Source organism: Dyadobacter sp. HNCC25DJ186, from assembly GCF_056895235.1.
Genome location: NZ_JBXHAS010000004.1, coordinates 288,358 through 403,700, shown reverse-complemented (window position 1 = coordinate 403,700; position 115,343 = coordinate 288,358). Strand labels below are relative to the sequence as shown.

Here is a 115,343-nt window from a genome sequence, read left to right as displayed (position 1 = left end):
AAATATGCAAAAATTCTCAATGTTTCAGTGAGTAATTCGTGTAGTTCGCTCATTTTTGGAAAAAGACTCACTGAATTGGGGTTAAATCATTGATTTGCAGGATGTTCAATAGATAAACATCTTGTTTTACAAGCGCAGCGGCTCGATATTTATTCATCTTAAACGCTTGTGTTATGTTGGAAAAGAGTTTCGGCCTGCTTTTTTATTTAAAGCCCGCCAAAAATCAAAAGGGAAATGTCAGATATGTTTATCTGAGGATTACAGTCCAGGGAAAAGTTGCAGAGCTATCTACAAAAAAGCTATGGAATACCAAACATTGGAATTCGATAGCTGGAAGAGCGACCGGCAACAAGGAAGACACCAGAACGCTTAATGCCTATCTGGACATGCTAGCAGCGAAGGTTCATCAGTCTAAAAAGATGCTTATTGAAGATGACATAAAAGTCACCGCGGAAGCACTCAAAAATGTTCTGTTAGGAAAGAGCACAGAGACAAGAACCATTCTGGAAGTTTTCCAGTATCACAATGAACAAATGGCAGCACTTGTTGGAAAAGAATTTGCTCCACTTACTCTGAGCAGATACAAAACTGCCCTTGAGCATACGCGCTCATTTATTCAGTGGAAGTACAAAATGGATGACCGAAAGATCAGCGATCTTGATTTCGAATTCATTTCGGAATTTTCTTTCTGGCTTCGCAGTGCACGCGGTTGCAACCACAATTCAGCGATCAAGTACATGTCTAACCTAAAAAAGATTGTGCTCATCTGCGTTAATAATAAATGGCTGAAGAAAGATCCTTTCCAGGGATTTAAACTGACTAAAAAGGAAGTTGTAAAAAATCCGTTGTCTAGGGCAGAGCTCAAACGCCTAACAGAAAAGGAATTTGAAATAGACCGTTTAAGCAACGTCCGTGACATCTTTCTTTTCTGCTGTTACACCGGACTTGCCTACGTTGATGTAAAGCAGTTAAAGAGGACTGATATTGTTACCGGAATGGATGGAGATTTATGGATTGATACCACCAGACAGAAAACGGATTCAGCCACCAGGATTCCGCTGCTCCCAACAGCTCTGGAAATAATGAAAAAATACGAAGATGATCCTTTGTGCAGTAACCGGGGTGTTGTGCTCCCAGTTTTAAGCAACCAGAAAATGAATGCTTATCTGAAAGAGATTGCGACTTTATGCGGGATTTTAAAAACGCTCACTTTTCATATCGCTCGTCACACCTTTGCGACGACGGTGACGCTCAGTAATAAGGTTCCTATTGAAACAGTTTCGAAAATGTTAGGACACCGATCTTTGAAGCAGACGATGGTTTATGCCAAGATTCTGGATGTGAAAATCAGTGAGGATATGAAGGCGCTCAAGGAGAAGTTAAGAGACGTTTGAGACTAACTGGTATCGCAGGTAATTCTAATATGCCTGCGGTACCTAAGTGATGTTGAAATTACAAACATGTTATTCATACATGGATACCTTTCATGAACTGTTTTTTATCTGTGGGACGCGGGATAGAGAATCGAAAACTTTATCTGGAATATAATGACATTTTAGAGCAGCGTGTGGACCAATCAGCCCAATCGCAACTGGCTCTAAAAGGATTGTAAATTTATTGTAAACTTGAATTCTAAATCCAGAAAATGCAAAATCAAATAGAAATATATCAAAGCCAGGACGGACAAACCCAGATAGAAGTAAAATTTGGAGAAGAAACGGTATGGCTCAATAGGAATCAATTGGCTGACCTTTTTGGCCGTGACGTTAAAACAATAGGTAAGCATGTAAACAATGTATTTTTTGAAGGAGAATTAGAGAAGTCGGCAGTTGTCGCAAATATTGCGACAACTGCCGCAGACGGTAAGGTTTACCAGGTGGATCATTATAATCTTGACGTAATAATCTCAGTCGGCTACCGGGTTAAATCACAGCAAGGAACTCAATTCCGGCAATGGGCAACACAGCGCTTAAAAGATTATCTGGCCCAGGGTTATGCAATTAATGAGAAACGGCTGAGTGAAAAGCAGCAAGAGGTTCAGACCTTAAAGGATGGAATCCGGATACTAAGCCGGGCAATTGAAACAAAAATGGGCGATGCAGATCTGACATTGCTCGACCAATTCGCCAAAGGTCTTGAACTACTAGATGATTACGATCATGAAAGACTGGATTCGAAGGGTATTACAACACAGCAGGCAGAGTACCCAGATTTATCGGATTACCGAAATATCATCGAGAGCATGAGAAGAGATTTTGACTCAGACATTTTTGGAAAGGAAAAGGATGATAGTTTTCAGAGCTCCGTGGTACAAATCAGTAAAGGGTTTGGAGATATCGACTTCTATCCCTCAATTGAAGAAAAAGCCGCTACACTACTCTATCTGATCATTAAAAACCATTCATTTGTTGACGGGAATAAGCGAATCGCTGCGGCCTGTTTTCTGTTATTCTTAGAAAATAATGATCTTTTAAAATCGGGAACCGGGGTAGCACTTATAAGTAATGAAGCTCTTGCAAGTCTAACACTTTTCGCTGCCGCCAGCAAACCTGAAGAAATGGAAACGGTTAAAAAGTTGATTATTAGTGTGTTGAATAGGAATCAGTAGATTTCTTTAACGTGATAGGCATGATAACACTCTAGTAGCCAAAATAGTAGGTCGATAATCTTATTTATTAGATACAATACTTACAGAGCGATTTACTTTCTGAGGATATATTGTCGGTATGGAATACTATGCTTAAAATGAAATTTGGACGGCAACCACAGATGTTGGTTAAGAGCTGGTAAACACCTATCAAAGTTCAATGTAAACTATGTGGTGGGCCTTTAACTGTACACATACACGTTTCGTAAAAATGGCATGCGGCTACAAAGCCCATTATTAAGGTGCTTTTCCAAACTGTTTTTTAAAAACATAGGAAAAATGGGATAGGTCTTCGAAGCCAACCTCGAGATCAACATCGCTTGGCCGCTAATGATACTGGGTGATCTGAAAATAAGCTTCATCCAAACGTTTCTTTTTTAGCCAACTTCAGGGTGTCATTCCAAAAGTCTTTGAAAATCGCGTTTGAAGGCCGATTCGCTCCTTCCTGTCAGGAATGCAAATCGCTCGATTTCTCAAGACCAGGAAAACCAACGGACAATCCATATGTTGAATCATTTAGTGGAAAGTTCAGGGATGAATGCCTTTCGGTTAATTGGTTCTTATCTTTGGACAATGTCAGAAGAAAATAGAAGACTTTCGGTGGGAATACAACCATTTCAGACCGCAGCGATGAACGATTTAACTCCGAAAGAATTTGTTAATTTACATGACGAAACATCGGAAACTCTACTTTCAACCGTCTGAAAACCATGGAAGGACCTTAGTCTTCTAAACTGATTTGCCAAAACAGTTCGAATAATAGGGGTTTAAAACACGAGAACGAAACCTGTTCGGTAATTAAATTATCTTTTTTCTTCCCATTTGTTGTCTGGTTACTCAAAGGATACGAATTTTTGTTTCGACATTAAACAGACGCTTATATTTCATATTTTTGACAAAACCGTCAAAACAAATCTGACAAAATGATTTCATTTGGAGAATATTTAAGGTACAAGAGAGAGCTTTTAGGGCTTCCGTTGCGGAAGGTAGCAGCGGAACTTGACATTGATACTTCGATATTGAGTAAAATTGAAAGGGATGAACGGGATGCGAAAAAAGAAATGTTGCCAAAACTTTCTAAATCATTACTAATTCCAGAGAAGGAAATTCAAATTGAATTTATTCACTCAATGGTTTTAAATGAACTTGGAGATTTGGAATTCTTAGCTGATGGACTTAAAAAAGTATTAAAGACAATATGAATACACAATTTTTTACTAACAGAGTAGGTAATAATCTTTTAGATAAATTTCAGGGCATACTTGAACATATCCCAAATCTCTATGCGTTTGATGCTTTGGTTGGTTATTTCCGCTCCTCTGGATATTTCCGCTTAAGGCCATTTTTAGAAAATATTAAAGAAATAAGAATATTAGTTGGTATAAATGTCGATGAGATTTCTGCTCAATATACTTCAATCGGGCAACAATATTTGAAAGACCCACTAGTCACCAGAGACGCATTTTTGGAGAAATTGCGAGAAGATATCGAGCAAGCAGAATATAAGAAAGATATCGAACAAGGTATTTTTAAATTTGTTGAAGACATTGTTTCTGGGAAAATTCTTCTTAAAGCTCATCCTGAAAAGAATTTACATGCCAAAATTTATATTTTTAAACCTGAAAACTTCAATCCCAACTCTACAGGAACTGTCATTACAGGATCATCAAATTTTACCGACAATGGGCTAGGAACTTCGGAAAAGTCTAATTACGAGTTCAACGTAGAATTGAGGCGGTATGACGATATTAAATTTGCCTCCGAAGAGTTCGATATTCTTTGGAATGAGTCAATTGAAATACTACCTACGGATATTCAGAAGATCAAAAAAAGTACCTATCTAAATGATGATTTTACGCCATACCAATTATATATAAAACTATTAATTGAGTTTTTTGGTAGAAGAATCGACTACGACCCTGCAAATGTTGATTTACTATTGCCGGATAATTACAAAAGATTAACTTATCAAGCAGAGGCTGCTATTGAAGGATATGATAAACTTATTAAATACAATGGTTTTTTTCTCGCGGATGTAGTTGGTCTTGGCAAAACTGTTATTGCAGCTATAATTGCTAAGAAATTTGTCTTTGAAAATGGTTATCATTCGAAAATATTAATTGTATATCCACCTGCTTTGGAAGCTAACTGGAAAACGACAATTAAAGATTTTCATATATGGAATAATTGCTCGTTTATTTCTACTGGTAGCTTACATAAAGTGATTGATAATAGGAGCTTAGATTATCCTAATGCAGATGAATATGACCTTATTATTATTGATGAGGCACATAAATTCAGGAATGATACCTCTCACATGTATGAGAAATTGCAGACAATAACTAAGACTGATAGGAGGATACCTGGTAGTGATGGGGACGTAAAAAAGAAAGTGATGTTGCTCACTGCAACACCATTGAATAACCACCCTGCTGATATCGAAAATCAAGTTTACCTATTTCAGGATAAGAGAAATTCCAACCTTCCTGCTGTAAAGGATTTACAACTATTTTTTACCCCTTTAAAAGAGGAATACGATAGATTAAGGAAGGATAGGATATTAAACGTTAGGAAAGTCAAAAATATATTTGATAAAATAAGAGATAAGGTCATTGAGCCACTCGTCATACGAAGAACACGGACAGACATTTTAAATAATTCAGAGTACTTAAATGATATTAGAGAACAGGGAATTGAATTTCCAATTATTAATCCTCCTAATCAGGTAAATTATGAATTTGATGACAAATTATCTTCATTATTTGATAAGACTATTACTATTCTGACAAGCTTTGATGAAATCGGGAAAAAAGTTGATGGTTTGGGCTTAGGATATTATCGATATCGAGCAATTGAATACCTTATTAATGAGGAAGATAGGAAGAGATATGGGGATGTTGAATCAATCTCTCTCAGACTTTCATCTATTATGAAAACATTATTGGTAAAACGCTTGGAAAGTAGCTTTCAGGCATTCAAAATGTCTTTAGGTCGTCTTTTAAAAAACACGGATCACATGATAAAAATGTTTGAGGATGATAGGGTTTATGTGGCCCCTGATATTGATGTGAATAAATTTTTGGATGAAGGTGACGAGGAAGGTTTAGAAGCTAAAATCAATGCGAAAGGTGGAAATAATCAAATTTATAAAGCAAATGACTTCAAAGAGACTTTTCTTTTATCGCTCCAAAATGATAGAATTATGGTTGGGGAACTAGTCAAATTATGGAAGGAAATAGACTATGATCCAAAACTTTCAAAATTTTTGAGTGATTTAAAAAGTACTTTTTTGAAAAAATCTATAAACCATTCCGGTAAGCTGGTTATTTTTACTGAGTCTAAAGAGACAATGGATTATATTGAAAAGGCAACTAATCAGGCTGGATATACAAAGACAATTGGAATTAGTGCGGGAAATAGAAAGGAAAAGGAAAAAATTATCAGATTAAATTTTGATGCCAACCAGGATAGAAATGATTGGTTAGACGATTTAGATATTATTTTCACTACTGAAGTTCTTGCTGAGGGTATCAATTTGCATCGCTCCAACGTCATTATAAATTATGATGTTCCTTGGAATTCAACTAGATTAATGCAGCGTATAGGCCGTGTGAACCGGATTGGTACTGAGGCTAAATTTATAAATATATTTAATTTTTACCCTTCTGACAAATCTGAAAACCAAATTCAATTAACAAATACCGCGATAAAGAAACTACAAGCCTTTCATTCTGCATTTGGTGAAGATTCTCAAATATATTCTCAATTGGAAGAGGTAGGAGAAGCGGGCCTTTATGGTTCTAGGCTTAAAGAGGAAATAAATGTGACATTATTGTATTTACAAGAACTTCGTACATTCAAAAAGGAGAACAAACAAGAGTTTGAGTTAATTTCCAAAATCCCCCAAAAAGCACGAATAGCAAGAAGTTCTGAAAATATTAAGGTTTCAAATGTTACAAGTAACTCGATTACATACCTAAAAAGTGATGGGCATCCTGGTGTTTTTTATAAAATAGATGAAAATGGTTTTGTGTATGAATTGACCTTTGTGGAAGCAGCAAAAATTTTCCAGTCTACTAAAAGTGAAGTTTCACTTAAACCATTACCTGATTTTCATCATGAACAAATCAATAGCGCCACTAGTCATTTTAAGCTATTGGTGAAAACTTCTGAGAATCAAAAAGTTACAAGATCACAGCTGTCGGCATTGGAAAAACGAGTCTTAAATGTACTTCCTACATATGCTGCTCAGGTTAAAAATGCTTTTTATAAGCAGCTTCTAAAACGTACGGTAGATGAACTTTACAAAGGTTCTCATAGAAAATTGCCAAACAAGATTGATGCTTTTCTTAAGAAAGCAAAAATTGAACAGGTTAATGACCTTGACGTTCTTATAGATAGACTTTATAATGAAGTTTTGGCTGAATATAAATTTAATGATGCCGAATCGGAACTCTTTCCTACTAACACTAAGCAAGTTTTTGCAAATCCTCAAATTGTAATTTCAGAATCGTTTGTATAGCTTAAATTCTTTTATCAAAATTTTATTTCGTTGAAGTAGATAAAACTACTTATATGTTAGTGAAATATTGATAGCTATCTATGGAAAATGAAATTAGAAATTCCTTATGAAATGAATAAAACAATATTATCACAGCTTTTCAAGGCTCCTTATAATCGTCAGGCTTTTATAGAAAATGGACTTTTACCTACATTTCAAGGTAAGGTGTCGGATTTCAAAATTTATGATCACCAGGGTGTTCAGCACATTGTTTTGTCTGCATCTGAACAGAGCTTTGCTAACTCTATTATAAAATATGGAGAATTTAAGACCTCCGATGAAATTCCCAGAACTGTTGAGCTCTATGAAGTAATTGTAAAAGATGGAAAGCAAATTGAACGAAGCAGAGTAGGATTGGGGAGCTTGGTTAAAAAACATATTATTGGGAATAATGCAGTGCTAGTCAATTTTGCTTATCAGAATGCAGAGAATAGAACCTGGCGATTTTCATTTATCGCACGTGACGGAGTATTTCAGAATGGAGAAATGCAAATATTAGATTCTCACCCCAAACGATATACATATGTTTTTGGGGAACCAGAGGAAACTTATAAAACTGCCCTAGATCAATTTTTAGTTCTTGGTAGTGAACTAGATATCACCATTAATAAAATAAAAGATGCTTTCGGCGTAGAGGCTATGTCAAAAGCATTTTTTGACGAATATCGTGATGTACACTATGTAGGTTTTGTAGATTACTTAATGCGTTCTGAATTTAGGTCATCTGCATTTAATGGTAATGATAAGGATGTTCGTGACTTTGTTAAGAAACTCTTGGGTAGAATTGTTTTTTTGTATTTCTTACAGAAAAAGGGATGGTTAGGTGCAAAAGATAGATCTTACAAAAACGGTGATAAAAGTTTTATGTCGCACTTCTTTCAAAAAGCAGGTGCAGATGATACTTTTTACCCAAACTGGCTTTCTAGATTATTTTTCGATGCTTTGAATAATGAAAGGGATAGTGACGATTTCGTTATGCCAGATGGGGAAATCGTTAAAATTCCATACTTAAACGGTGGTCTTTTTGAAAAGGAATCTTTAAAATTTGATTTGTTAACTTTTCCTTCAGATTTGTTTGCCAATTTATTTGTCTTCTTTGATCAGTACAATTTTACAATTTTTGAAGATAGTGCAGAGGAACATACAGTTGCGGTAGATCCTGAAATGCTTGGACATATTTTTGAAAATCTTCTTGAAGACAACAAAGATAAAGGAGCGTTCTATACTCCTAAGGAGATTGTTCATTACATGACACGACAATCTTTAATAGAGTACTTGCATACCGAAATACCAGACGCCAACTTGGTAGAATTAGAAAATTTTGTAAAGAACAAAGAAAATAATCTAAGTAAGGATCATAAGAAGCAGATTGATGAAAAACTTGATTCGGTAAGGGTGTGCGATCCTGCAATTGGTTCTGGAGCTTTTCCTATGGGTTTGTTGCAGGAAATTTTTGGAATCAAGGAACGTATTGCATTTGAATTGGGATATAAAGTATGGAGTCCTGCAACTGTTAAAGAAAATATAATTCAAAAATCGATTTATGGAGTTGACATTGAGCGGGGAGCCGTAGATATTGCTCGATTACGATTTTGGTTGTCTTTAATTGTGGACGAAGAAATGCCCAAGGCACTGCCAAATTTGGACTACAAAATTGTTGTAGGTAACAGTTTACTTAACAAGTTTGGTGATCTTGTCATTGAAATAGACTGGGAACGTAAGGGAAGTGTGGGCGGAGCTGATAAGCATATTAAAGATATGCAAAAGGCTCTCAAGAGTATTTCATCTAAACAAAAGGAATTTTTTGAAAGTGCAAATAGTAAAGGAAAGTTACAACTGAAAGCAGAGATAAGGAATTTAAAACTTGAAGTTCTTATAAACCAACTGTATTTTAACAAAGCCTCATTTCTAAATAAAAATAATCGTGTCTCTGACATGGGTTTTGGCCTTAAAGCCACTGACCATAAAATGAACTTAAAAATAAATGAACAAGTATCGGAATTTGACAATGCCATTGAAAAACTCAATTGGTTAAAATTAAATCCAAATGAAAACTTTGAACATTTTGACTGGAAACTTGATTTTCCAGAAGTACTAAATCCTTTTGTTAGTGATTTTACCGGGTTTGATATTGTCATAGGTAATCCGCCTTATATAAAGGTTCAGAATATCAATAAATCAGATGCTGTTCATTATAAAGATAAGTATCTATCTGCTACTGGTAAGTATGATATATATCTGCTTTTTATTGAGCAAGCTTTTAGGTTAGTCAATAAAAATGGTAATATAATTTATATTAATCCACACAGGTTTATTATTGCAGATTATGGAAAATCGTTAAGAGAGATTATTACCAAGGACTTTTGGTTGAAATCAATTCTTTATTTTGGAGTTGATCAAATTTTTGAAAATGCCACTACCTATTCGGGAGTTTTCCATTTTAAAAAGAATTCTAATCATGTATTATATTTTGAACCTAAAAATAAGAATTTAGGTGATATTATTTTTTCATTGATTCCATATTCTTTGCTTAATGATAGTTGGCTTATTACTGACGATAACAATGTTGTTCGAGTTTTAGAAAAAATATATTCATATCCGAATCTTTTAGATTACTGCGAAGGAATTTATCAAGGTATTATCTCTACCGGTGATAAAATATTTATGCTTGATGGCTACGTAGATGATGAATTCTTTTTTGGATATTCTGAATCCCTTAAATCCAATGTAAAACTTGAAAGACAGGCTGTAAAGCCTGTTTTAAAAGGGGAGGATATTAAAAGGTATAAGTCATTAGAAAAGAAGAAGTTTGTAATCTTTCTTCATAAAAGTGTTAATGATAAAACCGTACCATTAGATGAGATAGAAATTCAAACTTCTTTACCATTGACATATGATTATTTACAAAATTTCAAGGATCATCTCATCGAAAAGAAAATTAGCTACAAAACTAACCCAATTTATTGGCTCAGTTTACATAGAAGCCGTGACTTAAATATTATAGAAAAGTCTGGGAAAATAATTACTCCGCAGTTGCAGAACAAACCTAGCTTTACGATTGATGTTTCGGGTGAATTTATCCCTGATGCGGGTGGATATATTGTTGCTCCTAAGTTTGATAATTATCATTTATCAAAGTCCCTGCTTGCTGTTTTAAATAGCAAGTTATTTTATTACTTTATTGTTAATACTAGCACGCCATATAATAATAATTACTACTATTTTAAAACTAACTATATCGAGCCATTTTGTATTCCAAGAGCTTTGATAACAAAATCTTCTTTGTTTACCATAATCGTTGATATGATAATTGTTGTAAATAATCGAATAGGATTAGATCCTCATGTACCAAATTCTCATATCTCCGAACAGTTTGAAGAGGTTATTGATGCCTTAGTATTAGAACTTTATTTTCCGGACGAATTTTTAAAACATAATATATATGTTGAAAACTTTGCTAACTCATTGTTTTCCCCTATTGATGGCTTAACAGAAGTTCAACAAATCGAAATCATACGATTGACATATCAAACTTTACGTGAGAAAGATAACCCACTCCGTAATCAAATTAAACTAATGAAAATTGAGATGAAAGATTTGTTATTACCTATTTTAAGTGTTTAATCATGCAAAAAATTAAAACGATAACCTTACGTAATTTTAAATATTTTTACGGCAAGGAAGACGTACAACCTCAAAATATAATCGAGCTTAATAAAAATAATTTACTTCTATATGGTGAGAATGGGAGTGGGAAAAGTTCTATTTATTGGGCTTTGTATACATTTTTGCAAAGTTCTATTAAAGATCCTATATCAGAAATCAATAAGTACTTTGATCCATTAAATCCTCAAAATCTAAGAAATAGATTTGCTTCTCCTAATGACGAATCAGGTATTATAATTGAATTTAGCGCTCCTTCTGGCGGCACACTTAAAGAACTTAAACGTAATTCCGATAGTACATATAGTATTAACACATTTAAAGATCCATTTGTAAATAGAGCGTTGGTCGGAAGTGATTTTATAAATTATAAATTTCTTTCTAAGATTTATGATTTTAGAAACAGTGAAGGAATTGATCTTTTTGAGATGTTTGAGAGAGATATATTAATGTTCGTTGATTTTGAAGAAGCATTTACAGAACATGATGGGAGATTATCTGCAAGAACATATGCCAGCGATTGGTGGAAATTCATTTGTGAATCACCTAGTAATCTACCGTTTAAAGGGAATATTGTTAGTGTAAGTTCTGAAGAGTACCGTAGGCTTAAAAATATTACTATTCCGAGATTTGTTGATTTGCTAAAAAGATTTCTCTTAGAAATCACTCAGGGCGCAAATAAGTATTTACAAGATGAATTTGGCGAAAAATTTACAATTGGATTTGACACCGACAGCATATCATGTGCTTATAATATAAATGTAAGTCAGAGAGCGAAAGATGGTTTGCTACATAAACCAAAAATTCCCTTACATGTTCATTTCAACCACAATGGTTTGGACGTATTGAATCAACAGATTTTAAAACCACATACTTTTTTAAATGAAGCTCGTTTGACTGCTATTGCCTTAGCAATACGTTTCTCAGTTTTAGATCGTAGGCCAACATTTCCCGATTCGGCGAGAATATTGGTATTAGATGATTTGTTGCTTAGTTTGGATATGAGCCATAGGGATAGGGTATTAGATATTTTATTGGGTCAAACATTCTTTGACACGTATCAAATTCTTATACTTACTCATGATAGGGCCTTCTACAGTATGTGTAAAAACCGCATTCAAGATCGTTTTGATAATGGCTGGATTTTTAAAGAAATGTATCAGCATGAAACGATAGATGGGATACCTTGTCCGTTTGTACCACAGCAAAACAATTACCTAGATTTGGCAAAAAAGTATTTAAAGGAGTTTGACTATCCTGCAAGTGCAAATTATTTAAGAAAGGAAACTGAGCGAGTTTGTAAGCATTTATTACCACAGAATTTAAGTATTTTTATTAAGGAAGATAAAGGATCTACCATTTTAAATTTGGAAAACTTAATTGGGAATTTCTTGAAATATTTCAAATCGTTAGGTGGAAATTCTGCTCCATTTGAGAAATTGAAGGAACATAAAGATCTATTACTTAATCCTTTATCACACGATAATGCAGATTCTCCAATTTATCGTCGCGAGCTGGATAGTGTGATCGAAGTACTGGAGAAACTTAATAAGTTACGGGTTCATACTTTTGGTTTACCAGATGATAAAAATGAACACGTTTTTCATCTTCATGAAATAGATGCTGCTGGTGATAATTGGATAATCGAATTCTCTCTAAAAGAGACATTTAGAGGCATCAGAGATATCGATGGTAGCTGGCGCTTGTCAAACCCTAATTGTTTTTTTATAAACAAGAGAAATGATACTCAAAATTCTGCTCCAATTCCACTTGCATCGAATAAAAAGCTTGAACAGGGATATAGCCAAATTAGATTCGCTCTTGGAATAAAAACTGAACTAGTTGACAACATTAAAGACCTAAAGGACATTTTATATAAAGATGGTCATACATTATTGCAAATATTAAATGCTTAAACTGTTGACTACCATGGCGATGACGTACATAAATTCCGATCAGCAAAATAGCTTTGCCAGCTGGCTCCGCCTGGTCCCCAATAATAAAATAAGTGGAGGACGTATCATTACTATCCGAACACCATCCGGAAAACCTTACCTAGCATCAGCACTGCGTCAGGCGGCCAACTCAATCGGGAATCAAAAAGATCATGAATTAACACCGTTCTTCAAAAGATTAGCTTACAATAAAGGAAGGATAACGGCTGTAAACGCTACTGCTAGAAAGCTTGCTATTATGATTTGGAATATGATTATTAAACGAGAGCCTTATAAGAAACAACAAGTAAAAGAGACTAATCAAAAAACAAAAGTAGCTGGATTAAAACAAGTTGAAAGACGTATTGATGTATTAAAGTTAATTCAAACTGAACTCAACACTCTTTTCTCAAGAACTTCATTATTAATTGATTTGTAATGAGGAGTTGTATAGAAAACCTTACAGTAAGAGGAGTCGGGATATTTTTCAGTTAGTAAACAGTTGAAGGAAAAAAGTTAAAAATTTAAAAAGATTTTAGGGATATAGGTTTCTTGGTGCAAATCTGTAAGCCATTATGATTATTATATTTTATAATAACTAATTTAAATCGATAAAGTAATGCCAGAGAAAAATAATATCACCTCCTTGTTTTCGTAGATGTTTGGAAGATAATTTTTCAACCTTTGGGAAAGTTTTTACTTTCAGTAGGTGTTCGTCTTTCCCAGTCCAGTCAATAGATAGGTCTACATTCGTTTTGGCAAGTTCACTAATCCAAATATTTACTTTGGCGATCCAGCCATTAGTCTCTGGTTTTTGGACAAATGCAAACATGCCACAGACGGTTAAATGGGCGGAGTGATGTCCTCTTTTGAAACGTTCAATACCACCACGTTCACCATGGACATATTCTTTATTGTTAGACGTGTCGCAAAATCGTTTACTTTCAAATTCAATAATTGGAATGGCTTTTGATGTGCGTGTATTGACATATACGCCGATATCCGTCTCTTTTCCAGATGTTGCTTGGGGCGGATTTTTGCTGAAGTCATAAGGAAAGTAACCACCTTGTTCTTTATTACATATTTGAAAATGCCTCACAAGCAGGTTGCTAATCCAATTCTCTTTCTCTGACTCATCATTATCTTGGTAATAATTATAGAATTCACTAATATTCTTATCAACAAAACTGATTACGTGATCAATTTCGAAACCTGATTTAATACTCAGATCTCCTGGTTGAGGTGAAGTAAAAGGAGTCAGACTATCTCTAAGCATTTTGGTAGCTGGTTTTTAAATAGTCAGCGAATGTTTCGTCTGCATCCTTCAAAGCGATTGATGGTAACCAATAACGCAATTGCTTGGGCTTGACCATAACGAGTCTGTCTTTACCATATATTTTTAAAATTCGCTGTACGTGTATATGATGCAATGTTTGGTTGACTAATGGCATAATGCTGTTAATATAATCTTCGAGATTCGGCATAATTTCAGTTACGGAATTAGTTTCAACTGCCGTATATTCAAAGTGTATCGCATAATATTTTCCAGCGTCTAATATTTTAAATAATTGAAAGGATTTTTCCTCTGCTTCATAAACACTGTTAAGGCATTTGCAGAATATTGCTGCAAACTTCTGAACCTCTAGTTCTGTTGTGTGTCTAAAAATATTTTCCTCAAAAACATTCAAATAATATGTCAGCGTGTCCTGCAAAAGTATGTGGTCAGCTTCTGAAAGAAGAGGAGCCTTTGGATTTGCAACAAAAGGAATATTTAAAATATCTTCACTAAAAATAGCGGTTGCTCTATTAATTAGTATTTCGGCGCTTGTTGAGATAATATAAAACCGGATGAGATCAGCATTATCTTTAAAATATTTATCAATCGCTAATAAGTCATCTTTATCTGATGTCGGCGCATGTATTCCAATTATTCTGTGACGGAATGAAACAGCCTTATCTGAGAAATGTGAAGGTATGTTTTTTTTGCCTATGCCTTTTTTGATTAGCAATAATGGCGGTTGAAAAAGCTCTTTCGTCCTTCCCCATTGATAATACTTTCCTTCCAACGGTGAGGTTTTACCGATTCCGAATTCTGTAAACGTTTTTGTATCAATGCAATCGCTGCCATTCAAATAAGTAAATTCTTGATAGCCACCTTTCTTCTTTATGAAGTCAGCAGGTACAAGTTCATCATCTGCCTTACCTTTAATGAATCCTTCACCGTATACCCAATGGTTATCCTTCTTCTTTTGTTTTAGGTACTGAGCTAAGGTTGGTTGTTGTGATAAATTTGCAATCAACTGTAAGATTCGTCCACCACCAAGCAGATTCGCCTTCCAAATAAATGGGTCATTTAGCAATGCTTCTTTACTAACATAATGAAAGTCATAATGATCAAATTCTAGGAATAAACGGTTTGTATTGGAAAAGGTACGGTTGGCCACTAAGTGCAAAACGTCTAACAGGTCTGGTTTTGAATTTTGCAAAAAAACTGCAACAGTTGAAACTGTGGTTTTTCCCCATAATTTATCTGCCAGTTTAGTAAGATCTATGACTTGTAATAAGTTGTATTTTGAGAATAACTCATTTTTAAATACTTTATCTTTCTGGTAGAATAGTGGACCCGACGGCTGAATTAGACACAATAATGCATCAGGCTTTAGCAACAACATCGACTTTACTAAGAAATGTAAGGCAGGATTTTGATCGGGAATTTTAAAAGACGACTGGTAGTCAATAGTCTCTTTTAACGATTTGAAGAAAGCGTCTCGGTCGGGTTCCTTTCCATCAACCTGTTGCAAGTTAAAAGGTGGGTTTCCAATAATTAGGTCGAAGGTACCTGCTTTGACCTCCATTATAAATTTAAAGAAATCCTGAGATACAATGTTTTCACTCAAGTCAGGAAATTTTAATTTTCCCCAGGTTGGTGGATCCAGATTGACTTCGTCCAGTATAGCCAAGGCTAAACTAAAAATAGATAAACGAACCGCATCGTCTTCAATGTCAATGCCGTGGATACTTTCTAAAAGTAAATCTTTTAAAATTGGCAAGGGTGGTTTAATCAGTTCACCTGTTTTTTGCCATTGTTCATAACGCCACCATTGGACGATACGCTTATAACTCTTTACTAAAAAAATACCAGATCCACAGCTTACATCTATTAGCCTAAAGCCTTTCCTGGGTTGTTTCAAAGGCATGCATTCATCAACCATTGTGCTGACGATCATCTCTGGGGTATAAACTATATCCTTTCTGTCGGTTAGTAATTCTTCATAAACAGAACTTATCACTTCGACTGGTAAATGAGAAAACGAATATAAACGCCAGATGACATATTGACTATTTTTACTATTACCATCAAGATAATCTGCAAGACTATTAACTTCGCTTCGTTGTATATCTTCACGTTGAGAGCTTTCGCCCACCTTATCCCATTCGAAAATTTTTCCATTAAAATCCTTGGCCAATTGATCTAAAAGGTTCAATAGTTTCCCTTTTCGTATGGTTTCGCAAAAATTTTCACACTGAAAGTTTCTCCTAAAATAAGTGCCAGCAAAATAGCCACTCAAGCTATCTTCATCTCTCTCTTCTAGGTACTTAATCAGTAGACACTGTACGAGTAGCTTCAAGGCTACATGTCGATTTAAGCCTGAGTTGTCCTGAAAACGTTTATAGACTTCTTTTAACCCCCGAATTAGATCTTTTGTAGCGGATTGCTCAAATTTAAACCGATTTTTCTTTTCTTGTTCTTCCCAAAACATACCATCGTAAAAATCTTTGGCCGGGAAGTTTTTAAACGCATCTCCAACTAGTTGAATTACTTCGGTGGCATAAGTATTGAGATCTTCGTGGGGCTTTTCACGAGCGTCAAATAGGGCGACAGAGGAACTCTGCAAGAGAATGTATGCAGGAACTTGACATCCGTTCCACATCTCTTTATGAATACGGTTTCGAATTTCACCAGTTAAAGTTCGGGTAGTATAGTCAAATATATATAATTGTGGTACTGCTGCTCGCCCGTCCTCAAAATAACGGAAATAAACCGCGTCTGCTTTAAACTTGTTTTTTGCGGTTTCCAAGGCGAAAAGCAGGTCTGGTGAGGCTAAATCAGCCTTTATTCCCATATAATTATCTGTCAAAAGCACCCCACTGTTATCTCTTTCTGTTATAAAAGTGAAATTCAGATTTTGGATTTTCTGCTCAAATAATGTATTAATCATAGATATTTTATACCTTCAAAAATAGAACGTTATTTATGCACGGTCGCATTTTATTGTTCTACTTTAAGTGTTAAAGTAATTGGGATCAAAAGTTGATAATCATCAAATGTACTAATTATAATCGCATCGCCCTTGCTAATTTCTACAAATTTGCCCCATACCTTTAATGACCGATTGGTTCAATCTTTCTTGAGAGACTGTCAATTTGGATAGTTTAATAGAAAGGTCGCCGGAATCAAGGAAAGTAGCTTTATATGTAGTTCAGTGCTAGTTATGTAGTTTTTAAACTAGTTAGGCTTGTGAGGGATTAAGATCACCACCAAAAACAACAGATCAGACAGAGCCATCAATAAATGATATAGGTAGGTTGCAGTAATAAATCTTTCGGTTCTTAGCACTTTACAAAGATGATTACTAATTCTATATAGAAAAGATAGAATCATTTTTACAATTGGCACATCAAACTAAATAATACTTTGTTGTATAACTACTTATTATGTTGAAAAGCTACTAAAAAGTAACCCAGCCGCACGTTTACCAGTCAGTGCAAACGAAAGTTACGAAGTGAAAAATGACGGCTTCAAGCCTTCACTTCGTCAGCCGGCTATTTACCGCGGCTGGGCGCCGCTCCTTAAACCGCCGTCGGGGCCTTGAACCCTGGGGGGATAAACCCCGTCATTTTTCATTCGTGTGGGACATGCGATTGCCCTTTGGCACAAAGCCGGGGCCCTTGCTACTTCAAATGTCTTTCACTGATGAAAAATTCAAAAAACACTCCAAAGATTTACGTAGGAACTTACGGAATGTACAATTCCGGATCGCTTTTCGGAAAATGGTTTGATCTTTCAGACTATTCAGATACAAAAGAATTTTATATAGATTGCTATGAATACCATAGGAATGAGTTCGATCCGGAATTAATGTTCCAGGACTGGGAATATATTCCGTCTTTTCTGATCTCGGAATGCAGTTTGCAGGAGGACACATTCAAGTACTTTGAAGCAGTCTCTGAAATGGATGATGACAGAGCAGAAGCTTTTGAGATTTACTGCTCAGATATTATATCCTGGCCAGCCAACGGAAATGATTTGGAAGAAACACTGGAAGGTTTTGAAGAGGCCTATCAGGGATATTATGGAGGAGCTTTTAAAGATCCGAAAACAGAATTTACCTATCAATATGTAGAAGATACCGGAATGCTTTCGGGAGTACCTGAAATTCTTGAAAGATATTTTGATTACGAAGCTTTCGGAAGGGATCTATTCCTGGAAGGATACTCCGAATATAACGGTCATGTTTTTATGGACATTTAAATGTTTTTCAGGAGTCTGACACTTTTTTCAGACTTCTGAATTAAAAAAACGGTCAGATGACAGTTTGGAGGTTACTTGGCAGAAGATTAGAATTAAGCGGCTTTAATACTTTCTGGCCTGGTTCTGAGCCATTTGATTTCACCGGCGAATTGGAATTTTTAGTATCTGTCAGTAACTTAATTAAAAATTCGTCTTGGCATGATAAGATCATACTTTAAAATCAGAGGCAGATTTGACTTTTCACCGCACCCTTTTGAGATCGGAAACCCTTTGATCCAAAGCCGGCATTTCAGTTACAATCATTTATTTAAAAAGGTATATGGCCTAAACGTAGCGGATTATCCGTTGTTTTACCAATATCATCTTGATTACTATCTGCAATCAAATCCACGGCAAGAGCAAGACTTCTTTACACACTTCTACCGGATTACCTCTGAAAGAATTGCCTACTACAAGATGCAAGACCCGTTCTCATCAAAGCAGCAGATATATCAATCCAATATAGCCAGGCTCGAATCCTTTCAATCCTTTCTTCACTCGATCGATCAGTGGCATGTGCATCAGCCGCTTGAATCGGTCATTATGGAAAAAGAACAGTTGATTTCTTCACTAAAAGCCAGGATAGTTTTTCTGGAAGAGGAGAACCGGCAGCTCAAAGAATTTGAAACGAGCAAAAAAATCCAGATCCGCGAAAACTATTTACCCACCTTCCTGGATCTGATTAAACAAATGCAGGAACTGGAACTACCGGATGGAAATAAGCTTCTAACCAGTTCCTCTCAGAGCGGCTGGTATAAAATGATCGCCAAATACTTCCTTCATGGCGGCAATGAAATCCCTGTAAACACCGCCCGTAACTACTTTCCTGCACAAAAAGATAAAACACTTATCAAAGGAACCGAAATTTATTCATCTCAAAAGCTATTCAAAATCAATCACTTAAAACGAAATGGATAAATTTGTTTTGACCAGCCGAATGTTTTGGTCATTATTTTTTATCCTTCCCCTCTTATGTTTGCTTTTGATGATAATGAGCCGTGGTACCCGGCTTATTGTCACGGTTTATGTTTCACCATTAAACAAAAGCAGTCATGCATGTAGAGATGATCACGAGGGAAGACTTGCACCAGTTTAAAACTGAACTTCTTACCGAATTAAAAACCATTCTAACGGCAGCCAAACCTGGCCCGCAAGGTAAATGGCTTAAAAGCGCCCAGGTGCGTGCGCTTTTAAACATATCACCAGGAACACTATTGAACCTGCGGGTCAACGGCCATCTGCGTTACACCAAAGTGGGCGGCATTTTTTATTACCAGTATCAGGATATTGAGCTCATGCTGGCGAAAGACCCTTCTAAAAAACGGTAGATCATGCGGGCATCGAAACAAAACTTTATCAATCCGGCGGGAGCTGGGTTGATAGAAGGAGTATGGGATGATCCCAGACTTCGGGCGGTGCATATCTGTTTGTATGCTGCCATTGCGCATCACTGCGGCAAGGCGGATCAAACACAGATCCGGATAAGCCGGCGAATATTGATGCGATCTGCCAGGATCAGATCAATAGCCACCTATCACAGCTGCATCAAAGAGCTGGCACATTACGGCCACATTGATTACCAGCCTTCGTATCATCCGCTACGTGCAAGCCGTATAGCACTGACCGGCCGGGATAACGGAAGCTCAAACCAGAAGATCAATGGACAAGAAAACACTGATCGATCTTTTTGAGCGGCGAGATAAGAAAAGAAGGCGGATCCTCTATGAGCTCTACTTTGATCTGATCACATCAAAGCTTACAGCGAGCTATATCGCCGAAATGATCTGTAAAGATCTCGGCCGGGGTGAGATGGTTGGTGCGGCCGATATCAAATTTTGCCGGTTTCACTTCAAAAACAAAACGGTTCGGCCAGTGACGGCAAAGCCGTTCATTCAAAGTTCTGTTCCTACGGTCACAGCTAAACTACAAAGGGAAACTCCAGAAGACGGCTTTGCAAGTTTTTGTTCGGACCCGGACACGATGAGTACCCAGGAAAATATTATTGTTCAATCTAAATTCTCTAAAAAATGACGCGTAAATTCAATTATGTCCTGCAAGCCAAGGGCGGTGTAGGCAAAAGCTTTTTTACTTATCTGAGAGCGCTGGCTGAGCGTGACCGGTCTTCTTTGTTTGTCGATGTGGATCATTCCACAAAAACCTCTACCCGTCAGCTGAAATTTCTGGGAGCAGCCAGAATGGAATCTGTCTCGTTGGTCGGTCAACGTGATATGATTGTCCGGGATATTTTTGTTGGCTACATTGAAAGTCTGGCAAGTGCGCCGTTTGATGAAATCTTTATGGATTTTGGGGCTCCGGAAAGTGAGCAGTTTCCTTCACTGATTTCCATTGACCTGAACTTTAAAAGATGGTGTGACAGGCTCGGCAATGAGGTTACTTTCCATATCATCATCGCAGGTGGTGGTGCTTACCGGGCCTGTGTAGAATATCTCGAAAAAATGATACAGGTGACCAGCGGGAGGTTTCGCATTGTTGTCTGGCAGAACATGAGCACTTTCAGCCAGTTTCCAAAACTGGCCACTGAGCTCGCTGATAACTGTGAGCGGTTCGGCCTTGAACTGCGGCAGTTCGGGGACTTTGATGCCAATACCTTTTTAGGTATCCAGATATTGGATGGTATCAGAAGAGGTTACAGCCTTGATGAGTATCCGTTCGGGGCACAGATCTGCCTGGAAACGGAACTTGAAAATAATTTCGGCTATGAACCGGGTCAGTAAAGAAGAGCTCAACCGTATCCGGGGCAGGTATACCGAGAAATATGGAAAGCTGATGGATAACTGGTCGCCTATGCTGTTCCACGAGATGCATGAAAATTTCAGGCAGTTCGAAAGCAGTGTAAATACTTCGGTTCTAGAGATCAGCAAAGCAGCAGCACAAATTAGAGTGAGTCACAAGTCCGTTCATTTCAAAAGTGACCGTGAAGCCCTCTTCTTTGGGCTTGGTATAACTGCCCCGGCAGCCTTTACTGGTATCGTGGTCTCCATCCTGATTTTTTGGTATGCCAGCAGCAGTCAGGATTACAAGCAAAAAAAAGAGGTCCTCGACACCTACGAAAATGTTTCGGATTATGTGGCTCTTATTCAGAAAGGTGAGATCCTTGAAAAAGATGGAGTCAATTACCTCGTTCTGTACCCGCTTCCTAAAAAGGGCGGTATCACGATCGGAAAAGATTACATCTACGATCATCAAAAAAAACGGGTTCTGGTGCCTCTGGGTTTAAAATAGCGTCTGAAAACCTGCAAGTGAACTTTTGTGAACTTTCTTAAACTTTGGCTGCCAAAAGTGGCCATTTGTAAACTTCTATGAGCCTTGGCGTTGGTTTTACCAAAACAAGCTATCGCCGGTACGCCGTGAAAAACGGCAACCGGCGGGAGCTTGCAAGGGGCTATGCCCCCTTGACCCCCTCGCTATTCGCCTTTGGGCTCATAGCTCATTGTGACAGACCATTTTAAATCTTAAAGATGATGGAAAATAAAAAACAAAAAGGCAGACCGCCTAAAAACGAAAAGGTTGTCAGAAGGTCTCATTTTTCCGTATGGGCTACTGCCGATGAAAAGCAGCGCATCAATGTGCTGATCGAAAAAAGTGGGCTTTCAGCCAGCCAGTTCTTTTTGACCTTGGCATTGGACACACCCATTAAAAGGCCTCAGAAAAAATCGCTTCCAGCCAAGACGGCAGAAACGATTTTGATCCTTGAAAAACTCAGCGGCATTCTTTCGCTCGCAGTTCTGAAAGCATCCAGTGCTGATATACTTTCGCGCCAGTGGCAGCAAAGCAGCCAACAGGTCAGACTGCTTTCTAAACTGATCATGCTTTTTGCATTTGAGGACTTTGAGCTTAGAACGGTGCGCAAGACTTTGTCTGATATTCAGGACTGGACATCTCAATTGTATAGTTATCTGGATATGGTTTTGCCACGGACAGAGAACAAAATCAGTGTACTGGAAAGAACTCAGCAGCTGTATCAGGCCAGCGGCGAACTTTTGAAAAAGTACGAAGCGCATTATCTGAAAGACGAAATACCTGATGAACTTCTACCGATTTGGAAAGGATCAGAAAACACCGAGCCAGCAGCAGTTCATGAAATGATCAGACAGGCAGCCGAGGAGCTTATTAAAAACAGAAGATTATGATTGGGCAAGTGAAACTGGGCAATTACGCAAAACGGATCATTGAGTATTGCTACTACGACAAACACCTCACACCACAGCAGCGTAAGATGGTTGGGCCGGACGATGTTCGCGGGGAGCTGGTTTACATCCAGCACCTCGCACTTCAAAAACTGCCTGATGGAAGATTTGATATTGATAATCTGATCAAGCAATTTTTAGACAACCGTGACAAGAATACAAAGCTCAATAAATTTGTATGGCACCAGTCCTTTAGCTTTCCACCCGGTGAGAATCCTAGCGATGATAAGATCCGGCAGATAACTGCCGAATTTGCCAAAGACTTCGGTTTCGAGCAGAACCAAATGCTGGTTTTTCGTCACACAGATACGCAGCATGCGCACTTCCATTTGGTCGCCAATCGTATTAATTATAATGGTAAAAACACGGCGGATCATTTCAATAATTATGCGCGTACCGGGAAATTCTGCCGTAGGATAGAGCTGGAACTGGGCTTGTCTATCACACCCGAAATGCATCTCACAGATGAGAACAGACAGGAAAACAGACAAACTAACAAAGCGATCCTCAGACTAAAAGAAATGATCGATCAGCAGCTGCCTGCTGTCACGAGTATGGAAGAGCTGAAATCACAGCTTGAAAAACAGGGATACAAAACTTATCTGGGCAGAGGCATTGCGTTTATGAACATCAAAAACGGCATGAAACTCAAGGGATCACAGATTGGCAGGGAGTATTCCCTGGCTAATCTGGAAAAACGGTTAGGGCAACCCGTGCAGATTGAGCTGAAACAGACTTTTATACAGGAATTAAAAAGAGAAAGAAGACAAGGAATCAAAATTTCTTAATCCATTCTTATAGGCAATATTAATTGAACGCCCGTTTAGATGTTCCGCATTCTGTTTCGAAGTGCAATGACTTCCATCCTATAGCTGTCTCCAATCGTTACTGAAATGTCTCCGAGATATAGTTTTTGATTATCCAGGCTGGAAATATGCTTTATACCAATTAGATACGATCGATGAACGCGTAGAAAAGTACTTGAAGGTAGTAGGCCAGCCAGATATTTCATGGTCATATGTATGATGTAATTTCCGTTCGTCGTAAAAATAATCACATAATCTTTGATGGATTGTGCGTAAATGAGCGTGTCATGTTCGATTCGGACCAGTCTACCATCTGTTTTGAAATAGGTATAATGTTTTGCGTCCTCCGTTAATGTGTTTTGTTTAAAAAACTTGCTGACGCTTTTTTCAAACCTTTCATAGGTGATTGGTTTTAGCAAGTAATCAACAGCATCAAGTTCATAACTGTCGAAAGCAAACTCAGAAAACGCAGTGGTGAAAATTACCGGCGGTGGGTTTCTGAGCGTTTTGATAAAATCTATACCGTTTAAGGATGGCATTCTAATGTCGAGAAACATCAGGTCTACATCTGCGGTGCTGATGGTTTCAAAAGCTTCCAATGCGTTTGCACATGATCCAACAAGAAGTAAATTCGTGGTCTGATCAATATGCCTTTGCAGGACTTTTTGAGCAAGCGGCTCATCATCGACTATAATGCATTTAACCATGATTCAACAAAGGTAGGATCAGATTTACTTCATATGTTTCATTACATTCAGTTATCACCAGCTGATGCTGTGGATATAACATATTTAACCTGTCTACTGCGTTTTCCAAGCCAATACCTTTAATCACAGTTTGGCTGGAGGGTGTAGAAGGTTTACTATTGCGTACTTCCAGGATCAATTCATTTTCAGTCAGGCAAATAATAATATGCACAAATCCGTTTCTGGTTTCGTCCCTGATCCCGTGTTTGAAGGCATTTTCGATAAATGGTAGCAGCAATAACGGTTCGATGCTTACTGATTCATTTACAGCCTGTGATTCGAAGCTGATATTCATCGTGTTTGGGTAGCGTAATCCCTCCACTTCAACATAGTTTCTCAGAAAAGCGATTTCCTGGCTCATGCTAACCGTTTGTTTTTTTGAATGATACAAAATGTAGCGCATCATATCTGCATGTTTGGCAATTACCGGCGCTGTTTGGTCAGACTGCTGCAAGGCAAGAGAATAAATATTATTAAGGGTATTGAAGAAAAAATGTGGCTGTAACTGAATTTTCAAATAGTTCAGCTCTGTTTCCAGTTGCTTCTGCCGCATAGCCTGCATTTGCATTTCCTGTTCGGACGAGCGGATAAAATAGGCGAGAGCGGTAAACATCAGCATTTCCCGAAAAACAAATATGATGCTAAAAGGAAAGAGTTTTGGGCTATACTGAAACCATTTCTGAGCTGACAGGACTATTTTATCAGGAAGAAAGGTCAATTGGCTAATAAGCCAATGCTCGTATTTCGTGTAGATGGTCAAAAATACCAGGAAAATGCCTACCAGTAATGTGAACACCAGGTACCGCTTTTCGAATAGGTACGGAACAATAATTTTGTAATAAATAAGGTAAGGAAACATTCCGAGCATACCGTATGCTAATCGTTCAACCAAGAAATCAGATGAAGTTGAGCCAGTTTTTTCATAAAAGTTAATTTCAAAATCCGTTACGATTGGAAAGACGAGAAAAATAGTCAGGAAGAAAAAGATCTCTATCCTGCTGATTTTCCATATAGAGTGAGCGACGCTTGGATTCATAGGCTGAATTTAACCCTTAGTTTACTCCCAGGAAAACAGGGTAGCACCGTCAACGATACTTTTCGACCGAGCGCCTATTTTTTTCGACAAAACCGGGCTTTGTCTAATTTATCGATGGGCTTGTCTAATACTTGATTTTCCATTAGAAAAAGCGGATAGGTTTGCAGAAACATAACACGGCTAAACATGCGAAAATCAGTTTTTTTTCTTTTAACGTCCATGCTTTTTGGTACATACGCAGTGGGTCAAACAGCCCCGGAAATTATTTCAGCTGTCCGAAAATCACAGGAATCGGTAAAAACGATTTCTTACAGAATGGTACGTCATGATACACTGGTTACCGGGGATGTCAGGACACTCACCGGCCATGTAAAAATACATGCAGATACAAGTGATCACATCTTTGGTTTTCTGTTTTGGGCAAAAGAGGATAGTGTAAAAAGTCAGCTGGTTTTTAACGGAAATATGTCCTACCAGGCAGATGAAGATCAAAAAGTTTATTCTATTTCCACCGACCGATCTGCTATGAAAGACATATTGTATAGCGCGGGAGGGCGTATGGTGGTACCGGATTTGATAAAACTTGACACGTCCGGAACCAACGGTTTAACAGTTTCACAAGATAAACTCTTTTATTATCTGACTATTAACTACCCAGACCTGATAAAGTACGACGTAGTTAAACGGTATAAAATAGTTACAATAGATAAAACAAACATGCTGCCTGTCACAGTAAGGCAGCATCAGCAAACCCTGGATCAGGTGCAGGATCTGACTTGGGGAATTCAGCAGATGCGTCTAAATGAAAAGGCTTTCTATTATGATTTTGCCGATCCCGATTTTATAAAAACATATACTCTGAAAGTTCCTGTGGTTACGAAAGGGCATTCGTTAATGGGGCTGATGGGAAAGCAGGCCCCACTATTTGAGCTCAAATCCTTTGATGACAAACTAATTTCATTACAGAAAACCACAGGAAAAGTGGTGTTGTTGGATTTCTGGGAGGTGTGGTGTGGGCCCTGCGTTGAATCCATGCCGAAGGTCCAGCATCTCTATGACAAGTTTAAAGATAAAGGCCTGATGGTTTATGGAATTATTAATGATGTCAGACAAATAGAATCATCAAAAAAATTCATCATCAAAAAATCTGAAATTCAATTTCCTATTTTGCTTGGTAATGATAGGTTAAAGAAGGATTACCAGGTAAATGCGGTACCCCAGTACGTGCTTATTGATAGAAATGGCAAAATAAGTTTTCTAAGCTTGGGTTATTCTGATAAAATTGAATCCGAAATAGAGAGGGCATTGAATATGCAATGATTATATCGTTACTCGTAATTTCAAGTGAGGGGCAAATGTGCTTTTCGGCAATTTTTTCAGTATTAATCAAAATTACGTGTAATTCCTTTGGGCTAGGTCCTTGCTCTTAAGGAGAATAAGTACTAGCCATTATTTACTATGTTTGCTGTTTTTTTTCTCGTTCTTCTTTACAGAAATCATATATTCAAATGCATCTATTTCACTGTTAGTTAGATCGTCGTAGCACTTTCCAAACTGCTCAAAACTTTTATTTAGTTTATCTAATATTTGAATTATCGTAATACCAGAAGGATTAGAATCACCATTGAAAATACTTGACAGTGTGGCTGTCCGAAGACCCGTTTCGACAGATAGTTGTGAAATATTATGCACCAAAGAAAGCTCTTTAACGCCTTTCTCTTTGTTTTTTTTCCATTGTAACTTATTCTCATCTAATAGCTTACTGAATGTCAGAGCATATTTTAACTGTACGTATTTCTTACCTTCTGTTTCCATGAAGACAAGGAACCCGTTTTTGAAAAAATAAATGTTACGGTATACCGTAACATTTATTTTTATTTACTAACTTTGCCTATAGTATTTACTACACTTTGATTAAAGTGGGTAGATATTTTTAATTTGCGGTTCTTCAAAAAAAATTGAAGCTATTCGCTTAGAGTCCCGGTGCTGAAACCTCGGAAATTTCATAGACTTGGAGACGATAAGTGGATATAGCTCACGACCTAGGCGTGGGTTATCTCTGTCTTATTCGTAGTCGGGTCTCCGAGGACCTCAGCATCAGTAAGTAGAGTCCCACGCCTTTTAGTTTTCTTCCAAAGGGATTTGACTTACCCAAAGACTCTCATGTAACAATTACCTTATGTTCCACGCTTCGAAACCGAAGCTTAAACTGTTGTTACGCGTATGAGTATTTCTTTCATTTTTCGTTTAATCATTCGCAAGCCGGAATGATCATTCTGTCTTCAGGTTTTCTCCAAGCATTGGTAAAGTAATACCAGCTCTGTGGCGCGGCTAAGTTTGCCTATGGAAACCTATTGCCCTCTTTTGTCAAAAGCTGCATAGTATTTTGATTTTCTTTTCACTCCATAAAATCTTGTTGCAATGAACTCACGTTTTTGCTCCCCAGGCAGAATACTGCCCTATCTATTCTATTTTTCACTCCTTTACTTGCTGCTCTGGTGCTGGAAACCAGCTGCTGCACAGAACATTTCACAATACAAACCATTACAGGTTGGAGACAAAGTCCCTGATGTCACGATCAGAAACATTTATCAATACAAAAGTCAGGTAGCCAAAATCTCTGATTTTAAAGGCAAGCTGTTAATCCTGGACTTCTGGGCAAGCTGGTGCGGTGCTTGCGTGTCGATGCTTCCACGTCTGGATTCGCTACAAAAGCAGTTTAATGATAAAATACAGATTCTTCCAGTTGCCTACCAGGATGCAAAGACTGTCCAAAATTTTCTAAGCAAGTATCAGGTGAAAACTGGTCGACGTATAGCGTTACCGGAAGTGATGGCAGACAGCGTGCTTCACCAGTTGTTTCCACATACGTACCTGCCGCATTATGTCTGGATCAGCAGTGAAGGTGTTGTGCTGACCTTCACAGGCATGGAAGAAATGAATGCTTCTACTATCCAAAACGTGCTGGAAGGGAAAGCTGGTGATATCCGGCAGAAAAAAGATGAAAAAGGCATTGCCTACGATGTGAAAAAGCCGTTTCTGGTAGGTGGGAACGGAGGAGACGGCAAAGAACTAATTTACCACTCGGTATTGGCAAATTACACAGAAGGTCTTCTGAGCGCTGGATACTCTATTCTGAAAGACAGCACTGAACTTCGGATCGTGCTGCGCAATACACCTCTTTCCTCGATGTTCCGTGTGGCCTATGGGGGTAATGGCTATCTGGGTAAAAATCGGATGATTCTCGAAGTAAACGATCCGGGCCGTCTACGCTCGGATCTAACAGGGCAAAAATACACCGACTGGAAAAAACAGGGTAACGCCTTTTGTTACGAGGTAAAAGTGCCGGCCGCAGTGGGTAAAGAAGCTTACACAATCATGCAGCAGGATTTCGCCCGGTTTTTCAACCAGTACAAAGCCAGAATGCAAAGGCGAAGCCGGACGTGCCTGGTGCTGACAAGGACGGATTCGGTTGACCACATCCGCTCCAAAGGCGGCAGGCCGCTGATGTCATCTGAGTACGGTCAGTTCACACTCCAAAACAAAAAACTGCTGTTTCTGATCTCGCAACTCAATGTAATCTCGATGCAGGATTCTCCTTATCCAGTCGTGGACGGAACGGGCTATACAGAACCTGTGGACCTGATACTGGATGCAGATCTTTCGGACGTAGCAGATCTGAACAGGGCCTTAAAACCTTACGGGCTGACGCTGAATGAGAAGGTACGTGAAATTGATATGCTGGTGATTTCGGATAATCTTTAACCTGGACGGCGATGAAAAAAACGATACTACTCTCTATACTGCTTTCGGTCCTGACTGGTTATGTTTTCGGACAAATAAGGATGGAAGGCAGCGTGCTATCTGCATCCGATGAGCAGCCGCTTGCTGGCGCTGTGGTCAGTGTGAAAGATAAACAATCCGGAACGGTCTGTGATGAAAATGGCAAATTCTCATTAACAGTGCCTGATACCTCTGCAACCCTGGTTATTTCCTATATCGGCTATCTGACCCGGCAGGTGAAAGCTTCGAGTAGTGGCCCGCTGACGATCTCTTTGCAGCCCAACCCCTCCGAGCTTAGCGAGGTGGTGGTCTCAACGGGTTACCAGCAGATCCCGGCAGAAAGGGCGACAGGCTCGTTTGCTTTTGCTGACAATAAGCTTTTGAGCCGAAGGGTCAGCCCGGATGTGCTGACGAGGATCTCGGATGTCGTGCCCGGTGTGATTTTCAACAAGGGAAGAAGCAATGCGTTGCGCATCCGTGGACAAAGCACGATTTTTGCGCAGGCGGACCCTTTGATCGTGATCGATAATTTTCCCTATGAAGGAGATATCAATTCGATCAACCCTAATGATATCGAAAGCATAACAGTTTTAAAAGATGCTGCGGCCGCTTCTATCTGGGGGGCAAGGGCTGGTAACGGGGTGATTGTGATCACCACCAAAAAAGGATCCTTTAAAAAGCCGGTGCAGCTTTCCTTTAACAGCAATGTAACACTGGGAGCGTCGCCCGATCTGTACTACCAGCCGCTGATGTCGGGTGCGGAGTACGCAGGCATTGAAACCAGCCTTTTTAAAACAGGGTATTTTAAAGCCGATGAGACCTCGGTAAACAAGGTGGCGCTCTCGCCTGTCGTTGAGCTGCTGATTAAAAACAGGGACGGACAGCTTTCGGACGGCGAGCTTTCCAGTCAGATCGAAGCGCTGTCGGCGCATGATTTCAGAAGGGACCTTAGCCGGTATGTCTACCGCAAAAGTGTGAACCAGCAGTATGCGCTAAGTCTGAGCTCAGGAACCGAGCACCAGAAGCTGCTGCTATCGCTGGGTCATGACCGCAACCTGAATCCGCTGGTCGGAAACGCCTATCAGAGAACGTCTCTTCATGTCCATAACACCCTTCAGCTTCTTGAGAACAGACTTCGTATCGCTACCGGATTTTACTACTCTAATAGCAGCCAGGAAAATAACGGTACGGACCGCTTCACACTCAACAATAATCAGATCTATCCGTATGCCCGGCTGGCGGATGAAACCGGAAAACCCCTGGCACTACCCCGGGATGTTAGAAGCTCGGTGATTTCGCAGGCATCTGCGCAGGGACTTCTTCCCTGGGAATATGTGCCGCTCGATGAGCTGGAGCTGGCAGACAACAGAAGCGCTTTGACCGATTACCGGCTGAATGCCGATGTGAGCTACCGGTTAGGACAGGCGCTGACGTTTCAGGGACTTTACCAGTACGGAGTAGAAAACAATTCGAGCCGCAATATGCAAAGCCGTCAGAGCTATTTTGCCAGGGACCTTGTCAATAGGTTCGCCCAGGTCAATGCTGATGGCAGTCTGACCAGAAATCTTCCCTATGGTGATATTCTGGATCTGAGCGGGTCTGCAGCACTCAGCCACAATGCCCGTTTGCAGGCCAGCTATGCCAAAAGCTGGAAACAGCATCACCGCATTGATGGGATCGCGGGCTCAGAGATCCGAAGCCGCACCCGTAAAGCAAACAGCACCCGGCATTATGGTTACAATGATGATTATGCCTCATTCATTCCGGTGGATTACGTGCGGCAGTTTCCAAATTATATCAACGGGTTTAACAGCGTGATCCCAAATATGGACAGCTTCTCTGAGACCTTTGATCGGTTTGTCTCCTTTTACGGCAATGCCGCATACAGCTTTAAAAACCGCTACACACTTTCTGCCAGCGGAAGGCTTGATAAAAGCAATCTGTTTGGCGTGGCCACCAACCAGAAAGGGGTACCGCTTTTCTCGGTTGGAGCTGGCTGGGAGATCAGCCAGGAGAAATTCTACCCGTGGAAAGCCATGCCGTATCTAAGGCTTCGTGCTACGGCCGGCTATAATGGCAACATCGATAAAACCGTCTCGGCTTACACGACAGCCCGGTCGGGGTATACCGATATCGAAAGCGGGCTTCCGTATGCGCAGATCGTAAACCCGCCGAACCCGCAGCTTCGCTGGGAAAAGATCAGGATGATCAATGTGGGTGTGGATTTTGCCAGTATCAACCGCAGACTATCAGGCAGCGTGGAATACTTCTCAAAGAAAGGCATCGATCTGATCGGTTCGGCGCAGGTTCCGCCTTCGGTCGGGGTAAGCACATTTAGGGGAAACAATGCCGGAACCAAAGGCAGCGGGTTTGATCTGGTCGTAAACAGCCAGAATATTACCGGCGTCTTTCAGTGGGATACCCACCTTCTGGTAAGCCATGCCGAAGATCAGGTTACCCACTATGACATTAAGGCCACTTCACTGACGTATGCCCAAGGGGGCGATAATATGTCCTCGGGCGCGCTTCCGATGGAAAGCCGGCCGCTGATGGCGGTCTATGCCTACCGCTTTGAAGGGTTGGACCCGGAGAAAGGCAATCCGGTCGGTTTTTTAAACGGAGCGCCGAGTCAGGCATACAGCAGTATTTTGAATACCACAAAGCCAGAGGATCTGGTCTACTACGGGCCAGCGCGGCCGACGCTGTTCGGTTCTGTCCGAAACCAGTTCAGCTACAAGGGCTTTTCGCTTTCAGCCATGGTGAATTTTCGCGCAGGATACTATTTCAGAAGAAATTCGATCCGTTATGGTCTGAACTCCGGACTGACCTCCCAGCATGGTGACTATGGCATGCGCTGGCAGAAGCCAGGCGATGAAACCAGGACCCATGTCCCTTCGGTGCCGCAGACGGGCCTTACAGCGCGGGATAATTTTTATCTTTTCTCGCAGGCGCTGGTGCAAAAAGCGGACCATATCCGGCTGAAAGATGTTCAGCTCTCCTATGATTTTACCAAACGGCAGCGGGGCAAACTGCCTCTTCGAAGCTTGCAGCTTTACGCGTACGGGGATAATCTGGGAATTATCTGGAAGGCGGCAAAAACCAGCCTTGATCCCGACTACGCCTATGCGGGTTACCCGCCGCCGCGCACGGTTTCCTTTGGACTAAGAGCAGACTTTTAATTTATAGACAGGATCAAAATGAAAAAACGGTATTTAATTGTGCTGATTGCTTTGGTAAACCTGGGCTGCCAGGACTATCTGGAACAAAAGCCCGACAAGGCCCTGGTGGTACCCACCTCACTGGCCGATATGAATGATCTTTTAAACAACAGCGCTTACATGAACGATGTGCCTGCGCTGGGTGTGCTGGCAGGGGATGAGTACCACATGCCCAAAAGCGGGTTGGATGCGCTGACCAATCAGATTGAGAGAAATACGTATTTCTGGGCAAAGGACCTCTACGAGGGAACCACGTTTGCCCCGGACTGGACCACGCCCTACCGCCAGGTGTTTTATGCGAATTTGGTGCTTGAAGAGCTTAAAAAGATCACGCCTCAACAAGCGCAGCAGGCCGAGTGGAACAGGCTAAAAGGCAGTGCGCTTTTTTTTCGAGCCTGGGCTTTTTATCATCTCGCGCAAGGGTTTGCTGGGACCTACGATCAAGCGACGGCAGAAAAGCTTTTAGGTATTCCTTTGAAACTGCAGGCGGATATCAACACCAAAGCGCCAAGGGGTACGCTGCAGCAAACCTACGAGAGAATATACCAGGATCTGGCACTATCCATACGGCTGCTGCCTGTCAAAACGGCCGTTCCCACCCAGCCGGGTAAACCGGCGGCTTACGGGCTACTAGCCCGGGTGCATCATACAATGGAAGAGTATCCGGTAGCTATGCTGTACGCGGATTCATGCCTGGCGCTGAAAGATCAGCTGCTGGATTACAGCACGGTCGATTCTACTTTGGCCCGCCCGATGCCCCGATCGATTCTGAACGCGAATCCGGAGGTGCTCTTCCAGGCTACGCTGGTCAAATACGGGTTTTTTAGTTCCAGTTTGATTTATCCCGATACGGTTCTTGCCCGCACCTTTAATACCAATGATCTAAGAAAATCCCTGTTTTTTCAGAAAGGTACCGGAAGGTTCATTGGCACTTACACCGGGACGGCCGCGTTGTTTGCAGGGCTTGCCACTGATGAAATGCTTCTGATCCGGAGTGAGTGTGCTGCCCGGTTGGGGCAGGAAAGCAAAGCTTTGGATGATTTGAATAAACTGCTGGTCACCCGCTACAAAAAAGGCACATATAAGCCCATTACGGAGATCAGGCCTTTGCAGCTTTTGGAGCTGATCCTGTTGGAAAGAAGAAAGCAGCTTTTTTCAAGAGGCGTCCGCTGGACCGATCTCAGACGGCTCAACAAAGATCCCAGGTTTGCCAAGACGCTATACCGAAAACCGACTGCTGAGCTTTTAGAGCTGCCGGCCAATGACAGCCGGTATGTTTTGAGCATCCCTGAGAATGAGATTCTGGGAAGTGGTATTGAGCAGAATATCAGATAGAAACAAAAAGTCCCCATGTTCGGGGACTTTTTGTTTTAAGATACCGACAACGTTATGATGCTAGTTTTGAACCAGCTGCCCTTCGGTAATATTACCGGTAGGTTCACCATTTGCATCCAGGCCTTCGGCTGTACATTGATTATCACTTTGATTACAGCTGTATTGACCGGGTTGAGTGCCGATCTGCCTGCTACCCAGCGGCTGCCATTCGCCGGCTGAATCCTTGAAATACTGTGGAGCCATGCTGCGACTTGTAGTAGCTACAGCCATACCACCAGCTAATACCAATGCAAAAGCGGGTAAATAATTCAATTTAAAAACAGATTTCATAAAGCATTTGTGCTTCCTGGAAGCGTTGAAATGTGAATTGATAAATAATTGCCTACATTGTTTTCAGTAGAGTAGGCAATCCCTGGCAGAAAGAAACAGCCCTGGGCCATGCCTTTCCGGCTTCTGTTTATAAATCACTCGCTGCCACGGGTCCTCCTTTCCTTTGCTGGTTGGAAATATATATACCTACAATCGATAGGGTCAGAAAAAACAGATTAAAAAAGAAGTGCGTTTTAAATCCCATGTTTCGGATTAAATTGGAACAGGAACACGGAACTCTTCCAAAGACGTTCATCAGCACCAAACCAACATACCCGGTAAAAATTAGCATCAGTATAGTTGAACCGTACAAACCAATCGTGCGCGTAGAGCTAAAAACCAATAATACACTAACCAACAGCTCCGAGATTGGAATCAACCAAAGTAAGGGAGCGGCCGTCCAGCCCGGTATGGTCTGGTTAGCAAGCTGTCTGTGAAATTGATCCATATCCAGAAGTTTAGCAGCTGATGTGTAGAAAAACAAGATAATCAGCATAGCGGTAATTATCTGTATTAAGCATTTGGCGGAGGAGACAGAGATATTCATAGTATTATGGTTTGTTGAGCAATATCATTCCTTGACGCTTTGTTCGGGATCTTCGCATTCTTCAAGCTAACAGCATCTTAAAAAAGCACATAACTTCAGAGCAGGATATAAGATGGGAAATCTGGTCTGTTATTGACTTTAAATCGGTACATATTAGCGCTAATTGACTGCATTTTCTTCTCATACCGGATACTGTAACCGATTCTTTGGCATGAGTGGTTATTTCGATAGCGTTATTATGTTATTTTAATTACGACGTTGATTCAAAAATGCCAGTCCTTTTAATCTTCCTTATCCTGTTAATCTGTTTTAGCTAAAGATTTTACTATTCTAACGGTAGTGTATATATGTGGATCTTTATCCAGCTAAAAAACACCGGTACCGTTGCATATTTTTTTGTTTACTACTCCTTGCCCTTTATAATAGTCAAAGTAAAATACCGACATACGTCTCGTTGGTTGAACTGCTGCTTTCGCTTAATCTGGCTTATTTTTCTTTACGTTTCCCAATGCGACCATCATTGCGTACTCAGCCTCTAAGCTACCGTAAACCGGCTGACTCATCCTATATATGGTCAGCCTAAGACAAATTTGTGTTGGGGACCCCGTGAGATTATTAACTGTTAACAGGATGACCGAAACAAAGTTCATGACTAAAGATGAGATAGGACATACGGTTTTCCGACTAATTACATACGATTTTCCGGCATTGCATTGGAAAATATCATTTTTTATCGCGCTTACTCAGTTCGTTACTTCGCAATTAACCGACTAGGGGAAAAGCCATAATACAACTTAAATTGGCTGCTGAAACTGAATGGACTCCCGTAGCCAATATGTTCGGACACTTTTTGAACCGACATTTTATCCTGTGATAAAAGCTGAAACGCCAGATGCATCTTTGTCTGGTTTATATATTTCTTTAAACTGACACCAAAAGTATTTTTGAATGATCTGTTCAAGGCGTCAGGATGAATATTGAATTGTTGACTTATTTCAAAAACAGTTGGTAGAGGGCCATTTGTGAGCTGTGCTTCAATGAAATTCTTTACTGATACTACCTTTTCTAAAGCTTCTCCGGCCGGCTTGTTTTTGTATCTGGCTAACTGTTGTCCATAACGATTCAGGAGTTCAAATAAGGACATCTTAAGTGACAATGATCTCTGTTCAGGGTTAATGTTTTGTAGCATCATCATTATTTGAGCGATACTATCAATCGTAAAAAACGGGAATCTGTAGCAATCAGAAGAACCAATTCCGAAATGGCCCACTGCCCGAAAATCGAATGGTGCCATCTGTAACACACTATCCAGATATTTATTGTCAAAGATATATAGAAAGCATGTGCTCCACCCACTACTAATTACCAATTGGTATTTTCCCGGAGGTACATTAATTGCTCCGGCTTGACCTTGCTGTAATGTGAACAAGCCACCGGTTTCTTTATTTTCACAGATCACTGTCCCGCTAAACCCGTAATAAAATACTACACATGGCTTGTTAAATACTACCTCGATCTGTAAATCCTCGTTCAGGCGGCTTTCAAAAAGCTCTATCAGAAAGTCATATGTAACGACACGTTGCCTGATAATCATTCCTGTCGACCATTGCATTTGTTTGCAGTCTGCGTACCTGATCGGGTAAAGGCAGTCAACAGGCATTTTCCTTCCCGAGATTATTTTCGGAATAATTAAGGCAGGAAACTGTACGGTGTATACCTTTTTCATAACGATGGCTGATTGCTGATGATGGTCCCCTTTTACGCCAGGCGCTATCCATCACTGGAAACTTAACGCAATTGTTATTCTGTGCTGAAAAATATATTAGCATTGCTCAAAAATCGGCTACATAGCAATATTTTTTCAACGGATCATCTTGCGCCGCCTCGGTCCAGAAGTATGTAAATGTTATTTCTGAGGGATATTACTCAGTAATGCATGCTCTGACAGGATTTAGAACCATGTTTGAATGGACCTGAATTATTTCTTCAATCCGGGCGATTGCTTATCTCAAAGCTCGGACTATATAACAGCTTGTGCAAAATTTTTATACGAATGCAGCGATATTTTATACGAGTCGTCTTAATAGCTCATACAATCATGTACCCTATTCCCTACAATAAAATACCTTATTTAAGTACTGTTATAACTAAATCATGCCCATCATTAATCCCGCCAGCGCGAAATTTTACGACTTTATTTCTCAGATATAAATCTCAAATAGAAGGTTTTACTTGGAATTAAATGGATGCCTACGAATTTACGGGTGGCTCACACGCTGGGAGGAGTTGTATCTACATCACCATTGGTCTCTATCAATACCCGGTAAGCATCTTCTATAGTCTTTACATCCGGTCTTGCCAATATCTGTTTTATCCGGACTGTATCAATACGTTCTTCTTGAGAATAGCGCCAGTACAATCCCTTGGTTACGCATACGAGCCACCTGGCAGCCCTTCTGATTGATTTTATTGGAACCCCGGAATCAGATGTAGCTTCAAGTATATCAGCATACAGCTTCACCAGTTCGCCTTCTGAATTGTAACTGGATAGCTTTCTGAGCGGATTTATATCTTCATCTTGTTTGGACGATGTCAGAATATATTGATCATCATGAAATGGACTTGGTAACCTGCCCGTATCATACAAGATGTTGGCTGCTTCCCTGCGGTTAAGTTTTACAAGGTTCTCCGGTCTTATATCCAGCCCATCACCCAGAACTTTGATAATAATGTCCGGATCGCTGAGATCAAATTGTTCTTTGAAACAGTAATAAACCATCCGGTGCGGTTGAAAGGAATGATCAACTCCGTCAACCATTGCTTCTTGTTGCAGAGCGAACCGGTAATCACCTGTGTACTTATTATAGTTCCTGGCAATAGCAGGAAACAAGATCATTTCTTTGAGAATCTGTAAACTACCGTTGCTGTTCCGGCTGTCGCGTGGCAATCTCTTTACTCTGCCATGATTTGAGATGCTAAAATAAATTTCCAGGCCAGGGACCAGATGCCATTCTTCCCCCGGACGGTCGCCCAGGCTTTTGTCTCGATGAGCAGGCGGGCGGGGCATATTCTTTTCACTATTCTTGTTCATAGTTTTGGTTTTGTTTACCTGGAATATCAAGTTTGCCGGTATGCAGCCCTAATTTCCAGCGGAAACCGCTTTTACTGATTGTCCCTTGCCGTGCATGACTCATGATACTACTGTGATTCTCACTAGAAACGCGGGCAGCCTCCGAAACGGCCAGGAACTGCGCCAGAGGGTTTCCGTGCTTATCAAATTGAGTGATGCGCATGCCACGACTCTCCTTATAGTCTCTTATCGGTCGCTGTGAAAGTGTTGTGAACGGGCTGTCTCCATTTCGCCAGAACTTACCGTCTACCAGGATGTAAGGCTTCTTTGCAGCAATTGACAGCCTGCTATTTGAAAAACCTGTGGCTCTGGCTGCTTCTGAAATACTGGCATATGTGTCTATTAGTTTACCCGAAGCATCATAGCAGGATATTTTTTTTGAAGTCACCGCTTTGGATGCCGACGTAGAAGCGTGACGATATGAGGGATCATACTCGTAGGTTGCTTTTTGCCTGCCGAGTTCGTATGTGCGTCTGGTCTGCTCATACCAATTCGTTTTCCTAAGGAACTGTGGCCTTATATCCAGTCCGTTATCCTGCTCTGATGTGATTACGATTTTTGCATCACTTAGATCAAAAGGCTCTACGAAGCAGTAGTAAACCATGCGTTGGACCTGAAAGGAATAATAGACCGCGTCGATTTTTGCTTGTATCTGAAATCTGTACCTGAAATCGCCCTTAATCTTATTTTCACTTTTGTTAATAGCTGGGAGTTTAATTTTGGCAGCGGTTGTAAATTTTCTTCCAAGTTGATCAAAAGATACACGTTCCAGCCGTTTCACCCGGCCGTGGTTAGATACCATAAAGTATCCTTCCAGCCCGGGAATATCTTTCCAGATTTCACCAGGCCGATCTTTGAGGTTTTCGTCACGGTACGGTTTGATTTCAATTTTTTCCATTTCGCTCATCACCTAAGATATAATCAGCAAAACATAGTATATTAAAGTTAACTTAAAGATACTTAATATGCAAGGTGTCATATTCAAATCAATTAGAGGACGATCAAAATTCATATTTTCCTTATCGTTTGGAAACTTCAATATGTGAATTATAAAGACCCGACGCCGCGTAATGGAGTATACTTGGCTAAACTTGTAGAAATAGCTTAAACCCTGTCATTTATATCTTCATTATGAAACTTATTTTCAAAGGCATAACGCCGAGCTAAACTTATATGAAGTCTTTCAATCATACATTCAAAATGTTCTCCAAAATTTACGGTGGAACCTACGGTCATTGTGACAATGATCACTGGTTGAAAGATGGTTAGGGCTTTGAATACCAGGTGGATTTGTACTCATTTAGGCTGATCTATCCTAAAAATTACCGTTAAATCAATATCGTGCAAAATTAGGATCTCAGGTGAACGATTTAAGAGTATAGAAACCTATATTAGCTATAATTATTGTATGATTTTATAAAGCTAATATTAGCGAACAATGATATTAAGTATCGCCTGTTGGCTAAGTATCACCTCCTATAATGAAATACAACTTGTTGCCTCTAAAAAACAAATTATTGATTATTGGGATTATAATTGCCCTTTGCGTTGGCATATTTTTGCTGATGAAGAATGGCCAATCTCAGGAGGAAACCATTCTTTGTACGAGACTACCAAGGGTAAAGATCAAGGGGAGGCAGCCAGCGGCAGCACCTAATTATCGACTTCAATGGACAAACCATTTTATTATAAAAGTATATTTCTTTGATGGAAGTAATTCCCGAAAGAAAGCGGTGATCGATGTTGCAAAATCTTGGTCGAATATATGCGGGATAAAAATTGAGCAAACGAATTCGATTGACGATTCTCAGATCCGAATCACTTTTAAAAAAGGCGGTTATGCTTCTGCAATCGGAAGGGAATGCGTTCAAGATAAATATACGGATAAAGCAACAATGTTTCTCCAGGGACTAGATGGTAATATTAGTTCAGAAAAATTTAAACGAGTTGTCCTGCATGAATTTGGGCATGCGTTAGGATTAGAGCACGAATTAGCCCATCCCAGCGCAAAAATTCCTTGGGATAAACAAGCAGTTTATGATCACTATGAAAAAGAAGGATGGTCGAAATCCCTTGTTGATCAGGAAATTTTTCAAGTCTTAGTTCCTGATTCGAAAGAGTACCCAGAATTTGATTCCACATCAATTATGATATACGCTATCCCAGCAAGCCTAACTGGTGGTAAATATGAAATTTCATGGCCGAAAGCTTTATCAAAAAGCGATTCTGTCTTTATAAAACAATGGTACCCTCTTTAACCCAAATTGCATGAAAACCCTAATTTTATCTTTTGTTGTCTTGACAACTACTTGTTTCTGTTCAAATTGCCTAGCTCAAAAGAGTAAAGACCCAAATCCCACTGCAATACAGTTAGATTTTTCAAATCCTGAATCTTTTAAGGACCAAGTAAGGACAATAGGTTACAAAGAAAAAATCCAATATATTATAACAAATGTTAATCGAAAAATTTTTAAAGTAGAAGGTGTAAAAACCGAAACTGACTTTAATACTGCCTTACCATCTGCACTAACAGGAGTTAAGTTACCTGCATTCATAATATCAGAAAGAGCTCTTGGAATGCTTCCGACAAAGGATAAAGACAAAACACCCGAAGACGAGTTAGCTGAATTTTCTTCTAAACTAGACTTGATTCTCGAAGCGGCAAACAAAATAAATATGACAACTGAGTACTATAACAAACTTCAACAACTTTCGAAAAGTTGCGAAGTGTCCAGCACATCAATAAATAGCAAACTTGACAGTATTACGCAAATCTATACTACAGGTAAAGTAGTAAATGGAATAGCGACGCGAGAGCTACGGGCTAATTTTATAGAATCAATAGAGTCAAATTTGCGCTTGATTGAACAGGAAATGCCAAAATTAGAGACAATTCAAAAGTCGTATAAAATTAATTCTATCGCAGAAAACGATCAGATTAATAGCGATCAAAAGCTAAGATTGTTTAAAATAACAAATGAATTAAGTAAACCGAATCTAGGTCCTAAAAGAGTTGAAGAATTGACTATCACCAAAATCACTATTGAACAAAAACTGGAAAAATCCCGAAATAATTTATCGGTAATTTCCGAAAATATCGGTGGTATGGCTGCTGATATAAAAGAAACAAAGCAACTTCTTCAAGCACTGAAATCTTTTGTAACGGAAGGAAAATTGGATGCAATACTTAATCTATTTGACATTTTGAGCAATCCTAACAATTTTGAATTTAGCTCCGAAATTATGACAGCAAAAAAGGATATTACCATATATAAAATTACGGTAACCCCATTGGAATTACTTCCTTGTGCAAGTCCAGAGAAAAAAGAGATTGAGATAACTTTAAAGACAAAGGGGGGATTGAAACTTGATTTTAGCAGTGGAGCTTTTCTAAATTTTGGTAGCCAAGATTTCATGGGTAAAACCTTTTATTACAGAAATTTATCAGCAGACTCGCGTGAAATTGTAACCGCGCAAAGGGCCAATACGACAATGTTGTCTGTCGGAGGGTTGATCCATGCCTATGTTAGAACAGGATTTATAGTAAGTCCTGCTCTAAGTGCGGGAATAAGTACTACAGCTAAACTAGATGATCTGAATTTTCATCTGGGAGCCTCTATCCTCATAGGCAAAAAAAATAGATTAATCGTTACATATGGTATGACACTTAAATCCGTAAAGGTCTTGGATAGAAGTTTGAAGACAAACACTACTTACACAAAGCTTGAATCACCAGATGAAATTCCAACAGTTAGTATTTTTCCAAAAGCCGGTACATTTCTATCAATAACATACAATCTAAGCCAACTGAAAAAAGAATAATATTTATTTAGTTATTCAAGTCGATTTTACACGGATCTTTTGCAGCACATACGTGACGTTTCAAGTCATCCGTTGACCCACCAACTGTTCAGCTCGCCTATCGCTTATTTAAGACTTTCATAATAAGGTATATAGATGCTTATAAATTTCATTTATTTGACGAACATTTAACCATTGATTCTTACCAGATATCGCGTTAGGAATAATTGAGCTATTACGGTTAATGGAAATAATCGTATTATTTATGAGACCATCATTTCAATGTTATAAATTCTGTGAGTAGAATAAACCCACACACCCTTTAATATCAAAATTGATTTAGATTATGGAGGAACTGGATAGCACATATTTGGAAATTTATGAAAATTCGTGGAGGGAATTAAATCCGAGTTTAGATCCAAAATACAATCTGTTCGATTACAGCCGTTCAGAGTATTTTGACCTATACGACAATCTCTATAAATTTATTTACGATAATATTCAGCAGTCTGAAGGATTTAACATAAAACCGTTGTACTTTTTTTTTAACAACAGCGAAGAACTTGATGCAAAAGCAATAAGTAAGAGTCAGGCAATTATGATAAACCGAGGACTGATTGAAAAGTTAATAAGGTATTTTCATAGTTATTCAGATTTTCTGCAAGGCTTGCCGTATGAAGTACAACCAAATCTTATTAAAAGCTTGGACGTACCGGTATACTATTTAATTTTTCAATCGGTTGCCCAGTTTTTATATTATCATGAACTGGCACATATTATTCAATACTCTGAAAATGATGATAATAGAACATTTACAGAAAATCAAGCAACGGGTGAAAGCGATGAATACGATTTTGTAGGTCACATTATGGAAATGGATGCTGATGAGCTCGCAGCACACTACGTAGCCAATCATATTTCGGATTTGTGGATAAGAAAATTACCAAAAGAGGCACAAACAACTGATACACTTGGAATGCTGATATCATTATTTGGTGCAGGTGTTTATACTTTGTTTTACGTCCTTAAAAATGAAGATTTTCCGGATTACTACGAAGACGAACAAAGCCATCCACATCCAATAATACGTTTTAATGCCGTCATGCTAAAAGTTATTGGTACTTTCCAAATGTTTCATGATAAGTTAGGTTTGGAATTTGACAGAGTAGGAATACTAAGGCAGGCAAATGTAATAATGAGGCATATGATTAACGAAGAAGCATATCTCAAGTCAGAATCTATATCAAAAGGAAAGCTTCAAAATATCGCTGATTTCTTAAGAAATCAACAACAAGAGTTTAAAAAACGACCTTGGTTAGCCGGGAATAAACTGATGACCAAACAACGAGGAAAATAAAAGCATAACAGAAGTAAGATCCAGACTTCTCCAAAAATTGCGAAAAATCAGCATTTTTAAGATAGATGTAATTTCTGGATGCTTAAAGGGATATATTTACCGTTCGTCCCCGGTCCAACTTATGCTGTACTTTTTTGAAGTGGAATTGGAGTGAACCTTGGTTAATCCGAAGCAGGACGGTGTTGCAGCCGAGGTAATTTAGCAAGTCATATTGGTAGTCGCCACACGTTGCTGTCCCATAAATTTGCCGTTAATTGACACCGACAGTCAACAATGTTGATGATTTGGTCATCGAGGATTTTTTAATACCGTAGTATTTTGATCAGGCTTTTCCACAGAAGTAACTAGTTTTTCAGAAGCTGCTTGAGCCGGCCCTGATAAGCCTGCAAGTAATTTTTTTTTGTTGTTTCGTCCAGGAAAGATGCAAAGATTAACTGCTCCACTTGTTCGGACCCACTGAGCATACGTGAGATTATTCCTTCAAATACTTTCGAGTTGATTCGTGCTATCTCAGCTAGTAAAGTAAATTGCTGCATCACTGTGCCTTGGGCTAGTTTTTTGGGTAAAAGGCCGTCATCCAATGCAAAATCTTTATCGCGGATATGTATACGGCTGTTGAGCAAATCATAGGCTGGGCTCAAACGATAGTCTCCCTGATCGGTTTCGAGCAATGAGAAGTTTTTGAAATGCGCGTCACCGTTAGAGAATAAATAGTTAAATATTAATGTGCGGAGCAATTTTGGTGATTCGACTGTGTAAGCAGGAACATACTTTTGCATCAGCTCAAAAATATCCAGGTAACTTCCTAAGTATTTATAGTGCTCTCCATGGGTTTGGGGCGTACGTCCCGCCAGTGATGCAAAATCATCCTGAGCACGTTTCCTGCCATCTGCGTGTCTATCGAACCGCTTAGTAATGTAGGCCCGGGCTCCGTCCGCAAAAAAGATCAATGCGTTCTCTGCTGTTTCGATACCGTAAACCTGCCTTGCGATCTGCATAGTCAGATGCTCATTGGCCGGCATTTGATCCGGCCTGCGGCCAGAGGCTGGTATCGGCTTTAAAATATAATTACCTTGCTCGCCTTCTTCGATCAATCGCAATTTATTCTTATCAAGGATTACCGAAAATTTTTCCTGAACACCCGATATTGACATCCGCTTGAGGTTTTCTTCAAAAAGTTCATCGGTGTCTTGATTGGTCGCCGGTGAATCATACCTCAGAATATGGCTTACGCGCTTGCCATCGAAGACCCGCTTCAGGCAATTCTTACTATAAGTGTCGTAGCCAGCCGCCAATGTACCTGGGCAAAATTGAATATCTGGTAAGTTCATTACTTCTCGATTTTAATAATTGTCACAGCTCCAATCGTGTCGCTTTTTGCAATCGTGAGCAGCAGGCCAAAGTAGTCGTTTCGATCTATACGGTTTAGGTGACAGACCACTTGTTTATTGGAGCCTTCCGGCAACATGTTATAGAAAAAAGGAAACAGGTATGGAGACTGATAGGGCTCAATCTTTTTTGGTAAAGTCAAACTGACAGGAGGTTTCGAACTGTCTTCTACCCATTCTTTGTGGTAGTGAAATTCAAATGCACCGTTGTTATCCTGCAATAGGATACCGGCCTCTTCTCCTCTAAAAAGAACCTTTGCACCTCTCATGGGTTAATGTTTTTTTTTACGCTTAAGATGATTTCAAGGCCTAGGGCATCACATAGTTTCTTCAATGTTGATAAAGTAGGATTGCCTTTGCCAGACTCAAATTTTTTCAAAGCGCCCAGTGCTACACCAGATAAGTCTGATAGCGCGTTTTGCGTAACCTTTAATGATTCTCGCCTTGCTTTGATCGCCTCAATGATAGATGCAAAGTCCATTATAATGTTCTTTTTAAGGTAAAGGTACGGATTTTATTACAAATAATACATAAAAAGTATGTTATAATATACTTTTTATAGGACAAGCTGATGAGAGTTGAAGCATTGGATAAAAAAGTACACTAAAATATACTTCCACCAATGATCCAAGTTTAGAATCTAAAATATAATTAGAAAAGTACATGATAGTGTACTTTGTCATTGCAATGGAGCAGGTAATACACGACCGAGAGGTCAATTTCTATATGGTCAATACAGGTACAGGATTTACTGAAAGTAGTTTGACTATCCCTTTTTTACTTACCAGTTTGGCGTAACAGATATGCAAGTGCAGTTTGTCTGGCGGCTGTGTTCTGTTTATTGACGGCCATAGCCAGTGCTTTTCTGGTCCCAACAAAAACGACCAGTTTTTTCGCTCTTGTAATTCCGGTGTAAACTAGATTTCGAAACAGCATGCCAAAATGCTGGGTGACCAGAGGAATGATAACGGTTTCAAACTCACTGCCCTGTGATTTATGGATGGTAATGGCATAGGCCAGATCCAGCTCCAGCAGGTTTTCCCTCGAATAAATAACCTCCTTAACCAGTTGGCCGGCCTTGAACTGTACACCCAGTTCCATGACCTCATTATCAACGTGGGTAATTACACCAATATCGCCATTAAAGACGTTCAGATCGTAGTTGTTGCGCTTCTGGATTACGCGATCCCCATCCCGGAAAATACGTCCTGCGACGGTAAGCTGAGCTTTTCCTGTGCCAGACGGATTAATCTTTTCTTGAATTGCCTTGTTTAAATTTGCCGTCCCAAGGGACCCTTTGGTCATTGGAGACAGAATTTGTATTTCTGTTTCGTTCCCATAGTATTTGGGAATGATTCCCTGATATAGCTTTTCAACCATATCTACAGCAGCATATCCATAACGTAAAGAGGACCACGGATGAACACGGCCCAGTACTTCTTTCAATTCGTCCGTTTGGGTACGCGCCTGCATCAAAGCTTCCAGGTCCACGTGGCTGAATTTTGCAGGAATAACCAAACCATTATCCTGCTGGTAGGGATCTAAGTTAGTATTTTCAGCGCCAGGTTTACTAACTGTTTCAGCAGCCAGACGCTTTACCTTGGATATAAACCGGAGCTGCTCTGTGGTAGCTTCTTCGGAATCTATGAAAAGGCAGTCCATTTTTTCCTTCCAGGCCGCAGGCATATGAAACGGAGAGGTGATCCGGGGCACTTCGCCTCTGTTGATCTGATGGGCATAAGAAATAATTAAGGATTCCTGCGCCTGCCGAAATACCTTCGTGAGCCTCAGGCAGGGAATGGTCTGGGAAGCAATGATATCTTTCAGTACATTGCCTGCCCCAACAGCCGGCAGCTGGTCTGCGTCACCGATAAGGACAACTTGCATATGATCGGCTACGGCCCGAAGTAAGGCGGCTGTCAGATGCACATCAAGCATCGAACATTCGTCGACAATCAATACATCGGTTTCAAGCGGGTTATCTTCTTTTCTTTTGAAACCTCCTTTAACCGGGTCTACTTCCAACAATCTGTGTATGGTCTTTGCTTCCAGGCCAATGACCTCACTCATACGCTGTGCCGCCCGACCGGTAGGTGCGGCCAGCAGTACCTCCTTATTCATCATCTGAAGTACACCGACCAAAGCCCTGGTGGTAGTGGTCTTGCCACAGCCTGGCCCACCAGTAAGGACAGAAACCCGTTCACGGGCTATTTTATTAACACTTTGACTTTGTTCTACGCTTAAAGTAATCTGGTGTTGTTCACAAAAACTAATCAGCTCCTTTTGAATGTTTTTCTCACGATCTGAAAGCGGTCTACTGGCCATTTCTTTAAGCCGGGTGGCAATGTACTGCTCATCGTAGTATAATGAATGCGCATAGTAACAGAGTTGTTCTTTTCCCTGCTGGTCGGGCAACAGTCTGGTTTTAAGCTCTTCGTTTTTTTGAAGTTCATGTAGCATCACTTCAACGGGGGCGGAGTCAGTCAAAGACAACAATTCCGTAACGGCGGGCAGGATCTGCTCCAAGGTCAGATAGCAGTGTCCCTCTTCACGAGCATTTTGCAGAACATGTTCGATGCCGGCCTTGATACGTTCCGGCGAGTCAGCGGCCAGGCCTAAACTAAGCGCGACCTGATCAGCAGATAAAAACCCAATTCCGTATATATCGGCAGCCAGCCGATAGGGATTGTTCTGGACAATCCCGATTGCATCATTACCGTAGACCTTATAAATTTTGACCGCAAACAGCGTTGAGATATTATGTGCCTGCAAAAACATCATCACATTACGGATCTCTTTGTGCTCTGTCCATGCTTTGCTGATCATTTCCAGTTTCAAAAGCGCAATGCCTTCTACCTGTGTGAGGCTTTCGATGTTGTTTTCAAATACATCCAGTGTCTTTTCTCCAAAATGCTTCACAATTCTTTTGGCCGTCACCGGACCTACTCCTTTGATTAGTCCTGAGCCCAGATACTTCTCAAGGGCACTCGCGGTCGCGGGCTTTCTCTCAGTAACTCTACTGGCTTTGAACTGGAGTCCGTAACTTGGATGTGTAACCCATTCACCGTAGAAATCCATTGTGGCCCCGGCAAAAACTTTTGACTGATGCACAACAACCGTGAGTTCCTCGTTTGGTCTTTGCGCACTGGCTACTTTCAGTATTGAATAGCCGGTTTCCAAACTATGGAACGTGATGCGTATTACAATACCTGAGAGTTTTTCGAGTTGAGTTGTCGTTGAGTAGTCTATCGCAGCCATATTCCTAGATTCTTATATCCAAAGATATGTACAATAACGGTATATGAGCCAGTTTTCAGGATTCTCTATTCCCGGGTTTGCACTTATAGCAGCCTGACTTTTCTAATCTTTCAATTTTCGCATCACTAGATAAATCTATCCTGATATTTCTCGGTAATGAGCATTGTTAAATATATAAGCACCTTTAATTACAATTCTATATTACGCCAAAACTTAATATTTTGATTGGAACAAGAATTCAGTCATAAATTAAAAGGAGAATTGACCTTATAAATTGATTCGTTGGAGAACTACATTGGAATAAACGCTTTAAAAGCTGATCAAAATTTCTTATTTTTACTAAGCAAAAGAGTCGCTTTCGCAGATATAAAACAGGCATTTTTGAAATTAAAAAACCACCAAATTGCATAAATAAACGAATATTAAATGTAATTTAACTAATAAAAATCACCAAAATCTATCAAAGTTAATTTTGTAACAAATTGATAGTCTGGATGATACATTTAAAAGTTCGGCGTCATTCGTGTAGTAGGTATAAATAGGAGGTTTCAAACAGCTCATAGTGAGCGGGTTGCAAGCAAAGTTCGAGACCCGTCTCCCTCCCAGGTTTTAAAAGGTCCCTTTTGGGACTTTTTTTGTGGGTTGAAGCGGAGGTTGTGGTCAATATGCACAGCTGGTAACTGGGTGATCATCGTTTTGTCCTAGTGCCATTTCGGAATAGCTGCCATGGTCACACCCGTCAAATATAAAATTGCAGCTCAGTGAAAATAATTTTAAGCTTGACTTTTATGGTTGCGGAAGATAACAGTCGGGCATGACGTTATCAGAATACCTTACCGCCAAGAACATAAGCGCAGCTTCATTCGCGAAAAACACGCTTCCAACGTCTACTGAATTATGCGAGGTGTACAACTTGATTACAGATGGGCAGTTCGCGTATTTAGCGAGCCACAAAGGGTAAGGTCAAAGTAAAAGACCTAATTAACGCTTGATGTTAATCGTCATACCTTTCCCGCCCAGCGGAAACAAACTATTCCCAACGAGCAGAAGCGGACACAGATTTCCAAGCGCAGGATATAAGAAGTGGTTAGCGAAGTATCCACAATTAAACACGGCAGGAATATCATACAAAGTCCACATCCATTATACATTCGCGTGGCCTTGCAGCCGGAAGCGTGACGGACAATCATACTTCAAAGCCGTTACGGATTATCTCGTAAGCCAAGGTGTGATTGCAGACGATAATTACGATATCGTTGACAGTAAGAGTTGGAGCCATTTAGGAATCGACCGACAGAACCCCCGTGTAGAGATCAGGATTGCAAAGAAATGACCACGAAAGAAGTGAATTACGGTCATGCTATACGTGCAGAACATAAGCGTAGCAGTAACGGGATGCGCCGCAGACAACAATTTCAAAAATATATTCCAACAAACGAGTAGATTGCCAATTATATGAAACTGAGGGCATTCAGATTGATGCGTCATGGTGCATCTGGAAATCAGCGAGTTGCGATAATTTTAAAGAATTTGGAACTAAATGAAAAGTTTTATTTTTTGTAAACTTTTTAACAACCTTTTTAGGTTAACTCGCTTATTATGAGATTATTAAAAATTATTGTTGTAAACATTTCTAAAACTAAACACCGAATGATTTTGATTTAAATTATCTTTGTAGTGCTCCAAGCCAGAGCTGGTAGGAAAAGAAAAGAAGTTAGCCGCCGACGCCACATCATTGACTAACTCCCTCCACGTGATTAACATTAACATATAAAAGATTATGAAGAAGTTCATTCTTCTTTTGCTGCAACATTGGCAGCTGTCTTCTACAGTTGATAAGAACAAGATGATCATCAACACTCAGTTGATTGCACTTCAAGCTCTTATTATTTGGAAATCATTAATGTGATGTTGTAGCATCTTTTAATGATCTGGTTTGTTCTTCTATGTTTCAAGTGCTATGTCAGCTTCTGGTGTAGCACTTGTCTTTTATCATCAGTTTGTATAGCTGTATACAAAGTTAGTAGTTATGATTGTAATGTTTGTAATTACAAGTAATTATTTGTAGTTTTTAGTACTCTTTTGTTTGTTTTAATCTTCATTTGTTGGTTCTAGTACTTCTCTGTAAGTTTCTATTGACTATTTCCTGCTGTATCTGCAGCAACAGTTTGTAATACTTTACAATGCTATGATTAATCTGCTGGTACTAGCCCACTTCCTGTAACTTCTGCAATCAATTACCTGCTGTAGCTTTAATGTTTATTGTAGTAGCGTTAATGTATTGCAGTTGCTTTGTTACTTCTCTTATATTATTTACCATTATAACGCATCGGCTTGAAACAACAAGTACCCAAAGTGGTCATATCCACCTTGGGTACTTAATCTGCCTTATTTATTTTTATCTTCTACATGCTTCCAAAAAGTGTATTCCAAATATCGTAAGCGAATATTTCCCGGAATTTTCAATAATCTTTTCCTTTGTACTTTCAGCATCTCTGGTATAATCCCTGGCCCTAACTGTCTGTGGTACTTCTTTCACCAGACTTAATCTCTCAAGATTTCGCATCACTGCGTCACCATCTGATGTATGCTGCATAAATAGTTCAAACGAGACAACTTCACCGTTTTCTTCGCTCAGCTGTTGAAGAATATTGACTTCCTGTGATGAAAGCTGTTTTAATATTCCGGGGTAAACGGTAATACGTAGTGTTTGTTCACTGTCGATTTAATTAACAATCAGGTTTGCCCACATATCCTGTAAAGTTTCATCGTCTTCGAGTGAAATACCTTCCAAAAGCGGAAACAGAACTTTTGAGGAAATCTCTTTCGGTGTGACGTTTTCTTCTATCATTATAGTTTTGACTTTATGTACAACGACCTGCCTGTTGTACTGCAAAACTTTTCGTTTGTCCTCTAACCAATCTCCCAGCATGCCACCCGTTTGTTCGACTGCCGGGCCAAAAGCCTTTTCCAGCCATCCATTGGTAATTTTCATTCCTTCTTTAATCAGTTCGACCTCGTCTGGTGTCATGGTGGTAAAATTTGTTGCAAGTACAAATTTAGAAAAATAGATTCCAGTTAACATTTTTATTGACAGGCGGTTGCGTACTGCTATTCTCTGGTCATAACGGAGTATATAAGATATCCTTTACCAGTTTCCTAACCGTTATTCGTAGTTTTTAAACTAGGAATCTGGATACTTTACCGTTTTTAACGGTTTGAAGCCCGTATAATGACAACACGGCCTGTCGTCTTTTTAAATTAGCATTAAAAATCGTTCTTTGTTTCTTATTAATCTTACGGTAAAAACTAAGGTATTTTTTATAATTTGCCATGAAAAACGAATCAGTGAACACTCTCAGCAGTTGGAAAGTTGGAGTACATTAGACTGATCATATATGCAGCTCAAAAACCGACCCTTTAACAGATAAAAAAGTGCAAACAGACGAATACACCCGAACTCTTGTCACAAAACTTTTGGAAAAACTTTACGATAAACAGGCACCACTTAGTTTAATAATAAATGATTGCAAACGTATTGCAAGCCTGAGAGGTGATTATCTTAACTTAATTTGGCTGGATTTGGAATCAACAAAACTTGATAAAACAAGTCTAAACGTACCATTCTCAAAATATTCAACTAAATTTAGTAAAGACGTGCTTGGGGATTTAGAAAAGAAGTTTTTTTCCGAGTGGATGCGCGAACGCGAGATAATTCTAATTGATTCAGATGGAACAATAAACAGCAAAGAGCCTAAAATACTGATTTATTCCGTAAATGAAATCGAAGCCGAATTAAATAGCAGCAGAGAGAAGCGTGCTGACGCGACAAATACTTCTGGTATGCACCAATTAGATAAATATTATATTGAAACAGAGAAATCAAAAACAAATAACTTTTTGATTGATTACGAAAACGGAATATTGAAAATACTCTCTAGAATCAAAAATAGAGTACATGAATATCTAACATCTGTTGAGCTGGATTTGATTAGAGGAAAAAACCTATCATCTTATTTCGACAGTACAAAAAGCTTAGTAGATCAATATCTAGTTAACCTTTCACCACAATTCAACGATAAAATTAAAAGTCTGGATGAAAGACTAAACGATGGAACAGAAATTTCATATTCACAGGCGCTTCTCACAATCAGAGTAATGATAAAAGATTTCGCGGATTTCATTTATCCCGCAACGAATAAGCCAGTCCAATGTAGTGACGGTAAATTAAGAATTTTAACCGACGAAAAGTACGTATCTAGAATTTGGCAGTATATTTTTGAACAATTTAAAGTAACAAGCTCGACATCATTTGAAATTGTCAAGGAGCAAATTGGTGATTTAGGAAAACGCATAGATTTGGTGTATCAAAAATCTTGTAAAGGAGTTCATAGAAGCGTAAACTCACTTGAAACCTATCAGTGTATAATTTTATTCTATGTGAGCCTTGGAGATATCATTAGACTTTCTAGCTCCTAGAATCCTGAAAATCGGCTCTGCCGTCAATATTATTGAAAGAGACGGCTTGATTTGTACTCTGGTCTTGGTTCGCAAATACCTGTTTTAATTCCATAGCTCGTGTCTTCACAAGACTGTAACCAATGCTGCCACGTCTTGCCAAATCATCCAAACCTATGGTACACCGCCCAACCTTATTTTTTCGGAGCTGTTGAATAGTCAGAGACCTTATTTCAGTATATTAGGCGTAAGTTGTTCAATTGTGCCAATCCGACACTGAACAACCTACGCCTAATGCATTACCTCATTCGCTTCTCAGTGACGTTACCGGATTCATCAACGCTGATTTTATGGATTGGTAGCTGATGGTAAGCGCAACAATAAAAAAGGCAATGAACCCAGCCAGAACAAAAATCCAGAAACTGATCTCCACCCGGTAAGCGAAACCTTCTAGCCATCGGTTCATCACGTACCACGCCACGGGAGTCGCAATCAGAATGGCTATGATAACCAATTTAATAAAGTCGCTGGAAAGCAACAGGACGATGGTGCGGAAATCTGCTCCCAAAACTTTCCGGATACCGATTTCTTTTGTGCGCTGCTCTGCCATGTACGTTGCCAGTCCGAGCAGTCCCAGACATGCAATGGCTATGGCCAGGCAGGAAAATGTGGTAAACAACTTTCTGAAAATAAAATCATCTTTATACTGGCGGTTAAAATCTTCATCCAGAAAACTATAAAGGAAAGGTCTGTGCGGTTCTAATTCACTCCACACGGCATTAACCTGCTGAATCGTTTTTGTCAGATCTTCTGTCTTCACTTTGATGGACAGATACCGGCTTGCATAAGCCTGGAAAGGCAGGGTGAGCGGTTCGATTTTCTGATGCAGCGAAGTGAAATTAAAATCTTTCACGACCCCGATCACAACACCTGATCTTCCCCACTGACTGAATTTTTTACCCACGATTTCCTCGGGATTTTTATATCCGTATTGTTTTGCTGCTGCTTCATTAATAACCAATGAACTGCTGGAGTCCGCAGGAAAATCTCTGGAGTATGATCTTCCCGCAACGAGCTCTAAGCCAAAATGAGGTATAAAGTCTATCCCCACCTCAAAAATGGGTTGTCCCATCATTTTCATTTCGCCATCCTTTGTTTCTATCTCGGTGCCGGCATGCGGGAAAAAGCTTCCGGGAACACTTCGTGAAAAAGCGGCTGAAACAATAGATGGGTTTTCTTCCAGCTTTGTCTTTAAAAGCTGCGACTTAGCATTCACGGCCTCATCGTAGTTGTAGTCAATCACCAGCATACTTTCTTTATCGAATCCTAAATCTTTATCCAGCAAATGATTCATTTGTGTATAGACGATAATGGTTACCGCGATGAGCAGTATGGAAAGACTGAATTGAAAAACCACCAATCCTCTTCTCAGATTTACACCTCCTGCTGACTTGGTCATACCTTTCAACACATGCACCGGACTAAATCCCGAAAGAACCAGTGCCGGATAAGAACCCGCCACAAAAGCGATTAATAGCATGGCTCCCAAAATGATGGGAATACTTTTCCAATGGATTAAAATACCTGGTTCAAATTCTTTTCCGGTTAAGCCTGTCATAAAAGGTAACGAGATCACCACCATAATTACAGCCGTGATCATCGATAGCGAAACGATAACAAAAGATTCGCCCAAAAACTGAGAGATTAAACTGCTTCTGGCAGCACCAATGGATTTCCGGATGCCGACCTCTTTGCTGCGTTCCATGGAACGGGCGGTGGATAAGTTCATAAAGTTGATCATGGCAATGACCAGGATGAACACCCCAATGATAGAGAAGATATACATATTTGATAAACTTCCGGTTTCTCCCGGCTGACGATCCGCATCAGATTTTAAGTAGACGTCGTTCAGCGATTCCAACTCTAAAAGATATCTTGTTTTCGGATCCTTGAGTTGCCGCTTTACAAATTCAGGCAGTTTTTGTTTAAAAGCAGCTTCATCGAATTTTTCGTTTACCAGGAAGTAGGTGTAGAAATCAGCATAGTCCCACATTTCGAAGACTTCCGGAATCGATTTTTTAAACGTACTCAAAGATAGGATGGCATTGAATTTAAAGTGAGAATTACTAGGAAGGTCGGCCATGATACCGGTCACGATGTATTGCCCGGCATTCGCTCTTCCCGGCGAATCGCTGCCTTTCAGCGTTTTACCCAGTGCATTTTCATTGCCAAAATATTTCCGGGCCGTGCTCTCTGTCAGTACAATGCTATAGGGATTTACCAATGCGGTTTTAGGATCACCCTGCAACAAATCCCAGCTGAATACATCAAACACGGTGGAATCCATGAAGAATATGCCATTCTCCTGATACTTTTTATCGTCGTTAGTCAGCAGGATATCGGCCCTGCCGGAAAACTGAACTACTTTTTCTATTTCAGGGAAGTCATTTTTAAGTGCCGGCCCGACAGGGGCATTTCCCCAAACCCAGGAAGGGCCTTCTTTTGACAGATTTCGGGGATCTTCGGAGACTCTGTTTCCATGCGTGACGCGGTAGATCCGATCACGCTTGCTATGATACGTATCGTAGGAAAGCTCACTTTGTACAAACGTAAAAATCAGGAAGCAGCAGGCAATGCCTACCCCCAAGCCAAGAATATTAATGGCCGAATAGGCTTTCTTTTTAATCAGATTTCTCCAGGCAATCAGAAAATAATTTTTATACATGGCATAAGGTGTAAAGGTGTAAGATGATTTAAAATTTCTTAATAAGGCCGGGCGAAGCAGCTTGAACATTTCCCATGTATAAATTCGTTTTGCTTTCCTTACAGAATACTGATGAAGATTATCCTGAAAAATCTCCTCCATATCTCCTTCGATTTCTTCCAGATATTCCGTCCGTAAAAAAAAACGCATCAAACGCAATGGCCATTTCGGCGGTTGAATAAACTCAGGCGCACTCATATCATTTTCAAGTCAGAGGCTGTCAAAGGAATTGATCTCCACAGATCTGCACGTATTGCCCTCATTTCTTCCAACACTTTAAGCGCGTGAGAAGTGGTATAGTAAATGCGTTTGCGTTTACCTCCTCTTTTCAAAGTCGCTTCGCCAAAGGCTGAGGTGAGAAAGCCCTTTTCTTCCATTCTTTTCAATGCCGATTGAATGGATCCTACACTTAATTTTTCTTTCAAACGTGTTTCCAGCTCCCGTTTTATCTCCACTCCGTACGCGTCGTGCTGCAAGGCGGCTACTGTTAGCAATACAAGTTCTTCAAACTCTCCCAGTTTAGTCTTCTTCATAATCTGCTATTATTCGTAATTGCAGTTAATATAACTACTTTATTTTATTCTTGATTGCAGTAGATATAAATTAAAACTAGATTTCGATTCCAGTGTACTGAATATCAATATTTTAAATTTTTAAAAATATTGAGTTTACAAATGGAATGATGGTGATGTTAGGGGTTTTTATTTAGCGTAGTTTGCAGGAAAGTTGGCGTCCATGTCCGAACTAAAAATCACATGCTGGGACCAAGCTACATATCTTTTGACAGTGCATTGTCTTACTATGGACTGATCCCCGAATGTATTTGAAATAGCATCCGCAACGACAAAAGCGTCCCGGCAATTCGATACCGTGATAGGGACATTCAGCTTTACACGGCTACCGCTGCCTTATTTTAGCTTCGGTATCCGCCAGCTACTAATCGCAGACAAGCAAAACATTCTTAGTGCATTACCAGAGAAAGCATTGTTTGACAAAGTAATAGCCACAGCCGGTGTGAAACTGCGAAGTAAAAGTGCGGCCGGTGAATATCTGTTGGATAATTTGAGAATGGATGCAGAATCATTGAAGCAGTTGGATGTTCAAACAATGGAAAGGTGGATTGAAGGTTCGCCTAAACAGGAAAGTTTGAAATGGTGATTAAACTGATCAGCGCATTATGATTAGGGATTGACTTAAAGAGTATCACCCTTCCAGTGACTTAAACTTAGTTTTATCGTGATCTCCCGTTAAAGTTTTTAATTCTGCAAGGATCGCAACAAGAGGATTACTTTCGAAATCATTTTCCCAAGCATTAAAATTCAAGGTTTCAAAATCATTTTTTGCCAGATGTTTCTGCCACATTTTAACAAAGGTGGTTTTCCCCGTTCCCCATTCGTTATTGATTGCGAGTACAAATCCATCTGCATAATTGTTGACAATACTGGTCAAAACGTGAGCGTATTTTTCTCTGTCCAATTTGCAATTAGCAAACGGAGCCTCTTGATTAATTATTAAATCGTTGTGTTTGATTTGCATTGGTTCTGTTTAAAGATATGAAGATTCGGTAAAGTTGAGTTTTAGTTTAGATTTATAGGCAAAATCTAAACTAAAAAAATCCTTAGTTTAGATTTAGGGGTAAAATCTAAACTAAGAAATCGCTTAGTTTAGATTTGGGGTCAAAAACTAAACTAAGGAAAAGTTAAGTTTAGTTTTTTGATGGATTTTTCCTTTAAACCCAAACGCAGAACTTAGGCAATAAAAAACTAGTTGAAACCCGCGCTTTCAAAAGTTTACTTTTCAAGAATGGAAAGTAAAAACTTTATGACGGCCTAAGCGAAAGATTCGGGTTGGCAGAGGGATTGCTGATCAAGGATGGTAAAATAATTGTCGGGTTAGATAACAGGGGTAAGCGCCTCAATATTAAATTTTTGAATGAGAACAAGGTACATATTCTCTCAGAATTATCTGCAAATGAAAGTGACCTGGAGGCTTCTAATTTCAAAGATACTAATGACCCGATCCTATTTGTTTTTGAGGATTCAGGAACCTTTATTGACTGATAAAAGCGCCTTACAGGATCAGCGCAATTTTCAGGATAACACTTGTGGATAGCTGAAAGTAACTCATCATGACCATGTAAGGATGGTTTGATAAAACGCAGCCAGTAACCTTCAACGTTCCTTTCAGCTCATAAAATTTGCCCGGAAACCCGATGGTGACTGGCCCGTTTTGGCCATAAATAACCTGCTGAAATAGGCAGGGTCATTGTAACCAAGGTCATAGGCAATTTCTTTTGCTGTCAGGGAAGTATGCACCAATAACCGTTTTGCTTCCAGTAAAATCCGGTTTTTGATTACTTCATTCGGTTGCGGTAGCCGTAGGCGGTTAAATTTATGTGTAATTGTTTTCGGTGCCATGCATAGAAAATCTGCGTAATCGGCGACCGTGTGTTTGGATTTGTAATGTTCTTCTACCAACCGGGTAAATTTGCGGAAAAATTCCAGATCAGTTTGTTCGTCAGTGACTTTGTTATCCAAATGCTGCTTTTTCCAGGAACGTGTAGCCCGGATCAACAGTTGTTTGAGGTAGGTCCGGACCATTTCTTCCAGAGAGCTGTCGTTGAGTTTAAATTCTTGTATCATTTCTTTAAACAGACATGCTAAAAAAGCATTTTCTTCTTCGGATACCTCCACTTTAGGCATGTTCCGGATATTATTGAACAACAGGCCGTCGCAGGCCACTTCCTGGTCATGTATTTGAATGCAATAGAAATCGCGGTTGTAGTAAATGAAGTAACCATTTTCGTGACCGGTCTTTTCTATTTCAAGGTACTGGTTTGGGCTAATAAAAAAAAGTGTTGGCTGATGCGTGTCATAACAGTCAAAATCCACTCTCAGCCTGTACCCGGCTGGCAGATAAAGAATCTTGATATATTGTTTATAATCTGGTCCGTTAATAGCATCCTTCAGATCCTGGCTTAGATGCAGTAAACCCAAAGTTTTTGAATTATTGTTGAATATGGTTGTACGCATGGCTATAAACGCAGAAAGTTAACTGATGTTTTTCTATTTCAATAATGGAAATTCCCCTGCGAAGCGGTTAGAAGCTTCACAGGGGGGAATCCCGGCGTCGTTATTTTCTTGCAAACTTTTCGAGTTCGGAGTTAAATTTATCCATTTCTTCCAGAAATAAACCGTGTCCGCCTTTCTCAAATCTCACCAGGTAAGAACCCTTGATACTTTTGTGTAAATCTTCCGCACCGGCAAAATCACATAACTTGTCATTCACACCATGGAATATCGCTACGGGCATTTTAATTTTCGCCAGCTCCGGACGCAGATCCAGGTTGAGTAATGCTGTAATAGCCTGAGTAGTTGCGTAGGGTGAAGCATTTAAATTGATACTTTGCAGCCATTTCATCGATTCTGGTGAAAGTCCGCCTTCCTGTCCCTCAAAGGCTTTTCCGAAACCAGCTATCAGTTGCTCCCGATTGGTCTTGGTCTGCTTGATCAGATCCGCTGCAGCTTGGTCGGAGACGCCGTATGGATAACCATCGCGTTGTTTCCATGACGGACCAGTTGCGCCGAACAATGCCAGCTTGCTGATATGCGCCCCGTTATATTTAGTCACAAAGTGGAGCGTTACCGCGCTTCCCATTGAAAAGCCCCCGAGGGTTGCATTCTCAATTTTCAGTTTTTCCAGCACTACTTTGATATCGTCAGAGAAAGTATCAAAATCGTATTTTCCATAAGGTCTGTCTGATTTTCCGAAACCGCGGAGGGAAATACCGATCACCCGGAATCCTTTTTCAACCAGATATTGGTATTGATATTCGTACATTTCATTGTTGAGTGGCCATCCGTGAATGAGCACCACGGGCTGACCTTCGCCGAGATCAATTACATGTAGTTTTACGTTTTTTTCTACTTCGATGTACTCTTCCCTTCCTGCGGATGCCGGCTTACGCGTTTGTGCAAACAGAAATTGGCTGTGAATGAAAGTTAAGAAAAATCCGATGGTCAGTGCAATAGTTTTCATCTGAGTAATAAGATTGAGTTTAAAGTTAATCCGCTAATCGTTAGCTGGTTGTCGTTGTTTTTTGACATTGCAAAGTTTGCTCCGAAAACCATGCTGAAGAATGGATAAAAGGCAAAGCAACTTGTACATTTTTCCCTAAGTGCTTTGGATATCTGAAATTTTTCCTCATTTCGAATAGAATTGCGCTATATGTATCAGTCGCTGTTTGACCAATTCGTTCTTTATGGGCTCAAACCTGGTCAGCTCGACATTATCTCTGGTGACGATGACATAAAACGGCTGCTTCAATATGGCAGTAAGGTGATAGATTGTTGTAAGCTCAGCGATATCTTCGGACCAGGCAGCCATGCCATATAGGGAAGGAAACGGCGTTTTCGAGAGCTTTTGATACACTTCTTGAGCCAGACTTATCGCTACCGGCTGTCCACTCCGAAAGCGGGTCCTTTCCAGTAGTGTATCAATGTATGCTTCTTCGGGTACGTTCGCCTTCCGCCATATACCTTGAGTGAAAGGCGTCGGTTTGACAATTGAATCATTTTCAGTAAAATTGGGTGTAATTTTAGTCACCGCGTCGACAATGTGCGTAGCTTCATGCAATAGCACATAAACGATGGCATCCATTTCACCGCCTTCGACACGTACTTTAAAATCACCATGATCCGCCGGCTTGAAGCATGTATTTTCTTTCCACGTCGCCCATTGTGAAATGTTCTCGCCAAGTAAGCTAGCTCGAAAAGTAATGTTGAACATCTTGATTCTGCTCCCTGAATCAACAGGCGAGGTTAATGCCGTGTTTGGCATATTATCCATAAAGCTGATGCTTTGCAAATGCTGTTTCAAAATTCGTTGGTGCAAGGGAGGCAACAATGCAAAAGCACGACTTACCTTCTTCTTATCAGCCGATGTCAGGTTATGGTTTACGGGCTTCATTCCTGCTTCGCGAAACATATTGAAAACACTTTCCGGTGCAATGTGAATTCGTTTCGAGGGATCATTTTTGCTGGTTGAATCCAGCTTTTGTGCCAAAGACAATGTTGAGAAACACAGCATTAACACAGCATAAACTGCCTGCTTAAATCCTGACTTTGCGATCATATTTAGTTGGTCAATATTTGGGTTTATCATGTTTTAGCAGGTTCGCCTGATCGTCAGGTGTAAATGCAAATCAAGCAATTCCTGCTAATGTTCGAATTCAACTTCATCCTGTAATCTTCAACGAGCTGATTAATCCCTCATTAAGTTCAAGATGATATTGCATAATTGCCGGACTCCCGGGAAATGTACCGGTTACCTCCACCGTAAGTTTTCCTTTTGAACCATCTTGATTGAAGTCAATTGGTTGGAGCTGCATATTGTACTTTTCAGTTGCCTCCTGTATCCAGTCTTTAATTTCATCCCTACCTGAATAGGACGATCCTTCGTCGGAAACGGTTGCGTCTGCTGTGAAATAAGCAGCAAATGTTGTGCTGTCAAGATTATTTTGTGCCTTGATTAAGCCTTCAATGTTGTTAGGAAGTTTCATGAGCATGTAAGTTTATGTTGAATGAAATGGTATTTGATCAAATATAAATTTGGAAAACGCCAGACTAAATGGTGGGTATTGTTCCTCCGTCAATGACATATTCGGTGCCGGTTAAGTAAGCCGCCCTGGGTGAAACCAGAAAACCAACAAGCTCAGCAACTTCCTGTGGCCAGGCCGGTCTTCCAAAAGGTATGCCGCCAAGCGCACTCATTACGCTTTGTGTGGCTTGTTCCTTTGTTCCGCCGGAGCTCTCGGCGATCCTCTCCATCATTCTGCTGGATGCCGTTGTCATAATCCAGCCTGGTGAAACTGCGAGAACACGTACGCCTTTTGGTGCAACTTCATTGGATAGACTTTTACTGTAATTGACCAGGGCTGCTTTCGCTGCTGCATAGGGAAGTGTGGAATCATACAACGGCAATTTTGCCTGAATGGAAGCAATGTGGATAATAACGCCTTCATTGCGTTCTATCATGCCGTGTAAAAATCCGCGGTCCAGTCGCACGGGTGCCAGCAGATTGGTTTGAAAAGATGATTCCCAATCATCGTCAGAAAGCACAGCAAAACCACCGCCAGGCGTTTCGGAGCCGCCCATATTATTCACCAGGATATCCAGGCGACCAAACTTTTCAAGTACTTCTCCAACCACTTTGCCGGTACCGTCCGGTTTGCTTAAATCGGCAGCTATAAAATAGGTGCCTTCGGATTTTTCTTCAGGATTATTTCTGGCTGTGATGATCACCTTTGCGCCGGCTTTCAGAAGTCGGTCGGCTATTGCTTTTCCAGTTCCTTTGGTCCCTCCGGTTACGAGTGCGATTTTGCCTGCCAGCTCGTTGTCAAATTTAAAGTCCATGATTTTGCTGATTTGTTTAGGACAAATTTCGGCACAATGACCACTACTGACAAGTAGGGATTTACGATTCAGATAGGGATAAATTTATCCCTATTGAACTGTTAAAGGCATATGGTTATATTTGCATTATGTACGAAAGAAAGATATTACCCGACCTGAATTGCGGGCTCGACCTCATTGGCGAGGTACTCTATGGTAAATGGAAAATGCGTCTTTTGTGGTTTATCAACGAAGGATTTAAGCGTCCCAGCGAGCTGCAAAGGAAAATTCCAGGCGCATCCCGGCGCGTGCTGAACGTGCAGCTGAAGGAACTGGAAAATCATGAGCTGGTTGGGAAAGTGATTTATCCGGTAGTTCCTCCCAAAGTTGAATATTATCTTACCGATTTCGGAAAATCGCTTATACCTGTGATCGGTGAAATTGGTCAGTGGGGCGACCTGCATGATGAGCGTTTGCGGACGCTTATTCAAAAAAACATTCAGCCTTAGCATGCCAGTAAGAGGTCTAGTTCAGTAGACTATATTTTATCCAAAACCACCGCGGGTTTTGCCCACGGCAGTCTTGGAGGTTATTTTTATTCAAGAGCACAAGACTTGGCAATTTCCAGGTCAATACCTCTGGAAATATTAACGTCCGTATATCCCTGACAAGCTTCCAATAGAATTTTTTCCATTTCTCCAAGAAGGCCAGGAATAGGATTGTCACTGGTGTTTGTCAAACAGAGCGAACCGTTGGTGGTTAAAGCGCCGATCGTCTGTTCCATCCCTTTACCTGACCGCACCATCGGACCATACAGCGATTCAAGTTTTAGTGATCCAAAATCGGTTTTGTATCTCACCTTGACGAGGTTAGTGACCATGATGTGATGGTTGAATGCCAATTTCAATGCGTCAAGCATTTTTAGTATATCATTATGACCGAAGACAAGGTCCCGGAAAAAAGACAAATAACCCGTAACATATTCAATAGAATTTGTACCGTCAAGTCCGGTTTTCGCGGCTCTTGCCAAATCCCAGAATGATAACTGCCCGTCTTTTTCAAAGAATACGGATTGTGTGGTGATATTCAGTCCAAAGTTATCGTCCAGGTTGAGTGCTGTTCTGGTGCAGATTGGTGAGACTAATTCCATTCTGGCCTCGTCCCATTCTGCACGCATTTTCCTGGAAGCAATGAGCGCAGCCGCACAGATAGCCCCATGAACTGTTGTATTTTCTTGTCTTGCCCTTTCCAGAATATTTTGTGTAGTAATTTCAGAAATACGGTGAGAGGACACCAAAGGTTCGACGATATCCGTGTTCATTTTCAGTTCGGGCACCTGATCAATTGTTTGAGAAGGGAGATCTTCCGGGAGACCCAGAGTTTGGTCGTTCGATACCTGAGGTTGCATTAATTCAAGTTCTTTTCCGCTGACGGCATTCAATATATCCCGAACAAGAAAGTTTAATGATGATCCATCAGCAACTGTGTGATTTGCAACCAGAATCAGGACTGTACTTATTGGCTTTTGAACTAAAACAATTCTCAAAAGTGGACCTTCTTTAGTATTAAACCTTGTCGAGAGCTCTTTTTCGACTTCTTGCTCCCATCCATAATCTTGCCCAACTTGCATCACTCGGAGCGGAATGGTCATGTCCTCAACATGCTGTAAGACAGGTCTTGACAATTCATCCAAAACAATTCTTACCGAAAGGTTCGGATGGCGTTGTTGTACTTTCTTAATGGCAGTTTGCCATTTGCTAACCGGTTCAATTCCAGTTATGTCTGCGGCAAGGGCAAAATCCTTGGAATCGATCTGGTCAAGCAGCCAAAACGTTTTTTCGAATGCACCTAAGGTGCGGCTCTGATGTTTTTTCATTACGTTATTTATGATTGACAATGCCGGGAGCGGACAGCAGAACATCTTAATTGGGCCAGCATCTGATTTTGGTATGCTAATGTCCTGTTAAATGGTTGACTGCACCGCTTCCCTTAAACTGATTGCAAAATTGGGGAGTGAAGAGGCGAAAGAGAATGGATAAAAGTTGATCAATCATGCACATTTCGCTATCCATAGTTTCGGTTGGCATTCGTACACTCAGTTTTTTTGTTCATTCATGGAGAATACTGAGCGGTATTTAAGATCAATAAGCAACAGGGGATAATTATTTAAATTTATTCGAAGAGACGGGCAGATTTTTCTTTCAGCATTATAGCAATAGTGCAACAGCAGTGAGCCGCCGTTGGCATTTCAAGGACGCGATTGCTATTTAAAAATCTGACTTCAATGACATCATTGTCAAATTTATTGGCATTAATTTGGGATGAGCCATTTTTTTCTTGCCAGACTTTTGGAAGTGTTTATTCTTTTTTTAATTCCCTGATGTCAGCAATTAAATTTTGAATGGAAGGCAGACTCAGACCATTGTAAATTCCACGTATATGGCGGTTTTTATCAGTAAGAACGAAATTTTCCGTATGCAGAAAAACACTAGAATCCCGCTTTTCGCCTGCATCTTCCTCAACGAAGTAATACCGGCGTCCGAGATCATAAATTTCACTTCTGCTTCCGGTAAGTAGCACCCACCTTTTGGAATCCACCTTACGTGATTTTGCAAAAACGCACAGTGCGGCCACATCGTCCTTATACGGCATGACAGTATGTGAGATTATTTGTATATTCTGGTCGTTAGGAAAGCTATCCTGTAATATTTTCAAATTGGCAGTCATCCGTGGACAAATTCCCGGGCAGCTTGTAAAAAAGAAATTGGCCACGCATATTTTACCATTCATGTTTTTTTCTGTGAATGGCTGGCCTGTATGTGCTGTCAGTGAAAAAGGACGGATTTGGTGAAAGCTGTCTGGGACTGTTTTTTCAAAATACGGGGTAAAGTCAGCCGTATTGTAATAGGGCAGTTTTCGCACTGTTGAATTATTTTCCGGGTGTGAACGGCAGGAAATTAAAAACAATGGTATCCAGACAGCATACAGATATTTTACCATATCAGAACGATATTTTGGTTCTTATGAAGCTATGTAAGTTACTGACCTTTTATTTTTTGATTCAGCAGCGTGTAACACAAGGCAGACTGCTGCAATCCGTAAGTGTGTCCGTCTTTGGCTACGTAGTTGAGAAAGAGTTTTCCATTTTCCCGCCATCCCTGTTGCAGTCCGTCTTCATGGTCATCTTTAAAATGGGCGAAAAGATAAGGCCTCCCATTTTTATACCACTTTTTCTGCATGCCTTGCCGCTTTTCCTGATTGTAGTTATAGTCAAATTTTAGTGTCTTTCCATCAGGCCAATAACCATAGTGCCTGCCCGTAGCCATGTTGCGGATATATTGCCGAACTTCAAAACGATCACCGCTTTCATAAAAGCTTGCATATTGACCATGCATCATACCCTTCATAACTGACCTGAAATATTTAGGCCGGGAGTTTGGATACAATGCGCTGACTACGCCGGTAAATTTTTTGTTTTCCCAAAAATAAATGCCGTTGCGGACTTCAAGTTTCGGATCGGTTACTGAAATTGTATCTGATAGATTGTGAGCTGGCAGCCAATTGAACTTTTCGGCTCCGGTCATGGCTGTCGGAGCCTTGTCCTTGTGCAAAATGCTTGTTGCCGCTATGAAAAAACATCCAATGACCAGCGAGACAGCATTATTCTGTAAAAGTGCCTTTCGTGCCATAATAGCTACCCGATTTCAGAATATAATAACCTGTATTCAAATAGTTTTCATTTCTGGTATGATAGTGATAGATGCCGTCAGGGAATTCAGTTGTAGCGGCGGTATGTCCGTTATAAGCATCCAGGTTGGTTGGATAACTTCCGTCTTTATCCTTTCTGCCATACAGGGGAAATCCGTCACGGATAAAGCCCACCAAATTCGCGTCGTCGACGGTTGTATAGGTGCCGGTCACGTGATAATGATAATTTGCAGATTGCGCAGGATGTGCGCCTGCACCATCAAAAGACGTAATGGTACCTGCATCAAGCGGGATACCTCCTGCTTCGGTATTATTAAAAATAGGGACACCATTCAATGCCATACCGATGGCGAAAAGTCCGGTGGCTTCATGTGTGGTTGCGGCAGCAGGTTTCGCAGGAATCGTCATGGTATAATTCTGAACACCAATTGTTCCATTAGGATTAGTCTGATGGCCTGTTGGAAATGGTTCATACAGGGCACTGCTTGTACCCCAATAGGGTGACTTATGGTTTGGTCTTCCATCGCTTGTAATTACCAGGTTATCTCCACTGGTCGTAACGGTGGCACTGCCGGCAAATTTTGCCTTGGCCACAGTAGTTATGTCGACACCAGATGTTACGATCGGCTCAGTAGTATCTTCGTCGCTATTTTTGCATGCCATTAATCCAAGCAACAGCAGTGGCAAGATCATTTTTTTCATACTTTAAGCTGTTTATGTGTGCATAAATCGTATTTGCCAATAATCTCTCTGCCATGGATTTAACGTAAAGAGCTTGCTGGTTTTACTATGACTCAATGATTAGGAGAACGTCACATGCTGAGAAAGTTTATCCGATTGGAAAGCAGTAGTTTCAGGCTAAATACAACATCGTTTTTCTTATTATCAAGATCCGTATATGTTTAATTACAATAGCCAAATGAAGAAAAAAATTATCATCAACGGTAAATCAATCAAGGACATAGCCACATTTTACGAAGAAATTAACCGTGTATTGATGTCTGAAGAAGATTGGAATATTGGGAATAGTCTGGATGCGTTTAATGATTTGTTATATGGAGGGTTTGGAGGAATAGATGGTGATGAGCCAATAACACTTGTCTGGCTTGATTCGAACGAAAGCAGGGAAGCACTTGGTTATCAGGTAACCAGATTTTATTATGAAGAAAAACTGAAACCAGATTCTCCGTTTAATAAAAAAATGTTTCAGGAAAAACTGTCGGCTCTGGAAAACGGAACGGGTGAAACTTATTTTGAAATAATAGTATCAATTATTTACGCGCATGAAAATATCGAATTGGATTTGAGATGACCGCTCTAAAGCTGGCAGGTTGGAATAAGTAATTCAGACAGACTAAGAATATATTTCTTAGTCTGTCTGAATTACTGAGTTTGTTACTAAAGCTGCTGAGGATAATTGATCATCCAGCTTATGCCGAATTTATCCTGAAAACTTCCAAAATAATCGCCCCAGAAAGTATCTTCCAAAGCCATTTCAATGGTGCCTCCTTCCGACAATCCTGCAAACAGACGATCAGCTTCTTCTCTGTTTTCTGTAAAGACGGAAATGTAAGAATAGTTGCCCATACCCAGTGTGTGGCCCATGGAAGGGACAATATCCGATGCCATCAGCACATCATCTTTGCCAATTGGGAGTGAAATATGCATAAGTCTGTTCTTTTCATTTTCCGACAGCTGTTCCCCGCCAGGCATATCGGACATCCGGCTGATCATTGAAAACTCACCGCCAAAAACAGATTTGTAAAAATTGAAAGCCTCCTCCGAATTTCCATCGAAGTTCAGGTAAGTGTTAATTTTGGGCATGACTAGAATAGTTAATTTGGTTTTACTGGTTTGAAATTGTAATCCAAAATTAAAATTTCTGTTTGCTTTGCATAACCCTCAAAACGGACAATGGCAGGGGGGAGTCGGGACAAATAATATGAACTTCCGCTGCAATAGATCCCATATAATGGTAATCAGCACCCCACGGTTGTATTCAGTCTATTGTAAACTGAAAGTCAACAGTTGAATGCTGAAAAAACGTTGATGAAGCGGATGCGGGAAAAATGCAAGATTTACCTGCTTTCTCCTTTAATATTTTAAAAGTTATACAAGACTACCGATCTTCGAATCCGTCTGAATTACCTTTAAGAGTAGTTCTTGAGTAGTTAAACTTATCAGGTCGATCATGGATATACAATAGATATTTGAAAGCTTGGCAAGGCAACTTAAAGATAGGTCAGTTCTTCCTGATTCTTTTTTGCTGTAAGCAGCCTGACTAATTCCAATTTGAAAAGCGACAAACTCCTGGGAGTATCCATATATCTCGCGTAACTTACGAACTTTAAGCCCCATCAAGTTCCTTGTAAAAGAGCTTGATGTATTTGCCGAATTAATAGAATTTCCAGTATTCATGACCAATAGTTTAAAAATGTAGTTTCTGAGTTATCTATAGTTCAAAGTAAATTACATTCAGATCCTTTTTATAACTATTTCGACTGATTTATAACGGTTTTCGATCAATAGCCATAGAAATATAGATGAATACACTAAATCAAGCGATGAATAAAACAATACATTGCTTTATCATTGATGATGAACCGGATGCAAGAGAGCTTCTAAAAAAATTTATTTCACGTGTGCCTTACCTAGAGTTAGCCGGTGAATTTGGTAATGCTGTGGATGCGTTGTTTCAGGTGCAGATTAGCAAACCTGACCTTGTTTTTCTTGACGTTGAAATGCCGGAAATGAATGGTTTCGAATTCTTAAGGGCAATACAGGGGCATAATCCAAAGATCATTATGGTCACAGCTTATCCTCAATACGCAGTAGAAGGTTTTGAATACCACGTAACAGACTATCTTCTGAAACCTGCTTCATTCGAACGTTTCATACGGGCAGTCCATAAGGTGACAGAACTTTTACCCGCATTTTCCAGCGAAAGCTCACCTTCCAAATCTTATAACGCCGATACTTTAGAAGCTGAAAGAGTTTTGAACCAACAAAAAAAAGAAACAAATTCTGGAAGAGATTTCCTGCTTATCAAAGAAGACAAAAAACTTGTAAGAATTATTGCTGACGAGATTGTGCTGATTGAGGCCATGAAAGACTATATTAAAATTCATTTGCCACAGCGTACTATTATCACACACAGTACAATGTTGAAAATGGAAAGTATGCTCCCGGAAGGCAGGTTTTTAAGAATCAACCGGTCTCTTATTGTCCGGATTAATGCAATCAGGGAAATTGACGGTAACCAGATCGTAACGACGGACGGGAAAAAGCTTGACATCGGGATTACCTACAGGGAAATTGTAATGGAAACTTTGAAAAAATAAAACAATCCTGATTCCCAATGCCGAAGATCGCCCCGTTGAGGAGTTTTGCATTTACGAGGAAAAATCTAAGTCGTATCTTACCGCATGGTTTGTTAGTAATCCTTACCTGGATTATTGGCAAGTATCTGGCAGTGGGACCGCTGACAAAAGACAATGCCTTTGTAACTAACTTTCTCTGTGTTCTATTTTTTGCCCAAACCATTGGCATTTACTATTTTCTTAGCGTTTTTGTATTTCCCAGATTCCTTTATAAGAAAAAAATCATACCCTTTTTGATTTGGCTTCTTGTGAGCTTTCTTATCATTTACTGGACAAATTATGCTTCAATAATCCAGCTTTATCCATATAGCGACAAGTTTGATCTGGCTAATAAAACGCAGGAAACCTGGGTGAAAAATGTTTATGGGTACATTAAAAACAATGGCTGGTTCGGGTGTTTTACGGATCAAAAAATAGCTTTTTGGAATTACAGTTTCAGCTTTGGAATTGTGACGTTCTATTTATGTGTCAAAGCATTTGCTGATATTTTATTTATCCAAACAAAAAACCTTATACTCGAAAGGGATAATCTGGCACTGGAGCTCGATTTTCTGAAGTCGCAGATTAATCCTCATTTTCTTTTCAATACGCTTAACAGTATCTATACCAGGACAGTAGATGTCGATGAGCAGGCCTCTGATCTTGTTTTGAAGCTGTCAGACCTTATGCGATATAGCTTGTATGGCGTAAATGAAGAAAAAGTGCCTTTGAAGGAAGAGTTGGAATATATTGAAAACTATCTTGAGTTGGAAAAATATCGCCATCCTCAAAATCTTGTTGAAATTTCCTTCGCTAGGGATGGCGAAATCGCGGGATTGAAAATTGCTCCTCTTTTACTTATCTCATTTGTTGAAAATGCTTTCAAGCACGGTGTCAATATAAGTAGAAAGTCATCATACGTCTATGTATCTGCCGTTATTGAAGGTGACGTATTATATTTTACAGTACAGAACAGTTTACCTGATCGTGTAAAAAGTTTTATGGTCGGGGCTTCTGTTAAAAAATCCGGCGGGATTGGTCTTGTCAATACCCGTAAGCGCTTAAATCTCCTTTATTCAAATCGTCATGACCTTAACATTCGTCACACCGCTGATGAGTATGAAGTAATGATCGGAATCAGACTCGACAGGGCATGAACTCGGCTATCGACGAATCAACTAACCCAATTTCTTAGCAGTTGGTCGAAAAACGTATATCGATAGGTCTAAATAAATTGAAATCCGGAACTGCGTCAAATAAATTTGATTCACCAACCAGCAGAAATGGTTCCGCTGGTTATGTTCATTTTTATTATACAACCCGTTCAACCCAAAGAAACGATGCAAACCAAATCAGCAACTCCCGTTATTACTTCATCCCGTCTTGTTTTGAAAAAAGAAAGACTGGTAAATCTTAGTTCTTCAAACAATGGTAAGAAACAGCCGGATATCACAACAATGAGTTCATTCTTATACTAAAAAGAAGCATAGCTTTCTCACTATTATATGTATCGCTGTATTCTGATTAATCGATGGTGGCTAGCTGACAGCCTTTTAGAAAAATACATTCGTCGTACGTATTGCCTTGATCTCGTTTGGTCAGGAGCTTACTCGGAAGAGGCGTTGCAAATGCTGAAATCGGATGACTATGACCTGGTTTTCGCCAGTCTGCCATCGCCGGATCGTATTATTACAGAAGATATGTTATATGAATTCCGAAGACAACAATCGTTGGTTATCACAGCCTCATACCCGGAATATGTCTTCACAGGTTATGATTTAAATCCTATATGCTTTTTAAAAGAACCTTTTCCGATGGCCAATTTTCAGTCGGCCATCGGAAAATTTCAAAATCTGGTATCTTGTAGTTAGGTCAGCACTTATGTTTTTTGTGAGTTTACAAATTACAAGATATATCTGTTACTTAGTGGCGATAAATATCACATGTTATGATTCGCCACTTTGGTTTTTTCTTGCTGCGACGCCCTACGCTGTCCGTTGATCAACTCTATGAATTTCATCAGGAGCTCGCGGATCATTCTCCAGAAGTATTATTAAAAAATCACTATCAGAACTCACTTGCCCAGGAAGCTATTTTTATTGCTTCGCCGGCGTTATTTGAGCGTTTTCAGATTTGGCTGAACGGCGGAGAAATTTCTGAAAGCGACAAGCTGCAAAACACTTTATACAAATATTTTGTCAGGTCAAGCACGCGCAGCACTCCTTACGGATTGTTCTCAGGTTGCGTTTTAGGTGCAGTCGGATCAGATACCCAGTTTGAAATTTCGAAAGCAAACCATATTTCAAGAAACTCCCGTATTGATTTTGAGTGTCTCATCGCGATCAAAGAATGGATTCTCCAACAACCTCTGATTAAGTCCCAACTCAAACTTTTCCCTAATTCATCACTCTACACAATAGGTCAAAATTTCCGCTACATTGAAGAGCTTCGTCAGGAGTCGCAGCGGACGTATTTTATTAGTTCAATCGAAGGAAATGAATATTTAGAAAAGATTTTTAGTTCCGCAAACGATGGAGCTACAATCGACGGACTGACGAATTTATTGGTTGCCGAAGAAATCGAACCGGCGGAGGCTGTTGCGTTTATACAGGAACTTATTGATAATAAAATTCTGGTTTTTGATCTCGAGACTGTCCTTACCGGTCCGGCATTTCTGGACGTGCTTCTATCAAAACTTGCTTCACTGGAAAACACCGGCTGGCTTGTTGCTGAGCTCAATAATATTAAAACCGCCCTGACCCGGCAGAACGACCGGATCTCCATGTATTGGCAGATACAAAAGAATATCACCAACATGATTTCCGAACCAATTAAACAGGATTTTATTCAGGTCGATACATTTTTCTCTTATTCTAAAAGCCAGATAAAGATTAATGTAATTGAAAAAATTCAGAGGTCACTGGCCAAATTAATGGTCCTGAATCAGCCATTTATCAATCATGATTTGGCGGATTTTAAGCAAAAATTCAGCACTCGGTATGAGGATGAAGAAGTTTCGCTTGTAAAAGTTATGGACCAGGAAACAGGGCTTGGCTACGGCTCGTTATCAGCTTTAGGTGCTGGATATACCCCCATGATTGACGACCTGATCTTCCCTTCCACAGAAAATTCTCAAATCAAAAATACTTTTGGATGGTGGCAAAAATTTGTGCTTGAAAAGTATACCAAAGCAATTAAACAAAACTCGGCTATTGTAGAACTGACGGATGAAGATCTTTCAGTTATTGCCGAACACAAAGAAGACAAAATACCGGAAGCCCATAACTTTTATGCATTTGGCAATCTGTTATCCAGCTCTTCCGAGGCTATGGATGAAGGTAATTTCGCCTTTAATTTAAGTGTCTGCAACGGACCGTCAGCAGTCAATATTATCAGTAGATTTTACGAAGGGAGTGCGGATCTGCTCGCTCATTTAGAGCATTGTGCAAAACAGGAGCAATCTCAGAATCCTGATGTGATCTTTGCCGAGATTATTTATTGCCCTGATTCCCGCGCGGGTAATATTATGGCGCGGCCATCTTTGTATCAATATGAAATTCCGTACATGGGTAAGGCATCAGTTGATAAAGATTTTCAGATACCGGTTCAGGATTTAATGGTTTCAGTTCGGCGGGGTGCAGTCGTGTTAAGGTCTAAGCGTCTCAATAAAAGGGTTATCCCAAGATTATCAAATGCACATAACTACAAAACCGGCTTGCCAATCTATAGGTTTCTATGCGATTTGCAGCATCAGGATGCGCATTTAAACCTAAAATTTGACTGGAGTTTTTTATCTGAGCAGGAATTTCTTCCGCAGGTCAGATACCAGAATATCATCCTCAACCGGGCTGCCTGGCTTTTAAGTGCAAGTGAATTTAGGGGAGTAAGCCTGGACGAGGTCGTGCAAAAACTGAATCAGAGGCGAGTACCGGAAAGGTTTCTCATTGTTTCAGGAGATAATGAATTATTTGTCGACAGAAACATTCCTTTCTCTTTGCAACTACTTTTTCAGGCTTTTCAAAAGGAAACAGTAGTCACGGTCAAAGAGTTTTTAGGTATTCCGGAAAATTGTTTTCTTGAACATAGCGGACGAAAATATGTCAGTGAAATTGTTATCCCGTTCTGGAACGATCAGGCTGCACCAATTCCGGGTCTATCAATTAAAAACGATACGTATGTGCAGCGGCGATTTTCTATAGGAAGCGAATGGTTATACCTGAAAGTTTATTCCGGCGAAAAAACAGGCGATACAATTCTGATCAATGATCTATATCCGGTTATTAAACAATTGTTGGATGACAATATCATCGAAAAATTTTTCTTTATCCGTTTTGCAGATCCTGATTCGCATTTGAGAATACGCTTCTACAATAGTCAGCGCGTGGACTTCTACCAACTGGTAATTAATGCTGTTGAGAATGTATTACAAAAAAAACTAGCTGGGGAAATTGTCTACAAAATTCAGGTAGATACCTATGCGAGAGAGTTAGAGCGGTATGGTGATGCATCAATAGCCTTATGCGAAACGATATTCCATCAAGACAGCATTTCGATTTTAGAATTCTTAAATCGTTCTGACAGCGGTTTTGACGAGAACGAGCGGTTCCTTTTCGCCATTAAACAGATCAATCAATTATTGTCAGATGCTGAATTTAATTTCGCTGCAAGACATCAACTGTTGGAAAAATTGAAGGAGAGCTTTTTTAACGAATTTAACGGCAATAGCGATCTCAGGAAGCAATTAGGCGAAAAGTATAGGTACTATAGGCCCCTGATTGAGCAGATTTTAATAGCTGATCAGATGGTTACAAATAGTGAAAACCGTTACCTGAGACAGTTGGTTGAAACCGTTCCTGACAGGGTTCGGTTGTTCACAATTTTAGGAAGCCTTATCCACATGACGGTTAACCGATTGTTTCCTTCCAAACCTCGGGCATACGAGTTAATTATTTACCATTGTCTGGCCAAACAATATGCTTCCGAAAAATCGAGAAGGCGTTTTATTTAACAAAAACAGTATCCGGAACAGCCAATTTATTATCATCGGTCAAATTCAAAAACAAAACTCTAAGACAAATTAAGAGAGGTTCACAGCGTCATAAATTGTTGTTGAAAAGTTTAGTAAGAGACATTGGTAATATTTTTGAATCATCCGGAAATTGCTCTTTTGCACTTCTGATCTTCTCCAGGCACAATTATTGCCATAGCTTCGATGAAATAGTTACGATATGTAAGCCTTTCAAAACTGCAAAATTCTGACTTAAATGAGTTTAAGATATTCTCAAAATCCAGACGCAACGATGAAACTGTTGCCGAAATCGCCAACAGGAATTGTTGGCCTGGATAAAATTACAGAAGGAGGTCTACCTAAGGATCGTCCGACTTTGGTTTGTGGTGGAGCGGGATGTGGAAAAACTTTGTTCTCTATGGAGTTCATCGTTCGAGGAGCCATGGAATACGGTGAGCCAGGGGTTTTTATGGCTTTTGAAGAAAAAGCAGATGAGCTGGCAGTAAACGTGGCGTCTTTAGGGTTCGATCTTGAAAAGTTGCAGGAAGATAAACTGGTCAAACTTGATCACGTTTACATTGAAAGAAGTGAAATTGAAGAAACCGGAGAATATGATCTGGATGGGATTTTTATTCGTCTTGGTCATGCTATCGATAGCATTGGCGCGAAAAGGGTAGTGTTGGATACTATTGAAAATCTTTTTGCCAGCTTGAGTAATCAAGCGATAATAAGAGCGGAGTTGCGACGTCTTTTTCAGTGGCTGAAAAGTAAGAATGTTACGACAATCATAACCGGGGAAAAGGGCGATGGGACCTATACACGTCATGGTTTGGAGGAGTATGTTTCTGACTGTGTAATTCTGTTGGACCATCGGGTGACCAATCAAATCTCAACGCGATTATTGCGTATTGTAAAATATAGAGGTTCAGTACACGGAACCAATGAATACCCATTCCTGATCGATCAAAATGGGATTTCAGTATTACCCGTTACCTCCCTGACTTTGAATCATGAAGTTTCTGCTGAAAGGATTTCAACTGGGATCCCTTCTCTCGATAACATGCTTGGAGGATTGGGTTTTTTTAAAGGGAGCAGCATACTGGTTTCAGGAACTGCTGGTACGGGAAAAACGAGTATCGCAGGCTATTTCGCTAACCAGACATGCAACCGTGGAGAGCGGTGTATTTTCTTTGCTTTTGAAGAATCACCGAAGCAAATCATCCGGAACATGAAGTCAATTGGTATACGGCTTCAGGATCATATAGACAATGGATTGCTTAAATTTCATGCTGCCCGTCCAACTTTGAACGGATTGGAAATGCACTTGGTTGCGATCCATAATCTGGTTGAAGAATTCAAACCTCAGACTGTCATATTAGATCCGATAACCAATCTCATCACGGTTGGATCAGTTAGTGAAGTGAAAACAATGCTGATCCGGTTGATCGATTTTCTACAATCGGAGCAAATTACTGTGATGTTCACGGCACTTACACTCAATAATATCATCAATGAACAGACTGACGAGGGGGTATCCTCATTGGTTGATGCCTGGCTTTTAGTCAGAGACCTTGAATTTAATGGTGAGCGGAACCGTGGAATGTATGTGATGAAATCAAGAGGGATGAAACATTCAAATCAGGTGCGGGAATTTGTTATTTCTGATGAAGGATTGAGTCTTGTTGATGTATATCTGGGCCCGGATGGTGTTTTGACTGGATCAGCAAGGGAAGCACATCGTCTGCAGGAAGTGACGGGGGATGTTTTACGTAAGCATGCCCTGAGTATGAAAGATATAGAAATTAACAGGAAAAGAAAGGTACTGGAAGCGAAAATCGCCAGCTTAATGGAAGAGTTTGACTCGGTGCAGGATCAGCTAAATAAAAGTTACATCGAAGACAAGCTAAAACGGGAAACAATAGAAAAAAACAGAGATCAAATAATCCGTAAACCGGGCGACGAAGCGTAAATTTCGAAGCCAGAAAAATCTATGGAATCAACAGAAGAAATTTGGGAATTGCGACTTTATGTAGCTGGTAAGACTACAAAGTCGGTTAATGCTTTGAGTAATTTGAAAAAATACTGTGAAGAGCATTTAAAAGATAAATACATCATTGAAGTTATAGATTTGCTGCTTCATCCTCAGCTTGCGGAAGGTGATCAGATTCTGGCGATCCCTACTTTGGTAAAAAAAGTACCGGAACCCATCAGAAAAATTATTGGTGACCTGTCCAACGAGGAAAAGGTGTTGGTCGGCTTGAATATCCGTCCGGCGAAAACCGCCCTGCGAGGAGAATTGAATGATTGAACCTCTAGGCCCACATCAAATGGACGATATTATCGGCGAAGACGACAAATATGTTTTACGGTTATTTGTAACCGGAGCCTCGACAAACTCTGTCAGGGCGATCAGTAATATTAAACAGATATGTGAGGAGTACATTGCGGATCGATATACATTAGAAATAATTGATGTTTATCAGCAAAAAGAGGTTGCAGAGAGAGAACAGCTTATTGCATTGCCGTTATTGATAAAAAGTTTTCCTTTACCCGAAAGGAGGCTTATCGGCGATATGTCTGACACCAAAAGGGTGCTAAACGGGTTAGGACTTTTTTAGTAATATTGATGAATCCAGTAAAAACGTACGATCAGCTTTTAGAAGAAAATTCAAGCTTGCAATGGCAACTTGAGGAAGCTACGGATATTATTCATGCCATACGCACCGGCCAGATCGATGCACTGGTTGTTAAAAAGGAGGATGGACATGAACTATACACATTAAAGACGGCAGATCAGACTTACCGGGTATTTATTGAAAAAATGAACGAGGGGGCCGTTACGTTGAATCATGACGGAATTATTATGTATTGTAATTCCATGTTCGCTACGATGGTCAACGTTCCGCTTTCAAAGGTAATCGGACTCTCATTTGATACTTTCATCGCTTCGGAATGCCTGAATGTGTACAAGGAAATATTTAAAAAAGGCTGGTCACAGGATGGGAAATTCGAGATTTCTATAAGCAGCAACGACAGCCTGATTCCTTGTCAGCTTTCAGTTACTACGCTTGAATTGGACGAAGGGGTTTCCCTGAGTATCATTATTACAGACCTTTCTTATCAAAAAGAAATTCAGCGTTTACTAAAACTCAATAATGAAAGACTGGAAAGCACGAATGCTGCTTTGGAGATCAGTAACCATGATTTACAGCAATTTGCTTCCGTAGCTTCACATGATTTACAAGAGCCTTTAAGGAAAATCCTTATTTTTTCCGGGTTATTGAAAAGTCGGCATATGCACGAATTGCCGGAAGAAAGTCTCCTTTATCTTGAGAAAATTATCGCTTCATCAGGCCGGATGAAAACCATGATCATTGATATTCTGACTTACTCTGGTTTATCTGTAAATTACAATCACTTTGAACCGGTTGAATTAAATGTTGTTATCAATGAAGTTTTAGAAGATTTTGAAATTCTGATCGCGGAAAAAGGAGCAACTTTTGAAATTGGAAAACTACCTTCCATTGAGGCAAATAAAGGTCAGATCAGGCAGGTTTTTCAGAACCTGATCGGGAACGCATTGAAATTCTCAAAACCCGATAAATTACCCGTTATTACAATCAAATCTGTCGAAGAAAATAATCAGTCAGCCTTTCACGATATTTGCAGAATATCCGTTTCCGATAATGGAATCGGTTTTGATGAGAAGTATGGAGATAAAATATTTTCGCTATTTCAACGATTAAATACCAAAGACAAATACGAAGGATCAGGTATTGGTCTTGCCATTACGAAAAAGATTTTGGACAAACATAACGGAACTATCACTGCCAACAGTACAGAAAATGTAGGTTCTGAATTTATCGTCAGTCTGCCATATAAACAAAAAGCGGATGGAGAAAATGATACGAATAGCTGACCTGCTCCGTATCATTTCTGCTTTTATTCCACAACATTAGTAGTTTCTCCACTTATAAAACCAGCCAGATTATCAGCGACCATTCGCAACAACCTTTTTCTTGCTTCAAATGATGCCCAGGCGATATGTGGCGTGATCATGCAATTCTGTGCTGTCAATAATGGATTGTCGGCTTTTGGTGGTTCTGAGGAAAGCACATCGAGTCCTGCGCCTGCAATCGTCTTGTTGTTTAGTGCATGTGCAAGATCTTCTTCATTGATCAGTGGTCCGCGCCCGGTATTCAGTAAATACGAAGTCGGTTTCATCCACGATAACCTTTCCGCATTGATCAGATTTTTAGTTTCCTCAGTCAGCGGACAGTGCAGACTGATCACATCACTTTGTTTAAAGAGCGTTTCAAGAGAAACCATTTCTATATCCAAATCTTGCGTCTGATCAGGGTTTTTGCGGTATGCAATCACTTTCATTCCGAACGCCAGGGCAATCTTCGCAACTTGTGAACCAATATCTCCCAATCCAACCAGACCGATTGTTTTTTCGGCTAATTCCACCAAAGGCGTTTTCCAGTAGCAGAAGTCGGCAGAGGCCGCCCAGTCGCCGTCTCTGACACTTTGACTATGTAGTTCGATATGGTTTACCAGCGCTAAAAGTAACGCAAAAGTATGCTGTGCGACTGATTTGGGCCCATACGCTTTGACATTCGTTACAGTAATCCCGAGTTTGCGGGTTGAGTCAATGTCGATGTTATTATATCCGGTTGCGCAAACACCAATATATTTCAGCTTGGGTAACTGACCTAAAATAGCGTCGTTTAAAATTACCTTATTAACCAAAATGGCATCGGCATTTATTGCTCTTTCAACAATCTGTTCAGGGGCAGAACGATCGTAAACTGTTACATTTCCCAAAGTTTGAATAGGTGCCCAGTCCTGATCACCTGGATTTAGTGTATAACCGTCGAGGATAACAATGTTCATAGGGTAGCTGATTGGCATGCTGTGTTAGTTAAAAAGACTATAATTTTATTCTGAATTTTGAAATTACATAGGATCTACTTTGAAAATACATAGATTTTATTTTGAAATTACATAAGTATGACTTTGAAATTACATAAAAAATCCCTTCCGGTATGATCAGCACCGAAAGGGATTCTTATATTAATTGAAATAAGTTCTCCTAATTTTTAGGCTCTCCGCCAACCTTGCCTGCGCCCGCTCCCTGCTGCTGCATAGGGTTTTGCGGACGGCGTATTTGTGATTGTTTGAAGATCTGGAAGCGCGTTGGTTTTGCCACACGAGGGAATGAATTGTTTTCAGTGTCGATATCGGCGATCTGATAGTAAGGGTCCAGTGTCCACTGCACTACTTTTTTAGATGTCGAAACGACTTTGTTGATCTGCTGATCGTTAAAGCGCCAGATTTCGGCAGGGAAAGTTACCAGTGAATCTGTTCCGTCTTCAAAGCCCATTTTAACAATTACGGGCATTGGTAAACCACCTTTATTTTTAATTGATAGCGTATAAAAATTGGTATGTTTCTGAACCAGATCTTTTTCCGCAGGAGATAATGAAGCAAGATATTGTTCGTATTTCTGCTTGTCTGCGTCCGTTACTTTGTAGGGATCGTATGAATTGTAAAAATCATTCATGGTTGAGTCCTGCGCAACTACGGTTTTGGACTTATCAGCCGCATCACGGATTTTACTGATCGTTTGTCCTTTCGCCATGGCTTCTTTACGCGCGATTTCCTTTTCAATTTCAGGGTTTTGCGTATCCACACTGAACCAGTTTACACTTACCAAATCCTGGTCAACCGGTTCTACGCCATAGAACCAGCCTTTCCAGAACCAGTCAAGATCCACACCGGAAGCATCTTCCATGGTACGGAAAAAATCTGATGGCGTTGGGCTTTTGAATCTCCAGCGTGTTGCATATTCCTTGAAAGCATGGTCAAATAATTCGCGGCCCATGACGGTTTCACGCAAAATATTCAAAGCCGTTGCAGGTTTCGCATACGCATTTGGCCCAAGACCAATTACGTTTTCGGCTGATGACATGATAGGAGATAATACCGATTTGTCGGAAGACATATAATCCGTGATAAACATCGGCTCGCCACGGCGTGTCGGATAATTAAAATCCCATTCTTTTTCAGCAAGATATTGGCAGAAAGTATTCAAACCTTCGTCCATCCAGGCCCACTGACGTTCGTCAGAGTTCACGATCATCGGGAAAAAGTTGTGGCCAACTTCGTGAATGATTACCCCGATCATACCATATTTTACCTGCTCGCTGTAAGTTCCGTCTGGTTCCGGGCGGCCACCGTTAAAACTGATCATCGGATATTCCATACCGCCGCCAGATGTTGCGTGGCAGGAAATAGCAACCGGATAGGGATATTCAAAAGTACGGTTACCGTAAGATTTCAAAGTATGAGCAACTGCGCGTGTTGAATATTGTTCCCAAAGCGGATTTCCTTCTTTTGGATAAAAGGACATACACCAGATTTTCTTACCGTTTTTGTAAACATCACTTTGCATCGCATCCCAGATAAATTTACGGCTGCTTGAAAATGCGAAATCACGAACGTTGTCTGCTTTGTATAACCAGGTTTTTTTTCCAACGGATTTGTTTTCGCGTTTCTCTGCTTTTTCAGCCTCAGCCTGCGTAACAATAATTACAGGCGTTTTCGAAGTTTCAGCCTGCTTCAAACGTTGTTTCTGTGTAGCGGTCAATACCTGCGCATAGTTTTGGCATTCACCGGAAGCTGCCACGATATGATCAGCGGGTGCGGTGATAGCCACTTTATAATTTCCGAATATTAATGCAAATTCACCTTGTCCCAAAAACTGTTTGTGGTTCCATCCGTTTACATCGTCATAAGGCGCAAGACGAGGGAACCAGTGTGCGATGAAATAATTTGCATTTCCGTCTTTCGGGAAAAACTCATATCCGCTGCGACCATAGTATTCGGTGATATTGTAAGCCCAGTCCACGCCAAAAACAACACTCATGCCTGGTTTTAGGGGCGTTGGCAAATCTATACGCATCATCGTGTTGTTGATGGTATATTTTAGCGGATTTCCTGCCTTGTCTTTTACTTTCGAGATTTCGTAACCGTATTCCGTTTTAGGATCAAGATTAGAACCACGACCGTTATTTAATCCCTGAAGCTGGGTAGTGCTCATCCCTTTTTCATTGATCGTTCCCGTGCGGCTTGTCGCGCCGATACCATCTTTTTTGAAAAGGTTTTGCTCCAGTTGCAGCCAGATGTATTTCAGCTCATCCGGAGAATTATTGTAAAAAGTAATGTTTTCAGAACCGATGATGCGGCGTTTGTCGTCATCCAGTTCTACTTTGATGTCATAGTCCGCACGCATTTGCCAGTACTCTTTTCCTGGTGATCCTGATGCTGTGCGGTAGGTATTTGGTGTCGGAAGTACGGTCCCCAACTGCTCGAAGCGGTCGTTGGCCTTGTAGTTTGGTGAAGTGGGAAACTGCTGGGCATTGATTGCCAGAGATAGCAGCAGTAATAAGGGTAGAAACAGGTTTTTCATAAATAATTGGAGTGTTATTGATTGCGCGATTAATTTACGGATAATCCTAAGATTTCTCTAAAAAGCTGATTATTAATGATCAGCGATATTGCCATACCAACAATAATTCCCGAGATAATATCATTCCATCTGAGTTTGGATAACCGGAGTAATTCTATGGCTACAAAAGCGATAGCTAAAATTACAAATACGATAATGAGCTGTCCTAATTCAAGCCCGACATTGAAACCTAAAAGCGGCTCAAAGATATCGGCTTCCTTACCAAGCAGCGTGCGGAGATAATTAGAAAATCCCAGACCATGAATAAGTCCGAAAATCAACGCGATGGGATAACGTGAACTGTACGTTTTTTCTCTTACATAAGAGCTTTTCGGGTTTTTGTGAAAGAAGTTTAGGATAGCCGTAAAAAGTATCGTCACCGGAATCAACAATTCGATTACATCGGGGTTGATCGAAATCATACCCATAGTCGATAAGGCCAGCGTGATGGAATGCCCGATCGTAAAAGCTGTAACAAGAATGATCACTTTCTTCCAGTCAATCAGCGTGTAAATGGCACAAAGCGCAACGATGAACAGGATATGGTCGTAACCATTGGAATCTGTAATATGATCGAAACCCAATTGCAGGTAAGCTTGAAATTCGGACATGAAAAGGAATTTATTTGATGGGTTAGGTGAGAAGGAATGTAGCCATTCGCTTACTTGTTAAAACAAAGTTCCGAAGTTATTTCATTCGGCAGAGGAAAACAAGTTTGAAAGAAATTGGGAGTTGCCGGTTTCATCAAACAACAAAAAAAACCGGAAGCAAACGCCTCCGGTTTTTTCAAATTCTGACACCAATTATATAAGATTATTAATATCTACCATAGATCGATATTTCCAGTAACAGTCCCACTATTGTGATACATTTCAAAATAAGAGTCCATTACTAGTTTGCCATAGACGTTGGTTGGCATTGAGGGAACATTTAAAAAATGATATCTAATAATTCCATGACCTTTGGAGTATAAATCATTATTTGGGTGTTGTGGTGCTTCCCATCGTGATGTAGGACTATTCAAACTTGTACCATATAGAATATTACCATCCAGTTCAATGTTAAAAAACCTAAAGAATCCGCTATAATCATCTATATATTCCCATTGTCCAATTGTAGAATTGTACTTTTGAAATTCCATGGAATAGTATATCTGATATCCGTATTCTCCAAACGGATAATACCAATCTGAACAATTTATATAAATTTCCTTTTTAAATGTTTGGTTATTATAAACGCTGTTCGTAGAAAATGCTAAATATCTATCTCCGGGACGGAAAGTTATTCCACCATTAGTTCTTAATGAACTCTTTCTATCAAGAAGGTCAATCCCATTGGTCATGTGATAAGTAGTCAAGGATTTTGATTTTGCCTCGACCAAGGGATTATTAGATTTGGAAAGGATATCCTTTATTTCTGTTAATTTGTTCTCTGGAATGATGTACAAATCTCCGCGATAGAACCATGCAATATTTTTGTCTAATTGAAATTCCATTTCATTGTTTAACAAGGCAGAAAAAGCTCTTGGAAGAAGAATTTTCTTGCCGTTTTCAATTAAAATCGAATCATTACTCGCCTTATAGAAAGCTTTACTTTTAAGTTGCGACGAAAAATTTATTGTTTGCTCTAAATTCAAATTATTTACAGAATCTAACAAATTTTTAAATCCCTGTAAAGAGTTAACTTTAAACCTGTCATTTTCAATTAGTGATCCACTGTTTACTTCCTGACGAATGTCATTTTCTTTACAACCAAGAAGAAATAAAAATACAATCGCGAAAAAACTAGAATATAAATTTCTCATAATCAAGATCAAAGTTATTATGTTTTTAAATATTGATGGTTAATTTACGTTGCTGAGAGGGTCACTTTCAGCAACGTAAATGAATCAGTATTTTTTTATTTCCTTTTAATACTCTGCGTTCTGTGGATCAAAGTTTGTCCATGAAGTTGTCCAGTCCGTAGTTCCAAATGCGCCTACGTATGTATTTGCTTCAAATCCTGTTGGAAGAGTAGCTCCTGCGGTTAATAGTGGTGAAGATGCCAAAGGTAAAACCTTTAATCCTGCACCAAGCGTATTATACGCTGGATCAAGTAATAAGGTAGAAACAACAGCACCAAATACATTTTTACGACTTGCAGACTTAAGTAAGGTAGTATCCCCGGCAGCAATTGCATTTGTCATACCAGAAAGATATAATCCTTGATAATCCGATTTTCCGGTAGTGAAGTTTGCCTGAGAGGCAGTCTGTTCAAGTTCAAGTCCACCTTTGTAGCCACCTACAACTACTGAATTGTAGATGCTAACTGCCGAATTACGACGAATTCTAAATGCTGAACGGTATTTTCCATTAACTGTACCTGGTGCAATGAAAATACTCATGTTGCTAAATTTAGCATTCGTTTGAGGAGTTGCATCCGAACCGTTAGAGTCATTGTCAGATTCAAACCCGTTTGAATCTGAGCAAGAGCACTGATCTGCAACAGATGGGTCACGAAGTGCTAAACCAAACTGCACTCTTCCGCTATATCCCCAGTCAGTATCAAAATCATCATCCAAAGTTCTGTAAGAGATAAGGTGTTTTGCATTAACTGTTCCACCGAACCACTCGTAAGCATCATCTCCACTGTATGAAACCTGAACATAGTCAATTGTAGTACCTGAACCCACACCACCGAAAGTAAGACCGTTGATTTCTTTGTCTGTTTCAAATGCGATTCCGGCAAATTCAATTCGTACATATTTCAAGGTACCAGAATTATCAGCGGCATCTGTTCCTCCAAAAGTTGAAACGTTTTCCCCTTCGATTGTTGCAGGAGTTTTGTTTACAGGAGCTTTACCAAGAAGAACAACACCACCCCAGTCACCGTAGTTACGAGCACCTTTTGCCGCACTTGAAGTGAATATAATAGGTTTCGCAGCAGTTCCCTCTGCCATTATTTTTGCGCCTGGTTTGATGATAAGAGAACCTTTTGTCAACTTGTCGCCTTTAATGATAGTACCTGGTTCAATAGTCAATGTTGCATTGTTATCAACATAGACGAAACCTTCAAGAATGTACTTATTGGCAGCTTTCCAAGTTGTTGCAGTCGTAATTGTTCCTTTAACCGTAATTGTTTCCCCAACAGGTGGTGTTACGATCGTCGGATCTTCTCCATCATCGTCTGTCTTACAAGATTGAATAAAGACCGTAGAAGATGTTACCAGCATTGCAAGTAACCAAGTTGCTAATTTTCTCATGTAAAGAATTGATTTGTTTTAATTGATTATTATTGGTGAATTAGAAGGTATACCGAAGACCAACCATCGAATAGGATCCTCTGCGGTATTTTTGGTAAGATCCGTCCTCAGAAGTAATTTTATTATCACGGTTGGTATCTTGAACTAGGCGGAACGGTTGGTTTAACAAATCCTGTACACTGGCTTTCAGTTCCAAGTGTTTACCAATTGCCTTAATTATATTTAGATCGATAACATTGCGGGGCATTTCAAAAATATTCGCGCTAACTTGATTGTCTCCAATGATATAAATTCTTTTTCCAATGATGTTGTAAAGTGCATTTATCTGGAAACCATGAGCATCATCATTATAGAAAAGACCTGTATTAATCAAATAAGGAGACTGGCCTTGTAAATATCTGTCTGAGCTCCCAGTAGTAACGTTCGTTTTAACATCACTTGTAATTAAAGAAGCATTCAGTGTTACCAACATTTTACTCAGGAAATTTGCATTCTCCGGGCTTGATAATGCTTTTCTCACTTCAAGTTCTACACCACGGGCATAGGCTGTTTTTGCGTTTTGAACGGTGAAAGCAACCGTACTACCATTATAAAAAATAGCAGCTTCAATAGGATCTTTGAAAGTTTTATTGAAGAAGGAAAGCGTTATCAGCTCACTTTTACTAGGATAGAATTCGAAACGGACATCATAGTTTTGAATGGTGGCGTTAACAAGATCTGGATTTCCTTTTCTTGACACATCAAAGTTAAAATCGTAATAAGTACTTGGCGATAATTCTCTGAATTCAGGTCTGTTGACAGTAGTACTGTAAGCAGCTCTGATTGCATACATTTCGTTGAACTTATAGGTAAGATTTAATGAAGGCAGCGGAGTAAACACAGGGCGATCGACATTAACCTCGATCCCTCCACCTCTTTCAAAGCCTTGTAATTGCTGACGGTTATACTCGCCTCTGAAACCGATGGTTGCATTTAAGTGCTCTGTCAATGGCCAGTAAACTGATGCATATCCGGCAGCTAACAAGTTTTGTGCAGTATATTTATCGTCAAAGTTAGTTCCTTCCGAATAATACACCTTATCTGTCGCAAGATTTGAATTTTGGAAAAACTGCTCAGGTGCTAAGGTTAATATTTCGCTCCCAACACGGTTTGGGTTAACAATACCGAACCATCTTGCAGAATATTTGCGGTCTTTGTACTCAACATATGTACCAGCGTTTAGCTTTGGTTGCATTTCTGAATTTTCCTTTTTTGCACCAAGCAGGTGTTCAACAGTAACTGTTCCAGTTCCTACTATTTCACCTAATCGTGAGTAAAAGCGCGCTGCCTGCTGCAGAGTCGGGCTTTCAAACTGCTGTAAGTTCATTGTGAATGGATTGTTCGTTCCTGTTTCACGCGTTGAAGTGAATCTACGGAAATCAGGTTCATTTCTATAAGTATAACCAGCACCTCCAATCCATTTCAATTTAGTCTTCTCGCTAAGTTCGTGTGTACCACTTAGCTGTCCTGAATAGATACTTCTGGCCTCATACCTAAATGCGCCATTGTTGAAATCAATATTATTTTCAAGGTCGCCACCGCCACGAAGTACAGTTTCTTTATTCCCCATTTGATTAAACAAATTGCGGAATTCAATTTTATTTTTAGGGTTAAGAATAAATGCCCAGTTTGACATTATTCCTAAACGTGCATTTTCCTGGAAAAGCTGATCATTTAAAATTGCGGTTTTCTCGCCACGGAAGTTGAAACGGTTTTGAGAAACCTCAGTATTAACTCTTGTGAGCGAATAATTTATGTAAGAAGTATTGGTAACCTCCGTGTTTTTTACAAAAAACCTTCTGCTAAAATTAACTCCACCTCTCCAATCCGGAGTAACAGATGACATGTTTTTCGGAGCATAATAATCAGGTAATTGCTTGAATCTATCAATTATGGCGTCATTGCTTGCATTTAAAATTACACCACGCCTATTTGGGAAATTGCCCGGAAGGGTTCTAGTTCCATTCTCAATTCCAAGAAATTCCAAGGGACCTCCCTGATGGCTCGTTGCAGAGCTAAACGTTGTTCCTGCACGGTAACCTACTGAAAAATTTACTCCAAAACTATTTCCATCAGGAACCGTTTTTGTGTAAATTTTTATTGCCCCGCCACTAACGTCGCCAGGTAAATCTGCGGATGCAGATTTAAACACCAACATCCGGTCAATTGCCGAAGCCGGAATCAAATCGAAAGAAAAGGATTTTGTATCAACCTCCGTGGACGGTGTGATAATATCATTTAGCAATACAGTATTGTAACGTTCATTTAGTCCACGAACTACAATAAAACGGTCATCAAAGATTGAAATGCCCGGAACTCTGCGAATCACTGCCGAAGCATCCCTGTCCTGAGTCCTTTGAATCTGCTGTGCAGAAATACCAACAGCAATTTGCTGAACTTGTTTCAATTCTGTAATCACTGAAACTTCCGTATTCGTATTACGCTGACCTTTAACAACAACTTCTTGTAACGTTTTGTTGTCCTCATCTAACGAAGTACTTATTAAAGTTGACTTATCAGCTTCAACTCGTACGTTATCAATTTCTTTTGTAGCGTATGATACGTAACTGATCTGTATTTTATAAGATCCGGAAGGAACTTTTAAAATATCGAAATTTCCTTCAACGTCTGTAACAGAACCAATTGAAGATTGTGTGCCTAAAATCTGAACGGTTGCTCCAATGATAGCCTCCCCGGATTTTGCATCCTTTACTTGGCCTTTGATAGTTCCTGTCTGACAGAATGCCAGAGTTGTGATAAAAAGAAGAGAGAGAGTAAAAAAGTACTTTGTTTTCATCTTGTGTCAGTTGTTTTCGACAGCAAAAGTACCCTCCCAATATTACCTCAATGTTAACTCAATATTATGGCTTGGTTATTTAAGGTTTGCAATTATCACTGTAAATCAATTCTTTACAGAATTTGTGGCATTTGTTCGACAAGAATATGTCTTTACAAAGAGATAGAGGCATTTTTGCCTTTTCGGTAGGTTATTCTATAAAGCCGTTACCACTGCTGGTTTTGAACTTTTCCAAGTCGTAAACATATCCGTTGACTACTGCGTACTTCACAATATTACCGTTTTTTAAGAGGAAAGTGCCTGAGCTTCCAAGTTCCGGCGAGGATACGGATGGCAATTTTCCTCTTTTTAGGAAGTGAAATGGTGACTCATATAAAGACGAAAGCGGTAGTTTTCCGGAGTCAGTTGAGGCTAGTTTTATATAAAGATATCCTTGTCTGAACAATTCTTTCGGGTTCAATTTTTGTAGTTCCTGAATGCTGTTTATTGCAGATGGGTAAACTTTTCCCGCAGCGAGTGTTAGTCCTGATGCATTAATTTCCTGAGTACCAAAAACCGTCGAAAGATCTCCGTAATCTTCAACTCTGGCAGCATAATAAAATCTGCTGGCATTCGCGTAATTCACTTCATTACGATTTATTCCAAGATCCGAAAGGTATGTATAATCGCCTTTCGTTATTGTTGCGCCGCGCACGATCAGATCGAAAAGCGACCTTCCGTTCTCAGGGATGTTCTCGTAATTTCCTTTGTCTTCCTTGTCGTAACTACGATCTGCAATGGCCTCGAATGCAGTGAGTAGTGACATGAAATTTAGTTTTCTGATATACTGTTTTTCAGGATCTCCGGCATACCCACCCGATTCAATGAGGATTAATGTCGTACCCCATTTTTGAAAATTATCCCCAAAACCTCGCGGTTCGTGATCATCTGCGTATCTGCCGACCTGCCCGGGAATAAATTGCTGCAGATCGCGGTTCATTTTAACAATCAACTGCATTGACTTTTCCCTGACAGTATTTATTGATCTTGGATAATCGTAAGCCGTGGCAAGAAAGGAGATGGTCGCTTTTTTCTCAGACCGTCCAGCCGAATATCTTGGACCCTGGTCATGCAGGTTGAAGCCAAATTCCGGTTTGATTTTGCTTTGCAGATCTTTTAAAATTTTGGATTCAGGTGCCTGAAGAAACATGGCATCTCTGTTCAAATCAAATCCCTGCGCATTTCTCCGCTGGTATTTTTCCGCGCCATCGGGATTCAGCATCGGTACAAAATAGATGGTCGTGCTGTCCAGTATTGTTTTTCTTAATTTATCAAAACCGTCACCTTTTCCTTCCAGAAAGTTGAAAATATCGAAAGTAGCCATGGTCGCTGTCGGTTCGTCGCCGTGCATCTGCGACCAGGCCATAATCGTGTGTGGTCCTTTCCCAACCTTAATCATGGAAATACTTCGTCCTTCAAAAGATTCGCCTACTTTGGAAATTTCGTAAATATTGTTCGTACGTCTTTTCGAGATTAGTGGCTGAATGTCTTTATGCTTGAAACGCCGGTTTTTTATTGTTGTTTCTTTATATTTTTCGTGAGATTTCATCAACCTTTCAGCCAGATCACGGGACTGGGAAAAGGATAATTGTATTTGACAAAAGAGAACAAGGAGGGTGAGTAAATATTTCATAGTCTTGTTTGTTTCACGGAAAGTAAAAAAGCGGACTCCGCGCAGGTAAAACGCGAAGACCGCTAAGTTTTTTAACGAATAAAACTTCTTAATCTTTGCTTTTGTCCTATTTTTCTTTCTGTGAAATCTTGACAAAAAGAAAGTCATTCAACAATGCCATTGAAAAAAGCGGCATTTTCAGCCACTAAATCATATATAAATCCATTTACGACCGCATATTTCACTTCACCGTTTTTAGTCAGCGTAAAAGTTGCAATGTCTTCAAAAGTCGGGGCTGCTGCCGGCTCGGCTTTGTTTCTTAATATATGTAAAGGGAGTTGGGTGCCCGAAACTCCTGATAAGGTGAAGTCAGGTTTCATCTTGATAAAAGTATAACCTTCTTTCAGTAATGACCACGGGTCAATCTTATCCAGGTCATGGATATTATCATACTCAACTGAAAGTACTTTTCCTTTTTCCAAAGTATATCCGGTGGCATCAAATTCTTCGCTTCCAAAAAAGATCGAAAGATCTCCATAATCTTCAATCTTGCTTTGATAGAAAAATTTTGTAGCGTTCTCGTAATTTATCTCGGTTCGATCAATACCAAAGTCGGCCTGAAAATTTTTTCCGTCCTGTAATATTGTTGCATTTTTTATCAGAAGGTCGAATATATAACGACTATTTTCAGGTAAAGCATGATAGTCTTCCCGCCCTTCATTTACGTAGGAATTTTCCGCAATCGAATAAAGTCCTGACAAGGTCGCCATGAAATTCAGTTTCCTTATATACTGTTTTTCAGGATCACCAACATATCCACCCGATTCGATCAGGATGAGTGATGTTCCCCATTTCTGAATATTGTCACCAAAGGCGCGCGGTTCGTGATCTTCATTCCATTTTCCGACCTGGTTTGGGATATGGTTCTGCAACATCCGGTTCATTCCGGTAATAACCTGTATTGATTTTTCGCGGACAGGATTTACATTTTTCTCATGGTCATAAGCTGTGGCCAAAAAGGAAATTGTTGCGAGCTTTGAGGTATTTCCAACCGAATAACGCGGATTTTTATCATGCAGATTAAATCCGAATTCAGGTTGAAGCGTTTGTTGTAATTCCTTTAAAATCCTCGATTCGGGAGCTTGCAGGTGCAAAGCATCGCGGTTGATATCAATATTCTGAGCATTTCTTCTTTGATAACGTTCCGCTCCATCCGGATTTAACATCGGGACAAAATAAAGTGACGTCTCCGACAAAATTAAATGACGCGCCTCGTCAAATCCATCATTTTTTCCATCTAAAAAGTTTAAAATATCAAATATCGCCATGGTCGCGGTCGGCTCATCACCGTGCATCTGGCTCCACAGCAATATTTTTCTCGGACCGGTTCCTGTTTTGACGCAGTGAATCGGACGTGCCTCAAAAGACTCTCCAGCCTGTTTTATTTCATAAGCCGGATTGCCTTTCCTTTTTTCAATTAAATGAATGACTGACTCCTGTTTGAAGCGCCTGTTCTGCAATGATGTCTCGCGAAAAAGCGGATAAGAAGTGTATAGATTATTTTCGAAAGCAGTTTTCAAATTCATGAATTTGTATAAGCCAAATCTGTAAAATAAATGTAATCAGGCAGTTGTTGAGATATTAAACATAATGTTGGTAAAATTAAACACAATCTTTAAAACAGCTTATACAATTTCTTTACGTTTAATGCAGAATTTTTGCAAAAATTGTTCCATTCTGTGACAAACTTTACATATCTTTGCAGCATGTTAAGAGCTGAAACATATCATCATTTTCATCAAAACCATTTGGTTTCCGGGCGTCTTGGGTGATGTGTTTTTGCAAGTAGTGTTGTAATAAGGTTGAATACATAGTATCCCAGAAGCCCGATTCCTCAAACGAATCGGGCTTCATTTTTTTCTGAGATTTTGAATTTCAGTTTGTTACTGAAGTTTTATATATAATTGTCCCTGCAAAACCTTAATCCGAAACGAATGAAAACCGTAATTATCAAATACAATGCCGGAAATGTGCAGTCAGTGATGTATGCCCTTGACCGGATTGGTGTTGATTATTTGTACACAGATGATGAGGCAGCGATACGTTCTGCGGATAAAGTGATTTTTCCGGGGGTAGGGGAGGCAAGCACAGCGATGAGTTATCTGAGGGAAAAAGGTCTTGATAAAATTATTCCAACCTTAACGCAGCCTGTTCTCGGAACCTGTGTAGGTATGCAGCTGATGTGCCGTTTTTCAGAGGAAAATAATACAACCTGCATGGGGATTTTTGATGTGGATGTAAAAAGATTTCCGCCAACGCCTGGTATGAAAGTTCCGCACATGGGCTGGAACAACATCACCAATTATAAATCAGCGCTCACAGAAAATCTGATCGACGACGCATTCGTATATTTTGTACATAGCTATGCTGCACCGGTTTGTGATTATACCGTAGCGACCTGCGATTATATAAATCCGTTTAGCGCGATGTTGCATAAAGATAACTTCTACGCCGCCCAATTTCACTGCGAAATCAGCGGCGACGTCGGACAAAAAATATTAGAAAATTTCCTGAAACTTTAACCAACCAGGCCTGAAAGGCCGACATATCTCAGCACAGGCCACCGGCCTGTGAACCGGGATATCGGCACGATTCGCGATATCATTACGACGATAAAATATGATCCAGATAATACCAGCCATAGACATGATCGACGGAAAGTGTGTCCGTCTGACGCAAGGAGATTACGGCAAAAAAACGATATACAACGAAAATCCGCTTGAAGTTGCATTGGAATTTCAGGATTCAGGTTTGACAAGATTACACCTCGTGGACCTGGACGGAGCAAAAGCTAAAAAAGTCATCAACTGGAAAGTTCTTGAAAAGATCGCCACGCAAACATCTTTGCATATCGATTTCGGTGGTGGTGTTCAGTCCGAGGAAGATATCCGGGTTGTTTTTGAAAGCGGCGCTAAACAGGTAACAGGCGGAAGTGTAGCCGTGAAACAGCCGGATTTATTCAAAAGCTGGCTGGATAGTTATGGCGGAGAAAAAATCATCCTCGGCGCGGATGCCAAAAACGAGAAAGTGGCAGTAAGCGGCTGGGAAGAAGGGACAGAACTTTGGGTTTATGATTTTGTCGAGGAATATGTTGAAAAAGGTGTAAAATATACCATCAGCACCGACGTCGCGAAAGACGGGCTTTTAGAAGGCCCTTCTTTCGATTTATATAAAAACTTACAGGATAAATGTCCTGACCTGAAAATTATCGCGAGTGGCGGTATCAGTGGTTTGGAAGATGTTGAAAGGTTAGCTGAAATGAATATATATGGTGTGATCATAGGGAAAGCAATCTATGAAAACCGTATAAGTCTAATCGATTTACAACGATTTTTAGCTTAGAGATATGTTGACAAAAAGAATAATTCCCTGTCTGGATGTAAAAGACGGACGTACGGTCAAAGGTGTAAATTTCGTCAATCTGCGTGATGCCGGAGACGCGGTGGAGCTTGGGGCACTTTATGCCGCACAGGGCGCCGACGAACTGGTTTATCTGGATATCGCCGCGACTGTTGAAGGTCGTTCTACTTTTATCGATCTGGTTCGGCGGGTGGCGCATACCATTAATATTCCTTTTACGGTTGGTGGTGGAATTTCTTCTATTGCGGATGTATCGGCTTTGCTGCATGCAGGCGCCGATAAGGTTTCTATTAATTCTTCTGCCGTTCGTAATCCGGACCTGATCAATGAGCTTGCTTTGGAATTCGGAAGCCAGTGTATCGTGGTCGCCATTGATACCCGTTACGTTGAAACCATTGAAGGTGTTTTTGAGCATATTGTGCATACCCACGGAGGCAGAAAACCTACCGAACTCCGCACAATTTCCTGGGCAAAAGAAGTGGAAGACCGTGGAGCAGGCGAACTTTTACTGACTTCTATGGACACGGACGGTACTAAAAATGGCTTTGCGCTGGAACTTACCTCGTTAATTTCATCTAACGCAAACATCCCCGTAATTGCCTCGGGAGGTGCCGGAAACATGGAACATTTTTACGATGTTTTTACAGAAGGTAAAGCAGATGCCGGCCTTGCTGCAAGTATTTTTCACTTCCGGGAAATAGATATTCCTGATTTGAAGCAATATTTACAAAATAAAGCGCTTCCAATGCGTTTGACCAGATAAATTCATTGCTGTTGATAACAGCCAAAATTTCATAAAAAAGTATAAATGACGCACGAACTTTCAATCATAGATTTTACCAAATCAGCCGACGGACTTGTGCCGGCTGTTGTTCAGGATATCAATACGTCTGTTGTCTTAATGCTTGGGTATATGAACCGTGAAGCGTTTGAAAAAACACAGGCAGAAGGCAAGGTTACCTTTTTCAGCAGAAGCAAACAGCGTCTCTGGACGAAGGGAGAAACTTCTGATAATTTTCTGTTTGTTAAGGAAATATTAGCTGACTGTGACGGAGATACGATTCTGATTAAGGCTGAACCGGCGGGGCCAACTTGCCACACTGGGGACGATACCTGTTTTGGGGAAAAAAATAACCGCAATACACGGATCGGGGAAGCGGCGTTTTTAAATTATCTGCAAAAGGATATTATCCGTGACAGAAAATTAAATCCGGCAGATGAGTCTTACACCAGCAGCCTTTTTAAGAGAGGTATCAATAAAATCGCTCAAAAGGTAGGGGAAGAAGCCGTTGAAGTTGTTATTGAGGCAAAAGACAACGACGACGACCTGTTCAAAGGTGAGGTGAGTGACTTGCTTTTTCATCTTCTGGTGCTTTTGGAGCAGAAAAACATTGACTTAGATGAGGTAATTAGCGTACTTCGTAGCCGTCACTCATAAAAACCAAAGCCATATGAATTTATTAATACGCCTTCTAGTCAGTACTTTGGCCATTGTGGTCGCTTCCAAGCTTGTTCCGGGCGTCTTCGTAGAAAGCTGGACAACGGCCGCAATTGTTGCTATTGTTTTAGGAATTCTTAACACCTTTTTAAAACCAGTGCTTCAGATACTGGCCCTGCCGATTACGATTCTGACACTGGGGATCTTCTATTTTGTTATCAATGTATTTATAATTTATCTGGCGACGTATCTGGTTGATGGCTTTGCTATAAGCGGATTTATCTCTGCGCTGATCTTTGGTTTCGTTGTTTCGGTAGTTTCTGCAATCCTTGGTATGTTTTTGGATTAGACTTTTGTTTGAAAAACTAATTCTAAATCAATTATATGAATTGCAAACTACACGCCTATGTTTAACCAACTAGAAGAAATAAAAGATACGCTGTTTAAGTATTTTGAGACACGTATCGATCTGTTTAAGATAGAGACAAGAGACAAAATAGAACGCACGGTCGTAAGTGCAATCTATGGTGTTGTTCTGTTGAGTGTTGCTTTGATCATTCTGATTCTGCTCATTATATTGTTAGGCACATTCCTGAATAAATGGCTGAACAGCGATTATCTTGGATATCTGATACTGTTAGGTGTTTTTGTGTTGAAGTTAATTTTGGCGATTTCTTTCAAAGAGCAGCTGATCGGGTTTATTCGTAATATAATCACTCGTTTTGTTCAGGTGAAAGAAGATGAACTGACAGAGAAAGTACTTGGGAAATAGGCTTTTCTGACGAATTTGCTATTTTTGGTTCACAATGGTTACTTCTGAATAATACTTTAATATAGGGTCATGATATGAGTAGTTCACCGATAGATTCATCCGTAAAATTAACGAAACCGTTCTCGTCGAATACTGACGCAGAAAAAGAGGATTTGCTCCGGGAAGCAGATCTTTACAGAGACAAACTCGAAGTGCAGTGGGACGATCTGAAGAAAGATGCAACAGATTACGGTAAGCAGGCGTTGATCATAGGCGGAGTGGTCGTAAGCACTTATTTAGTGCTTGAGGCGGTGCTTCCAAAAGCACAAAAGAAAGAAAAAATATATCTTGAGCCTGAAAATACGGTAATTCGACGTTCGGTTCCTGAAAAGAAGAGTAAATTTGCGATAGGTGCAGTCGTACAAAGCTTAGTATGGACATTGGCAGCAGGATGGGCGCGCCAAAAGCTAAAGAATTTTATTGCAGATGACCTTGAATCGGATGAAGAAAATATCAAATCATAAAATAGCAGAACTCCTTACAGCCAGAAAAGAAGAAAAAAGGAAATCTTTTGCAGTTCTCCTGGATCCTGATAAAGTGGATTTTGACACTTTTCAAAGTTTCCTTGAGCAGGCTGTCGAAAACGAAGTTGACTTTTTTTTCGTAGGTGGCAGTCTTATTACAAATTATGCCATTGATAAGCTGATCTCAGCTATTCAACAATATACCAATATCCCGACAATTTTATTTCCTGGTAATAGCCTTCATGTTGAGCATACTGCTGATGCGGTGTTATTATTATCTCTGATTTCAGGAAGAAATCCGGATTTTCTTATAGGACAACACGTCATCGCTGCTCCTATGTTAAGAAAAAGTGGGATTGAAATTTTACCAACAGGTTATATGCTGATTGAAAGTGGTAAACTGACCACGGTATCCTATATCAGTAACACGACGCCGATTCCACATGATAAAGCTTCCATTGCTGCTTGTACAGCCATGGCCGGAGAAATGTTAGGGTTGCGGAACATTTTTCTGGACGCCGGCAGTGGCGCACAAGTCCCGGTTTCTCCTGAAATGATTGCAGCCGTTCGTGCTGCCGTAGATACGCCCATAATTGTAGGCGGTGGAATTGATTCAAGTGAAAAAGCATTGCTTGCGATGCAGGCCGGTGCAGATGTCATCGTGGTAGGTAATGGAATAGAACAAAATCAGAATCTGCTTCCTGAGGTTGCGGCGTCTGTAAAAATGTTCAACCTGCAATTAGAGAAGGTTTACTAGACTTAGAAGATAATATATTGTACTAAAGAAAGGGGTTTCATTATTTTCTAAGGAAATTTTAAGTTCTTGGAAAAATACAATCCAAAACGTTGGGATAATTGAAACTAATCATGCTATCTTTGTATCGAACCTTAATTACACCCAAGAAATGAAAAAATTCGTAGCATTTGCATTTGTTGCCGGAATGGTAGCATTCGCGTCTTGTACTAGCAAGCCAAAAGAAGAAGCAGCTGACTCTACTGCTGTAACTGTTGAAACTCCTATGGTTGATACTGTAGCTGTTGATTCTGTTGCAACAGATTCTATGTCAACTGATTCAGTGAAATAATTCATTGAGCTTTTGCTGAAATTACTGAAAAGCCTTATTTATAAGGCTTTTCTTTTTTTATTTAGGGTATGGAAAAAAATATATCCCTGGCTGACTACGTTCCTCAGCTTGCATACGCATATTGCGACCATCTTCACAAAACGTATAAATTCGATTTTTTCTTGTCACGCCCTCGAAATACACGTCTGGGCGATTTTACTATAAAACCAGGTTTTGTGCCGAGAATTACGGTTAACAGAAATTTGAATCCTTATAATTTCCTGATCACTTACTTGCATGAAGTTGCACACCACATCGTTTATACCGAAACAAAAAACCGGTTAAGGAAGCGTGTCGCGCCTCATGGCATTGAATGGAAAACAGCCTTTGCAAAATTATTAATTCCGGTAATGAATGAGCAGATTTTCCCTGCTGACATTCTTGAACCCCTTTTGAATTATGCGCAAAACCCGAAAGCTTCCACAAGCGCAGATCATGTTCTTTACAATTCCATTAAAAAATACGACGACAATGCGGTGACTGCTAATAAAGTTGCGCTGGTCCATCTTATGGAGGGTAGCAATTTCGTTTTTCATAACAGGCAGTTTGTCAGAGGTTCGTTGCGACGCACCCGCGTACTTTGTACTGATAAAGTGTCCCAACGGCGTTATACAATTCCAGCTCATGCCCTCGTCGAAGCGTGCTAAATATCTAAGATTTTTTTCTTATCCGGCATTTTCTTGCTGGATTTTCCTGCTGTTATCAAGTCATGCTTTCGGCCAGGTCTCCTCTGTTTTGTCAACAGGTAACTGGTATAAAATTGCGGTTACAGAAAGTGGTATTTATAAGTTAGACGCTGCTTTTCTGAAAAAAATAGGGCTTGATATCACCACGATTGCACCTGATCAGATCAAAATATATGGAAATGGAGGTAAAATGTTGCCTCAAAATAATGGTTCAAAACGACCAGTCGATTTGGTGCAGAACGCTATCCTGGTTAAAGGAGAAGAAGATGGAAAATTTGATGCTTCCGATGTAATTTATTTTTACGGAGAGAGCCCACATCAGATTTATTACGATTCTTTAAAATCGCGATATGTTCATCAGGTCAATATTTATTCTGACAGTAGTTATTATTTTCTCACAGTCAGTGCGGGGAAAGGTTTACGGGTATCAGATAAACAAAGCGTCGTATCTCTTTCTGAAACCAGTCTTAACCAGTATGATGATTATTGGTTTCATGAAAAGGAAACAGTCAATTTGTTGAGGTCCGGCCGGGAGTGGTGGGGAGAATATATCGGTAATGCTTCCACCTTTACGATCCAGGCAATTATTCCGGATGTTGTTCCTTCTTCCAATATCAACCTTTCGACTTCCGCAATCGGATCGGCGCAGGTTCCTACAAAGTTTATCTGGCAATTGAATGGTGAGTCGGCTGGTGAAAGTTATGTCGGGGTGGTTGGAGCCGGACAATATGATCTTAAAGCCCAGAAATCGGATAAGGTTTTTATTGTGAAAGCGGCAGATAGTCCGGGAGCGAACTTTACAGTCGGGGTAAATTATGACAAGAGCGGACAAAGCTCAGCGCAGGCTTACCTGAATTATTTTGGCCTGCAAACCCAGAGAATTTTGAAAGCTTATGAAAACCAGCAAATTTACCGGTTTCGGCCTGGATCAAAGGATATCGTAACCTATCAGCTTAATCGTGTTTCTTCGGACTGGCTCTGGTGGAATATTTCAGATGCCAGCCAGATTACTTCTGCAATTTTACAAAATACAGCGAGCTCGGTCACCTTCACTGAAATGGATGGCAAGACTGAACGAAAATACATTGGATTTACTTTTCAGAACGCACGAATACCACTTTTTGTTCAGAAGATCCAGAACCAAAACCTGCGCAGAAATGCCGTTCCCGATTTTTTGATTATAACCGCAAGAATGTTTGAGCCAGAGGCAAAGAGACTTGCGGCTTTTCGGGAAGATAATGACAATCTCCAGACGTTGGTTGTAACAACAGATCAGATTTATAATGAATTTTCAGGCGGGAAAACGGATGTTTCGGCAGTTCGTGATTATGTTCGTTTTTTATTCAAAAACGAACCGGGAAGGTTAAAATATTTGCTTTTGTTTGGCGATGCCACGTATGACTTTAAAAACCTGCTCGAAAATCAAAGTTTAAGTCAAAGGAATAACTGGCTTCCGGTATATGAAAGTCGTGAATCTCTGAATCCGGTCTATACCTATTCATCGGACGATTACTTTGGCTTTTTAAAAGAGGAAGAAGGTGAATGGGTTGAAAATGATATCGGGGATTATGCAGTGGAAATTGGGATTGGAAGGCTTCCTGTCAAATCAGTTTCAGACGCGACCATTATCGTTGATAAATTAATTCACTATGCATCGTCACCCAAATCCCGTGGCCGCTGGCAGAATACGATCAGTTTTGTTGCAGATGATGGCGATGATCTGATTCACCAGCAGGATGCGGATGAGCTTGCGCAAATTACCCAATCAGATTTTTTATCAAGCCGGATTTTTCTTGATGCCTATCCGCAGACCACAACAAGTTTAGGGCAAAAGGTACCTGCCGTAAATGCTGCAATAAAAAAAAATATCAATGATGGAACGCTTATCCTTAACTACACGGGGCACGGAGGAATCAGCGGTTGGGCTGAGGAACAAGTATTAACGCTTGCGGAAATGCAAACGGCAAGAGGTTATAATAATATGCCCTTGTTGATTACGGCAACCTGTGATTTCGGCCGTTACGATGATCCCGGGATTATTTCAGGTGCAGAATTAATGGTACTGAGCCCGCGAGGTGCAGCCATTGGTGCGGTGAGTACCACACGTCCGGTTTATTCAAGCACAAATTTCACAATCAATAAAGCTTTTCATGAAGCATTGATAGGACTGGGGCCAGACGCAAAACTGGGCGATATTTTTCGCCTGACTAAAAATAATGGTTTAGCCGGAAGCCTGAACCGGAATTTTACTTTGCTCGCAGATCCTTCCATGCGTCTCGCAAGAGCTGAAAAGAAAATTCGGTGGGTTACTAAACCCGATATTTTACGTGCCATGGAAAAGGTGGCGTTACAAGGTGAAGTAGTTTTTAACAACGTAGCAGATAAGTCATTCAACGGAATGGCCAGTGTGACGGTTTATGACAAGCCTGTTTCTTTCCGGACTTTGGGTAATGAGGGCGAGGCAAAAAGTTATAACGAATACAGAAATAAGCTGTTCGACGGAACGGTGAAAATTACTGATGGACAGTTTGTCTGTCAATTTGTTATGCCCAAAGATATAGATTATCGCACAGGCATCGGACGAGTCAGTTTTTATGCTTTGAGTGGAGATAGTTTGTCCGATGCGTCCGCACAGCTTGATGTTCTGATCGGTGGTAGCGTAACACCACTCGCTGATGTGACGCCGCCAAAAGTTTCAGCCTATATGAACACAAAAGACTTTCAGGATGGTGACGTCGTTGATGCTTCTTCAATTTTATTTCTCGAATTAAGTGACGAGAATGGAATTAATGTGTCAAAATCAGGAATTGGGCATAATATAACCGTTACGCTTAATGATACCGTTACCTTTGTTTTAAACGATTATTACACAGCTGATCTGGATTACAAAAAAGGAATAGTTCGATTCCCGTTTGATCATTTACCGGCCGGACAATATAAAGCCGTCATTAAAGTATGGGATACGTATACTAACTCCTCTGAAATATCGTTCGGATTTCAAGTAGGTTTAGCAACCGGTATAAAACTTAGTAGTTTGAATGTTTTTCCAAACCCTTTCGATCAGGATCTTTCTTTTGAAGTAATTCACAACAAAGCTGATGATGATGTAGAAATTGTTTTTAGTATATTGCTGAGCTCCGGTCAAAAATTGGGGTCTTTTCATTGGCAATACTATAATAGTGAGGGGATTATCAGAGAAACAATTTCAGGAATAAAGCTGGATAGTTTTACCTCCGGTATGAATTCACTCCTGTATACGATGCAAATTCGGTCATTAAATGACAATTCTGTTGACAAGCGCTCGGGAAAACTCCTGCGTTTACGTTAGCGAATAATAAATCTTGTAATTTTATTATAGTATTAAATATCTTTCATTGTATTTTTGACCCTTTAAAAGAAGTCGACTAACACCACTTCCTATCGCAAATCCAATAAATATGAGACTATTTTTTGTAAGTTTATCTTCATTATTCTTATTGTCAACGAGTAGTTTGCTTGCTCAGTCCCTCGCAGCAGACACCATTCGCAGAATACCAAGTTCCCCTCTGGCTTTTTTAACTTTTGCACCTGACGCACGCAGTGCGGGTATGGGTGAGGCAGGTGTTGCCCTTAGCCCCGATGCAAACTCAACTTATTGGAATGCAGCAAAATTACCTTACAATGAAAAAGATTTCGGAGTTTCGGCTTCTTACACGCCGTGGTTAAGAAATTTAGTTGACGATATGTGGTTGGGTTACCTGACTGCTTACAAGAAAATCGGGAAAGGACAGGCGATAGCAGGGTCCATCAACTTCTTTAACAATGGCGAATTGGATTTGAGAGATGCTGTTGGTAACCATACCGGCTTTTTTAATTCCCGAGAACTAGCAATCAGCGGAACATATTCACAACAGCTTGGAAAAAATTTCTCGATGGGTTTAACATTGAAATATATTTCATCTAACCTGGCAGGAAATGCTGTTGTTAACAATGTGTCGTTAAAGCCAGCCCGTACGGTAGCCGGTGATATCAGCGCATTTTATAGAAAACAAATTAAAAATGAGGACACAGGCAGCGACTTAACCTGGTCTCTTGGTGCGGTGTTGTCTAACCTGGGTGGAAAGATCAATTACGGTTCAAACACAGATACAGAAAGTTTTATTCCTACAAACCTGAAATTGGGTGGTGGACTTTCATTCACGGCTGACGGAAGAAACCGTTTTAATTTTATTGTTGATGCCAGTAAATTGATGGTTCCGACGCCTGGCGCGACAACAGCTCAGAACGTTCAGATCAATGGTTATGGATCGTTGAAAGGAGCATTTGGTTCTTTCTCTGATGCACCTGACGGACTCAAAGAAGAGGTTCAGGAAATCGCCGTGGCAGTTGGTGCTGAGTATTGGTACAACGATATTTTTGCATTGCGTGCAGGTTATTTTGGTGAGAACAAAAACAAAGGTGACCGCAGATTTTTCACTGCCGGTGTAGGTGCGAAATTCCTTGACCGTTACAATGTTGATTTCGCTTATATGTTCCCAACAACACAGGGTAGTCCATTGGCGCAGACTTTGCGTATCACGCTGGGTTTGAGTTTGAACAAATCTGAAAAACTTGATGTTGGAGATACTGAGAACTAAAAATTTTTACAATATATAATTCAAAAAAAGCGAATGATGTTTGAAAGAACGTCATTCGCTTTTTTATCAATATAACGATATGATACTTGACCGTACGGAAGCTCCCGCTTATAAGATCATCAATACAATAAGTTTACCGGAACCACAATCGCACACATTGGATAATGGAATTCCGCTTCACATCATCAATATAGGCGATCAGCCGGTTGTCAGGTTTGAATGCATTTTTGAGTCAGGAAACTGGCATGAAAAAGAAACCGGAGCATCCTATTTTGCGATCAAAATGCTCCCGGAGGGAACCGGATCCATGACTTCTTCCGAGGTTAGTGAGGCCTTCGACAAGATCGGAGCATTTATTGATCTTAATCATTCTTCTGATCGTTCCGGTATTGTTGTGTACTGTTTGTCAAGATTTCTTCCCGAGGTTATAACAATTGTGAAACAGATGATCGGCGATCCTGCTTTTCCTGAAAAGGAGCTGGATGAACTTCGTAACATCACATTACAGAATCTGAAAGTTAATAAGGAAAAAACTGCTTATCTGGCAACAACTGAGTTTCGCAGGCAGTTATTTGGTCGTGAACATCCGTACGGACAAAGTCAGGAAGATAAAAATATCCAAGAGCTGCCGTTAGCAGAAATTCGCGCCCATTTTGAGCAATTTATCAAAAACGGGAAGCGGACGATAATTTTAGCAGGACAGGCTAGCGATGCTGATGCGAAACTTGTCAATGAATATTTTGGACAGTCAGAGTATAAAAATGATGCTGCTGATATTTCCCATGTCGCAACTACGGACTATATGGGCAAAGAAGTTTTGGTTGAAAAATCGGATAGTGTACAATCTACAATCCGAATCGGGCGCAGATTATTTACAAGACAACATCCTGATTATTTCAAGATGCTGGTAACAAATGAAATTCTTGGCGGATATTTTGGATCGCGATTGATGAAAAATATTCGCGAAGAAAAAGGCTTGACGTACGGGATTTCTTCTCACATAGTCACGCTGGGTCGCGAGGGTTATTTCATGATCGGAACTGATGTAAAAAAGGAATTTACACAGCAAACGATTGATGAGATTAAAAAGGAAATATATCGTCTGCAAACGGAATTAATTGACGATACCGAATTGCAAACAGTTAAGAATTTTATGGCAGGAGAATTTGCAGGCTCTCTTAATACCGCTTTCGAAGTAGCAGACCGTCAGAAGATATTATTGCTTGACAAATTGCCATCTGATTTTTTTACCCGTTACATCGAGCAAATTCACGCAACAACTGCCGAAGATATCCAGTTAATGGCTTCAACCTATTTGCGGCCTGATGAAATGGTGGAGGTGGTAGTAGGAGGGAAATAATTGTTAAGGGTTAATGATTAATTGTTAATGGTTCCGGATTAGTGACTCAGCTGCATGTGCAAGTTGTTAATAATCAACCATTTTGCGCATTCCGGACATTAACCCTTAACAATTAATCATTATTTAAAGCTTCTTTATACGCCTGCAGACAGCGTTCGCGTGCGAATTTATGATCTACGATGGGTGCCGGATAATTCAGACTATTGAGTTCCGGTACCCATTTTTTTATATATTCTCCTTTTTTATCAAACTTTTCAGCCTGAGCCGCAGGGTTAAAAATTCTGAAATAAGGAGCCGCATCGGTGCCTGATCCTGCTGCCCATTGCCAGCCGCCGTTATTTGCCGCCAAATCAAAATCTAATAATTTGGCGGCAAAATAGGCTTCCCCCCAACGCCAGTCGATCAGTAAATGTTTGGTCAGAAAACTTGCTGTCACCATTCTGACACGGTTATGCATAAAACCTGTTTCATTCAGTTCGTGCATTCCGGCATCTACAAGCGGATATCCGGTTTTCCCTTCACACCATAATTTGAACTCAGTTTCATTATTTCTCCATCTTATCTTATCATAATTTGCACGAAAAGCTTTGCCTTGCCCTACCTGTGGGAAATTCCAAAGTATTTGATGATAGAAATCCCGCCAGATTAATTCATTCAGCCAGGTTCCACTTTTTTCCAAGGCTTTTCTGGCTAAATCACGGATACTCACCGTTCCAAACCGCAGATGAATACCCATTCTGGATGTTCCGGGTAGTGCAGGATAATTTCTTGTTTCTTCATAATTCTCAATCAACGACGATCTTACTTCGTCAGAGGGGAAATCATGATCTGTTTCCAAAAATCCCATTTGTTTCAACGAAGGTATTTCTTCCGTTTTTGTCTTATTCAGTTTTGAAAAATACTTTTCTGTCGGATAAGAAGAAAGATAGAAATCATTCAGTTTTGCTCTCCAAGCTTTGCTATATGGGGTGAAAACAGTGTAGACTGTATTTTGTCCGGTTAAAACCTCCTGTCTTTCAAAAATAACCTGGTCTTTGAATGTTTTAAATTCCGCGCCGTTTTCTTTCAATAGTGCGCCAATTTCTCCGTCACGATCTTTCGCATAAGGCTCGTAGTCATGATTGGTATACACTTCTGCGATATCATATTTTTTTATAAGTTCCTTCCAGATATCTGTCGGAAAGCCATACTTTACTTCAATATCGGAATCGAGTTCACCGAGTTTTTTTTTCAGATCAGCAATTACCTGATAAATGAAAGTAACCCGCTTGTCTTCTTTATGGTCAAGCTGATCAAGAATTGCTTTATCAAAAATAAAAAGAGGCAATACTGGTAATCCGGATTTTAAGGCGTGATAAAGGCCTGCATTGTCGTGCAGACGCAAATCTCTGCGGAACCAAAAAACTGCTATTTTCTCTTTTTGCATAAATGAATTCGGTTTACTTGAAATTAACTATAAAGGTTTTGTAGCTGATATCACATACATCATCGCACCGCCGGCAGAATGATATTTATTGGCATCAATATTACGCAGCATTCTTTCACCAAGATGAGCGTATTTTCTTTTATATTTTTCAAAAAAATCAAGATTTTCCTGACCCATCGCTCTGAAATAATCGTAATCAGAAAACTCTTCGTTGCTCCATGTATTTCCATTTTGCCATTGTCTCATCGTCGCGACCTGCTCGTCCGTCGTATAAGGCGGATACATCGCGATTGCCTTATCCGAAAGACGAACTTCAACCTGATTAAAACCCGCCTGCACCAGGAATCCCGGCACAAGGTCACCTAACGAATTATCGCCCAAACCAAGCTTTTTCTTGCCTTTTTCAAACAATAAAGCATATTTCACATGATCCAGAACTTCGTCGATTGGGTCGTTCATTGAGACTGAACTTTGGGTCAGGCTTTGTACCAGATTATTGGGTTCAACACAAAGAATTATGCCACCAGGTTTCAAAACCCGCTTCATTTCTTCTATCACAGTCTTTGGATGTTGAACATGGATCAGAAGCGTTTGACAGGTAACGATGTCAAATGACTCGTCCTCATACGGGAGTTCATGGGCATCTCCCTTTTTTAACTCAAAATCAACACCCTTTGACTTAAAATACTGGTTTAATTCATCTTCCCCTTTTGACCATTTTCGATCATTGTCCACGCCTGAAACTTTCGCCGGGGCACCCAGGTAATCGACAAGGATTTTGCTCCAATGGCACTGGCCACAGCCAACGTCCAACAGATTAAAATGATTATGCAGCTGTAATCTTTTTGCTAGTAATTTTAAAAAACCTTCGTTCCACCAAAAGTCGCGGTATTCACCAAAAAAATCCTCAGAATGTCCTTTACGCTTTATATTTTTAGTTCTCATAGTATATTTACAAGCCAGAGTTCACGAAGTAGCAATCTGCAACCTGCTTTAAAACAACAGGATATTTGAAAGGATAATTCGTGATGATATAGTATATCTTGCTTGTGCCTGATCTTTAATTACTTACAATCTTTTCTTTAATTATTTAATTATGAAATTACGTCTGAGCATTTTATTTGCCTTTTTGTCCCTGACCGCCTTTGCTCAAAAGGATGCCGCTAAACAGGAGTGGAAACAGCTTTTTAATGGAAAAAACCTGGATGGCTGGGATATTAAAATTCGTGGAAATGACCTGAACGACAATTTTGGAAACACCTTTCGCGTGGAAGATGGAAAAATGGTAGTCCGTTACGATCAGTACGACGATTTCAAACAAAAATACGGACACATTTTTTATAAAGAAGATTTTTCCTACTATCGAATTGCAGTTGAGTACCGTTTTGTTGGCGAACAAGCACCCAAAGGTGAAGGCTGGGCGTGGAGAAACAGCGGTATTATGGTGCAGGGACAGCCTGCGGCAACAATGGGAAAGGATCAGGATTTCCCGATTTCCATTGAAGTACAATTGTTAGGCGGAGATGAGAAAAAACGCACAACCTGTAACCTTTGTACGCCCGGAACCAACGTGGTTATGGATGGAAAACTCGTTACCCAGCATTGCGTAAACTCTACCTCAAAAACCTACAATGGCGATCAGTGGGTTCGTGCCGAAGTCCTGGTTTTGGGTGATTCATTAATCCAGCATTTTGCCAATGGCGAGATGGTGTTGGCCTATAATAAACCACAAATGGGTGGAGGAAATGTAAGCGGGAATGATGAAAAAGTGATTAGTGGAAAGTTATTAGACCACGGCTCAATTTCCTTACAAAGTGAAAGTCATCCCGTTGAGTTCAGGAAGGTTGAACTTTTAAATCTGAAAGGGTGCATGGATCCGAAAGCGACAAATTATAAATCGTACTACGTCAAGGCTGATAATTCGGCTTGTACTTATAAAAAGAGCAAATAATAATACCTCATAAAACAAAACAAGGCGCCCGATTCGAGCGCCTTGTTTTGTTTTATCAAATTAGATTTACAATCTGACGATTTCTGCACCGATTGCATTCAGTCGTGTATCGATGTTTTGATATCCACGGTCAATTTGTTCAATATTATCAATAATACTTACGCCTTTTGCAGACATAGCGGCAATAAGCAAAGCTACACCCGCACGAATATCAGGGGAAGTCATACGAATCCCTCTTAGCTGTGTTTCACGGTTATGCCCGATCACGGTAGCGCGGTGTGGATCGCAAAGAATAATCTGAGCGCCCATTTCAATTAATTTATCTACAAAAAACAGACGGCTTTCGAACATTTTCTGATGAATCAAAACTGTTCCCTGTGCCTGTGTTGCAGTAACCAAAACAATACTTAACAAGTCAGGTGTAAAACCTGGCCATGGCGCATCAGCAACGGAAAGCGTGGAGCCATCCAGGTAATTTTCCATGCGGTATTTCTCCTGAGCGGGAATAAAAATATCATCGCCGCGGAATTCCATCTGAATACCCAGTTTTTGAAAAACTTCCGGGATGATTCCTAATTCAGGAATCTGGCAATTTTTGATCGTAATCTCAGACTGCGTCATAGCAGCCAGACCGATAAAACTACCAATTTCGATCATATCCGGAAGCATCGTGTGCTCCGTACCAGTCAATTCACTAACGCCTTCGATAATCAAAAGGTTAGATGAAATGCCGGAAATTTTAGCTCCCATGCGGTTCAGCATTTTACAAAGTTGCTGCAAATAAGGCTCGCAGGCAGCGTTGTAAAGTGTCGTTGTTCCTTCTGCCATGACAGCCGCCATCAGAATATTCGCCGTTCCGGTTACAGAAGCTTCATCCAAAAGCATATAAGCGCCTTTCAGGTTCGCGGCATCAACACGGTAAAATCCTCCGTCTTCTTCGTCGTAACTGAACGTTGCTCCAAGTTTTTCAAAGCCAATAAAATGCGTATCCAGGCGTCTTCTACCAATTTTATCACCACCCGGACGAGGAATTCTTCCTTTACGGAAACGCGCAAGCATTGGGCCAAGCAACATTACAGAACCTCGCAAAGCCGCAGCTTTCTGACGGAACGAATCCGATTCCAGATAATCAAGATTGATATCATTCGCCTCGAAACGGATCGATGAATCGCTCAAACGTGTTTTACGAACGCCAAGATCTCCAAGAAGATCAATAAGCTGGTTGACGTCGCGAATGTTTGGAATATTATGTATGGTAACCGGTTCTTTTGTCAGAAGTACGGCACAAATAATTTGTAGTGCTTCGTTTTTGGCACCCTGAGGTACAATTTCACCTTTCAGGCGTCTGTCTCCTGTTATTTTAAATGAAGCCATAGATAGTTGCAGGCGGTAGTTTGGAAGTTAAACCGGTTGAGAAAAAGCCGGAGATCAGATTCCAGGCTTTTTGCGATTATTGTTGTTATTACGATTGTTGTTGCTGTTGTTATTATTATTCCTGCCTGCGAATTTATTGTTCGGCCTGTTCCGGTTGTTATTATTTTGATTATTTGGCCCCTGACGATCCTGACTTGGCTGAGCTTTGAAACCGCCGCCGGAATGATTTCCACGATTTCTGTCCTGATTGCTGTTGCGGTCTTTTGGCGCAGCGTCAACGGGTCCGTTTTTGCGGATATAATCAATTTCCTCTTTCAGTTGCCCTTTGGTCAAAAGTTCAAGCTGCCCGATCAATACGTGATCTTCCGGATTATCCTTGTTCCAGGTATTGAAAAATGAACGCATCAGCCTGAAAACATAAGAAACAAAAGCCAGACGATCTTCTTCATTTTCAGTCTGAATCGCTTTTTGAATTAAAAGGTCGATGTTTCTACCGTAGTGACGGTACATCAGATTGTGCTGATTATAGCCAACCGTCAATGGTTTTTTACCTAAAGATTCAGGAGAAGGTGGCGGAAATGGGCTGTCCACATCCAGCTTAAATCCGGAAATGATGTATAGATCATCCCAGAGTTTATTTGTATAGTCCTGATTATCCCTCATGTTCGGATGGATCTGACGCATGAGTTCAATCAATATGTGCGCGTAGAGATTGCGTTTTACCTTGTCCTCCATCTTTACGATGTGGTCGGCAAGTTTTTGTACGTTGCTACCGTATTCTTTCAAGAGCTTCGAAGATTTTTAGAATTGACAAAAATAAGAAGTTTTTATGGAAAGTAAAGGTGGATGCAGATAGAAGTCGGTTTTGTCCAGCTATAAACCATCAAAAATCACAATTCTCCACCTGTTAAATTACAAAAAATGAGGTGTAAAGTATTTGTTCTTAATTGATTATACGATCATGAGGCAACCTTTTTCAGTAATTCGTTGTCGTAAAGATTAGTACCGGAAAACTGTATCGGATGAATTTTAAAATTATATTACTGGGTTCCGCTTTTCTGGGGCAGATTTATCTTTACGGTTGCGAAAACTGCGATACGACTGATCCAATGGTTACCTCTAATATTACGCTAAAAGTTGTAAACAGCACTTCGAAAAATTTGGTTAACTTTTCCAATGGTCCGTATTATCCGGATTCTGTCAGAGCTTCTGTGAAAGATAAGTCAGCCATTGGATTTGAGATACTGGAACGACCAGGGCTAACCGAAACTCTGTTTATCTGTATACCTTCATTTAACGAGACGGGTCAAACGGAATTGTATATTCACCTGAATCATCAGGATACTGATACGTTATCGATTAATTATAAGGCTGTCGAACAGGATTGCGGAGGAGTTTATTTTGTCTACACAGGATTCAGTTTCAATGGAAAAAGTATCTCTAATGAAGGAGTTTTAGCGTTAGTGAAGTAATTCGGTTAAAGGGCTGTCAGAACTTTCAGCAACTTTATTCCAAAATCATGACCTGGTATCAGATCAAGCCATGAAAACAGTATTAATGTTAATAAAGCAAATTTCAATTGTGTTGAAAATTGTTTTAAATCAAAAACCAGACAAAATCCGCAGAGCGCCAGAAAGCTGAAAGGCGCTAACAATCGATAACCCGGTTCGTCAAATGGACTAAATATGCGAACTGTAAAAAGAAAAATTATATATGCTATGACAACGACGAAAAAATGAATGGTCAAACTGGAAGGTTTGCTGATACGCTGATTTTTTTTAGTAAAAACTAAAAAAATAACAGCGGTTTGAATTCCCATTCCAATCATTGAAGAGATTTCGAAAACCTGAAAATTCATGTCTCTGACTAATAATTCATTCAGAATTCCTTTCGAAAATGCTGTGAAGTTTTGAAGTATAGAAATGTTTCCATGAAACCGTTGCCCACCAAACATTTCTCCGCTTTGATATTTATTGAATGACAAATAAAAAATAAACAGGGTAGCCCAACCTGTCAGCAGCCATGCGTATGAGCTTGCCCTTTTATAATTCTTTTTTCGAATTTGATTTAGACAGAAGGCGAGCGTTAAAGGAACAATAAAAATGCCGGCATATCTAATGAACATCAGAAGTAAACCGAGCAGAAACAAATATGAAAAGGTCTTTCTTGAAATCTGTGGGTTATTATTCAGTTTGAAAAAATGATAGGTCCAGCAAAACAGAACGATCAAAAACATTGGCTCGGACCAGGTATGCGCCCATATTTTTAAGAAAGATCCCAGGAACAATATGCAGCTTAGCGCTGTAGCTTTTTCTGTTCCGAACCATCGGTTTAAATAAATCAGCCATAATCCGGAGGCTAAGATGTTAACAAGTTTTGAAGCTAATAAAACATTCGTGGAGGTAAGCAAAGAAGTGATTGCAATCGCAAGCGAATACCCGGGAGGGAACGTACTGTTCCAATTGTAAAAATTATTTTCAAAAATGGAATAACCATTTCCGGATAAAAGATTATCAGCTGATTCAAGGTAATAATGAGAATCAATGGTTGTGTAATGGTTTGGATTAACATACGCCAACAAAAGGATTATTGAACTGTGCAGCAGCCAAACCAGGAACAGATATTCATCTGAGATTTTTGAGGCAGTGTGCATCAGTACATCCAGATTAATTTTCCACTCATCGATTTTTCAACTTCGGCTGAGGATGTGACATATTTTTTATCGGGCACCATTTGGTACAGATACATCCCGACCGGAAGATTGCCTGGGTGCCAGATATGTTCGTTTTTACCTAAAAACGGTTGTAAATCTTTTTGGTAAACAGTTCGTCCCAAAATGTCAAAAACCTTCATCGTCCATTTTTCAGGTAAAACGAGTCCATCAAATGTTATGAAAAAGCGGAAATATTCCTTCGACGGATTCGGCGATATGCCAGCCTCCGAAATTATTGCCGGTTTTTCTTCATTACTTTCAGGTAGCAGAAATGTTGTTTCAAAATAATTGTTCGCTTTGTTCTCTTCCTGTAAAAGATTGGCTGGATCAATGGTGAATCTCCACTTTTCCGGCCCGGATTTGAGATTTTTATTCGGTAAAGTGATGGATACCGTGTCAAGATAGGCAGGTGCGTTTCGTTGTATTTGATAGGTGGTGGTGGCGTTGTCATTGTTTCTTTGAATGACAATTTCATATTTTTCGTCTTTAAATCTGCCATTATTTCTGATACCGATTTTTACATTGACTGAGTCACTTTGATTGGTCAGCACACGTCCGGTTGGATCAGAAAAGCGAGGTTGATCTCCGGTCCAGGTATAATCGGGTAGTTTGGCCGGAAAAATTTTTATCGCCGGATCGCCCAGTAAATTCATTTGCTGTGCCGTGATCCCGTCCGAGAGAGTCGGATATTTTTTCATGTTTCTTCGAATCGCTTCCTGCTGAATTATTCCGAAAGATTCACTCACAAATAGGCTGTCGGCGAGCACTTCATAAAATGCATCCGTATAATGTTTTAATGAAGAGGTAACGCCGTTATGCGTGTGAGATACAAATAAAACTGAGCCTTTTTCCCGGGACAGTATCCAGTCATTGCTAATGGCAGGGGTTGAATAATATACATTTCCCATCGCACACCCATTTACCAAAACCGCAGGATAAAACGGAGCATTTTTGTAAGTGCGTTTGTTATCAGCCGGACTACCGATATCAATGTCATTTGAATTCAATCCGGAATGCCCATAAAGTGTCATCAGCGCAACGCCTTTGTTGACGATGGTATCGATCGGAAATAATTCAACCGGTGCATCTGTTTTTTTTGAAAACGTCGACACATTTGCTCCGAGCGATGAAAAGGAAATTCTCTTTTCAAAAGATTTCACATATTGTCTGAAAATTTCCCGCTCGTTGACCGTGCGCCCTCCGCTTAAATGCAGGATATTTTTTCGCCAGCTTGCCGCCTTGTTCTGCGACTCAAATGTTTTTACTTTTTGCAGATAATCAAAAACATTTTGGGGTGTTGCCGCATTAACCCGGCCAATTGGAACCAACGGAACATAGGTACTTGAATCATTAAGCCCCATCGTGAGCGCGATATCTGAACCTGGCCATCCGGCATTGGGAATCATATCATTTTGTCGCGCCTTCAACTGATGACGAGCAGTTTGCGGATCAATCGATTTTCCGAGAATGAATACAAATTTTAGAGAAGCTTTCTCTTGCAAAAATGATAGTACATTCCTGATTCCCAAAGGGCCTGGCTCTCCATAATTAAACTGGTCAAAGATTTCTTCACTATTTAAAATCAAGGTTTTGAAATGATCGCCTTCTTTTGAAGCCCGATAGTCAGCATACTCCTGAACGGGATCTTTGCTGGCCGGAATTGAATTTCTTACCAGCGGATGGCTGATGATCAGAAAATCAGTTTTCGGATTTATAGACTTAAACTTCACCAACCGCATAAGCGGAACTTTCAGGTATTCTTTAAAGGCAATTACTTTTTCAGCTCCGTTTAAATGGAGAAGGGAATCTTCAGGTATCAGCTTCTTCGTTTCATAGGGATCGGTGCAGTCATAAAAATGCCAGTTTTTGGCATTCTTAAAAATCGCAGCTTTTTCAAAGATATCAGCATCGAAGTGATAGGTTTTTTGCAGCAAAGCTAACGGAAGTGAAGTGCTTTGAGGGTATCGGAATTTCAGGTAAGAAAGAGATACAGAACCGGAGTTATTAACCGGAGTGATCGTAAATGCCAGATTTCCATTAGCAGTAATATCTTCTGAATTTAATAAAAATTTGAAGACGGCTGAATTGTAATTGAGCAGACGGAGCGTATCCAAAGTTCTGATCACGGCATTCTTTTCGCCTGTTTGGAAAAGAACCTGGTGATTTCCGGCTGACCGGCCAACGATCAGTACGTCCATTTCTGTTTGATTTAGTTTAGGAAGAAATGGATTTTCCAGGGTGATTCGAAATGTTTCCGATTGATTGTTTCGCAGCTCTTTGCCAGTCCACCCTTCGCCGGTATCGTAGGTTGTGAGCGCAGTGCCATTTTCATAGGTGCTTCCCATTGGATACAAATTGCCGGCAGGATATTCATCAGTCCGGATTTGTAAAATGTCTTCAAAATGATAGGGAATAATGTTCTGCGTGGGTTTTCCGGCTGAAACTGAAATGCGTTTTCCTATTTTTCCATCACTGCGGAAGGTCAGAAAATAAGAAGCAGTATCCGAATATAAACTGTAATAAGGATGCGGCATATCCCTAGGCGTCACATATAGGGCAGAATCCGGAGCGCCATCATTTCTTTCTCCATAAAAACTCAGAGAACCCAGTGAGTCAGAATCTTTATTTATTTCAATCGCAACTTCCTGGCCACGGCGAAATAATTGCAGCGATTCCAGGGCAGCTATATTCACAGGAAAACCAGTCTTTTTCAGCTCAGCAAATGTAACCTGATAAAATCCTGTTTTTACAACCGGAATGCGCAGGTAAGTCTGCGTTGTATCAATCCATTCATTTCCAAACTTTTTTTGGCACCAACTGTTCGACGAAGCAAATAATATGATCAGAAATAATTTACCAAAACAAAACGCGTAGTATCGATCCATTTTTCACAGGGAATTGGGATGATCACCACGAGCTTATTTTTCCATGGGCTCCTTTCTATTGTAAAGATTCATGGAAAACGCATACTGGTGGCGGGCATCAGTTTCATGATATTCGGAAGAAACCAGCTCCCAGTGATCCCAGTTTATCTTTGGGAAAAAAGCATCTCCTTCCACGTTTGCGTGGACGATTGTGAGATAAAGTTTTTCAGCCAAAGGCAGTGCCTGTCCAAAAACCGAAGCGCCTCCTAAGACAAATACTTCGTTTTCTTCTTTAAGTAACGCAATGCCTGATGCTAAATCTTCGGCGTATTCCGGATCCGCTTGTTTTTCCGGATTCGGGTGTCGGGTCAATACCACATTTTTGTACGAAGAGTGAAGCGCATCGGGTGCTTCGAAACTTTTTCTGCCGGTCAGAAACGCCTTTCCGTCAGTAACTTTTCGGAAGTGTTCCCATTCATCGGGGAGGTGCCAGGGTAAGCGATTGCCCTGTCCAATCACGTGATTTTCGCTCATGGCAGCGATGATATAAAGATGCGGTTTGGTAGTCAAAGTTGTGCCGGTTAGGTTAGAATGTCTCTCAAAATACAACTGAAAAAATAAACATAAAATTATATCCTCGTTTTTTTGCCGGTCAACCCTAATTCCTGCCACTCATCAAAGGAGTTGAAAGATTTTTACATAGTACCTTGCATAGCAAAGTACCTGTGCATACCTTTGTAATCATAGAAGGTGCAAATCCTGTCTGTTAGCCATGAAATACATTTCATTAAGTAAAACATGAAACCGATATGAATATCGAAAATGCCCAAGTGCAGATGCGGAAAGGAATTTTGGAATTCTGTATCCTGCACATCATATCAAGGGGAGAAGTATACGCCTCGGATATGCTGGATGAGCTGACCTCAGCCAAAATGATGGTGGTGGAGGGGACGCTTTATCCGCTTTTGACTAGACTGAAAAATTCAGGTTGGCTGGATTATAAGTGGGTTGAGTCATCTTCGGGGCCTCCGAGGAAATACTATGTTTTGACAGAAGAAGGGAAGATATTTCTTGATGCGATGCAGACAACCTGGTTTGAACTTGCCGACTCGGTGAAGGCTGTCATCTATCGCAGCGAGGAACTGAGCAAGAGCGATACGTCAAAATCTTCCTAATCTAACTGATCATTTAAAGACCTTCGATTATTTCAATCATGAAAAAGACAATCAGTATTAATATAGGCGGTGTCATCTTCCACATTGAGGAGGACGGATACGAAAAGCTGAAAAGCTATCTTAATTCCATCCAGAAATACTTTTCTTCTTTCGCCGACAGCAAAGAAATTCTATCGGACATTGAAGGCAGAATTGCCGAGCGGTTCTGGAATAAACAAAAAGCAGAAAGCAAACAGGTTATTTCACTTTCTGATGTGGACGAGCTGATCGCTGCCATGGGTACCGTTGCAGATTTTGAGGCCATCGAGCAGTCGGAAGATATTCTTTCAGATCCGCTTAGTTCAGCTCAGCCGCAAAGTGAGACCCCAAAACAGGAAGCTCATTCTGCTCCGGCTCCAGCTGCTCCGAAAGCAGAAAGCAAAACGCACACGGGTCCCAGAAAACTGGTAAGAGATCTTCGTCGTAAATTGGTCGGTGGTGTTGCGGCAGGTTTGGCAAATTATTTTACAATTGATCCGCTGTGGGTAAGGCTGGCTTTTCTTTTAGCTGTGCTAGGATTACCCGTAGGCGGTGGCATGATGGGCTTGGATGGTGAATTTTTTGGAAGTATTTCCGGATTCACAGTTTTGCTTTACATCGCCATGTGGATCGCCTTTCCGGGATCATCATCATTGGAAGAGGATACAAAAATCAAGAAGTTTTACCGTAATCCGGATCGTAAGGTTGTGGGCGGTGTTGCCTCGGGCGTTGCGTCCTACTTTGGCGTGGATCTTGGCGTTGTTCGTTTCCTTTGGGTGCTTTCTATTTTCCTTTTTGGTACCGGTGTTGTTTTGTATATTATTCTTTGGGTTATCGCCCCCGCAGCTAATACGCTAACCGAAAAAATGGAAATGCAGGGGGAGCCGATTACGCTTTCGAACATCGAATCCAATATCAAACAAAGTCTCAATCTGTCGGATAAAGAAGGGGAAGAAAACCCGATCACTAAAATTTTGCTATTCCCTTTTCGCGCCATCGCATTAATTATCGGTGCTTTGGGGAAGCTTTTAAAAGGCTTTGGGCCAGTGCTTAGGATCATGATCGGCGTATTCTTGGTTGGGATGTCAGTTCTTGCACTATTCGGTTTGGTGGTTGGAGGCTCAGCCGTAATGGGTATCACGAGTATCGATGCCTTTGAAGGTATGCCTCTGCCGTTCCGTATTTTACAGGAAATTCCGCAAAGTCTGATTTTGTCCGGCGTACTTGTATCCGCCATTCCTTTTATTACTTTTCTTTTATTGGGTTTAACACTTTTGTCAAATAAGAAGATTGTAGGCAGTACGGTCTGGTTGACCCTGCTTGGACTTTGGATTGTCGGTATTGTTGTTGCAACGATTCAGGGAGTTTCCTATCAGCGTAACTTCGCCAAACGCGGCGAATATACCCAGACGGTTTCCTATGTAATTCCAGCCGGAACACTTACCCTCGATGAAAGCGATTCGGATGAGGATGAAACGATCGACGTTGATATCCGCCTGGCTGGTTACAATGCGACAGATAGTTTAAAGTTGGATAAAAAGATGGTTTCCCGCGGTCGTTCGAAAGAAATTGCCAGAAAGCTTGCTTCTGAATTACAATATGAACCGACAATCA

At 40.2% G+C, this 115,343-nt stretch carries 97 protein-coding genes and 2 pseudogenes (1 of these 99 running past the window's edge); 55 read left to right on the top strand and 44 right to left on the bottom strand.

What is annotated here, in order from left to right; translation table 11 throughout:
- The first annotated feature begins 173 nt into the window (after positions 1 to 173).
- From AC1XUO_RS15465 to AC1XUO_RS15430, 8 genes and pseudogenes are all read left to right on the top strand, one after another.
- Entirely contained in the window at positions 174 to 1,394 is a 1,221-nt protein-coding gene (locus AC1XUO_RS15465) for a site-specific integrase (protein ID WP_483330690.1), read from the top strand.
- A 251-nt stretch (positions 1,395 to 1,645) separates the two neighbouring features.
- Positions 1,646 to 2,608, top strand: coding sequence for a virulence RhuM family protein/type II toxin-antitoxin system death-on-curing family toxin (locus tag AC1XUO_RS15460; RefSeq protein ID WP_483330689.1), 963 nt, complete (start codon positions 1,646 to 1,648; stop codon positions 2,606 to 2,608).
- Positions 2,609 to 3,108: 500 nt separating this feature from the next.
- Positions 3,109 to 3,272: pseudogene (locus AC1XUO_RS15455) on the top strand (integrase core domain-containing protein); the annotation flags it as partial.
- Positions 3,273 to 3,570: 298 nt separating this feature from the next.
- Positions 3,571 to 3,849, top strand: coding sequence for a helix-turn-helix domain-containing protein (locus AC1XUO_RS15450; RefSeq protein WP_483330688.1), 279 nt, complete (start codon positions 3,571 to 3,573; stop codon positions 3,847 to 3,849).
- A complete protein-coding gene (locus AC1XUO_RS15445; protein ID WP_483330687.1) occupies positions 3,846 to 7,169 on the top strand; it encodes a helicase-related protein in 3,324 nt (1,107 codons plus the stop codon). Before AC1XUO_RS15450 ends, AC1XUO_RS15445 begins: the two co-directional genes overlap by 4 nt.
- A gap of 87 nt (positions 7,170 to 7,256) precedes the next feature.
- Complete coding sequence (locus tag AC1XUO_RS15440; RefSeq protein WP_483330686.1) at positions 7,257 to 10,832, top strand: Eco57I restriction-modification methylase domain-containing protein; 3,576 nt, start codon at positions 7,257 to 7,259, stop codon at positions 10,830 to 10,832.
- 2 nt (positions 10,833 to 10,834) lie between these two features.
- Complete coding sequence (locus AC1XUO_RS15435) at positions 10,835 to 12,787, top strand: ATP-binding protein (RefSeq protein WP_483330685.1); 1,953 nt, start codon at positions 10,835 to 10,837, stop codon at positions 12,785 to 12,787.
- Between the two features lie 13 nt (positions 12,788 to 12,800).
- Positions 12,801 to 13,244, top strand: a complete 444-nt coding sequence (locus AC1XUO_RS15430) for a hypothetical protein (RefSeq protein WP_483330684.1) — start codon at positions 12,801 to 12,803, stop codon at positions 13,242 to 13,244.
- A gap of 159 nt (positions 13,245 to 13,403) precedes the next feature.
- Here the strand turns inward: AC1XUO_RS15430 and AC1XUO_RS15425 are convergent, their stop codons facing one another.
- Both AC1XUO_RS15425 and AC1XUO_RS15420 read right to left on the bottom strand, forming a co-directional pair.
- The gene (locus tag AC1XUO_RS15425) at positions 13,404 to 14,081 is read right to left on the bottom strand and encodes a hypothetical protein (RefSeq protein ID WP_483330683.1); all 678 of its coding nucleotides are present in this window, start codon (positions 14,079 to 14,081) and stop codon (positions 13,404 to 13,406) included.
- On the bottom strand, positions 14,074 to 17,025 hold the full coding sequence (locus AC1XUO_RS15420; RefSeq protein WP_483330682.1) for an HsdM family class I SAM-dependent methyltransferase: 2,952 nt from the start codon (positions 17,023 to 17,025) through the stop codon (positions 14,074 to 14,076). Before AC1XUO_RS15420 ends, AC1XUO_RS15425 begins: the two co-directional genes overlap by 8 nt.
- Positions 17,026 to 17,780: 755 nt before the next feature.
- Between AC1XUO_RS15420 and AC1XUO_RS15415 the strand changes: the two genes are divergently transcribed.
- The 9 genes from AC1XUO_RS15415 to AC1XUO_RS15375 all read left to right on the top strand — a co-directional run bounded on the left by AC1XUO_RS15415 (position 17,781) and on the right by AC1XUO_RS15375 (position 23,373).
- Positions 17,781 to 18,338 carry an antirestriction protein ArdA gene (locus AC1XUO_RS15415; RefSeq protein ID WP_483330681.1) on the top strand — a complete coding sequence of 186 codons (558 nt, stop codon included), beginning with the start codon at positions 17,781 to 17,783 and terminating at the stop codon, positions 18,336 to 18,338.
- Positions 18,339 to 18,536: 198 nt separating this feature from the next.
- Complete coding sequence (locus tag AC1XUO_RS15410) at positions 18,537 to 19,295, top strand: hypothetical protein (protein WP_483330680.1); 759 nt, start codon at positions 18,537 to 18,539, stop codon at positions 19,293 to 19,295.
- 134 nt (positions 19,296 to 19,429) lie between these two features.
- Positions 19,430 to 19,705 (top strand): helix-turn-helix domain-containing protein, encoded by a 276-nt coding sequence (locus AC1XUO_RS15405; RefSeq protein ID WP_215241534.1) that lies wholly within the window; start codon positions 19,430 to 19,432, stop codon positions 19,703 to 19,705.
- 3 nt (positions 19,706 to 19,708) lie between these two features.
- Entirely contained in the window at positions 19,709 to 20,068 is a 360-nt protein-coding gene (locus tag AC1XUO_RS15400; RefSeq protein ID WP_483330679.1) for a hypothetical protein, read from the top strand.
- Positions 20,037 to 20,408, top strand: a complete 372-nt coding sequence (locus tag AC1XUO_RS15395; protein WP_483330678.1) for a hypothetical protein — start codon at positions 20,037 to 20,039, stop codon at positions 20,406 to 20,408. The genes AC1XUO_RS15400 and AC1XUO_RS15395 overlap by 32 nt, the downstream gene beginning before the upstream one ends.
- Entirely contained in the window at positions 20,405 to 21,112 is a 708-nt protein-coding gene (locus tag AC1XUO_RS15390) for a P-loop NTPase family protein (RefSeq protein WP_483330677.1), read from the top strand. The genes AC1XUO_RS15395 and AC1XUO_RS15390 overlap by 4 nt, the downstream gene beginning before the upstream one ends.
- Positions 21,096 to 21,620 carry a hypothetical protein gene (locus AC1XUO_RS15385; RefSeq protein WP_483330676.1) on the top strand — a complete coding sequence of 175 codons (525 nt, stop codon included), beginning with the start codon at positions 21,096 to 21,098 and terminating at the stop codon, positions 21,618 to 21,620. The genes AC1XUO_RS15390 and AC1XUO_RS15385 overlap by 17 nt, the downstream gene beginning before the upstream one ends.
- A gap of 236 nt (positions 21,621 to 21,856) precedes the next feature.
- Positions 21,857 to 22,528: a plasmid mobilization protein gene (locus tag AC1XUO_RS15380; protein ID WP_483330675.1), complete on the top strand. Its 672-nt coding sequence runs from the start codon at positions 21,857 to 21,859 to the stop codon at positions 22,526 to 22,528.
- The gene (locus tag AC1XUO_RS15375; RefSeq protein WP_483330674.1) at positions 22,525 to 23,373 is read left to right on the top strand and encodes a relaxase/mobilization nuclease domain-containing protein; all 849 of its coding nucleotides are present in this window, start codon (positions 22,525 to 22,527) and stop codon (positions 23,371 to 23,373) included. The genes AC1XUO_RS15380 and AC1XUO_RS15375 overlap by 4 nt, the downstream gene beginning before the upstream one ends.
- A 35-nt stretch (positions 23,374 to 23,408) precedes the next feature.
- On the opposite strand, the gene AC1XUO_RS15370 is transcribed toward AC1XUO_RS15375, so the two are convergent.
- Positions 23,409 to 24,098, bottom strand: coding sequence for a LytR/AlgR family response regulator transcription factor (locus AC1XUO_RS15370; RefSeq protein ID WP_483330673.1), 690 nt, complete (start codon positions 24,096 to 24,098; stop codon positions 23,409 to 23,411).
- Positions 24,091 to 24,690, bottom strand: a complete 600-nt coding sequence (locus tag AC1XUO_RS15365) for a sensor histidine kinase (protein WP_483330774.1) — start codon at positions 24,688 to 24,690, stop codon at positions 24,091 to 24,093. Before AC1XUO_RS15365 ends, AC1XUO_RS15370 begins: the two co-directional genes overlap by 8 nt.
- A 669-nt stretch (positions 24,691 to 25,359) precedes the next feature.
- Here AC1XUO_RS15365 and AC1XUO_RS15360 point away from each other — a divergent pair.
- Positions 25,360 to 26,493, top strand: a complete 1,134-nt coding sequence (locus AC1XUO_RS15360; protein ID WP_483330672.1) for a redoxin domain-containing protein — start codon at positions 25,360 to 25,362, stop codon at positions 26,491 to 26,493.
- Between the two features lie 129 nt (positions 26,494 to 26,622).
- Here the strand turns inward: AC1XUO_RS15360 and AC1XUO_RS15355 are convergent, their stop codons facing one another.
- Entirely contained in the window at positions 26,623 to 26,988 is a 366-nt protein-coding gene (locus AC1XUO_RS15355) for a helix-turn-helix domain-containing protein (protein ID WP_483330671.1), read from the bottom strand.
- A 606-nt stretch (positions 26,989 to 27,594) separates the two neighbouring features.
- On the opposite strand from AC1XUO_RS15355, the gene AC1XUO_RS15350 reads away from it, so the two are divergent.
- The 3 genes from AC1XUO_RS15350 to AC1XUO_RS15340 are packed head-to-tail and all read left to right on the top strand — an operon-like array spanning position 27,595 to position 33,509.
- On the top strand, positions 27,595 to 28,938 hold the full coding sequence (locus tag AC1XUO_RS15350; RefSeq protein ID WP_483330670.1) for a TlpA family protein disulfide reductase: 1,344 nt from the start codon (positions 27,595 to 27,597) through the stop codon (positions 28,936 to 28,938).
- Positions 28,939 to 28,949: 11 nt separating this feature from the next.
- Complete coding sequence (locus tag AC1XUO_RS15345; RefSeq protein ID WP_483330669.1) at positions 28,950 to 32,135, top strand: SusC/RagA family TonB-linked outer membrane protein; 3,186 nt, start codon at positions 28,950 to 28,952, stop codon at positions 32,133 to 32,135.
- Between the two features lie 18 nt (positions 32,136 to 32,153).
- On the top strand, positions 32,154 to 33,509 hold the full coding sequence (locus tag AC1XUO_RS15340) for a RagB/SusD family nutrient uptake outer membrane protein (RefSeq protein WP_483330668.1): 1,356 nt from the start codon (positions 32,154 to 32,156) through the stop codon (positions 33,507 to 33,509).
- Positions 33,510 to 33,569: 60 nt separating this feature from the next.
- On the opposite strand, the gene AC1XUO_RS15335 is transcribed toward AC1XUO_RS15340, so the two are convergent.
- The 5 genes from AC1XUO_RS15335 to AC1XUO_RS15315 form a co-directional block, all read right to left on the bottom strand.
- Positions 33,570 to 33,839: a DUF6520 family protein gene (locus tag AC1XUO_RS15335; RefSeq protein WP_483330667.1), complete on the bottom strand. Its 270-nt coding sequence runs from the start codon at positions 33,837 to 33,839 to the stop codon at positions 33,570 to 33,572.
- A gap of 127 nt (positions 33,840 to 33,966) precedes the next feature.
- On the bottom strand, positions 33,967 to 34,425 hold the full coding sequence (locus AC1XUO_RS15330; protein ID WP_483330666.1) for a MauE/DoxX family redox-associated membrane protein: 459 nt from the start codon (positions 34,423 to 34,425) through the stop codon (positions 33,967 to 33,969).
- A gap of 751 nt (positions 34,426 to 35,176) precedes the next feature.
- Positions 35,177 to 36,151 carry a helix-turn-helix domain-containing protein gene (locus tag AC1XUO_RS15325; RefSeq protein WP_483330665.1) on the bottom strand — a complete coding sequence of 325 codons (975 nt, stop codon included), beginning with the start codon at positions 36,149 to 36,151 and terminating at the stop codon, positions 35,177 to 35,179.
- 543 nt (positions 36,152 to 36,694) lie between these two features.
- On the bottom strand, positions 36,695 to 37,516 hold the full coding sequence (locus AC1XUO_RS15320; protein ID WP_483330664.1) for an NUMOD4 domain-containing protein: 822 nt from the start codon (positions 37,514 to 37,516) through the stop codon (positions 36,695 to 36,697).
- The gene (locus AC1XUO_RS15315; protein ID WP_483330663.1) at positions 37,503 to 38,453 is read right to left on the bottom strand and encodes an NUMOD4 domain-containing protein; all 951 of its coding nucleotides are present in this window, start codon (positions 38,451 to 38,453) and stop codon (positions 37,503 to 37,505) included. Before AC1XUO_RS15315 ends, AC1XUO_RS15320 begins: the two co-directional genes overlap by 14 nt.
- Before the next feature lie 583 nt (positions 38,454 to 39,036).
- Between AC1XUO_RS15315 and AC1XUO_RS15310 the strand changes: the two genes are divergently transcribed.
- The 3 genes from AC1XUO_RS15310 (at position 39,037) to AC1XUO_RS15300 (ending at position 42,713) form a co-directional block, all read left to right on the top strand.
- Complete coding sequence (locus tag AC1XUO_RS15310) at positions 39,037 to 39,813, top strand: zinc metalloprotease (protein WP_483330662.1); 777 nt, start codon at positions 39,037 to 39,039, stop codon at positions 39,811 to 39,813.
- Positions 39,814 to 39,823: 10 nt separating this feature from the next.
- Positions 39,824 to 41,377, top strand: coding sequence for a hypothetical protein (locus AC1XUO_RS15305; RefSeq protein ID WP_483330661.1), 1,554 nt, complete (start codon positions 39,824 to 39,826; stop codon positions 41,375 to 41,377).
- A 325-nt stretch (positions 41,378 to 41,702) separates the two neighbouring features.
- Positions 41,703 to 42,713 (top strand): hypothetical protein, encoded by a 1,011-nt coding sequence (locus AC1XUO_RS15300; RefSeq protein ID WP_483330660.1) that lies wholly within the window; start codon positions 41,703 to 41,705, stop codon positions 42,711 to 42,713.
- 344 nt (positions 42,714 to 43,057) lie between these two features.
- Here the strand turns inward: AC1XUO_RS15300 and AC1XUO_RS15295 are convergent, their stop codons facing one another.
- The 4 genes from AC1XUO_RS15295 to recD2 form a co-directional block, all read right to left on the bottom strand.
- The gene (locus AC1XUO_RS15295) at positions 43,058 to 44,044 is read right to left on the bottom strand and encodes a HipA domain-containing protein (protein WP_483330659.1); all 987 of its coding nucleotides are present in this window, start codon (positions 44,042 to 44,044) and stop codon (positions 43,058 to 43,060) included.
- Positions 44,044 to 44,370 (bottom strand): HipA N-terminal domain-containing protein, encoded by a 327-nt coding sequence (locus AC1XUO_RS15290; protein WP_483330658.1) that lies wholly within the window; start codon positions 44,368 to 44,370, stop codon positions 44,044 to 44,046. The genes AC1XUO_RS15295 and AC1XUO_RS15290 overlap by 1 nt, the downstream gene beginning before the upstream one ends.
- Positions 44,367 to 44,582: a helix-turn-helix domain-containing protein gene (locus tag AC1XUO_RS15285; RefSeq protein ID WP_483330657.1), complete on the bottom strand. Its 216-nt coding sequence runs from the start codon at positions 44,580 to 44,582 to the stop codon at positions 44,367 to 44,369. Before AC1XUO_RS15285 ends, AC1XUO_RS15290 begins: the two co-directional genes overlap by 4 nt.
- 296 nt (positions 44,583 to 44,878) lie before the next feature.
- The gene (gene recD2 / locus AC1XUO_RS15280; RefSeq protein ID WP_483330656.1) at positions 44,879 to 47,359 is read right to left on the bottom strand and encodes an SF1B family DNA helicase RecD2; all 2,481 of its coding nucleotides are present in this window, start codon (positions 47,357 to 47,359) and stop codon (positions 44,879 to 44,881) included.
- A gap of 991 nt (positions 47,360 to 48,350) precedes the next feature.
- On the opposite strand from recD2, the gene AC1XUO_RS15275 reads away from it, so the two are divergent.
- Positions 48,351 to 48,692 carry a RusA family crossover junction endodeoxyribonuclease gene (locus AC1XUO_RS15275; RefSeq protein ID WP_483330655.1) on the top strand — a complete coding sequence of 114 codons (342 nt, stop codon included), beginning with the start codon at positions 48,351 to 48,353 and terminating at the stop codon, positions 48,690 to 48,692.
- 1,065 nt (positions 48,693 to 49,757) lie between these two features.
- Here AC1XUO_RS15275 and AC1XUO_RS15270 read toward each other — a convergent pair.
- A pseudogene (locus tag AC1XUO_RS15270) lies at positions 49,758 to 50,291 on the bottom strand (Abi-alpha family protein).
- A 503-nt stretch (positions 50,292 to 50,794) separates the two neighbouring features.
- On the opposite strand from AC1XUO_RS15270, the gene AC1XUO_RS15265 reads away from it, so the two are divergent.
- Entirely contained in the window at positions 50,795 to 51,838 is a 1,044-nt protein-coding gene (locus tag AC1XUO_RS15265) for a hypothetical protein (protein ID WP_483330654.1), read from the top strand.
- Between the two features lie 283 nt (positions 51,839 to 52,121).
- Here AC1XUO_RS15265 and AC1XUO_RS15260 read toward each other — a convergent pair whose 3' ends face one another.
- Both AC1XUO_RS15260 and AC1XUO_RS15255 read right to left on the bottom strand, forming a co-directional pair.
- The gene (locus tag AC1XUO_RS15260; protein WP_483330653.1) at positions 52,122 to 54,779 is read right to left on the bottom strand and encodes an ABC transporter permease; all 2,658 of its coding nucleotides are present in this window, start codon (positions 54,777 to 54,779) and stop codon (positions 52,122 to 52,124) included.
- Complete coding sequence (locus tag AC1XUO_RS15255) at positions 54,776 to 55,114, bottom strand: PadR family transcriptional regulator (RefSeq protein WP_483330652.1); 339 nt, start codon at positions 55,112 to 55,114, stop codon at positions 54,776 to 54,778. The genes AC1XUO_RS15260 and AC1XUO_RS15255 overlap by 4 nt, the downstream gene beginning before the upstream one ends.
- A gap of 337 nt (positions 55,115 to 55,451) precedes the next feature.
- On the opposite strand from AC1XUO_RS15255, the gene AC1XUO_RS15250 reads away from it, so the two are divergent.
- Positions 55,452 to 55,739: a hypothetical protein gene (locus tag AC1XUO_RS15250; protein WP_483330651.1), complete on the top strand. Its 288-nt coding sequence runs from the start codon at positions 55,452 to 55,454 to the stop codon at positions 55,737 to 55,739.
- A 45-nt stretch (positions 55,740 to 55,784) separates the two neighbouring features.
- Here AC1XUO_RS15250 and AC1XUO_RS15245 read toward each other — a convergent pair whose 3' ends face one another.
- From AC1XUO_RS15245 to AC1XUO_RS15220, 6 genes are all read right to left on the bottom strand, one after another.
- The gene (locus AC1XUO_RS15245) at positions 55,785 to 56,117 is read right to left on the bottom strand and encodes a P-loop NTPase fold protein (protein ID WP_483330650.1); all 333 of its coding nucleotides are present in this window, start codon (positions 56,115 to 56,117) and stop codon (positions 55,785 to 55,787) included.
- A 647-nt stretch (positions 56,118 to 56,764) separates the two neighbouring features.
- Entirely contained in the window at positions 56,765 to 57,613 is an 849-nt protein-coding gene (locus AC1XUO_RS15240; RefSeq protein WP_483330649.1) for a helix-turn-helix domain-containing protein, read from the bottom strand.
- A gap of 100 nt (positions 57,614 to 57,713) precedes the next feature.
- Positions 57,714 to 58,619: an alpha/beta fold hydrolase gene (locus tag AC1XUO_RS15235; RefSeq protein WP_483330648.1), complete on the bottom strand. Its 906-nt coding sequence runs from the start codon at positions 58,617 to 58,619 to the stop codon at positions 57,714 to 57,716.
- Between the two features lie 165 nt (positions 58,620 to 58,784).
- A complete protein-coding gene (locus AC1XUO_RS15230; RefSeq protein ID WP_483330647.1) occupies positions 58,785 to 59,744 on the bottom strand; it encodes a hypothetical protein in 960 nt (319 codons plus the stop codon).
- Positions 59,745 to 59,817: 73 nt separating this feature from the next.
- Positions 59,818 to 60,147 (bottom strand): nuclear transport factor 2 family protein, encoded by a 330-nt coding sequence (locus AC1XUO_RS15225; protein WP_483330646.1) that lies wholly within the window; start codon positions 60,145 to 60,147, stop codon positions 59,818 to 59,820.
- A 58-nt stretch (positions 60,148 to 60,205) separates the two neighbouring features.
- The gene (locus tag AC1XUO_RS15220; RefSeq protein ID WP_483330645.1) at positions 60,206 to 60,994 is read right to left on the bottom strand and encodes an SDR family oxidoreductase; all 789 of its coding nucleotides are present in this window, start codon (positions 60,992 to 60,994) and stop codon (positions 60,206 to 60,208) included.
- A 128-nt stretch (positions 60,995 to 61,122) separates the two neighbouring features.
- On the opposite strand from AC1XUO_RS15220, the gene AC1XUO_RS15215 reads away from it, so the two are divergent.
- Entirely contained in the window at positions 61,123 to 61,482 is a 360-nt protein-coding gene (locus tag AC1XUO_RS15215) for a winged helix-turn-helix transcriptional regulator (protein WP_483330644.1), read from the top strand.
- An 86-nt stretch (positions 61,483 to 61,568) separates the two neighbouring features.
- Here the strand turns inward: AC1XUO_RS15215 and AC1XUO_RS15210 are convergent, their stop codons facing one another.
- The 4 genes from AC1XUO_RS15210 to AC1XUO_RS15195 all read right to left on the bottom strand — a co-directional run bounded on the left by AC1XUO_RS15210 (position 61,569) and on the right by AC1XUO_RS15195 (position 65,383).
- Positions 61,569 to 62,849, bottom strand: a complete 1,281-nt coding sequence (locus AC1XUO_RS15210) for a condensation domain-containing protein (protein WP_483330643.1) — start codon at positions 62,847 to 62,849, stop codon at positions 61,569 to 61,571.
- A gap of 482 nt (positions 62,850 to 63,331) precedes the next feature.
- A complete protein-coding gene (locus AC1XUO_RS15205) occupies positions 63,332 to 63,973 on the bottom strand; it encodes an SCO family protein (RefSeq protein ID WP_483330642.1) in 642 nt (213 codons plus the stop codon).
- 38 nt (positions 63,974 to 64,011) lie between these two features.
- Positions 64,012 to 64,662: a toxin-antitoxin system YwqK family antitoxin gene (locus tag AC1XUO_RS15200; RefSeq protein WP_483330641.1), complete on the bottom strand. Its 651-nt coding sequence runs from the start codon at positions 64,660 to 64,662 to the stop codon at positions 64,012 to 64,014.
- Positions 64,634 to 65,383 carry a YHYH protein gene (locus AC1XUO_RS15195; RefSeq protein WP_483330640.1) on the bottom strand — a complete coding sequence of 250 codons (750 nt, stop codon included), beginning with the start codon at positions 65,381 to 65,383 and terminating at the stop codon, positions 64,634 to 64,636. Before AC1XUO_RS15195 ends, AC1XUO_RS15200 begins: the two co-directional genes overlap by 29 nt.
- Before the next feature lie 217 nt (positions 65,384 to 65,600).
- Here AC1XUO_RS15195 and AC1XUO_RS15190 point away from each other — a divergent pair, with 217 nt between their 5' ends.
- On the top strand, positions 65,601 to 65,993 hold the full coding sequence (locus AC1XUO_RS15190) for a barstar family protein (protein WP_483330639.1): 393 nt from the start codon (positions 65,601 to 65,603) through the stop codon (positions 65,991 to 65,993).
- Between the two features lie 86 nt (positions 65,994 to 66,079).
- On the opposite strand, the gene AC1XUO_RS15185 is transcribed toward AC1XUO_RS15190, so the two are convergent.
- Positions 66,080 to 66,505 carry a VOC family protein gene (locus tag AC1XUO_RS15185; protein ID WP_483330638.1) on the bottom strand — a complete coding sequence of 142 codons (426 nt, stop codon included), beginning with the start codon at positions 66,503 to 66,505 and terminating at the stop codon, positions 66,080 to 66,082.
- 285 nt (positions 66,506 to 66,790) lie between these two features.
- The gene (locus AC1XUO_RS15180) at positions 66,791 to 67,039 is read right to left on the bottom strand and encodes a helix-turn-helix domain-containing protein (RefSeq protein ID WP_483330773.1); all 249 of its coding nucleotides are present in this window, start codon (positions 67,037 to 67,039) and stop codon (positions 66,791 to 66,793) included.
- A 206-nt stretch (positions 67,040 to 67,245) separates the two neighbouring features.
- Between AC1XUO_RS15180 and AC1XUO_RS15175 the strand changes: the two genes are divergently transcribed.
- From AC1XUO_RS15175 to AC1XUO_RS15135, 9 genes are all read left to right on the top strand, one after another.
- Positions 67,246 to 68,022 carry a LytR/AlgR family response regulator transcription factor gene (locus AC1XUO_RS15175; protein ID WP_483330637.1) on the top strand — a complete coding sequence of 259 codons (777 nt, stop codon included), beginning with the start codon at positions 67,246 to 67,248 and terminating at the stop codon, positions 68,020 to 68,022.
- Positions 68,023 to 68,039: 17 nt separating this feature from the next.
- Positions 68,040 to 69,197 (top strand): sensor histidine kinase, encoded by a 1,158-nt coding sequence (locus AC1XUO_RS15170; protein ID WP_483330636.1) that lies wholly within the window; start codon positions 68,040 to 68,042, stop codon positions 69,195 to 69,197.
- 183 nt (positions 69,198 to 69,380) lie between these two features.
- Entirely contained in the window at positions 69,381 to 69,518 is a 138-nt protein-coding gene (locus AC1XUO_RS15165; protein ID WP_483330635.1) for a hypothetical protein, read from the top strand.
- Positions 69,519 to 69,545: 27 nt separating this feature from the next.
- Positions 69,546 to 69,911, top strand: coding sequence for a hypothetical protein (locus tag AC1XUO_RS15160; protein WP_483330634.1), 366 nt, complete (start codon positions 69,546 to 69,548; stop codon positions 69,909 to 69,911).
- Positions 69,912 to 69,988: 77 nt separating this feature from the next.
- Positions 69,989 to 73,048, top strand: a complete 3,060-nt coding sequence (locus AC1XUO_RS15155; protein WP_483330633.1) for a lantibiotic dehydratase — start codon at positions 69,989 to 69,991, stop codon at positions 73,046 to 73,048.
- Positions 73,049 to 73,304: 256 nt separating this feature from the next.
- Complete coding sequence (kaiC, locus tag AC1XUO_RS15150) at positions 73,305 to 75,017, top strand: circadian clock protein KaiC (RefSeq protein ID WP_483330632.1); 1,713 nt, start codon at positions 73,305 to 73,307, stop codon at positions 75,015 to 75,017.
- Between the two features lie 21 nt (positions 75,018 to 75,038).
- Positions 75,039 to 75,356 (top strand): circadian clock KaiB family protein, encoded by a 318-nt coding sequence (locus tag AC1XUO_RS15145; protein WP_483330631.1) that lies wholly within the window; start codon positions 75,039 to 75,041, stop codon positions 75,354 to 75,356.
- 19 nt (positions 75,357 to 75,375) lie between these two features.
- The gene (locus AC1XUO_RS15140) at positions 75,376 to 75,666 is read left to right on the top strand and encodes a circadian clock KaiB family protein (protein ID WP_483330630.1); all 291 of its coding nucleotides are present in this window, start codon (positions 75,376 to 75,378) and stop codon (positions 75,664 to 75,666) included.
- 8 nt (positions 75,667 to 75,674) lie between these two features.
- Entirely contained in the window at positions 75,675 to 76,967 is a 1,293-nt protein-coding gene (locus tag AC1XUO_RS15135) for a PAS domain-containing sensor histidine kinase (protein ID WP_483330629.1), read from the top strand.
- A gap of 23 nt (positions 76,968 to 76,990) precedes the next feature.
- Here the strand turns inward: AC1XUO_RS15135 and AC1XUO_RS15130 are convergent, their stop codons facing one another.
- The 8 genes from AC1XUO_RS15130 to AC1XUO_RS15095 all read right to left on the bottom strand — a co-directional run bounded on the left by AC1XUO_RS15130 (position 76,991) and on the right by AC1XUO_RS15095 (position 89,875).
- The gene (locus AC1XUO_RS15130; protein WP_483330628.1) at positions 76,991 to 77,944 is read right to left on the bottom strand and encodes a D-2-hydroxyacid dehydrogenase; all 954 of its coding nucleotides are present in this window, start codon (positions 77,942 to 77,944) and stop codon (positions 76,991 to 76,993) included.
- 199 nt (positions 77,945 to 78,143) lie between these two features.
- On the bottom strand, positions 78,144 to 80,522 hold the full coding sequence (locus AC1XUO_RS15125) for a M1 family metallopeptidase (protein WP_483330627.1): 2,379 nt from the start codon (positions 80,520 to 80,522) through the stop codon (positions 78,144 to 78,146).
- A gap of 29 nt (positions 80,523 to 80,551) precedes the next feature.
- The gene (locus tag AC1XUO_RS15120; protein WP_483330626.1) at positions 80,552 to 81,172 is read right to left on the bottom strand and encodes a HupE/UreJ family protein; all 621 of its coding nucleotides are present in this window, start codon (positions 81,170 to 81,172) and stop codon (positions 80,552 to 80,554) included.
- Positions 81,173 to 81,384: 212 nt separating this feature from the next.
- A complete protein-coding gene (locus AC1XUO_RS15115; protein WP_483330625.1) occupies positions 81,385 to 82,365 on the bottom strand; it encodes a hypothetical protein in 981 nt (326 codons plus the stop codon).
- A gap of 105 nt (positions 82,366 to 82,470) precedes the next feature.
- The gene (locus AC1XUO_RS15110) at positions 82,471 to 83,802 is read right to left on the bottom strand and encodes a T9SS C-terminal target domain-containing protein (protein WP_483330624.1); all 1,332 of its coding nucleotides are present in this window, start codon (positions 83,800 to 83,802) and stop codon (positions 82,471 to 82,473) included.
- A gap of 40 nt (positions 83,803 to 83,842) precedes the next feature.
- Positions 83,843 to 86,638: a TonB-dependent receptor gene (locus tag AC1XUO_RS15105; RefSeq protein WP_483330623.1), complete on the bottom strand. Its 2,796-nt coding sequence runs from the start codon at positions 86,636 to 86,638 to the stop codon at positions 83,843 to 83,845.
- 190 nt (positions 86,639 to 86,828) lie between these two features.
- Complete coding sequence (locus AC1XUO_RS15100; RefSeq protein WP_483330622.1) at positions 86,829 to 88,310, bottom strand: M14 family zinc carboxypeptidase; 1,482 nt, start codon at positions 88,308 to 88,310, stop codon at positions 86,829 to 86,831.
- A 143-nt stretch (positions 88,311 to 88,453) separates the two neighbouring features.
- On the bottom strand, positions 88,454 to 89,875 hold the full coding sequence (locus tag AC1XUO_RS15095; RefSeq protein WP_483330621.1) for a M14 family zinc carboxypeptidase: 1,422 nt from the start codon (positions 89,873 to 89,875) through the stop codon (positions 88,454 to 88,456).
- Between the two features lie 408 nt (positions 89,876 to 90,283).
- On the opposite strand from AC1XUO_RS15095, the gene hisH reads away from it, so the two are divergent.
- From hisH to AC1XUO_RS15030, 13 genes are all read left to right on the top strand, one after another.
- On the top strand, positions 90,284 to 90,871 hold the full coding sequence (gene hisH, locus AC1XUO_RS15090; RefSeq protein WP_483330620.1) for an imidazole glycerol phosphate synthase subunit HisH: 588 nt from the start codon (positions 90,284 to 90,286) through the stop codon (positions 90,869 to 90,871).
- 97 nt (positions 90,872 to 90,968) lie between these two features.
- Positions 90,969 to 91,691: a 1-(5-phosphoribosyl)-5-[(5-phosphoribosylamino)methylideneamino]imidazole-4-carboxamide isomerase gene (hisA, locus tag AC1XUO_RS15085; RefSeq protein WP_483330619.1), complete on the top strand. Its 723-nt coding sequence runs from the start codon at positions 90,969 to 90,971 to the stop codon at positions 91,689 to 91,691.
- Between the two features lie 4 nt (positions 91,692 to 91,695).
- Positions 91,696 to 92,472: an imidazole glycerol phosphate synthase subunit HisF gene (hisF, locus tag AC1XUO_RS15080; protein WP_483330618.1), complete on the top strand. Its 777-nt coding sequence runs from the start codon at positions 91,696 to 91,698 to the stop codon at positions 92,470 to 92,472.
- Positions 92,473 to 92,517: 45 nt separating this feature from the next.
- Positions 92,518 to 93,147 (top strand): bifunctional phosphoribosyl-AMP cyclohydrolase/phosphoribosyl-ATP diphosphatase HisIE, encoded by a 630-nt coding sequence (gene hisIE / locus AC1XUO_RS15075; RefSeq protein ID WP_483330617.1) that lies wholly within the window; start codon positions 92,518 to 92,520, stop codon positions 93,145 to 93,147.
- Positions 93,148 to 93,160: 13 nt separating this feature from the next.
- Positions 93,161 to 93,496, top strand: coding sequence for a phage holin family protein (locus AC1XUO_RS15070; RefSeq protein ID WP_235151765.1), 336 nt, complete (start codon positions 93,161 to 93,163; stop codon positions 93,494 to 93,496).
- A 57-nt stretch (positions 93,497 to 93,553) separates the two neighbouring features.
- Positions 93,554 to 93,919, top strand: coding sequence for a phage holin family protein (locus tag AC1XUO_RS15065; RefSeq protein WP_483330616.1), 366 nt, complete (start codon positions 93,554 to 93,556; stop codon positions 93,917 to 93,919).
- Between the two features lie 74 nt (positions 93,920 to 93,993).
- The gene (locus tag AC1XUO_RS15060; RefSeq protein WP_483330615.1) at positions 93,994 to 94,422 is read left to right on the top strand and encodes a hypothetical protein; all 429 of its coding nucleotides are present in this window, start codon (positions 93,994 to 93,996) and stop codon (positions 94,420 to 94,422) included.
- Positions 94,400 to 95,179, top strand: coding sequence for a phosphoglycerol geranylgeranyltransferase (locus tag AC1XUO_RS15055; protein WP_483330614.1), 780 nt, complete (start codon positions 94,400 to 94,402; stop codon positions 95,177 to 95,179). Before AC1XUO_RS15060 ends, AC1XUO_RS15055 begins: the two co-directional genes overlap by 23 nt.
- A 148-nt stretch (positions 95,180 to 95,327) precedes the next feature.
- Positions 95,328 to 95,507 (top strand): PG1828 family lipoprotein, encoded by a 180-nt coding sequence (locus tag AC1XUO_RS15050; protein ID WP_235151769.1) that lies wholly within the window; start codon positions 95,328 to 95,330, stop codon positions 95,505 to 95,507.
- Between the two features lie 68 nt (positions 95,508 to 95,575).
- The gene (locus tag AC1XUO_RS15045) at positions 95,576 to 96,193 is read left to right on the top strand and encodes a hypothetical protein (protein WP_483330613.1); all 618 of its coding nucleotides are present in this window, start codon (positions 95,576 to 95,578) and stop codon (positions 96,191 to 96,193) included.
- Positions 96,171 to 99,560 (top strand): type IX secretion system sortase PorU, encoded by a 3,390-nt coding sequence (porU, locus tag AC1XUO_RS15040; protein WP_483330612.1) that lies wholly within the window; start codon positions 96,171 to 96,173, stop codon positions 99,558 to 99,560. Before AC1XUO_RS15045 ends, porU begins: the two co-directional genes overlap by 23 nt.
- 109 nt (positions 99,561 to 99,669) lie before the next feature.
- The gene (gene porV, locus AC1XUO_RS15035) at positions 99,670 to 100,848 is read left to right on the top strand and encodes a type IX secretion system outer membrane channel protein PorV (protein ID WP_483330611.1); all 1,179 of its coding nucleotides are present in this window, start codon (positions 99,670 to 99,672) and stop codon (positions 100,846 to 100,848) included.
- Positions 100,849 to 100,927: 79 nt separating this feature from the next.
- Positions 100,928 to 102,208, top strand: coding sequence for a M16 family metallopeptidase (locus AC1XUO_RS15030; protein ID WP_483330610.1), 1,281 nt, complete (start codon positions 100,928 to 100,930; stop codon positions 102,206 to 102,208).
- A 112-nt stretch (positions 102,209 to 102,320) separates the two neighbouring features.
- Here AC1XUO_RS15030 and AC1XUO_RS15025 read toward each other — a convergent pair whose 3' ends face one another.
- Together AC1XUO_RS15025 and AC1XUO_RS15020 are read right to left on the bottom strand one after the other, a co-directional pair.
- Complete coding sequence (locus tag AC1XUO_RS15025; RefSeq protein ID WP_483330609.1) at positions 102,321 to 103,634, bottom strand: cryptochrome/photolyase family protein; 1,314 nt, start codon at positions 103,632 to 103,634, stop codon at positions 102,321 to 102,323.
- A gap of 27 nt (positions 103,635 to 103,661) precedes the next feature.
- Positions 103,662 to 104,579, bottom strand: coding sequence for a class I SAM-dependent methyltransferase (locus tag AC1XUO_RS15020; protein ID WP_483330608.1), 918 nt, complete (start codon positions 104,577 to 104,579; stop codon positions 103,662 to 103,664).
- 151 nt (positions 104,580 to 104,730) lie between these two features.
- On the opposite strand from AC1XUO_RS15020, the gene AC1XUO_RS15015 reads away from it, so the two are divergent.
- Positions 104,731 to 105,585: a 3-keto-disaccharide hydrolase gene (locus AC1XUO_RS15015; protein WP_483330607.1), complete on the top strand. Its 855-nt coding sequence runs from the start codon at positions 104,731 to 104,733 to the stop codon at positions 105,583 to 105,585.
- Positions 105,586 to 105,651: 66 nt separating this feature from the next.
- On the opposite strand, the gene murA is transcribed toward AC1XUO_RS15015, so the two are convergent.
- Together murA and AC1XUO_RS15005 are read right to left on the bottom strand one after the other, a co-directional pair.
- Entirely contained in the window at positions 105,652 to 106,959 is a 1,308-nt protein-coding gene (gene murA / locus AC1XUO_RS15010) for a UDP-N-acetylglucosamine 1-carboxyvinyltransferase (protein ID WP_235151776.1), read from the bottom strand.
- A 54-nt stretch (positions 106,960 to 107,013) separates the two neighbouring features.
- A complete protein-coding gene (locus tag AC1XUO_RS15005) occupies positions 107,014 to 107,745 on the bottom strand; it encodes a DUF4290 domain-containing protein (RefSeq protein WP_483330606.1) in 732 nt (243 codons plus the stop codon).
- Between the two features lie 236 nt (positions 107,746 to 107,981).
- Here AC1XUO_RS15005 and AC1XUO_RS15000 point away from each other — a divergent pair, with 236 nt between their 5' ends.
- Positions 107,982 to 108,431, top strand: a complete 450-nt coding sequence (locus tag AC1XUO_RS15000; RefSeq protein WP_483330605.1) for a hypothetical protein — start codon at positions 107,982 to 107,984, stop codon at positions 108,429 to 108,431.
- A gap of 5 nt (positions 108,432 to 108,436) precedes the next feature.
- Here AC1XUO_RS15000 and AC1XUO_RS14995 read toward each other — a convergent pair whose 3' ends face one another.
- The 3 genes from AC1XUO_RS14995 to AC1XUO_RS14985 are packed head-to-tail and all read right to left on the bottom strand — an operon-like array spanning position 108,437 to position 113,106.
- Positions 108,437 to 109,612 carry a hypothetical protein gene (locus AC1XUO_RS14995; RefSeq protein ID WP_483330604.1) on the bottom strand — a complete coding sequence of 392 codons (1,176 nt, stop codon included), beginning with the start codon at positions 109,610 to 109,612 and terminating at the stop codon, positions 108,437 to 108,439.
- Positions 109,612 to 112,557 (bottom strand): putative type IX secretion system sortase PorU2, encoded by a 2,946-nt coding sequence (porU2, locus tag AC1XUO_RS14990; protein WP_483330603.1) that lies wholly within the window; start codon positions 112,555 to 112,557, stop codon positions 109,612 to 109,614. Before porU2 ends, AC1XUO_RS14995 begins: the two co-directional genes overlap by 1 nt.
- Before the next feature lie 33 nt (positions 112,558 to 112,590).
- Positions 112,591 to 113,106, bottom strand: coding sequence for a dihydrofolate reductase (locus AC1XUO_RS14985; RefSeq protein WP_483330602.1), 516 nt, complete (start codon positions 113,104 to 113,106; stop codon positions 112,591 to 112,593).
- 239 nt (positions 113,107 to 113,345) lie between these two features.
- On the opposite strand from AC1XUO_RS14985, the gene AC1XUO_RS14980 reads away from it, so the two are divergent.
- Both AC1XUO_RS14980 and AC1XUO_RS14975 read left to right on the top strand, forming a co-directional pair.
- Entirely contained in the window at positions 113,346 to 113,711 is a 366-nt protein-coding gene (locus tag AC1XUO_RS14980) for a PadR family transcriptional regulator (RefSeq protein WP_483330601.1), read from the top strand.
- Between the two features lie 38 nt (positions 113,712 to 113,749).
- On the top strand, positions 113,750 to 115,343 hold the 5' portion of the coding sequence (locus AC1XUO_RS14975) for a PspC domain-containing protein (protein ID WP_483330600.1). 938 nt of this gene lie beyond the right edge of the window; the window shows 1,594 of its 2,532 coding nt (coding positions 1-1,594); it begins with the start codon at positions 113,750 to 113,752; the stop codon falls past the right edge of the window.

What these genes read in the sequence shown, in the direction of transcription:
- recD2 (WP_483330656.1), bottom strand. Translation starts at nt 47,359, where the DNA reads ATGGCTGCGATAGACTACTCAACGACAACTCAACTCGAAAAACTCTCA.
- AC1XUO_RS15175 (WP_483330637.1), top strand. Translation starts at nt 67,246, where the DNA reads ATGAATAAAACAATACATTGCTTTATCATTGATGATGAACCGGATGCA.
- AC1XUO_RS15210 (WP_483330643.1), bottom strand. Translation starts at nt 62,849, where the DNA reads ATGAAAAAACATCAGAGCCGCACCTTAGGTGCATTCGAAAAAACGTTT.
- AC1XUO_RS15165 (WP_483330635.1), top strand. Translation starts at nt 69,381, where the DNA reads ATGCAAACCAAATCAGCAACTCCCGTTATTACTTCATCCCGTCTTGTT.
- AC1XUO_RS15215 (WP_483330644.1), top strand. Translation starts at nt 61,123, where the DNA reads ATGTACGAAAGAAAGATATTACCCGACCTGAATTGCGGGCTCGACCTC.
- AC1XUO_RS15460 (WP_483330689.1), top strand. Translation starts at nt 1,646, where the DNA reads ATGCAAAATCAAATAGAAATATATCAAAGCCAGGACGGACAAACCCAG.
- AC1XUO_RS15445 (WP_483330687.1), top strand. Translation starts at nt 3,846, where the DNA reads ATGAATACACAATTTTTTACTAACAGAGTAGGTAATAATCTTTTAGAT.
- AC1XUO_RS15240 (WP_483330649.1), bottom strand. Translation starts at nt 57,613, where the DNA reads ATGCGTACAACCATATTCAACAATAATTCAAAAACTTTGGGTTTACTG.
- AC1XUO_RS15290 (WP_483330658.1), bottom strand. Translation starts at nt 44,370, where the DNA reads ATGAGAGGTGCAAAGGTTCTTTTTAGAGGAGAAGAGGCCGGTATCCTA.
- murA (WP_235151776.1), bottom strand. Translation starts at nt 106,959, where the DNA reads ATGGCTTCATTTAAAATAACAGGAGACAGACGCCTGAAAGGTGAAATT.
- AC1XUO_RS15340 (WP_483330668.1), top strand. Translation starts at nt 32,154, where the DNA reads ATGAAAAAACGGTATTTAATTGTGCTGATTGCTTTGGTAAACCTGGGC.
- AC1XUO_RS15260 (WP_483330653.1), bottom strand. Translation starts at nt 54,779, where the DNA reads ATGAGTGCGCCTGAGTTTATTCAACCGCCGAAATGGCCATTGCGTTTG.
- AC1XUO_RS15465 (WP_483330690.1), top strand. Translation starts at nt 174, where the DNA reads ATGTTGGAAAAGAGTTTCGGCCTGCTTTTTTATTTAAAGCCCGCCAAA.
- AC1XUO_RS15110 (WP_483330624.1), bottom strand. Translation starts at nt 83,802, where the DNA reads ATGAGAAAATTAGCAACTTGGTTACTTGCAATGCTGGTAACATCTTCT.
- AC1XUO_RS15345 (WP_483330669.1), top strand. Translation starts at nt 28,950, where the DNA reads ATGAAAAAAACGATACTACTCTCTATACTGCTTTCGGTCCTGACTGGT.
- AC1XUO_RS15330 (WP_483330666.1), bottom strand. Translation starts at nt 34,425, where the DNA reads ATGAATATCTCTGTCTCCTCCGCCAAATGCTTAATACAGATAATTACC.
- AC1XUO_RS15125 (WP_483330627.1), bottom strand. Translation starts at nt 80,522, where the DNA reads ATGAAAAACCTGTTTCTACCCTTATTACTGCTGCTATCTCTGGCAATC.
- AC1XUO_RS15295 (WP_483330659.1), bottom strand. Translation starts at nt 44,044, where the DNA reads ATGAACTTACCAGATATTCAATTTTGCCCAGGTACATTGGCGGCTGGC.
- AC1XUO_RS15235 (WP_483330648.1), bottom strand. Translation starts at nt 58,619, where the DNA reads ATGAAAACTATTGCACTGACCATCGGATTTTTCTTAACTTTCATTCAC.
- AC1XUO_RS14995 (WP_483330604.1), bottom strand. Translation starts at nt 109,612, where the DNA reads ATGCACACTGCCTCAAAAATCTCAGATGAATATCTGTTCCTGGTTTGG.
- AC1XUO_RS15170 (WP_483330636.1), top strand. Translation starts at nt 68,040, where the DNA reads ATGCCGAAGATCGCCCCGTTGAGGAGTTTTGCATTTACGAGGAAAAAT.
- hisIE (WP_483330617.1), top strand. Translation starts at nt 92,518, where the DNA reads ATGACGCACGAACTTTCAATCATAGATTTTACCAAATCAGCCGACGGA.
- AC1XUO_RS15225 (WP_483330646.1), bottom strand. Translation starts at nt 60,147, where the DNA reads ATGCTCATGAAACTTCCTAACAACATTGAAGGCTTAATCAAGGCACAA.
- AC1XUO_RS15365 (WP_483330774.1), bottom strand. Translation starts at nt 24,690, where the DNA reads ATGCGGCAGAAGCAACTGGAAACAGAGCTGAACTATTTGAAAATTCAG.
- AC1XUO_RS15385 (WP_483330676.1), top strand. Translation starts at nt 21,096, where the DNA reads ATGAACCGGGTCAGTAAAGAAGAGCTCAACCGTATCCGGGGCAGGTAT.
- AC1XUO_RS15325 (WP_483330665.1), bottom strand. Translation starts at nt 36,151, where the DNA reads ATGAAAAAGGTATACACCGTACAGTTTCCTGCCTTAATTATTCCGAAA.
- AC1XUO_RS15300 (WP_483330660.1), top strand. Translation starts at nt 41,703, where the DNA reads ATGGAGGAACTGGATAGCACATATTTGGAAATTTATGAAAATTCGTGG.
- AC1XUO_RS15360 (WP_483330672.1), top strand. Translation starts at nt 25,360, where the DNA reads ATGCGAAAATCAGTTTTTTTTCTTTTAACGTCCATGCTTTTTGGTACA.
- porV (WP_483330611.1), top strand. Translation starts at nt 99,670, where the DNA reads ATGAGACTATTTTTTGTAAGTTTATCTTCATTATTCTTATTGTCAACG.
- AC1XUO_RS15285 (WP_483330657.1), bottom strand. Translation starts at nt 44,582, where the DNA reads ATGGACTTTGCATCTATCATTGAGGCGATCAAAGCAAGGCGAGAATCA.
- AC1XUO_RS15130 (WP_483330628.1), bottom strand. Translation starts at nt 77,944, where the DNA reads ATGAACATTGTTATCCTCGACGGTTATACACTAAATCCAGGTGATCAG.
- AC1XUO_RS15115 (WP_483330625.1), bottom strand. Translation starts at nt 82,365, where the DNA reads ATGAGAAATTTATATTCTAGTTTTTTCGCGATTGTATTTTTATTTCTT.
- AC1XUO_RS15050 (WP_235151769.1), top strand. Translation starts at nt 95,328, where the DNA reads ATGAAAAAATTCGTAGCATTTGCATTTGTTGCCGGAATGGTAGCATTC.
- AC1XUO_RS15400 (WP_483330679.1), top strand. Translation starts at nt 19,709, where the DNA reads ATGCGGGCATCGAAACAAAACTTTATCAATCCGGCGGGAGCTGGGTTG.
- AC1XUO_RS15065 (WP_483330616.1), top strand. Translation starts at nt 93,554, where the DNA reads ATGTTTAACCAACTAGAAGAAATAAAAGATACGCTGTTTAAGTATTTT.
- AC1XUO_RS15420 (WP_483330682.1), bottom strand. Translation starts at nt 17,025, where the DNA reads ATGATTAATACATTATTTGAGCAGAAAATCCAAAATCTGAATTTCACT.
- AC1XUO_RS15105 (WP_483330623.1), bottom strand. Translation starts at nt 86,638, where the DNA reads ATGAAAACAAAGTACTTTTTTACTCTCTCTCTTCTTTTTATCACAACT.
- AC1XUO_RS15180 (WP_483330773.1), bottom strand. Translation starts at nt 67,039, where the DNA reads ATGGGGCTTAAAGTTCGTAAGTTACGCGAGATATATGGATACTCCCAG.
- AC1XUO_RS15375 (WP_483330674.1), top strand. Translation starts at nt 22,525, where the DNA reads ATGATTGGGCAAGTGAAACTGGGCAATTACGCAAAACGGATCATTGAG.
- AC1XUO_RS15135 (WP_483330629.1), top strand. Translation starts at nt 75,675, where the DNA reads ATGAATCCAGTAAAAACGTACGATCAGCTTTTAGAAGAAAATTCAAGC.
- AC1XUO_RS15200 (WP_483330641.1), bottom strand. Translation starts at nt 64,662, where the DNA reads ATGGCACGAAAGGCACTTTTACAGAATAATGCTGTCTCGCTGGTCATT.
- AC1XUO_RS15315 (WP_483330663.1), bottom strand. Translation starts at nt 38,453, where the DNA reads ATGGAAAAAATTGAAATCAAACCGTACCGTGACGAAAACCTCAAAGAT.
- AC1XUO_RS15355 (WP_483330671.1), bottom strand. Translation starts at nt 26,988, where the DNA reads ATGGAAACAGAAGGTAAGAAATACGTACAGTTAAAATATGCTCTGACA.
- AC1XUO_RS15000 (WP_483330605.1), top strand. Translation starts at nt 107,982, where the DNA reads ATGAATTTTAAAATTATATTACTGGGTTCCGCTTTTCTGGGGCAGATT.
- AC1XUO_RS15430 (WP_483330684.1), top strand. Translation starts at nt 12,801, where the DNA reads ATGGCGATGACGTACATAAATTCCGATCAGCAAAATAGCTTTGCCAGC.
- AC1XUO_RS15025 (WP_483330609.1), bottom strand. Translation starts at nt 103,634, where the DNA reads ATGCAAAAAGAGAAAATAGCAGTTTTTTGGTTCCGCAGAGATTTGCGT.
- AC1XUO_RS15015 (WP_483330607.1), top strand. Translation starts at nt 104,731, where the DNA reads ATGAAATTACGTCTGAGCATTTTATTTGCCTTTTTGTCCCTGACCGCC.
- AC1XUO_RS15320 (WP_483330664.1), bottom strand. Translation starts at nt 37,516, where the DNA reads ATGAACAAGAATAGTGAAAAGAATATGCCCCGCCCGCCTGCTCATCGA.
- AC1XUO_RS15185 (WP_483330638.1), bottom strand. Translation starts at nt 66,505, where the DNA reads ATGCCCAAAATTAACACTTACCTGAACTTCGATGGAAATTCGGAGGAG.
- hisA (WP_483330619.1), top strand. Translation starts at nt 90,969, where the DNA reads ATGATCCAGATAATACCAGCCATAGACATGATCGACGGAAAGTGTGTC.
- AC1XUO_RS15055 (WP_483330614.1), top strand. Translation starts at nt 94,400, where the DNA reads ATGAAGAAAATATCAAATCATAAAATAGCAGAACTCCTTACAGCCAGA.
- AC1XUO_RS15435 (WP_483330685.1), top strand. Translation starts at nt 10,835, where the DNA reads ATGCAAAAAATTAAAACGATAACCTTACGTAATTTTAAATATTTTTAC.
- AC1XUO_RS15415 (WP_483330681.1), top strand. Translation starts at nt 17,781, where the DNA reads ATGAAAAATTCAAAAAACACTCCAAAGATTTACGTAGGAACTTACGGA.
- AC1XUO_RS15155 (WP_483330633.1), top strand. Translation starts at nt 69,989, where the DNA reads ATGATTCGCCACTTTGGTTTTTTCTTGCTGCGACGCCCTACGCTGTCC.
- AC1XUO_RS15390 (WP_483330677.1), top strand. Translation starts at nt 20,405, where the DNA reads ATGACGCGTAAATTCAATTATGTCCTGCAAGCCAAGGGCGGTGTAGGC.
- AC1XUO_RS15045 (WP_483330613.1), top strand. Translation starts at nt 95,576, where the DNA reads ATGGAAAAAAATATATCCCTGGCTGACTACGTTCCTCAGCTTGCATAC.
- AC1XUO_RS15405 (WP_215241534.1), top strand. Translation starts at nt 19,430, where the DNA reads ATGCATGTAGAGATGATCACGAGGGAAGACTTGCACCAGTTTAAAACT.
- AC1XUO_RS15070 (WP_235151765.1), top strand. Translation starts at nt 93,161, where the DNA reads ATGAATTTATTAATACGCCTTCTAGTCAGTACTTTGGCCATTGTGGTC.
- AC1XUO_RS15370 (WP_483330673.1), bottom strand. Translation starts at nt 24,098, where the DNA reads ATGGTTAAATGCATTATAGTCGATGATGAGCCGCTTGCTCAAAAAGTC.
- AC1XUO_RS15095 (WP_483330621.1), bottom strand. Translation starts at nt 89,875, where the DNA reads ATGAATTTGAAAACTGCTTTCGAAAATAATCTATACACTTCTTATCCG.
- hisF (WP_483330618.1), top strand. Translation starts at nt 91,696, where the DNA reads ATGTTGACAAAAAGAATAATTCCCTGTCTGGATGTAAAAGACGGACGT.
- kaiC (WP_483330632.1), top strand. Translation starts at nt 73,305, where the DNA reads ATGAGTTTAAGATATTCTCAAAATCCAGACGCAACGATGAAACTGTTG.
- AC1XUO_RS15395 (WP_483330678.1), top strand. Translation starts at nt 20,037, where the DNA reads ATGGACAAGAAAACACTGATCGATCTTTTTGAGCGGCGAGATAAGAAA.
- AC1XUO_RS15380 (WP_483330675.1), top strand. Translation starts at nt 21,857, where the DNA reads ATGATGGAAAATAAAAAACAAAAAGGCAGACCGCCTAAAAACGAAAAG.
- AC1XUO_RS15140 (WP_483330630.1), top strand. Translation starts at nt 75,376, where the DNA reads ATGGACGATATTATCGGCGAAGACGACAAATATGTTTTACGGTTATTT.
- AC1XUO_RS15450 (WP_483330688.1), top strand. Translation starts at nt 3,571, where the DNA reads ATGATTTCATTTGGAGAATATTTAAGGTACAAGAGAGAGCTTTTAGGG.
- AC1XUO_RS15410 (WP_483330680.1), top strand. Translation starts at nt 18,537, where the DNA reads ATGATAAGATCATACTTTAAAATCAGAGGCAGATTTGACTTTTCACCG.
- AC1XUO_RS15305 (WP_483330661.1), top strand. Translation starts at nt 39,824, where the DNA reads ATGAAAACCCTAATTTTATCTTTTGTTGTCTTGACAACTACTTGTTTC.
- AC1XUO_RS15440 (WP_483330686.1), top strand. Translation starts at nt 7,257, where the DNA reads ATGAAATTAGAAATTCCTTATGAAATGAATAAAACAATATTATCACAG.
- AC1XUO_RS15100 (WP_483330622.1), bottom strand. Translation starts at nt 88,310, where the DNA reads ATGAAATATTTACTCACCCTCCTTGTTCTCTTTTGTCAAATACAATTA.
- AC1XUO_RS15350 (WP_483330670.1), top strand. Translation starts at nt 27,595, where the DNA reads ATGAACTCACGTTTTTGCTCCCCAGGCAGAATACTGCCCTATCTATTC.
- porU2 (WP_483330603.1), bottom strand. Translation starts at nt 112,557, where the DNA reads ATGGATCGATACTACGCGTTTTGTTTTGGTAAATTATTTCTGATCATA.
- AC1XUO_RS15255 (WP_483330652.1), bottom strand. Translation starts at nt 55,114, where the DNA reads ATGAAGAAGACTAAACTGGGAGAGTTTGAAGAACTTGTATTGCTAACA.
- AC1XUO_RS15120 (WP_483330626.1), bottom strand. Translation starts at nt 81,172, where the DNA reads ATGTCCGAATTTCAAGCTTACCTGCAATTGGGTTTCGATCATATTACA.
- AC1XUO_RS15145 (WP_483330631.1), top strand. Translation starts at nt 75,039, where the DNA reads ATGGAATCAACAGAAGAAATTTGGGAATTGCGACTTTATGTAGCTGGT.
- AC1XUO_RS15335 (WP_483330667.1), bottom strand. Translation starts at nt 33,839, where the DNA reads ATGAAATCTGTTTTTAAATTGAATTATTTACCCGCTTTTGCATTGGTA.
- AC1XUO_RS15160 (WP_483330634.1), top strand. Translation starts at nt 69,546, where the DNA reads ATGTATCGCTGTATTCTGATTAATCGATGGTGGCTAGCTGACAGCCTT.
- AC1XUO_RS15230 (WP_483330647.1), bottom strand. Translation starts at nt 59,744, where the DNA reads ATGATAAACCCAAATATTGACCAACTAAATATGATCGCAAAGTCAGGA.
- AC1XUO_RS15020 (WP_483330608.1), bottom strand. Translation starts at nt 104,579, where the DNA reads ATGAGAACTAAAAATATAAAGCGTAAAGGACATTCTGAGGATTTTTTT.
- AC1XUO_RS15195 (WP_483330640.1), bottom strand. Translation starts at nt 65,383, where the DNA reads ATGAAAAAAATGATCTTGCCACTGCTGTTGCTTGGATTAATGGCATGC.
- AC1XUO_RS15060 (WP_483330615.1), top strand. Translation starts at nt 93,994, where the DNA reads ATGAGTAGTTCACCGATAGATTCATCCGTAAAATTAACGAAACCGTTC.
- AC1XUO_RS15275 (WP_483330655.1), top strand. Translation starts at nt 48,351, where the DNA reads ATGTTAATCGTCATACCTTTCCCGCCCAGCGGAAACAAACTATTCCCA.
- AC1XUO_RS15245 (WP_483330650.1), bottom strand. Translation starts at nt 56,117, where the DNA reads ATGCAAATCAAACACAACGATTTAATAATTAATCAAGAGGCTCCGTTT.
- AC1XUO_RS15425 (WP_483330683.1), bottom strand. Translation starts at nt 14,081, where the DNA reads ATGCTTAGAGATAGTCTGACTCCTTTTACTTCACCTCAACCAGGAGAT.
- AC1XUO_RS14980 (WP_483330601.1), top strand. Translation starts at nt 113,346, where the DNA reads ATGAATATCGAAAATGCCCAAGTGCAGATGCGGAAAGGAATTTTGGAA.
- hisH (WP_483330620.1), top strand. Translation starts at nt 90,284, where the DNA reads ATGAAAACCGTAATTATCAAATACAATGCCGGAAATGTGCAGTCAGTG.
- AC1XUO_RS15310 (WP_483330662.1), top strand. Translation starts at nt 39,037, where the DNA reads ATGAAATACAACTTGTTGCCTCTAAAAAACAAATTATTGATTATTGGG.
- porU (WP_483330612.1), top strand. Translation starts at nt 96,171, where the DNA reads ATGCCCTCGTCGAAGCGTGCTAAATATCTAAGATTTTTTTCTTATCCG.
- AC1XUO_RS15190 (WP_483330639.1), top strand. Translation starts at nt 65,601, where the DNA reads ATGAAGAAAAAAATTATCATCAACGGTAAATCAATCAAGGACATAGCC.
- AC1XUO_RS15030 (WP_483330610.1), top strand. Translation starts at nt 100,928, where the DNA reads ATGATACTTGACCGTACGGAAGCTCCCGCTTATAAGATCATCAATACA.
- AC1XUO_RS15220 (WP_483330645.1), bottom strand. Translation starts at nt 60,994, where the DNA reads ATGGACTTTAAATTTGACAACGAGCTGGCAGGCAAAATCGCACTCGTA.
- AC1XUO_RS15205 (WP_483330642.1), bottom strand. Translation starts at nt 63,973, where the DNA reads ATGGTAAAATATCTGTATGCTGTCTGGATACCATTGTTTTTAATTTCC.